The sequence below is a fragment of the Streptomyces sp. NPDC049627 genome (genome assembly GCF_044465645.1).
GTDB lineage: Bacteria > Actinomycetota > Actinomycetes > Streptomycetales > Streptomycetaceae > Streptomyces.
Window position 1 is genome coordinate 275,640 of the sequence record NZ_JBITLW010000007.1, and the last position, 115,343, is coordinate 390,982.

At 71.7% G+C, this 115,343-nt stretch carries 89 protein-coding genes and 1 riboswitch (1 of these 90 only partly in view); of the genes, 52 read left to right on the forward strand and 37 right to left on the reverse strand.

Going from position 1 to position 115,343, the window contains the following annotated elements:
* Window positions 1-140: 140 nt before the first annotated feature.
* The 6 genes from ACIBU0_RS20965 to ACIBU0_RS20990 form a co-directional block, all read right to left on the reverse strand.
* Window positions 141-908: a DUF6193 family natural product biosynthesis protein gene (locus ACIBU0_RS20965; protein WP_398820304.1), complete on the reverse strand. Its 768-nt coding sequence runs from the start codon at window positions 906-908 to the stop codon at window positions 141-143.
* A gap of 15 nt (window positions 909-923) precedes the next feature.
* Window positions 924-1,316 (reverse strand): VOC family protein, encoded by a 393-nt coding sequence (locus ACIBU0_RS20970; protein WP_398820307.1) that lies wholly within the window; start codon window positions 1,314-1,316, stop codon window positions 924-926.
* Window positions 1,313-1,618, reverse strand: a complete 306-nt coding sequence (locus ACIBU0_RS20975) for an ArsR/SmtB family transcription factor (protein WP_398820309.1) — start codon at window positions 1,616-1,618, stop codon at window positions 1,313-1,315. The genes ACIBU0_RS20970 and ACIBU0_RS20975 overlap by 4 nt, the downstream gene beginning before the upstream one ends.
* A 76-nt stretch (window positions 1,619-1,694) precedes the next feature.
* Complete coding sequence (locus tag ACIBU0_RS20980; protein WP_398820312.1) at window positions 1,695-2,618, reverse strand: poly-gamma-glutamate hydrolase family protein; 924 nt, start codon at window positions 2,616-2,618, stop codon at window positions 1,695-1,697.
* Window positions 2,619-2,806: 188 nt separating this feature from the next.
* Window positions 2,807-4,252, reverse strand: a complete 1,446-nt coding sequence (locus ACIBU0_RS20985) for an NAD(P)H-hydrate dehydratase (protein WP_398820315.1) — start codon at window positions 4,250-4,252, stop codon at window positions 2,807-2,809.
* Window positions 4,253-4,361: 109 nt separating this feature from the next.
* Window positions 4,362-4,733, reverse strand: a complete 372-nt coding sequence (locus ACIBU0_RS20990) for a holo-ACP synthase (protein ID WP_398820318.1) — start codon at window positions 4,731-4,733, stop codon at window positions 4,362-4,364.
* Between the two features lie 100 nt (window positions 4,734-4,833).
* Between ACIBU0_RS20990 and ACIBU0_RS20995 the strand changes: the two genes are divergently transcribed.
* The 4 genes from ACIBU0_RS20995 (at window position 4,834) to tsaE (ending at window position 8,990) form a co-directional block, all read left to right on the forward strand.
* Complete coding sequence (locus tag ACIBU0_RS20995) at window positions 4,834-5,835, forward strand: L,D-transpeptidase family protein (protein ID WP_398820321.1); 1,002 nt, start codon at window positions 4,834-4,836, stop codon at window positions 5,833-5,835.
* 72 nt (window positions 5,836-5,907) lie between these two features.
* Window positions 5,908-7,074: an alanine racemase gene (gene alr, locus ACIBU0_RS21000; protein ID WP_398820324.1), complete on the forward strand. Its 1,167-nt coding sequence runs from the start codon at window positions 5,908-5,910 to the stop codon at window positions 7,072-7,074.
* Between the two features lie 193 nt (window positions 7,075-7,267).
* A complete protein-coding gene (locus tag ACIBU0_RS21005; protein ID WP_398820326.1) occupies window positions 7,268-8,512 on the forward strand; it encodes an alpha/beta fold hydrolase in 1,245 nt (414 codons plus the stop codon).
* Complete coding sequence (tsaE, locus tag ACIBU0_RS21010) at window positions 8,478-8,990, forward strand: tRNA (adenosine(37)-N6)-threonylcarbamoyltransferase complex ATPase subunit type 1 TsaE (protein WP_398820330.1); 513 nt, start codon at window positions 8,478-8,480, stop codon at window positions 8,988-8,990. Before ACIBU0_RS21005 ends, tsaE begins: the two co-directional genes overlap by 35 nt.
* Before the next feature lie 453 nt (window positions 8,991-9,443).
* Here tsaE and ACIBU0_RS21015 read toward each other — a convergent pair whose 3' ends face one another.
* A complete protein-coding gene (locus ACIBU0_RS21015) occupies window positions 9,444-9,998 on the reverse strand; it encodes a hypothetical protein (protein ID WP_398820333.1) in 555 nt (184 codons plus the stop codon).
* Between the two features lie 114 nt (window positions 9,999-10,112).
* Here ACIBU0_RS21015 and tsaB point away from each other — a divergent pair, with 114 nt between their 5' ends.
* The 4 genes from tsaB to ACIBU0_RS21035 are packed head-to-tail and all read left to right on the forward strand — an operon-like array spanning window position 10,113 to window position 12,664.
* Window positions 10,113-10,769 carry a tRNA (adenosine(37)-N6)-threonylcarbamoyltransferase complex dimerization subunit type 1 TsaB gene (gene tsaB / locus ACIBU0_RS21020; protein WP_398820336.1) on the forward strand — a complete coding sequence of 219 codons (657 nt, stop codon included), beginning with the start codon at window positions 10,113-10,115 and terminating at the stop codon, window positions 10,767-10,769.
* Between the two features lie 26 nt (window positions 10,770-10,795).
* Window positions 10,796-11,284 (forward strand): ribosomal protein S18-alanine N-acetyltransferase, encoded by a 489-nt coding sequence (gene rimI, locus ACIBU0_RS21025; RefSeq protein WP_398820839.1) that lies wholly within the window; start codon window positions 10,796-10,798, stop codon window positions 11,282-11,284.
* Entirely contained in the window at window positions 11,277-12,410 is a 1,134-nt protein-coding gene (gene tsaD, locus ACIBU0_RS21030) for a tRNA (adenosine(37)-N6)-threonylcarbamoyltransferase complex transferase subunit TsaD (RefSeq protein ID WP_398820339.1), read from the forward strand. Before rimI ends, tsaD begins: the two co-directional genes overlap by 8 nt.
* The gene (locus ACIBU0_RS21035) at window positions 12,407-12,664 is read left to right on the forward strand and encodes a hypothetical protein (protein ID WP_398820342.1); all 258 of its coding nucleotides are present in this window, start codon (window positions 12,407-12,409) and stop codon (window positions 12,662-12,664) included. Before tsaD ends, ACIBU0_RS21035 begins: the two co-directional genes overlap by 4 nt.
* A 43-nt stretch (window positions 12,665-12,707) precedes the next feature.
* Here the strand turns inward: ACIBU0_RS21035 and ACIBU0_RS21040 are convergent, their stop codons facing one another.
* From ACIBU0_RS21040 to ACIBU0_RS21050, 3 genes are all read right to left on the reverse strand, one after another.
* Complete coding sequence (locus ACIBU0_RS21040) at window positions 12,708-13,718, reverse strand: hypothetical protein (protein ID WP_398820345.1); 1,011 nt, start codon at window positions 13,716-13,718, stop codon at window positions 12,708-12,710.
* Window positions 13,715-15,232, reverse strand: coding sequence for a hypothetical protein (locus ACIBU0_RS21045; protein WP_398820348.1), 1,518 nt, complete (start codon window positions 15,230-15,232; stop codon window positions 13,715-13,717). The genes ACIBU0_RS21040 and ACIBU0_RS21045 overlap by 4 nt, the downstream gene beginning before the upstream one ends.
* Before the next feature lie 121 nt (window positions 15,233-15,353).
* Window positions 15,354-17,666, reverse strand: coding sequence for a glycoside hydrolase family 3 N-terminal domain-containing protein (locus tag ACIBU0_RS21050; protein ID WP_398820351.1), 2,313 nt, complete (start codon window positions 17,664-17,666; stop codon window positions 15,354-15,356).
* 122 nt (window positions 17,667-17,788) lie between these two features.
* Between ACIBU0_RS21050 and ACIBU0_RS21055 the strand changes: the two genes are divergently transcribed.
* From ACIBU0_RS21055 to ACIBU0_RS21075, 5 genes are all read left to right on the forward strand, one after another.
* Window positions 17,789-18,904, forward strand: a complete 1,116-nt coding sequence (locus ACIBU0_RS21055; protein WP_398820353.1) for a LacI family DNA-binding transcriptional regulator — start codon at window positions 17,789-17,791, stop codon at window positions 18,902-18,904.
* A gap of 213 nt (window positions 18,905-19,117) precedes the next feature.
* On the forward strand, window positions 19,118-20,167 hold the full coding sequence (locus ACIBU0_RS21060) for an LCP family protein (protein WP_398820356.1): 1,050 nt from the start codon (window positions 19,118-19,120) through the stop codon (window positions 20,165-20,167).
* A 171-nt stretch (window positions 20,168-20,338) separates the two neighbouring features.
* A complete protein-coding gene (locus tag ACIBU0_RS21065) occupies window positions 20,339-20,695 on the forward strand; it encodes a YciI family protein (RefSeq protein WP_398820359.1) in 357 nt (118 codons plus the stop codon).
* A gap of 44 nt (window positions 20,696-20,739) precedes the next feature.
* The gene (locus ACIBU0_RS21070) at window positions 20,740-22,044 is read left to right on the forward strand and encodes an RNA polymerase sigma factor (protein ID WP_398820362.1); all 1,305 of its coding nucleotides are present in this window, start codon (window positions 20,740-20,742) and stop codon (window positions 22,042-22,044) included.
* Window positions 22,045-22,175: 131 nt separating this feature from the next.
* Window positions 22,176-25,529 (forward strand): NACHT domain-containing protein, encoded by a 3,354-nt coding sequence (locus tag ACIBU0_RS21075; RefSeq protein WP_398820364.1) that lies wholly within the window; start codon window positions 22,176-22,178, stop codon window positions 25,527-25,529.
* An 11-nt stretch (window positions 25,530-25,540) separates the two neighbouring features.
* Here the strand turns inward: ACIBU0_RS21075 and ACIBU0_RS21080 are convergent, their stop codons facing one another.
* The gene (locus tag ACIBU0_RS21080) at window positions 25,541-26,710 is read right to left on the reverse strand and encodes a methyltransferase domain-containing protein (RefSeq protein ID WP_398820367.1); all 1,170 of its coding nucleotides are present in this window, start codon (window positions 26,708-26,710) and stop codon (window positions 25,541-25,543) included.
* 145 nt (window positions 26,711-26,855) lie between these two features.
* Between ACIBU0_RS21080 and ACIBU0_RS21085 the strand changes: the two genes are divergently transcribed.
* The 4 genes from ACIBU0_RS21085 (at window position 26,856) to groL (ending at window position 31,086) form a co-directional block, all read left to right on the forward strand.
* Window positions 26,856-27,890, forward strand: a complete 1,035-nt coding sequence (locus tag ACIBU0_RS21085; protein ID WP_398820370.1) for a polysaccharide deacetylase family protein — start codon at window positions 26,856-26,858, stop codon at window positions 27,888-27,890.
* Window positions 27,887-28,750 carry a polysaccharide deacetylase family protein gene (locus ACIBU0_RS21090; RefSeq protein WP_398820372.1) on the forward strand — a complete coding sequence of 288 codons (864 nt, stop codon included), beginning with the start codon at window positions 27,887-27,889 and terminating at the stop codon, window positions 28,748-28,750. The genes ACIBU0_RS21085 and ACIBU0_RS21090 overlap by 4 nt, the downstream gene beginning before the upstream one ends.
* Window positions 28,751-29,022: 272 nt before the next feature.
* A complete protein-coding gene (groES, locus tag ACIBU0_RS21095; RefSeq protein ID WP_003998759.1) occupies window positions 29,023-29,331 on the forward strand; it encodes a co-chaperone GroES in 309 nt (102 codons plus the stop codon).
* 129 nt (window positions 29,332-29,460) lie between these two features.
* Window positions 29,461-31,086 carry a chaperonin GroEL gene (gene groL, locus ACIBU0_RS21100; protein WP_398820375.1) on the forward strand — a complete coding sequence of 542 codons (1,626 nt, stop codon included), beginning with the start codon at window positions 29,461-29,463 and terminating at the stop codon, window positions 31,084-31,086.
* Between the two features lie 72 nt (window positions 31,087-31,158).
* On the opposite strand, the gene ACIBU0_RS21105 is transcribed toward groL, so the two are convergent.
* The 4 genes from ACIBU0_RS21105 to ACIBU0_RS21120 form a co-directional block, all read right to left on the reverse strand.
* Window positions 31,159-31,851, reverse strand: a complete 693-nt coding sequence (locus ACIBU0_RS21105; protein WP_398820378.1) for an ester cyclase — start codon at window positions 31,849-31,851, stop codon at window positions 31,159-31,161.
* Between the two features lie 396 nt (window positions 31,852-32,247).
* Complete coding sequence (locus tag ACIBU0_RS21110; RefSeq protein WP_398820381.1) at window positions 32,248-33,021, reverse strand: SDR family NAD(P)-dependent oxidoreductase; 774 nt, start codon at window positions 33,019-33,021, stop codon at window positions 32,248-32,250.
* A 43-nt stretch (window positions 33,022-33,064) separates the two neighbouring features.
* Window positions 33,065-34,588, reverse strand: coding sequence for a multicopper oxidase family protein (locus ACIBU0_RS21115; protein ID WP_398820383.1), 1,524 nt, complete (start codon window positions 34,586-34,588; stop codon window positions 33,065-33,067).
* A 193-nt stretch (window positions 34,589-34,781) separates the two neighbouring features.
* Window positions 34,782-36,032, reverse strand: a complete 1,251-nt coding sequence (locus ACIBU0_RS21120) for an MFS transporter (RefSeq protein WP_398820386.1) — start codon at window positions 36,030-36,032, stop codon at window positions 34,782-34,784.
* Window positions 36,033-36,171: 139 nt separating this feature from the next.
* Here ACIBU0_RS21120 and ACIBU0_RS21125 point away from each other — a divergent pair, with 139 nt between their 5' ends.
* Together ACIBU0_RS21125 and ACIBU0_RS21130 are read left to right on the forward strand one after the other, a co-directional pair.
* On the forward strand, window positions 36,172-37,107 hold the full coding sequence (locus tag ACIBU0_RS21125; protein WP_398820389.1) for a LysR family transcriptional regulator: 936 nt from the start codon (window positions 36,172-36,174) through the stop codon (window positions 37,105-37,107).
* Between the two features lie 100 nt (window positions 37,108-37,207).
* Window positions 37,208-38,119 (forward strand): LysR family transcriptional regulator, encoded by a 912-nt coding sequence (locus ACIBU0_RS21130; RefSeq protein WP_398820392.1) that lies wholly within the window; start codon window positions 37,208-37,210, stop codon window positions 38,117-38,119.
* 72 nt (window positions 38,120-38,191) lie between these two features.
* Here the strand turns inward: ACIBU0_RS21130 and ACIBU0_RS21135 are convergent, their stop codons facing one another.
* Entirely contained in the window at window positions 38,192-38,521 is a 330-nt protein-coding gene (locus ACIBU0_RS21135) for a WhiB family transcriptional regulator (RefSeq protein ID WP_398820395.1), read from the reverse strand.
* Window positions 38,522-38,902: 381 nt separating this feature from the next.
* Between ACIBU0_RS21135 and ACIBU0_RS21140 the strand changes: the two genes are divergently transcribed.
* From ACIBU0_RS21140 to ACIBU0_RS21155, 4 genes are all read left to right on the forward strand, one after another.
* On the forward strand, window positions 38,903-39,514 hold the full coding sequence (locus ACIBU0_RS21140) for a response regulator transcription factor (RefSeq protein ID WP_003948568.1): 612 nt from the start codon (window positions 38,903-38,905) through the stop codon (window positions 39,512-39,514).
* A 306-nt stretch (window positions 39,515-39,820) separates the two neighbouring features.
* Complete coding sequence (locus ACIBU0_RS21145; protein ID WP_128433187.1) at window positions 39,821-40,408, forward strand: sigma-70 family RNA polymerase sigma factor; 588 nt, start codon at window positions 39,821-39,823, stop codon at window positions 40,406-40,408.
* A gap of 139 nt (window positions 40,409-40,547) precedes the next feature.
* Window positions 40,548-42,050: an IMP dehydrogenase gene (gene guaB, locus ACIBU0_RS21150; RefSeq protein WP_398820398.1), complete on the forward strand. Its 1,503-nt coding sequence runs from the start codon at window positions 40,548-40,550 to the stop codon at window positions 42,048-42,050.
* A gap of 128 nt (window positions 42,051-42,178) precedes the next feature.
* Window positions 42,179-43,303: a GuaB3 family IMP dehydrogenase-related protein gene (locus ACIBU0_RS21155; RefSeq protein ID WP_398820400.1), complete on the forward strand. Its 1,125-nt coding sequence runs from the start codon at window positions 42,179-42,181 to the stop codon at window positions 43,301-43,303.
* A gap of 669 nt (window positions 43,304-43,972) precedes the next feature.
* Here ACIBU0_RS21155 and ACIBU0_RS21160 read toward each other — a convergent pair.
* Window positions 43,973-45,181, reverse strand: a complete 1,209-nt coding sequence (locus tag ACIBU0_RS21160) for a nucleotide sugar dehydrogenase (protein ID WP_398820403.1) — start codon at window positions 45,179-45,181, stop codon at window positions 43,973-43,975.
* A gap of 263 nt (window positions 45,182-45,444) precedes the next feature.
* On the opposite strand from ACIBU0_RS21160, the gene ACIBU0_RS21165 reads away from it, so the two are divergent.
* Window positions 45,445-47,151: a glycerol-3-phosphate dehydrogenase/oxidase gene (locus ACIBU0_RS21165; RefSeq protein ID WP_398820406.1), complete on the forward strand. Its 1,707-nt coding sequence runs from the start codon at window positions 45,445-45,447 to the stop codon at window positions 47,149-47,151.
* Window positions 47,152-47,224: 73 nt separating this feature from the next.
* Here the strand turns inward: ACIBU0_RS21165 and ACIBU0_RS21170 are convergent, their stop codons facing one another.
* Complete coding sequence (locus ACIBU0_RS21170) at window positions 47,225-48,232, reverse strand: serine hydrolase domain-containing protein (protein WP_398820840.1); 1,008 nt, start codon at window positions 48,230-48,232, stop codon at window positions 47,225-47,227.
* Window positions 48,233-48,498: 266 nt separating this feature from the next.
* On the opposite strand from ACIBU0_RS21170, the gene ACIBU0_RS21175 reads away from it, so the two are divergent.
* From ACIBU0_RS21175 to ACIBU0_RS21210, 8 genes are all read left to right on the forward strand, one after another.
* A complete protein-coding gene (locus ACIBU0_RS21175) occupies window positions 48,499-50,634 on the forward strand; it encodes a protein kinase (protein WP_398820409.1) in 2,136 nt (711 codons plus the stop codon).
* A 185-nt stretch (window positions 50,635-50,819) separates the two neighbouring features.
* Window positions 50,820-53,576, forward strand: a complete 2,757-nt coding sequence (locus tag ACIBU0_RS21180) for a protein kinase (protein ID WP_398820412.1) — start codon at window positions 50,820-50,822, stop codon at window positions 53,574-53,576.
* 151 nt (window positions 53,577-53,727) lie between these two features.
* Complete coding sequence (locus tag ACIBU0_RS21185; protein WP_398820415.1) at window positions 53,728-55,446, forward strand: serine/threonine-protein kinase; 1,719 nt, start codon at window positions 53,728-53,730, stop codon at window positions 55,444-55,446.
* A 93-nt stretch (window positions 55,447-55,539) separates the two neighbouring features.
* Window positions 55,540-56,697 carry a serine/threonine-protein kinase gene (locus ACIBU0_RS21190; RefSeq protein WP_398820418.1) on the forward strand — a complete coding sequence of 386 codons (1,158 nt, stop codon included), beginning with the start codon at window positions 55,540-55,542 and terminating at the stop codon, window positions 56,695-56,697.
* 92 nt (window positions 56,698-56,789) lie between these two features.
* Entirely contained in the window at window positions 56,790-58,403 is a 1,614-nt protein-coding gene (locus ACIBU0_RS21195) for a serine/threonine-protein kinase (protein ID WP_398820421.1), read from the forward strand.
* Between the two features lie 38 nt (window positions 58,404-58,441).
* Window positions 58,442-60,229, forward strand: a complete 1,788-nt coding sequence (locus tag ACIBU0_RS21200) for a protein kinase (protein ID WP_398820424.1) — start codon at window positions 58,442-58,444, stop codon at window positions 60,227-60,229.
* Window positions 60,230-60,360: 131 nt separating this feature from the next.
* Window positions 60,361-61,974, forward strand: coding sequence for a succinic semialdehyde dehydrogenase (locus ACIBU0_RS21205; protein WP_398820426.1), 1,614 nt, complete (start codon window positions 60,361-60,363; stop codon window positions 61,972-61,974).
* Window positions 61,975-62,001: 27 nt separating this feature from the next.
* Window positions 62,002-63,780, forward strand: a complete 1,779-nt coding sequence (locus tag ACIBU0_RS21210) for a GMC family oxidoreductase N-terminal domain-containing protein (RefSeq protein WP_398820429.1) — start codon at window positions 62,002-62,004, stop codon at window positions 63,778-63,780.
* A 96-nt stretch (window positions 63,781-63,876) separates the two neighbouring features.
* Here ACIBU0_RS21210 and ACIBU0_RS21215 read toward each other — a convergent pair whose 3' ends face one another.
* Window positions 63,877-64,935, reverse strand: a complete 1,059-nt coding sequence (locus ACIBU0_RS21215; RefSeq protein ID WP_398820432.1) for an LAETG motif-containing sortase-dependent surface protein — start codon at window positions 64,933-64,935, stop codon at window positions 63,877-63,879.
* 246 nt (window positions 64,936-65,181) lie between these two features.
* On the opposite strand from ACIBU0_RS21215, the gene ACIBU0_RS21220 reads away from it, so the two are divergent.
* A complete protein-coding gene (locus ACIBU0_RS21220) occupies window positions 65,182-66,312 on the forward strand; it encodes a hypothetical protein (RefSeq protein ID WP_398820435.1) in 1,131 nt (376 codons plus the stop codon).
* Between the two features lie 527 nt (window positions 66,313-66,839).
* On the opposite strand, the gene ACIBU0_RS21225 is transcribed toward ACIBU0_RS21220, so the two are convergent.
* Entirely contained in the window at window positions 66,840-67,121 is a 282-nt protein-coding gene (locus ACIBU0_RS21225) for a chorismate mutase (protein ID WP_398820438.1), read from the reverse strand.
* Window positions 67,122-67,563: 442 nt separating this feature from the next.
* On the opposite strand from ACIBU0_RS21225, the gene guaA reads away from it, so the two are divergent.
* Window positions 67,564-69,144 (forward strand): glutamine-hydrolyzing GMP synthase, encoded by a 1,581-nt coding sequence (gene guaA / locus ACIBU0_RS21230; protein ID WP_398820441.1) that lies wholly within the window; start codon window positions 67,564-67,566, stop codon window positions 69,142-69,144.
* A gap of 12 nt (window positions 69,145-69,156) precedes the next feature.
* On the opposite strand, the gene ACIBU0_RS21235 is transcribed toward guaA, so the two are convergent.
* Together ACIBU0_RS21235 and ACIBU0_RS21240 are read right to left on the reverse strand one after the other, a co-directional pair.
* Complete coding sequence (locus ACIBU0_RS21235) at window positions 69,157-69,630, reverse strand: pyridoxamine 5'-phosphate oxidase family protein (protein ID WP_398820444.1); 474 nt, start codon at window positions 69,628-69,630, stop codon at window positions 69,157-69,159.
* A gap of 70 nt (window positions 69,631-69,700) precedes the next feature.
* The gene (locus ACIBU0_RS21240; RefSeq protein WP_398820446.1) at window positions 69,701-70,327 is read right to left on the reverse strand and encodes a hypothetical protein; all 627 of its coding nucleotides are present in this window, start codon (window positions 70,325-70,327) and stop codon (window positions 69,701-69,703) included.
* Between the two features lie 163 nt (window positions 70,328-70,490).
* Here ACIBU0_RS21240 and ACIBU0_RS21245 point away from each other — a divergent pair, with 163 nt between their 5' ends.
* On the forward strand, window positions 70,491-71,297 hold the full coding sequence (locus tag ACIBU0_RS21245) for a class II aldolase/adducin family protein (protein WP_398820449.1): 807 nt from the start codon (window positions 70,491-70,493) through the stop codon (window positions 71,295-71,297).
* 5 nt (window positions 71,298-71,302) lie between these two features.
* Here the strand turns inward: ACIBU0_RS21245 and ACIBU0_RS21250 are convergent, their stop codons facing one another.
* Window positions 71,303-72,193: a DUF4429 domain-containing protein gene (locus tag ACIBU0_RS21250; protein WP_398820452.1), complete on the reverse strand. Its 891-nt coding sequence runs from the start codon at window positions 72,191-72,193 to the stop codon at window positions 71,303-71,305.
* Between the two features lie 295 nt (window positions 72,194-72,488).
* Between ACIBU0_RS21250 and ACIBU0_RS21255 the strand changes: the two genes are divergently transcribed.
* The gene (locus ACIBU0_RS21255) at window positions 72,489-73,769 is read left to right on the forward strand and encodes a hypothetical protein (RefSeq protein WP_398820455.1); all 1,281 of its coding nucleotides are present in this window, start codon (window positions 72,489-72,491) and stop codon (window positions 73,767-73,769) included.
* A 402-nt stretch (window positions 73,770-74,171) separates the two neighbouring features.
* On the forward strand, window positions 74,172-74,702 hold the full coding sequence (locus ACIBU0_RS21260; protein ID WP_398820457.1) for a DoxX family protein: 531 nt from the start codon (window positions 74,172-74,174) through the stop codon (window positions 74,700-74,702).
* Between the two features lie 21 nt (window positions 74,703-74,723).
* Here ACIBU0_RS21260 and ACIBU0_RS21265 read toward each other — a convergent pair whose 3' ends face one another.
* Both ACIBU0_RS21265 and ACIBU0_RS21270 read right to left on the reverse strand, forming a co-directional pair.
* On the reverse strand, window positions 74,724-74,975 hold the full coding sequence (locus tag ACIBU0_RS21265; RefSeq protein ID WP_398820460.1) for a hypothetical protein: 252 nt from the start codon (window positions 74,973-74,975) through the stop codon (window positions 74,724-74,726).
* Window positions 74,962-76,392: a PspC domain-containing protein gene (locus ACIBU0_RS21270; protein WP_398820463.1), complete on the reverse strand. Its 1,431-nt coding sequence runs from the start codon at window positions 76,390-76,392 to the stop codon at window positions 74,962-74,964. The genes ACIBU0_RS21265 and ACIBU0_RS21270 overlap by 14 nt, the downstream gene beginning before the upstream one ends.
* Window positions 76,393-76,535: 143 nt before the next feature.
* On the opposite strand from ACIBU0_RS21270, the gene ACIBU0_RS21275 reads away from it, so the two are divergent.
* Window positions 76,536-77,861: a PspC domain-containing protein gene (locus tag ACIBU0_RS21275; protein WP_398820465.1), complete on the forward strand. Its 1,326-nt coding sequence runs from the start codon at window positions 76,536-76,538 to the stop codon at window positions 77,859-77,861.
* Window positions 77,858-78,577 carry a LuxR C-terminal-related transcriptional regulator gene (locus ACIBU0_RS21280; protein WP_398820468.1) on the forward strand — a complete coding sequence of 240 codons (720 nt, stop codon included), beginning with the start codon at window positions 77,858-77,860 and terminating at the stop codon, window positions 78,575-78,577. The genes ACIBU0_RS21275 and ACIBU0_RS21280 overlap by 4 nt, the downstream gene beginning before the upstream one ends.
* Window positions 78,578-78,598: 21 nt before the next feature.
* Here ACIBU0_RS21280 and ACIBU0_RS21285 read toward each other — a convergent pair whose 3' ends face one another.
* A complete protein-coding gene (locus ACIBU0_RS21285) occupies window positions 78,599-79,660 on the reverse strand; it encodes an NlpC/P60 family protein (RefSeq protein ID WP_398820471.1) in 1,062 nt (353 codons plus the stop codon).
* A 459-nt stretch (window positions 79,661-80,119) separates the two neighbouring features.
* Here ACIBU0_RS21285 and ACIBU0_RS21290 point away from each other — a divergent pair, with 459 nt between their 5' ends.
* Window positions 80,120-80,473: a hypothetical protein gene (locus ACIBU0_RS21290; RefSeq protein WP_398820474.1), complete on the forward strand. Its 354-nt coding sequence runs from the start codon at window positions 80,120-80,122 to the stop codon at window positions 80,471-80,473.
* 135 nt (window positions 80,474-80,608) lie between these two features.
* Here the strand turns inward: ACIBU0_RS21290 and ACIBU0_RS21295 are convergent, their stop codons facing one another.
* Window positions 80,609-81,772 (reverse strand): NlpC/P60 family protein, encoded by a 1,164-nt coding sequence (locus ACIBU0_RS21295; protein ID WP_398820476.1) that lies wholly within the window; start codon window positions 81,770-81,772, stop codon window positions 80,609-80,611.
* Window positions 81,773-81,780: 8 nt separating this feature from the next.
* A riboswitch (cyclic di-AMP (ydaO/yuaA leader) is annotated at window positions 81,781-81,947 on the reverse strand.
* Window positions 81,948-82,317: 370 nt separating this feature from the next.
* On the opposite strand from ACIBU0_RS21295, the gene pcrA reads away from it, so the two are divergent.
* The gene (gene pcrA, locus ACIBU0_RS21300) at window positions 82,318-84,804 is read left to right on the forward strand and encodes a DNA helicase PcrA (RefSeq protein ID WP_398820478.1); all 2,487 of its coding nucleotides are present in this window, start codon (window positions 82,318-82,320) and stop codon (window positions 84,802-84,804) included.
* Window positions 84,805-84,872: 68 nt separating this feature from the next.
* Here pcrA and ACIBU0_RS21305 read toward each other — a convergent pair whose 3' ends face one another.
* Window positions 84,873-86,360, reverse strand: a complete 1,488-nt coding sequence (locus ACIBU0_RS21305; RefSeq protein ID WP_398820481.1) for a M23 family metallopeptidase — start codon at window positions 86,358-86,360, stop codon at window positions 84,873-84,875.
* A 308-nt stretch (window positions 86,361-86,668) separates the two neighbouring features.
* Window positions 86,669-87,547, reverse strand: a complete 879-nt coding sequence (locus tag ACIBU0_RS21310) for a lipase family alpha/beta hydrolase (RefSeq protein WP_398820484.1) — start codon at window positions 87,545-87,547, stop codon at window positions 86,669-86,671.
* 647 nt (window positions 87,548-88,194) lie between these two features.
* Between ACIBU0_RS21310 and ACIBU0_RS21315 the strand changes: the two genes are divergently transcribed.
* The gene (locus ACIBU0_RS21315; protein ID WP_398820487.1) at window positions 88,195-88,611 is read left to right on the forward strand and encodes a cobalamin B12-binding domain-containing protein; all 417 of its coding nucleotides are present in this window, start codon (window positions 88,195-88,197) and stop codon (window positions 88,609-88,611) included.
* Here the strand turns inward: ACIBU0_RS21315 and ACIBU0_RS21320 are convergent.
* Window positions 88,608-90,263 carry a DUF5691 domain-containing protein gene (locus tag ACIBU0_RS21320; protein ID WP_398820490.1) on the reverse strand — a complete coding sequence of 552 codons (1,656 nt, stop codon included), beginning with the start codon at window positions 90,261-90,263 and terminating at the stop codon, window positions 88,608-88,610. The genes ACIBU0_RS21315 and ACIBU0_RS21320 overlap by 4 nt on opposite strands.
* Window positions 90,264-90,446: 183 nt before the next feature.
* A complete protein-coding gene (locus ACIBU0_RS21325; protein WP_398820493.1) occupies window positions 90,447-91,802 on the reverse strand; it encodes an SWIM zinc finger family protein in 1,356 nt (451 codons plus the stop codon).
* Between the two features lie 169 nt (window positions 91,803-91,971).
* Here ACIBU0_RS21325 and ACIBU0_RS21330 point away from each other — a divergent pair, with 169 nt between their 5' ends.
* The 7 genes from ACIBU0_RS21330 to sucD all read left to right on the forward strand — a co-directional run bounded on the left by ACIBU0_RS21330 (window position 91,972) and on the right by sucD (window position 104,159).
* Window positions 91,972-93,102 (forward strand): AAA family ATPase, encoded by a 1,131-nt coding sequence (locus ACIBU0_RS21330; RefSeq protein WP_398820495.1) that lies wholly within the window; start codon window positions 91,972-91,974, stop codon window positions 93,100-93,102.
* 684 nt (window positions 93,103-93,786) lie between these two features.
* Complete coding sequence (locus ACIBU0_RS21335; protein WP_398820842.1) at window positions 93,787-96,453, forward strand: DUF5682 family protein; 2,667 nt, start codon at window positions 93,787-93,789, stop codon at window positions 96,451-96,453.
* 148 nt (window positions 96,454-96,601) lie between these two features.
* The gene (locus ACIBU0_RS21340) at window positions 96,602-97,786 is read left to right on the forward strand and encodes a VWA domain-containing protein (protein ID WP_398820498.1); all 1,185 of its coding nucleotides are present in this window, start codon (window positions 96,602-96,604) and stop codon (window positions 97,784-97,786) included.
* Between the two features lie 284 nt (window positions 97,787-98,070).
* On the forward strand, window positions 98,071-99,102 hold the full coding sequence (locus ACIBU0_RS21345; RefSeq protein ID WP_398820501.1) for a hypothetical protein: 1,032 nt from the start codon (window positions 98,071-98,073) through the stop codon (window positions 99,100-99,102).
* Between the two features lie 275 nt (window positions 99,103-99,377).
* Entirely contained in the window at window positions 99,378-101,558 is a 2,181-nt protein-coding gene (locus ACIBU0_RS21350; RefSeq protein WP_398820503.1) for a hypothetical protein, read from the forward strand.
* A 507-nt stretch (window positions 101,559-102,065) separates the two neighbouring features.
* Entirely contained in the window at window positions 102,066-103,247 is a 1,182-nt protein-coding gene (sucC, locus tag ACIBU0_RS21355) for an ADP-forming succinate--CoA ligase subunit beta (RefSeq protein WP_398820506.1), read from the forward strand.
* Window positions 103,248-103,274: 27 nt separating this feature from the next.
* On the forward strand, window positions 103,275-104,159 hold the full coding sequence (gene sucD, locus ACIBU0_RS21360; protein ID WP_398820509.1) for a succinate--CoA ligase subunit alpha: 885 nt from the start codon (window positions 103,275-103,277) through the stop codon (window positions 104,157-104,159).
* A gap of 240 nt (window positions 104,160-104,399) precedes the next feature.
* On the opposite strand, the gene ACIBU0_RS21365 is transcribed toward sucD, so the two are convergent.
* Window positions 104,400-105,461 (reverse strand): helix-turn-helix domain-containing protein, encoded by a 1,062-nt coding sequence (locus tag ACIBU0_RS21365; RefSeq protein WP_398820512.1) that lies wholly within the window; start codon window positions 105,459-105,461, stop codon window positions 104,400-104,402.
* Between the two features lie 96 nt (window positions 105,462-105,557).
* On the opposite strand from ACIBU0_RS21365, the gene ACIBU0_RS21370 reads away from it, so the two are divergent.
* A complete protein-coding gene (locus ACIBU0_RS21370) occupies window positions 105,558-107,693 on the forward strand; it encodes a DUF6350 family protein (RefSeq protein WP_398820514.1) in 2,136 nt (711 codons plus the stop codon).
* A 249-nt stretch (window positions 107,694-107,942) separates the two neighbouring features.
* On the opposite strand, the gene ACIBU0_RS21375 is transcribed toward ACIBU0_RS21370, so the two are convergent.
* On the reverse strand, window positions 107,943-108,761 hold the full coding sequence (locus ACIBU0_RS21375) for a hypothetical protein (RefSeq protein ID WP_398820517.1): 819 nt from the start codon (window positions 108,759-108,761) through the stop codon (window positions 107,943-107,945).
* 278 nt (window positions 108,762-109,039) lie between these two features.
* On the opposite strand from ACIBU0_RS21375, the gene purN reads away from it, so the two are divergent.
* Together purN and purH are read left to right on the forward strand one after the other, a co-directional pair.
* Window positions 109,040-109,678 (forward strand): phosphoribosylglycinamide formyltransferase, encoded by a 639-nt coding sequence (gene purN / locus ACIBU0_RS21380; RefSeq protein ID WP_398820520.1) that lies wholly within the window; start codon window positions 109,040-109,042, stop codon window positions 109,676-109,678.
* Complete coding sequence (gene purH / locus ACIBU0_RS21385; protein ID WP_398820523.1) at window positions 109,675-111,246, forward strand: bifunctional phosphoribosylaminoimidazolecarboxamide formyltransferase/IMP cyclohydrolase; 1,572 nt, start codon at window positions 109,675-109,677, stop codon at window positions 111,244-111,246. Before purN ends, purH begins: the two co-directional genes overlap by 4 nt.
* A 21-nt stretch (window positions 111,247-111,267) precedes the next feature.
* On the opposite strand, the gene ACIBU0_RS21390 is transcribed toward purH, so the two are convergent.
* From ACIBU0_RS21390 to ACIBU0_RS21405, 4 genes are all read right to left on the reverse strand, one after another.
* On the reverse strand, window positions 111,268-113,070 hold the full coding sequence (locus ACIBU0_RS21390) for a protein kinase (RefSeq protein WP_398820526.1): 1,803 nt from the start codon (window positions 113,068-113,070) through the stop codon (window positions 111,268-111,270).
* 131 nt (window positions 113,071-113,201) lie between these two features.
* Window positions 113,202-113,378, reverse strand: a complete 177-nt coding sequence (locus ACIBU0_RS21395; protein WP_398820529.1) for a hypothetical protein — start codon at window positions 113,376-113,378, stop codon at window positions 113,202-113,204.
* Window positions 113,375-113,671, reverse strand: a complete 297-nt coding sequence (locus ACIBU0_RS21400) for an alkaline phosphatase PhoX (protein WP_398820532.1) — start codon at window positions 113,669-113,671, stop codon at window positions 113,375-113,377. The genes ACIBU0_RS21395 and ACIBU0_RS21400 overlap by 4 nt, the downstream gene beginning before the upstream one ends.
* Window positions 113,671-115,343: the 3' portion of a peptidoglycan-binding protein gene (locus tag ACIBU0_RS21405; RefSeq protein WP_398820534.1), read on the reverse strand. The gene runs 277 nt beyond the window's last position; only the last 1,673 of its 1,950 coding nucleotides appear in the window; the start codon falls outside the window, past its right edge — the gene reads right to left on this strand; it ends in the stop codon at window positions 113,671-113,673. Before ACIBU0_RS21405 ends, ACIBU0_RS21400 begins: the two co-directional genes overlap by 1 nt.

The window sequence follows — 115,343 nt, forward strand, 5'->3', positions numbered from 1 at the left end:
GTGGATCAGCCTCGGAACCTGGCGAAGTCGGTGACGGTGGAGTGAGGCGGCGGGGGACGGGGCAGTGAGTCGGCTTCGGTTCGTCGAGGGTGGGTGGGAAGGCCCCGGCTGGGACCAGGGCTGAGGCGGACGCATCGGGTTCAGGAACCGAGGCGGCGCCCGCTCTCCTCGTCGTACGCCCCGGGCGTGACAGGGCCGAGGCCGCTGGGGAGATGGTGTACGGCGGACGCCACCGCCTCCTGTGCCGTGGTGGCCCGGGCGAGCACGCCCGCGCCGGTGAAGCCCTTGCTGACCAGGTACTCGTCGGTGCCCAAGGCGAGCAGGCAGGGCCCGGTGATCGTCAGGGACGGCCGGGTCGTGGTCGAGAAGCGCAGCGTCCAGTGGCTGGTGAACGGGTAGAGAGCCCGCAGCGCCGGCTCGGCGTACGCCGCCTCGACGAGGGCGTGATACGCGGGCCACTCCTGTTCGCTCGCCTCCGTGCGCATGTGCTGCCACTCGGATTCGGTCAGCCGCACGGGATCGTGGTCGGGCACCTCGAAACGGCCGGTCGGACGCAGGAACGGCGCGGCCTCGCGGATGTCGCTCAGAGCCGCGCCTTCGTACCAGGCCTGCGCGGCCCTGGCGATCTGGGCCAGATCATCGGTGTCGCCCTGGACGAGTGGCATGCCCTGGAACGACTCCTCACCGCGGACCGACCACCGCCGCTCGTGCACATATGCACTGACGAGCAGCGCCTTGCGATGCGGCAGCCTGCTCCCGACGAGGGCATGACCCAGCGGACGGGAATCAGCGGCCGTGAAGGGGACGGACAGGCCGCTCTCGTCCGCAAAGGCCTGGAGCGCCGCCCCGAGGCTGCCTCGGGCCGCGACGTCGGGGTACAGGACTGCGGGATCAGGATGCCGGGTCACGCCTGCTCCTGCGCCCTACTGCGGCTTGGTCGCGAGCTGGATCAGGTTGCCGCAGGTGTCGTCGAAGACGGCGGTGGTGACGGGGCCCATCTCCAGGGGTTCCTGGGTGAAGCGGACGCCGAGGGCGCGCAGGCGCTCGTACTCCGCCCGGACGTCGTCGACGGCGAACTGGGCCAGCGGGATGCCGTCCGCGGTGAGCGCGTCGCGGTAGGGCTTGACGGCCGGGTGGCCGGCGGGCTCCAGGAGGAGTTCGGTGCCGTCGGGCTCGTCGGGGGAGACGACGGTGAGCCAGCGGTCCTTCTCGCCCAACGGGACGTCGTGCTTCTTCACGAAGCCGAGGATCTCGGTGTAGAAGTGCTCGGCCTTGGCCTGGTCGTCGACGAAGACGCTGGTCAGGTGGATCTTCATGGGGTGCTCTCCTCCGGTCCTGAGGTGGTCTCGGGCACGCGCCATCGCTCGGTTATCTGCCGCAGCGGGGCCGTGTTCAGGTCGTGGAACTTGTAGCGGCCCTCGCGTCTGGTCTCGACGAGTCCGGCGGCCTCCAGTACGGCGAGGTGCTGGGAGACACCCTGGCGTGAGATGCCGAGCCGATGCTTCATGCTCAGCCGCGAGCAGATCTCGAACAGTGTCTGCCCGGATTTCTCCGTGAGCTCGTCGAGGATGGTGCGGCGCGTGGGGTCGGCCAAGGCCTTGAAGAGATCGTCGGCCACGACTGCAGGATAGGCAAGTCGCCACTTGCCTATCAAGTCGGGGGCCCACGCGCCGGTCGCCGTCATGACCGCTGCCCTAGAGGGAGTCGAGACCGAGCTCGTGGTTCTTGATCGCCTCGCGGACGGCGTTCACGAAAGCGTTCCAGAAGTGGTCCGCGTGGGGGCTGTCGGTGCTCGGTACGCCGGCCGTCGTCCTGCGCTTGGGCGCGCCGGAGAAGTCGCCGAACATCGCCTTGCGCAGCGCCGTGGACAGCTCCAACTGGGCGCCGGCGCCGGTGCGGGTGCGGTTGACGATGTTGGCCGGGTCGTCGCCGTTGACCGGGTCGGTGGTGCCCGCGGCGACCACGGTCACGTCCCAGCCGGGGTCGGCCGCGGGGGAGGTCAGGCCGTACTTCGTGAAGGCCGCCAGCAGGTTGCGCCTCAGCCGCTCGTCCCGGCCACCGATGATGATCTCCTTCGTGGTCGTGTCGTCGAAGCCGTGCAGGGAGACGGCGTACAGATTGCCCGCGCAGACGGCGAGGGCGGCCGGGTCGTCGCAGTGGGTCGAGGTGACGTGCTGCGCGGTGGAGTTGGCCAGGGCCTCGAACATCCAGTAGTCCCGCTGCAGCTCCCCCGGCACCGCCGCGCTCGCCGGGTCGGTGCCCGCGTCGAAGGGGGTGTAGCCGGCGATGGCCATGCACAGCTCGCTCGTCCCCGCCTCGATCCCTCCGCCGTGCGGCGCGATCACCGCCGTGCTGCTGACGGGGCTGCTCGTGTTACGGGTGTTGTCCGTGACCTGTATGGGCGCGCCGATGCGGAAACGGCGCATCCAGTCGGTGCCCTCCTTGTCCGCGGTGAGGGTGTACAGCTCGGTGTTGGACGCGTACTGGTCGGCTGCCGCGGCCGGTGCGGCGCCGTTGCCCATCACGGCATTGACGGTGGGCAGGCCGGCGGCGACGGCGGCGACGGAGGCGAGGACGGTGCGTCTGCTGGTGTTGGTCACTGGGCGATCCTGCATCATGGGCGGACGGCTCCTTGCGGTGGGCCTGGCTGGGCATGACAACCCGGCGGCCCTCACGGGACGACCTGGAGAGACGCGTCGGCGGCGTAGTGGCCGAGCGCTTCGGGTACGTCGGCGAGGGCCGCGTCCGTGAGGACGTCGCCCAGTACGGCTACGCGGCCCCCTGCATCCCACCCAACACCCGGGACTCAGCCCCGCACATCCCGCCAAGCCTCCGGAATCCCCTCGGCGACGTCATGCGCCCCCACCGGCGCCCCGTCCGCCGTGAACCTCGCCGACAGGCCATGCAGATACGCCGCCACGCTCGCGGCATCCATCGCGGGAAGCCCCGCCGCCAGCAGTGATCCCGCCAGCCCCGACAGCACGTCCCCGCTTCCGGCCGTGGCCAGCCACGACGTCCCCGTCGGGTTCACCCGGACCGGGCCGGTGCCCCCGGCGTCGGCCACCAGCGTCGTCGACCCCTTCAGCAGCACCGTCGCCGCATAGCGCGCCGCCAGTTCCCGTACCGAAGCCAGCCGGGCCCCCTCGACCTCCTCCCGGGAGACACCGAGCAGCGCCGCGGCCTCCCCGGCGTGAGGGGTCATCAGGGTCGGTGCCGTACGGCCCCGTACCGCCTCCGGGTCCGCCAGCCGCAGCCCGTCCGCGTCGATCAGCACCGGGACGTCCGTCGCCAGCACCTCCGCCACCGTCGCCGCGTCGTCCCCGGCGCCCGGGCCGACGACCCACGCCTGGACGCGCCCGGCCTTCTTCGGCCCCCGGTCCGACACCAGCGTCTCGGGGAACCGCGCGATCACCGCGTCGCCGGCCGGACCGACGTACCGTACGGCCCCCGCACCGCCCCGCAGCGCCCCCGCGACCGCGAGCACCGCGGCGCCCGGGTACCGTCCCGAGCCCGCCGCGATGCCCACGACCCCTCGGCGGTACTTGTCCGTCTCGGCCGCCGGCAACGGCAACAGCCGGGCCACGTCCGCGTGTTGCAGTGCCTCCAGGTCCGCCCGGGCCGGCAGGTCGAGCCCGATGTCCACCAGCCGGACCACCCCGGCGTACTCCCGGGCCGGATCGATCAGCAGGCCCGGCTTGTGCGTGCCGAAGGTGACCGTCAGCTCGGCCCGCAGCGCCGTGCCGCGTACCTCGCCCGTGTCCACGTCCACGCCGCTCGGCAGGTCCACGGCGACCACCGCGGCCCTCGACCGCTCGGCCGCCGCGGCCAGCGGTGCCGCCTGAGGCCGCAGCCCGCCCTTGCCGCCGATCCCGACGATTCCGTCCACGACCAGATCCGCGCGCTCGATCAACTCCTCGGCCGACGGCCCGGCGGCCTCCGCGCCGACCGCCCGGCCGCCCGCCCGGCGCAGCGCCGCGAGCCCTCCGGCGTGCGCCCGTTCGGGCGTCAGCAGCACCGCCGTGACGCCCGCCCCGCGCCGGGCCAGCCGGGCCCCGGCGTACAGGGCGTCGCCGCCGTTGTCGCCGCTGCCGACCAGCAGGACGACCCGGCTGCCGTACACCCGGCCCAGCAGATCCGCGCAGGCGGCGGCGAGTCCGGCCGCCGCCCGCTGCATCAGCGCGCCGTCCGGAAGCCGTGCCATCAGCTCCCGTTCGGCCGCCCTTACCGTCTCCACGCTGTACGCACTCCGCATACGACCGAGTCTTCCGCACGCGCTCGCGTACGCGGCAGAGCACCCGGGTGAACGCCGGCTGCTCGATCTGGCGATCCGGCCCCTGCAGGCCAGGCACACCGTGGCGGACTCAGCCCTCCGCCACCACCACCGCCGACGCCACCCCGGCGTCATGGCTCAGCGAGACATGCCAGGACACCACGCCCAGTTCGGCCGCCCGCGCCGCCACCGTCCCCGTCACCCGCAGCCGCGGGCGGCCGCTGTCCTCGACGTAGACCTCCGCGTCCGTCCACAGCAGGCCCGCCGGGGCGCCCAGCGCCTTGGCGAGGGCCTCCTTCGCCGCGAACCGGGCCGCGAGGGAGGCGACACCCCGGCGCTCGCCGCCGGGCAGCAGCAACTCGCTTGCCAGGAACAGTCGTTCCGCCAGCCCGGGTGTGCGGTGCAGCGCCGCCTCGAACCTGTCGATCTCGGCCACGTCGATGCCGACCCCGATGATGCTCATGCCGAGCACCCTATGGGTCCACGGAAACAGGCTCCTCAAAAGAGTGACCCCGCCGCGCGGCGCCTCCCGCGCGGGCAGGGCCGCACGCTTCCCTGTGCCAATGATCACCGGACGTATCGCATGCGGCAGCATCGCCGTACTGCTCGCTGGGGCCGCCCTGTTGCCGGTCGGCAGCGCCACGGCGGAACCCGCGGACCCCGCACCCCCGGCTTCCGGACCGCAGGTCGAGCCCACACCGTCGGCTTCCGGACCGCAGGCCGAGCCCGTACCTCCGGCCTACGGACCGCAGGCCGAGCCCGCACCCCCGGTTTCCGGGCCGGAGGCCCCCGAGCTCGTGCCCGGGCTTCCCCTGAACCTGCTCCCGGCCCCGCAGATGGACACGCCCGACCAGGCGCTGGAGCCGAAGGTGTACACGCCCAGCGCCGAGGAGGACGCCGTCGAGCCGCAGGACGCGCCGGACGGGGCGGACGACCGCGTGGAGTACGTCGACCCCATCGACGCCCTCGGGGGCGTGAAGTGCAGCGAGGAGGCGGGGCTGAAGCAGCGGGAGGTCGAGCGGTGGCTGAAGCTGCGGGTCGACGGGGAACAGTCGGTCGCCGACTGCCGGGCCATCCGCGCCTTTCAGAAGAAGCACCGGATCAAGCCCGCCATCGGCTACGCCGGGCCTGTGACGTGGGCCACCATGCAGCTCGTCTCCGCCGGGAACGACCCGAACGCCGGCAAGAAGTGCCCGGTGCGCGGCTACCGGGTCGCCTGTGTCGACCTCGACCGGCAGCTGGCCTGGGTGCAGGACAGCAAGGACGTCGTCTTCGGGCCCGTGCTCATCCGGAGCGGCCGGGAGGGGTACGGGACGCGGACCGGATGGCACGCGGTCTACTGGCGGCACAAGAACCACGTGTCGTCGCTGTACAAGAGCCCCATGCCCTACTCCCAGTTCTTCAGCGGGGGCCAGGCCTTCCACGGCATCTACGGCAACATCTTCACCCCCGTCGGCTCGATGGGCTGCGTCAACATGACCCTGCAGGACGCCCGGAAGCTGTGGCGGGTGCTGAAGAAGGGCGACCGGGTGTACGTGTGGGGACGCAAGGTGGAGCAGGGGTAGGCCGTCCCAGGAGCAGCTCATGGCGCCCGGCGCGGCGGCGTTGTCGGACCCCTCTGAGACACTGGGGGCGCCATGACAGAAACAGCAGCCCTGCGGACCGCACCCCTGCGTGCCCGCGCCGAGATCGATCTGGCCGCCCTGCGGGCCAACGTGCGGACCCTGCGCGCGCATGCGCCGGGCGCGGCCCTGATGGCCGTCGTGAAGTCCGACGCGTACGGCCACGGGGCGGTGCGGTGTGCCCGCGCGGCAGTCGAGGCGGGCGCCGGCTGGCTGGGCACGGCCACGCCCGAGGAGGCGCTCGTACTGCGGGCCGCCGGGCTGGACGACGTACGGATCATGTGTTGGCTGTGGACGCCGGGCGGGCCCTGGCGGGAGGCCATCGAGGCCGATCTCGACGTCTCCGTGAGCGGGATGTGGGCCCTGCGGGAGGTCACCGAGGCCGCCCGGCAGGCCGGCGCGCCCGCGCGCGTGCAGCTCAAGGCCGACACCGGGCTCGGTCGGGGCGGCTGCCAGCCGGGTGGCGACTGGGCCGGGCTGGTCCGTGAGGCCCTGCGGGCCGAGACCGACGGGCTGATCCGGATCACCGGGCTCTGGTCGCACTTCGCCTGCGCCGACGAGCCCGGGCATCCGTCCATCGCCGCCCAGCTCGCCCTGTTCCGCGAGATGGTCGCGCACGCCGAGGCGCAGGGCGCGCGGCCCGAGGTGCGGCACATCGCCAACTCGCCCGCCACGCTCACCGTCCCGGACAGCCACTTCGACCTGGTGCGCACGGGGATCGCGACCTACGGCATCTCGCCCAGCCCCGAGCTCGGCAGCCCCGCCGACTTCGGGCTGCGGCCCGTGATGACGCTGTCGGCGTCCCTCGCGCTGGTCAAGCACGTGCCGGGGGGCCACGGCGTCAGTTACGGCCATCACTACATCACCCCCGGCGAGACCACCCTCGGCCTCGTCCCCCTCGGCTACGCCGACGGCATCCCGCGGCACGCCTCGGGTGCGGGGCCTGTCCTGGTCGGCGGCAAGTGGCGTACGGTCGCGGGACGGATCGCGATGGACCAGTTCGTCGTCGACCTGGGCGGGGACGAGCCCGAGCCCGGCGCCGAGGCCGTGCTGTTCGGGCCCGGCGACCGCGGCGAGCCCACGGCCGAGGACTGGGCGCAGGCCGCGGGCACCATCGCATACGAGATCGTCACGCGGATCGGAACGCGCGTTCCACGCGTCTATAGGGATGCGGCCGTGTGATGCGTTCGTGTGACGCGTCCGCCTGATGCGTCCATGTGATGCGTCTTCGTAATGCGGCTATGTGACGGGGGCAATGTGATGCGTCCGTCCGAATGCGGTTATGTGAATGAGGAACGAGACGGGTAACCCGTAACGGGCACCGGACCGAACACCGGACCGAACACCGGCATCACCCAGCGAAGAGGAGCGGTACGTGAGCGAGAGCAGCGCGGAGGCCGCGGTCGCGGCCGTCGCCTCCGCCACGGGGGCGGCCGCCAACTGGCGCAGGGCCACCGGTATCGCCGGTGCCGCGATAGGCGTGATCGCGGCCGGCGCGGCCGCCGGCGTCGCCATAGAGCGGATGACCGTGGGCCGCGGCATGCGGCAGAAGGCCCGCCTCGCCCTGGACTCGGCGGGACCGTACGGCTCGCTGCGCGGCACGCCCGGCAAGGCGTACGCCGACGACGGCACGGAGCTGTACTACGAGGTCGACGACCTAGACCCCGACGCCGCCCCCGCCCTCACGCCGCGCCGGCGACGGCTCTTCGGACGCAAGGCCCCCGCCCCCGTCACCGTCGTCTTCAGCCACGGCTACTGCCTCAACCAGGACTCCTGGCACTTCCAGCGCGCCGCGCTGAGGGGCGTCGTGCGCACCGTGCACTGGGACCAGCGCAGCCACGGCCGGTCCGGGCGGGGCGTGGCCCAGACGCAGGACGGCATGCACGTCGACATCGAGCAGCTCGGGCGCGACCTGAAGGCCGTCATCGACGCGGCCGCGCCGGAAGGGCCGCTCGTGCTGGTCGGGCACTCCATGGGCGGGATGACCGTCATGGCGCTGGCCGACCAGTTCCCGGAGCTGATCCGCGACCGGGTCGTGGCCACCGCCTTCGTCGGTACGTCGTCCGGGAAGCTCGGCGAGGTCAACTTCGGGCTGCCCGTCGCAGGGGTGAATGCGGTGCGGCGGGTGCTGCCGGGCGTGCTCAGGGCGCTGGGGCAGCGGGCCGAGCTGGTGGAGAAGGGGCGCCGCGCCACCGCCGACCTGTTCGCGGGGATCATCAAGCGCTACTCGTTCTCGTCCCGGGACGTCGACCCGGCCGTGGCGCGGTTCGCCGAGCGGATGATCGAGGGGACGCCGATCGACGTGGTCGCGGAGTTCTACCCGGCCTTCGCCGACCACGACAAGACCGAGGCGCTGGCCCACTTCACGGACATGCCGGTGCTCGTCCTGGCCGGCGTGGGCGACCTCGTCACGCCCAGCGAGCACAGCGAGGCGATCGCCGACCTGCTGCCGGACGCCGAGCTGGTGCTGGTGCCGGACGCAGGGCACCTGGTGATGCTGGAGCACCCGGAGGTCGTCACCGACCGTCTGGCCGACCTGCTCACCCGTGCGGGTGCCGTGCCCGCAGGGGCTACCGTAAGTGGCTATGGAAGCACCAGCAGCACCGCACAACGCGGGTGACCTCGAGCTGACCGTCACTTCTCCCGACCAGATGCGGGAGCTGGGCCGCCGCCTCGCCAAGCTGCTGCGCGCCGGCGATCTCGTGATGCTCAGCGGGGAGCTCGGCGCGGGCAAGACGACGCTGACGCGGGGGCTCGGCGAGGGCATGGGGGTGCGGGGCGCGGTCACGTCCCCGACCTTCGTGATCGCCCGTGTGCACCCCTCCCTCGGCGACGGGCCCCCGCTCGTGCACGTCGACGCGTACCGGTTGTCCGGCGGGCTCGACGAGATGGAGGACCTCGACCTCGACGTCTCGCTGCCCGAGTCGGTGATCGTCGTGGAGTGGGGCGAGGGCAAGGTCGAGGAGCTGACCGAGGAGCGGTTGCAGGTCGTGATCCACCGGGCCGTCGGAGACACCACCGACGAGGTGCGGCATGTCACGGTGGCCGGGCTCGGGGAGCGCTGGGCGGCGGTGGATCTGAGCGTGCTGTCCGCGTGACGCGGGCAGGGGGTGCATGAACATTCCGACAAGGCGTCGGCAAGATGTTGCGTTTGCGGTCTTGCGCGTGGTCACATGGTAGCCAGTCCGTAGTTAGGTCTACCTAACTACGTCCACCTCCCGGTCCCAGGAGGCGTCCATGTCAGCCTCGGAGAACAAGGTCCAGCAGCCACATGTGGTTGCCGGGGTGTCCATGCGTGAGCTGTTGGCGGCCGGTGTTGCGGCGAGCGTGATCTCCACGCCGCCGCGGGTGCCTGAGTCGGAGCTGGAGGCGGGTTCGGCATCCGCTGATCATCGGCATCGGGAAGCTGCATAGCGCTCCACGGGGGTGCCGCGCTTTGTCGTCTGGCGGGTGCGGCGCCGTTGGGGCTGATCGCGCCCACGCGGCGGAGCCGCATATAGATACAGCCCCGCGCCCCTTCAGGGCGTTGTCCGAACCGTCGCCCGGTCTGCTTACGGGATCACTGCCACCGTTCGGCCGATCGTCGCGAACTCCCACATCGCGTTGCCGTCGGCCCGGGACTCGCGGATGCCGCCCGTTTTCACCGTCGGGTTGGGCCGGGGCGTCGTGCCGTCGACTGCGGCGCTGAAACCGACGGTGATGCCCTCGACGGTGGTGAAGCGGACGACGTGTTCGACGGGGCGGCCGTCGGAGCCGGTGACCGTGTTGGAGCGGGACGTCACCGTGTAGACACCCGGCGCCGGGTCGACCGATCCGGGGGTGACGTGGAACGTGCGCTTGACCGTGTCGCCCTCGCCCACCAGCCACACCCGCTTGCCCCGCACGGCGTACACGACCCGCACACCCGTACCCGAGCCGACGGGCAGCGCGACGGGGTCGTTCCGGTCGCGGGCCGTCTTGGCCGTACTCACCTCGGGTGAGCCCTTGGCGCGGGGCTTGCCGAGGTCCGCCGGGGCGCTCGCAGAGGCCTGGTAGCCGAGGAAACCGACGGTCGCGAGGGCAGTCGCGGTCAGCAACGCCACGAATCCGGAGCTGCTGCCTGCCACCGTCGCCCACCTCAGTGTTCGAGTCGTACGGAGTGATCAAGCCCGACCGTAGCAGCCGTCAAGCGCCGGACCGGGGCGGCACTTCCTGGGGCGTGAGCGCCGTAGGCTGTTTGCGTGCTCTTGCTCGCTCTGGATACCGCCACCCCCGCCGTCACCGTCGCGCTGCACGACGGTACGGACGTCATCGCCTCGTCGAGCCAGGTGGACGCGCGCCGGCACGGCGAGCTGCTGCTGCCGGCCGTCGACCGGGTCCTCGCCGAGGCCGGTGTGCAGCTCGACGCCGTCACCGGCATCGTCGTAGGCATCGGACCCGGCCCCTACACCGGACTGCGCGTCGGTCTGATGACCGCCGACACCTTCGGGCTCGTCCTCGGCGTCCCCGTGCACGGCGTGTGCACGCTGGACGCTCTGGCGTACGCCGCCGACATCGAGAAGGGCCCCTTCGTCGTGGCGACCGACGCCCGGCGCAAGGAGGTCTACTGGGCGAAGTACGCCGACTCCCGCACCCGCCTGACCGATCCGGCCGTCGACCGGCCGGCCGACATCGCCGACGAGGTCGCCGGGCTGCCGGCCGTCGGCGCGGGCGCGCTGCTGTACCCCGGCACCTTCCCCAGCGCCCACGAGCCCGAGCACGTGTCGGCGGCGGCGCTGGCCGCGCTGGCCGCCGAGCGACTGGCGGCGGGCGGGGAACTCCCCGCGCCCCGGCCGCTGTACCTGCGCCGGCCCGACGCCCAGGTCCCCAAGAACTACAAGGTGGTCACCCCCAAGTGACGCAAGTGCAAGCGGTGCTGCGCGAGATGCGCTGGTGGGACATCGACCCGGTGCTGGAGCTGGAGAAGGACCTCTTCCCCGAGGACGCCTGGTCCCGGGGCATGTTCTGGTCCGAGCTGGCCCACTCGCGGGGCCCCGAGGCGACGCGTCGCTATGTCGTCGCCGAGGAGGGCGAGCGGGTCGTCGGCTACGCAGGACTCGCCTCCTCCGGCGACCTGGCCGACATCCAGACCATCGCCGTCGCCCGCGACTACTGGGGGACCGGGCTCGGCGGGCGGCTGCTGGCCGACCTGCTGCGGGCCGCGACCGCCTTCGAGTGCGCCGAGGTCATGCTGGAGTGCCGGGTGGACAACGTCCGCGCCCAGAAGCTCTACGAGCGGTTCGGCTTCGAGGCCATCGGCTTCCGGCGCGGCTACTACCAGCCGGGGAACGTCGACGCCCTGGTGATGCGACTGACCGACCCTTCCACTTCCGTACCAGGAACTCCCGTACAAGGAACCGAGATCAATGGCTGACGAACCACTCGTCCTCGGCATCGAGACCTCCTGCGACGAGACCGGCGTCGGCATCGTCCGCGGCACCACCCTGCTCGCCGACGCCGTCGCCTCCAGCGTCGACGAGCACGCCCGCTTCGGCGGTGTCGTGCCGGAGGTCGCCTCCCGGGCGCACCTGGAGGCGATGGTCCCGACCATCGACCGCGCGCTGAAGGAGGCCGGGGTGAGCGCCCGCGACCTGGACGGCATCGCGGTGACCGCCGGTCCGGGCCTTGCGGGCGCGCTGCTGGTCGGCGTCTCGGCCGCGAAGGCGTACGCCTACGCGCTGGGCAAGCCGCTGTACGGCGTCAACCACCTGGCCTCCCACATCTGCGTGGACCAGCTGGAGCACGGCAGCCTGCCGGAGCCGACGATGGCGCTGCTGGTCAGCGGCGGCCACTCGTCGCTGCTGCTGTCGGCCGACATCACCTCCGACGTGCGGCCCCTGGGCGCGACCATCGACGACGCGGCCGGCGAGGCCTTCGACAAGATCGCCCGCGTGCTGAACCTGGGCTTCCCGGGCGGCCCGGTCATCGACCGGTACGCGCGCGAGGGCGACCCGGAGGCGATCGCGTTCCCGCGCGGTCTGACCGGGCCGCGCGACCCGGCGTACGACTTCTCCTTCTCGGGGTTGAAGACCGCCGTGGCCCGCTGGATCGAGGCCAAGAGGGCGGCCGGCGAGGAGGTCCCGGTGCGCGATGTCGCGGCCTCGTTCCAGGAGGCGGTCGTGGACGTGCTGACCCGCAAGGCCGTCCGTGCCTGCAAGGACGAGGGCGTCGACCACCTGATGATCGGCGGCGGTGTCGCCGCCAACTCCCGGCTGCGGGCGCTGGCCCAGGAGCGGTGCGAGGCGGCCGGGATCCGGCTGCGGGTGCCCCGGCCGAAGCTGTGCACGGACAACGGGGCGATGGTGGCGGCGCTGGGCGCGGAGATGGTGGCGCGGGGCCGGTCCGCGTCCAGCTGGGATCTGTCGGCGGACTCGTCGTTGCCGGTGACGGATCCTCATGTGCCGGGCGATTTCGGGGACGAGGGCCCGGGCCACGGTCATGCCCCTCACCACGGTCACGACCATGTGCACGAGGTCAGCAAGGAGAACCTGTACTCGTGACGGTCGCCCTGATGTGGGAGGCCCGGGCGGTTCCCGGGCGGGGCGAGGAGCTGCTCGCCTGGGCCCTCCGGCAGGAGCCGGCCGAGCGCCCGCTGCGCCGGGAGGCCTTCCGCGCCCCGCAGGACCGCGTCCTCGTCATCACCTGGTGGGACGCGGACTTCGACGCCGTACTCCCCGAAATCCCCGAGCCCGACGGTGAGTTGGTCACGCGGGCGGTGCACCGGTGGCGGTTCGAGTCGGTGGCGGCGGACTGAGCGGCGGGCGCACAGCCCCTTCACGACTTCTTGTGTCCGCAGGTCAGGGCCGCGGCGCCGACAGCGCCCACGACGACGTCAGCAGCGTCGCGCCCGCCAGGGCCCAGCCCACCACCGCGACCAGGGTCCCGTCGGCCATGAGGAGGGCTACGGTCACGCCGAGGATCGTGCCGAGGGCGGCGGTCAGGGCGCCATGGTGCCACCAGGGGCGGGCGGGCCGGAGGGTCGTGCCGGACGGGACGATGAAGGCGTCGTGCAGGGTGGTGGGGACGGCCTCGTCGGTGTCGAGCAGCGGGTAGGACGGTTCGCGGCTGCGTAGGCGGCCGAGGGGTACCAGGCGGGTGCCGTCCTCGAGTTCCACCACGGCCGCACGCCGCCCGCGTCCCAGCTGACGGACGGTCACCGTCATGCCCGTCCAGCAGGTGTTGAGCGCCGGGTGCCACATGACCCGTTGCCGGCGGACCGGCCGCCCGGGGCGCTCGGGATCGGCGAGCACGAGCCATGTCGTGGCCGAGCCGCGCCACAGAGCCGAGCGGCGCTCCCCGATCCGTACGGTGGCCGTCATGGGGCGGCCGGGCGCGCGGGCCGTGAGGCGGAAGCGCAGGCCGCGCCAGGCCCAGACGCCGCACTGGGCGGACATGACGACGCCGACGAGGACCATCGGCATCAGCAGGTCGTCCTCGGCCGCCGTCTCGTCCGGGTCGCCCGGGAAACCGCGCGGATCGGTGGCGGCGGGGTCGTAGGCCACGCGGAAAGGGCGGCCCTTTTCGTAGCGGTCGATGTCGTAGATGCCGAAGCGCTGCACGTGCGTGTGGCCCGAGCCGTCGGTCCAGCGCACCCGGATGTCGTCATCGCCGCCGATGCCGTCCTCGACGACCACACCCGCTGCGGTCGCCGTGGCCCGGTCGCGGGCGGTGATGTTGTCGTACGCGTGGATGCCGAGCCAGGCGGCGAACAGGGCGTAGCCGAAGACGGTGACCGCGAGGCCGAACAGGGCCACGCGCAGAGCCGGGCGGGTGCTGTGCGGGGCGAGGGCCGAAAGGTTCGCGCTCATACGACCGTCTCCCGTGCGCCCGCCGATGCCAGCAACTCCCGTACCGGTCCTGGGTCACCGGCTGCCACTGCCTCGCTCACCAGCTGGTGGAGGTCGACGACCGTACCGTCGGGTGCGGTCAGGGCGCCGTTCAGCCAGCGGCTCGCGTAGCTCCAGCCGGCGGCGCGCAACAGGGTCGTCAGGGCCGGGGCCATGGCGCCGGCCAGTACGGTACGGCTGACCGAGGGGCGTACGGCGGCAGGCATCCACCGGAGGCCGGGTTCGAGTCGGCGGGCCAGCCGCGGCCAGGTGCCGTCTGCCATCGCGTCCAGGGCGGCGGCCACGGCCTGCTCCGGCTCCTGCCGAGCGGTCGCGGACAGCAGGAGCGTCAGGCCCGTGTCGTCGCCGAGGTCGTGGAGCCGGTCGGCGTCCATGGTGAGGAGGCGTACCGGGCGGGGAGCGTCGTAGCTGTCGTTGTGGCGGGTGTCCTCCGAAGGAGTTTCGGGCCTGCCGTCCGCACCCGTCTCCACCCCGGCCAGCTCTGCCACACACCACCGCTCCATCAGATCGCCCGTTCCCAGCGTCAAAGGCTCGGTGCCGTACTCCGGAGCCGGCTCCACACCCGTCGGCAGCGCGGCGATGCGAACGGCGACCGGGGGGTGGTCCTCCGCCGCGTACGGATCGAGGGCGTCCTCCTCCGCGGCGGCGCGGGCCGCGCGGCGGGCGACCAGCGGGTCGCGCAGGGCGGTGTCCAGGGCGTCGTAGAAGTCCCCCGGGTAGGTGCCGTCCTCCGCCAGCGCCGACCACCAGGCCGCCCCGAGCCCCTCGAACGCCTCGTACAGCAAGCCGGTGCGCCGCAGCGCCTCGGCGGTCGCGGTCCTCCCGGCGACGCGCGCCGCGTCGGCGTCGGCGGCCAGTTCCGCGCGCCACATCAGGGGTTGCGAGGCCCGCAGCAGGGCGGTGGCCGGTCGGACGAGCGGGCGGAAGCGGCGGCTCTCCAGCCGGTCGGCGAGCGCGTGGCGGGCGAATCCCAGCGCTGCCGTACGCCGGTCGCGTACGTGCTGCTCGTGCGCCAGCTCGTGGGCCACGACCGACGCCAGCTGCGCCTCGGACAGCCCGCGCAGCAGGGGCAGTCCGAGCAGCAGGGTGTAGGCGCGCACGCCGGCGGTCTTCGTGGGGCCGAGCGACGCCTGCACCTCGGGAACGACCCGCACGAGCAGCGGCTCCCGGAAGCCGAGCCGCTCGGCCACGTCCCGGACCAGCGCGGCCAGCTCCGGCTCGTCACCCGGCCGTACGGCCCGTCCGGGCAGTCGCCCCCGCTCCAGGTGGCTGCGGAGAAGGCCCGCCGCGATCAGTGCCGGCGGTGCGACCAGCGCCCAGCCCAGCCCCCACATCAGGGCCGAGGCCATGAGCGCCGTGGCCACGACGGCCGACGGCGCCCAGGCCAGTGCCGTCATGCCGGCGGCGAGCAGCCACTCACGCGGGGCCGAGGTCCGTCTCGCGGCCTCGCCGCCCTCGGATATGGGGATGTCCATGGGGGTTCCTGTCGCACGCCCGAAGTGTCGGCGGATTGTGACACAAAGGCGATGGCACAGGCGTGGGCGTATCCGGCGCTTTGCCCTTTCCGGAGCGCCCCTTGGACGCTCCTTGATCCGGTCAGTCCCGCGCCACCTCCACCTCGCACAGCAGCCGCCGGTCCGGTCCCAGCTCCCGTACCGGCCCGCTGAGCTCGACCCGAGCCGTGTGCCGTACGTCGGCACTCGAAGCCGCCAGCCGCAGCTCCAGGACGCCCGGTTCGACGATCCGCCGACCTGTGCGGTCGGTGAAGGAGGACAGGTCCGCGTGGAAGCGGAAGGTGACGCGGCTCGCCTCGGCCGGCGCCAGGTCCACCCGCTGGTAGCCGATCAGCCGTACGTCGGGCCGGGTCACCGATGCCACCGGGTCGTGCAGATACAGCTGGACGACCTCCGCGCCCGCCCGGTCGCCCGTGTTGCGGACGGTCACCGAGACGTCGTACGAACCGTCCGTGCCGATCACCTGGGCCTCACCCCCGGTGGCCTCCCACGTGAACGACGTGTACGACCGCCCGTGCCCGAACGCGTACAACGGCGTCGGATCCAGGTTGCTGACCTCCCCCGCCAGCCCCAGCGGCGGCTGGAGATACGTCCATGGCTGCCCCCCGGGCAGCCGCGGCACGCTCACCGGCAGGCGGCCCGACGGGTTGACGCGGCCCGTGAGCACTCCCGCCACCGCCGGGCCGCCCTCCTCCCCCGGGAAGAACGCCTGGACCACCGCGGCCAGGCGTCCGTGCCAGCGGCCGAGCGCGTACGGGCGGCCGGTGAGGAGGACCAGCACCACCGGGACGCCGGTCGCCACCAGGGCGTCCAGCAAGTCGCCCTGTACGCCGGGCAGTCCGAGGTCCGTCACATCGCAGCCCTCACCCGACGTGCCCCGCCCGAAGAGCCCCGCCCGGTCGCCCAGCACCGCCAGGCACACATCCGCCTCCGACGCCCGCGCCACGGCCTCCTCGAAGCCCGCCGTGTCCGGGTCGGACACCCCGCAGCCCTCGGCGAACGTCACCTTGGCGTCGGGGAGTTCGGCGCGCAGGGCCTCCAGGACCGTGGGGATCTCGATGCCCATCGGGATGTCCGGGTGGTGCGTGAGGACGTGGGACGGGAAGGAGTAGCAGCCCAGCATCGCCAGGGCGTCGGCCGCGCGCGGGCCCACGACCGCGATTCGGGCGTCCGGGTGCAGCGGCAGGACGCCGTCCGGGTTGTCGAGCAGGACCACCGACTGCTCGGCCAGGCGGCGGGCCAGCGCGCGGTTCGCGGGGGAGTCCAGGTCGATGCGGGCCGCCGTCGGCTCCGGGGTCCAGTCCTCGTCCAGGAGGCCCAGCTCGCACTTCTGGAGCAGGACCCGGCGGGCGGCACGGTCCACCAGCTCCTGAGGCACCTCGCCTGCCCTCACCGCCTCCAGGAGTGGTTTTCCGTAGCAGTTCAGCGTCGGCAGCTCCACGTCGAGGCCGGCGGCCAGCGCCGCGTGCGCGGCCTCGGCGGACGTACCGGCCACGCGGTGCAGGGTCTTCAGGAAGTCGACGCCGAAGTAGTCGGCCACGACCGTTCCCGTGAAGCCCCACTGCTCGCGGAGGAGTTCGGTGAGCAGCGCCGGGTCGGCGGAGGCCGGGACGCCGTCGGTCTCGTTGTACGCCGCCATCACCGAGCGCGCGCCGCCCTCGCGCAGCGCCATCTCGAACGGGGGGAGCGTGATGTCCGCGAGCTCCCGGACGCCCGCCCGCACGGGGGCCAGGTTGCGGGCGCCCGCCGAGGAGGCGTACCCGGCGAAGTGCTTGAGCGTGGCGACGACCCCGGCCGACTCCAGGCCCCGGACGTAGGCCGCGCCGATCGTGCCGGTCAGGTACGGGTCCTCGCCGATGGTCTCCTCGACCCGGCCCCAGCGCGGATCGCGTACGACGTCCAGGACGGGCGCGAGGCCCTGGTGGACGCCGACCGAGCGCAGGTCCTGGCCGATGTGCCGGGCCATCTCCTCGACGAGCGGGGGGTCGAAGCCGGCCCCCCAGGCCAGCGGTACCGGGTAGGCCGTGGCCTGCCAGGCCGTGAAGCCCGCCAGGCACTCCTCGTGGGCCACCGCCGGGATGCCGAAGCGGCCCGCCTCGGTGATGCGGCGCTGGGCGCGGGCCAGTGCCTGCGCGCCCAGCGCCGGGTCCACGGGGGCGGTGCCGAAGGAGCGGGTGAGCTGTCCGAGGCCGTGGGTGATCAGCTCGGCGAAGTCGTCGGCCGAGCGCACGGTCATGTCGTGCTGGTGCGGGGCGACTCCGTCCCCGTCCGTGGCGGCGCCCACCCACACGCCGTACAGCTGGGCGGTCTTCTCCTCCAGGGTCATCCGGGAGAGGAGGTCGTCTACGCGGGCGGCGGCGGGCAGGGCGGGGTCGCGCCAGGGGGCGGTGGTCATGAAACTCCTGTCGGGGCGATGGCCCACTCGCGAATGTTTCGTTATTCACCTCGAATGTTCCGGGAACCTAGGCGCGGCAAGAAGGGTTCGTCAAGGGGGCGCGCAGGGATACGATCGCCGCCATGACAGCCCGTGAGCCCGCTGAAAGCCGGTCGACAGCGTCGAAAACCCGGACGACACCGTCGGAAACCCGGACGACCACGACTACGGCGCCGACGACCGGCCGGTCCACGCAGACCGCGACGCTCGCCGAGATCGCCCGAGAGGCCGGCGTGTCCGCGCCGACTGTTTCGAAGGTCCTCAACGGACGAGCCGACGTCGCCCCGGCCACCCGCACCCGTGTCGAGGAACTGCTGCGCGCCCACGGCTACCGGCGCCGGCGCGCCGAGGCCGGCCGCTCGCCGCTGATCGACCTCGTCTTCCACGAGTTGGAGAGCGCGTGGGCGATGGAGGTCATCCGGGGCGTGGAGAACGTCGCCCGGGACGCCGGGCTGAGCGTCGTGCTGAGCGAGAGCGCCGGCCGGCTCACGCCCGGCCGGACCTGGGCCGACCAGGTCGCCGCCCGCCGTCCGCACGGTGTGGTCCTCGTGCTGTCCGGCCTCGACGAGTCCCAGCGCGCCCTGCTGACCAGCCGGTCGATCCCGTTCGTCGTGATGGACCCGGCGGGCGACCCCGGCGCCGACGTGCCGTCCATCGGGGCGACCAACTGGCAGGGCGGGCTCGCCGCCACCCGGCACCTGGTCGAGCTGGGCCACCGCAGGATCGGCGCGATCACCGGGCCGTCCCGGATGATGTGCAGCCGTGCCCGCATCGACGGCTACCGGGCCGCCCTGGAGACGGCCGGGCTCCCGGTCGACCAGGACCTGATCCGCCCTGGCGACTTCCACCACGAGACCGGCTACCGGCAGGGCCTGGAGCTGCTGCGCCGCCCGGACCGGCCCACCGCCGTCTTCGCCGGCAACGACCTGCAGGCGCTCGGGCTGTACGAGGCCGCGCGCGAGCTGGGTCTGCGGATTCCGGAGGACCTGAGCGTGGTCGGCTTCGACGATCTGCCGGTCGCGCGCTGGGTGGGGCCGCCGCTGACGACCGTACGGCAGCCGCTGACGGAGATGGCGGAGGCGGCGGCGAAGCTGGTCCTGGACCTGGCGCGGGAGGAGGAGGCACCGGTGGCGACGCGGGTGGAGCTGGCGACCAGCCTGGTGGTGCGCAGCAGTACGGGGGCGCCTCCGGCGGTCTAGCGGCGGACGGCTGTTGCTGTGGGGACCGGTGTTTCCCGCCGCCCCACACGGCACCGAAGGTAGTCGGTTATTCAACCGAAACTTTCGGAGACCCCCGTCGTGAGATCTCTGCGAACCGGCTTATTCCTGACGGGGGTTGGGAGTCTGAGAATTTCCGAAGAAAACCCGGTCTGACGTTCCTGCCCGTAATAAATCGGACTTACGTTCCTGTCCGTGACCGGACGAGACGAGAACGGGGACGACGGCAGACGAACGGGCCGGCGGTCGACAGCGCTGAAGACCGTCGGCATCGTTCTGGCGGGCGCGATCGTGCTGGGCGTGGGCGCGGTGGGCTGGGCCTACCGGCACCTCGACGACAACATCAAGAGCGTCGACATCGACAACGCGCTCGGCGACGACCGCCCCGCGAAGGCGGTCACGACACCCTCGCCGTCGGCCTCCGCCTCCCCGCTGCCCACCGGCGCGCTGAACATCCTGGTGCTGGGCTCCGATTCGCGCAGCGGCGAGGAGAACCAGGAACTCGGCGGCGGCAGCAGCACCGGCGCCCGTTCCGACACGGCGATGGTGATCCACCTCGACGCCGGCCGCACCGGGGCCACCGTCGTCAGCATCCCGCGCGACACGCTCGTCACGCGCCCGTCCTGCCCGCTGCCGTCGGGCGGTTCGACGGCGGTGGCGTACGACGCGATGTTCAACAGCGCCTACGCGGTGGGCGGTCCGGTGTGCGCGGTGAAGACGGTGGAGTCGCTCACGGACGTCCGCATGGACCACTACGTGGAGATCGACTTCGCGGGCTTCGCGAAACTCGTGGACGCGCTCGGCGGCGTCACGGTGGCCACGGACGAGGACATCGATGACGACGACAGCCATCTGCACCTGAAGGCCGGCACCCACCACCTCGACGGCAGGACCGCTCTCGCGCTCGCCCGCACCCGGCACGGCATCGGCGACGGCAGCGACCTGGGCCGCATAGGCCTCCAGCAGAAGCTGGTGAAGGCACTCCTGGACCGGATCTCCACCGCCGGCCTCCTCACCGACCCGGCCCGCCTCTACCGCGTCGCCGACGCGGTGACGGGCAGCCTCACGACGGACACGGGCCTGGACTCGCTGAGCGAGCTGACGAGCCTGGGGCAGAGCCTGCGGGGGCTGTCGTCGGACGCGGTGAGGACGGTGACGATGCCGGTGGTGCCGGCGGCCTCGGACCGCAACCGGGTGGTGGCGAACGAGCCGGAGGCGAGCGACCTGTGGGAGTCGCTGCGCTGAGGAAGGCGGGCGCTGCCTGCGCGAACGCCGGCCGGAGAAAAAAGTTCGAAGAAATCCGGGGAGCGTGTCGATACGGGGGTCTCCCGTTCGACGCAGGGGTGAGAGGCCGGGAAGGACCCGGCCCGGGGGCCGGGAAGAACCCGGCGATCCGATCCCCCCCGAGGAGTCACCATGCCCCGCTACCTGTCGCTCGTGAAGATCGACGAGAACACCATGCCCGCCGAGGGCCCCAGCCCCGAACTGATGCAGCGCATGGGCGAGCTGATCGAGGAGATCACCAAGGCCGGCGTCATGCTCGACACCGCCGGGCTGACGCCGTCCGCGCAGGGCACCCGGCTGCGCTGGGAGGGCGGCGATATCTCCGTCACCGACGGGCCCTTCACCGAGGCCAAGGAGGTCGTCGGCGGCTACGCGATCATGCAGTGCAAGGACAAGGCCGAGGCGCTGGAGTGGACCAAGCGGTTCCTGAGGGTGCACGAGGAGTTCTGGACGGTGACCTGCGAGGTGCGGGAGATCGCGGAGGGCTGAGCCTTCCTTGGCCTGGGGCCGTGCGGGGTGTTCGATGGTGGGTTGTGGAACCACAGCCCGCCATCGACCCGTACGACAGCGCCGCCGCGGCCGATGCGCGCCGTACCGTGGAGACCGTCTTCCGCATCGAGGCCCCGCGGGTCATCGCCGCCGTCGCCCGCCTCGTCCGCGACGTCGGCATCGCCGAGGAGCTCGCGCAGGACGCCCTCGTCGCGGCGCTGGAGCAGTGGCCCCGGGACGGCGTCCCCGACAACCCCGGCGCCTGGCTCATGGCCACCGCCAGGCACCGAGCCGTGGACCTGATCCGCCGCCGTGAGAACTACGCCCGCAAGCTGGCGGAGATCGGCCGCGACCTGGAGACGACGGCACCACCGCAGGAGCCGTCCGCCCTGTACGACCCCGACGACATCGACGACGACCTGCTCCGCCTCGTCTTCACCACCTGCCACCCGGTCCTGTCGCCCGAGGCCCGCACCGCCCTCACCCTGCGCCTTCTCGGCGGCCTGACGACACCGGAGATCGCCCGGGCGTTCCTGGTCCCGGAAGCGACCGTCGCCCAGCGCATCGTCCGCGCCAAGCGCACGCTCGCCACGAAGAACATCGCCTTCGAGGTCCCGTACGGCCCCGACCGCGAGGCCCGCCTCGGCTCGGTCCTCGACGTCATCTACCTGATCTTCAACGAGGGCTACGCCGCCACCGCCGGCGACGACTGGCTGCGTCCGGCCCTGTGCGAGGACGCGCTGCGCCTGGCCCGCGTGCTGTCGGGCCTGATGCCGAAGGAGCCGGAGGTGCACGGCCTGACCTCCCTCCTCGAATTCCAGGCGGCCCGCACGGCGGCCCGCACCGGCCCGTCCGGCGAACCGGTCCTCCTCAAGGACCAGAACCGCAGCCGCTGGAACCGCATGCTCATCGCCCGCGGCATCGAGGCGCTGGCCCGCGCGGACGCCACGGCCACGGGCGCCCCCGGCCCGTACGCCCTCCAGGCGGCCATCGCCGCATGCCACGCACACGCGTACTCCTACGAGGAGACGGACTGGAAGACGATCGCCGTCCTCTACGGCCTGCTCGCGGCCCGGTCCCCCTCCCCGGTGGTCGAGTTGAACCGCGCGGTCGCGGTGTCGATGGCGGAGGGACCGGGGCCCGCGCTGGAGATCGTCGACGCGCTCGCGTCAGAACCGGCCCTGCGGGACTATCACTTGCTGCCGAGCGTGCGCGGCGATCTGCTGGCGCGGCTGGGGCGTACGGCGGAGGCGCGGATGGAGTTCGAGCGGGCCGCTCGGCTGGCAGGCAACGCTCGCGAGCGCGACCTGCTGCTGAGCCGGGCGGATGAGGCAAAGGCGGGTCCGTAGAGCGCGGCCGGTGTCAGAATCGGACGGACCGTAGGCGAGATCGACGGACCGTGGAGAGCCGGGAGCCCAGGGCAGGAGGGCCGGTCGGAGCCGACGGTCGGTCAGAGGGTGGACATTTCGGGGGACTTGAGTTGATCGAGGCTGTCACACGGTCCGCGGCCGTCCAGGAGCTGGCACTTCCCAGCACGTCGTACACGGCCGCCGGCGCGGTGACCGCCGCGCTGATCGCGGCCGGGATCGCGCTCTGGCAGATGCGCCGGAACCGGATGCTGGAGAGGGAGAAGAGCAAGCTCCAGCAGGCCGTCGAGGAACGGAAGATCGAGCTCCAGGAAGCCGCCGACCGGCGGAAGAAGGAGCACGAGTGGGAACGGGAGGAGCACCGGCGCGCCCAGGAGCGCGAGCGCGAGGAGGCGCACGCCCGGGAGCGGGAAGCCGCCCGTCGCGGAAGCATGGCGGAGCGGGCGGTGGACTACTGCACGCGCCTCGTGGGGGAACTGTCGACGCTCCACATCCTCGACATGTCCCGCCCGCTGCCCCTGGACCGCCTCTACGTCCAGGTCCGGGTGCAGGAGCACCAGCCGCTCCGGTTCGTCCGCGACGAGGAACCCGTTCAGGAACGCAGACGGGACGAGGGGATGCGCAAGGAGTCCGTGGCTCCCGAGTCCGCCGCGGCCCACACCTATGCGCCGGTCGATGCGCTCCAGCGCTACCAGCGCGTCGTCGTGGTCGGTGACCCGGGCGCCGGGAAGACCACCATGCTGCGCCACTTGGCCCTGCGCATGGCCAGGCGGGAGGGCGGGACGCTGCCCGAGACACCTGCGTACGTCGAGCTGGTCCGGTTCATCGAGAGCGGTCACGACTCCCTGCTCGACTACCTCGCCCAGCACTGGGAGGACCGCTACGGCTTCGCCGACGCCCAGGAGTATCTGGTCGAGAAGCTGACCGACGGCACGGCCGCGCTGCTGCTCGACGGACTCGACGAGGTCCAGGGCGGACAGAGCGTGGACGAGGCGGCGGGGGCGTACAACCGCGTCACCAAGGAGATCGCCCGGCTGGCCACCCGCTTTCCGAAGGCCCTGATCGCCACGACGTGCCGGCGGCACGGCTGGCAGGGCGGGCTGCCGCAGTTCCAGGTCCTGGAGGCGCTGGACTTCGAGTGGCCGCAGATCGAGACGTTCATCGCCAACTGGTTCGAGGAGGGCGACCGGCACCGCAACGGACTCCTGCGCGCCCTGTCCGCCAACGCCCGCCTGCAGACGCTCGCCGCGAACCCGCTGCTGCTCAGCCTCATCGCCATCGTCTACGAGAGCGACCTGGAGCTCCCCGAACGGCGGGCCACGCTCTACAAGCGCTGCGTCGAGGTCCTGCTGCGCGAATGGGACGCGCATCGGCAGATCGCCCGCTACAGCCGCTTCACACGGGACCGCAAACAGGACCTTCTCAAGCAGATCGCCTGCCACTACCACCAGCGCGGGCTGCGCACCTTCCCGGAGGCGGACCTGCTCGATCTCATCGCCGACTTCCTCCCGACGATCGACCTGCCCCGCACGGACAACAGGAAGATCCTGGACGAGATAGCCGCCCAGTACGGCCTGCTCAAGGCCCAGGCGCACGGTGTGTACGGCTTCCTGCACCTGACCCTCCAGGAGTACTTCGCGGCCAGCGCCCTCCTGGAGCAGGGGTCGGTGGGCGTCGAGCGTGCCGTGGCCGCGCGCTACGACCCCTGGTGGGAGGAGGTGATCCTGCTGATGGCGGGCTCGCCGGGGGACGCCTCCGAGTTGCTCCTGGGCGTGCTGCAACTGCGACCGGACCGGCCGCGGACCCGGAAGGACGCCCCCGAACTGCTGCACTTGCCCGACGACGACCTCTTCCACACGGACCTGCTGCTGGCGGCACGCTGTCTGACGGGGAGCCCCCGCGTGACGGACGTGGAACTGCGGGCGCAGATCGTGCGGACCGTGTGGGAGCTGCTGAAGACATCGCCGTACGCCGGGGAACGGCAGCGGGCGGCCGAGGCGGTCGTGGGGGTGATCGGCTCGGATCAGCAACTGGACGAGGTCATCGCCTCCATCACGGACGAGGCGGGAAGCGTCGAGGCGCGAGCGGCCCTGGTGGACGCGCTGGCCGCTCGCGGTGGGCGTGACGTGGGCAAACGACTGCTCGGGGTGCTCACACTCGGCTCCGAACTGCCCGAACTCCTGCACGAGCACCTCGTCATGGCCCTGGGCACCTTGGGGGTCGGGGCGGCGTTGCCCCAGCTGTGCGCGGAACTGGACGCACTGCTCAGCCGCCCGGATGCGCCCGCCCGAAAGGTCGGAGTCGTCCTCAGGGCGCTCGGAGCCGTGGGAGCGCCCACGGACGTCATACTGCGCACGATCGACGTCTGCGCGGGTTGGTCGGACTTCCGGCTGATCGCGGACGCGGTGCGCGACGTGCTCGCGGACGTCAGGGACCCGGGCGTGCAGGGACCGCTCCTGCACCTTCTCGTGCGCAACAACGAGTGGTTCTTCGAACGGTCGGTCCTGGCGGAGGCGTATCTGGACATCGCCGGCGAGCGCGGGGTCGGGGCGCTGCTCGACATCGTGCGATCCGGGGGGACGACGGACTCGCAGAAACTGCCCTTGATGATGGCGCTGACCCAGTTCATCACCGCCAAGGGCCACAGCCGGACGCACCGCGACGCCCTCCTTGCCGTCGCCCACGACGACGCCATGGTCTGGCAGGTCCGCTGGCTGGCCCTCGAGTGCCTCGACGACGACCCCGGAAGCGTGGAGGAACTCCAAGCGCTGTTCGGGGCCTCGGACGAGTCCGTGTCCGTGGCGGCGGCCGCCACGTCGGCCGTCTGGGGAACATCACCCCGGCTCGACATCATCCGCGACGCGGTCCTGAAGAAACGCGTATCGGCCGACATGATGTTCGAGGTGTCGGAGGACAGCGGGATGGTGTGGCCGGGCCGGATCGCCAAGCGACTCGCCGACGTCCTGGCCCCGTATGGCGACATCGGTCTGCGGCGGCATTTCTCCGATCTCGTGCGCGCGGGCGGCGCTTCGTCCGCTGACGGCCTTCCTGTCCCTGTGAACGACGACACGCTCGCGTGGACCCTGGCATTCGCTCATGAAGCGGGAATCGACGCGTACTTGAGCCCTGACCTCGTAAGCAACGGCCTGTTCGATGCAGACGTCATGATCGAAGTCATGCCTCACATTCCCCACTCGCGGGTACAGGCTGTGCTCCGTCACTGCCTTCGCAAGGGGAACGAGGATCTGCTGTACCGCGACACACGAGCGCTTCTGGACTGGGCGGCCGCAGCCGCCAATGATGCCGAGGCTGTCTCGATGCTGCTGCGGTTCCTTTCCCGGGCCCTGAAGAAGAGCACGGTCCACGGCGTCGGGGCCGTGGACAAGGTTCACGACCTCGCCTACGCCGTGAGCCGTCGAGCCCGTGTCCGTGTCCTGCCCGACCACACGATCGCCCCGCTTCCCTGACTGCGCGGGTGCTACGCCGGTTGCCCGACGAGCATCGTCGGCGCGCCGGCGACACGCGTGAGGAAAACGGTCGCCGCCCCGGGCCCTTGGGGCTTGACCTTCCGCCGCAGCTCCTCCGGTTCGACCGCTGATCCACGCTTCTTCACGGTCAGCGTCCCGACCTCCCGTTGCCGCAGCAGCGCCTTCAACTTCTTCACACTGAAGGGGAGTTGATCGGTGATCTCGTACGCCGAGGCATAGGGCGTCGGCCGTAGCTCGTCCGCGGTGACGTAGGCAATGGTCGCGTCGATCAGCCCGCCGTCCAGCTGATCGGCGACCTCGGCGACCAGATGGGCGCGGATGACGGCACCGTCGGGCTCGTACAAGTACCGTCCGACGGGCCGGACTTCGGGGTCGGGCAGGCTGCGGGAGAGCAGCGAAAGCGGACCCGGCAACAGCGTGGCCCGCACCGCCCCGGGGCCGGTCCCGAACCACAGCACCGCCTCCTTCACGTCCCCGCCGTCCGAGATCCACTCGGCCTCGGCGTCGCCGGGGATCGCCTCGTGGGGGATTCCGGGTGCGATCTTCAGCGCGGCGTGCGGCGCTTTTCGGGCGGCTTCGACGGCCCAGGACAGCGGAGGCGAGTACGCCTCGGGGTCGAAGATCCGGCCCCGGCCGCCGCGCCGGGCGGGGTCGACGAACACGGCGTCGTAATCGGTGGTGTCGACGTCGGTGACGTCCGCTTCCCGCACCTCGACCAGTTCCCCGAGCCCCAGCGCCGCCGCATTGGCCCGCGCCGCCGCCACCGTCACCGGGTCCCGGTCCACCGCCAGCACCCGGATGCCGGCCCGTGCCCACGCGATCGCGTCACCCCCGATCCCGCAGCACAGGTCGGCGACCGAGCCGATCCCCAGTTCCTTCATCCGTCCGGCCCGATACGCCGCGACACTCGCCCGCGTCGACTGCTCGACCCCGTTCGGCGTGAAGAACATGCGCCCCGCGTCCGCCGCCCCGAATTTCGCCGCCGCCCGCTGCCGCAGCCGCGCCTGCCCGAGCGCCGCCGACACCAGGTCGGCGGGGTGCTCGCGGCGCAGACGGGTGGCGACGGCGAGTTCGTCGGCGGGGTCGAAGTCGCGCACGGCGTCGAGGAGGGCGTGGCCCTCGGGGGTGAGGAGGGAGGAGAAGGAGGCGAGGTCGTTCACCGGGCCATTGTCGAACAGCCGGTGGACCGCCCGCTCCCCGCGGCCTGTGGACCGCCCGCTCCCTGTGGGCCAGTCGGTGGATGGTCCGTCCTCGGTGGCGGTGTCGGCCGGACTTCGGGACGGGTGCCTGCGAAGATCCCGCTCCATGCGACTAGTAGTACAAAATGACAAAAGCGCCCCCAATGCCCCCAATGGGGGAGTCGTGGGACGCCGGCGTCCGGCAGCCGGCCGTTCCCAGGCAGGGGTCCGGGTCCGGGTCCGCGGCGGAATCACCGTGCTCACCGTCGCCGCCATCGCCTCGGCCTGCGCACCGGCAGGCGGAGGCGGCTCCGATGCCGTACGCCCCACCCCGAGCCGCCCGCCCCTGAAGGCGCCGCCCCCGGGCCCCACCCCCGGCACCCGGAATCCGCAGGCCGAAGCCCCGCCCGCCAAGAAGTTCAAGTCGGCCCACGCCGCCCACGCCGCCCGGGTCGCCGCCGCGAGACGCTGGCGTCTGGCAGGGGTCCCGCTCACGCCTCCGCCGCCGCCCGCGAGGAAGCCGAAGATCACCACCCGTAAGGGCTTCGAGGTGGACGGGCACCGGGAACTCGGCCTCCCGTCGGTCTTCACGACCGTCCCCACCCAACAGCGGGTCGTCTTCCTCACCATCGACGACGGCGCCGAGAAGGATCCGGTGTTCCTGCGGATGATGAGCGACCTGCAGGTGCCGTACACCGCCTTCCTCAGCAACTACCTGATCAAGGAGGACTACGGCTACTTCAAGCGGATGCAGCGCAGCGGCGTCGTCCTGAACAACCACACCCTCCGCCACCCCTATCTGCCGTCCCTGTCCTACCTCGCGCAAAAGCGCGAGATCTGCGGCATGCAGCAGGTGATCCAGGAGCGCTACGGCAAGCGCCCGTTGCTCTTCCGCCCGCCCTTCGGCAACTACGACCGGGACACCCTGCGCGCGGCGAAGTACTGCGGCATCCGGTACGTCCCCCTGTGGAACGAGGAGGTCTTCGTCGACCACTGGGAGTTCCGCGAGTGGGACCGGAGGATCCGGCCGGGTGACATCGTCCTCACGCACTTCCGGGGCAGGGGCGACTGGAAGGGCACAATGCCCGACATGATCCGCCGATTCCTGAACAAGGTGACGGCCGACGGGTACGCGGTGGCCCGGCTGGAGGACTACCTGTGAGGCCGGCGTCGGCGATGCGGGGTGGGGCCGCCGTGGCCCTGGCGTGCGTGCTGCTCGCCGGTTGCGCCCAGTCGACCGGTTCCGCCGGCTCCGGCGCGGTGCCGGGCGGCAGGGCGGCACAAGAAGGCGGCAAGGCCGCGGCACAAGAAGCGCGGTCGGCGAAAGGGCCGACGCAGGCGGCACAGCCGTACCGCCGTTGGGGCCTGACCGCCCCCCTGCCCGCGCCCCCGTCCCCGGCCCCGCCCGCCCGGCGGCAGCCGCCGCCCGCGGACGACCGGTTGCCCGTCGTGGACCGCGTCCCCACCCGCGACCAGGTCGTCTTCCTCACCTACGACGACGGCGCCGAGAAGGACCCCCGCTTCGTCGACATGGTCCGTGAACTGCGCCTGCCCGTCAGCATGTTCCTCACCGACAGCGTGGTCGGCCCGGGCTACGGCCACTTCGCGCGCCTGCGCTCGGTGGGCGCGTCCATCCAGAACCACACCCTCGACCACGCCGCCCTGCGCGGTCTGCCGTACGCCGGCCAGCGCGCCGAGATCTGCGGCCAGCAGAACAAACTCCGCGCCCGCTTCGGCATCCGCCCCCGCCTCTTCCGCCCGCCCTACGGCACGTACGACGCCACCACGCTGCGCGCCGCCGCCCGCTGCGGGATCACGGCGGTGGTGCTGTGGCGGGCGGCGATGGAGGGCGACGGCGAACTGACGTACGCCAAGGGCCCCGGCCGGCTGCGGCCCGGGGACATCATCTCCGTCCCTTCGGGTGAGCCGACCGGACTGAGTCTGCGCGAGCGGACGACGCGGCTGCTGCGGGAGGTCCAGCGGAGGGGGCTGACGGTGGGCCGTTTGGAGGACTACGTCTGAGGAAACTTTTCGGCGGCGGTCCAGGGGTCCGGCCCGTCCGGCGTTTGAGGACGAGGCCCGTCCGGGCGACCGGGAACCCGGCGCGGCCGGCGGAGCGAATTAGCAGTCCGCTTGACCGAGTGCTAATCGCGGTCATAGTCTCGGCTCTGGCACTCGACGCAGGAGAGTGCCAAATACGCGACGGGCAGGTCCGGCACCCGCGACGACGGATCGACCTGGTCGCCACCTCAGACAGTTAACCCCGTGAGATCTCCGAAGGGGGAGGTCGGATCGTGACGACCACCAGCTCCAAGGTTGCCATCAAGCCGCTCGAGGACCGCATCGTGGTCCAGCCGCTCGACGCCGAGCAGACCACCGCCTCTGGCCTGGTCATCCCGGACACCGCCAAGGAGAAGCCCCAGGAGGGCGTCGTCCTGGCCGTGGGCCCGGGCCGCTTCGAGAACGGCGAGCGTCTTCCGCTTGACGTGAAGACCGGCGACATCGTGCTGTACAGCAAGTACGGCGGCACCGAGGTGAAGTACAACGGCGAGGAGTACCTCGTCCTCTCGGCTCGCGACGTCCTCGCGATCATCGAGAAGTAAGACCACCTCAGGTCTTTCGAGCTGCGCCCCTGGCCCCCCGCGACCACTTAAGAAGCCGGGCGCCCGGGGCGCAGTGTCTTTCCACCCATAGCTTTCCGCCCACAGATTTCCGAGAGGGCTCCCGCTGTCATGGCGAAGATCCTGAAGTTCGACGAGGACGCCCGTCGCGCCCTCGAGCGCGGCGTCAACAAGCTGGCCGACACGGTCAAGGTGACGATCGGCCCCAAGGGCCGCAACGTCGTCATCGACAAGAAGTTCGGCGCACCCACCATCACCAACGACGGCGTCACCATCGCCCGTGAGGTCGAGGTCGAGGACCCGTACGAGAACCTCGGTGCCCAGCTGGTGAAGGAGGTGGCGACCAAGACCAACGACATCGCGGGTGACGGTACGACCACCGCCACCGTGCTGGCCCAGGCGCTGGTGCGCGAGGGCCTGAAGAACGTCGCCGCGGGTGCCTCCCCGGCGCTGCTGAAGAAGGGCATCGACGCCGCCGTCGCGGCCGTCTCCGAGGACCTCCTCGCGACCGCCCGCCCGATCGACGAGAAGTCCGACATCGCCGCCGTGGCCGCGCTCTCCGCGCAGGACCAGCAGGTCGGCGAGCTCATCGCCGAGGCGATGGACAAGGTCGGCAAGGACGGTGTCATCACCGTCGAGGAGTCCAACACCTTCGGTCTGGAGCTGGACTTCACCGAGGGCATGGCCTTCGACAAGGGCTACCTGTCGCCGTACTTCGTGACGGACCAGGAGCGCATGGAGGCCGTCCTGGAGGACCCGTACATCCTCATCAACCAGGGCAAGATCTCCTCCATCGCCGACCTGCTGCCGCTGCTGGAGAAGGTCATCCAGGCCGGTGCCTCCAAGCCGCTGCTGATCATCGCCGAGGACGTCGAGGGCGAGGCCCTGTCGACCCTGGTCGTCAACAAGATCCGCGGCACCTTCAACGCGGTCGCCGTCAAGGCCCCCGGCTTCGGTGACCGCCGCAAGGCGATGCTGCAGGACATGGCGATCCTCACCGGCGCCACGGTCATCTCCGAGGAGGTCGGCCTCAAGCTCGACCAGGTCGGCCTGGACGTGCTGGGCTCCGCCCGCCGCGTGACGGTCACCAAGGACGACACGACCATCGTCGACGGCGCCGGCAACTCCGAGGACGTCCAGGGCCGCGTCGCGCAGATCAAGGCCGAGATCGAGAACACCGACTCCGACTGGGACCGCGAGAAGCTCCAGGAGCGCCTCGCGAAGCTGGCCGGCGGCGTGTGCGTGATCAAGGTCGGCGCCGCCACCGAGGTGGAGCTGAAGGAGAAGAAGCACCGCCTGGAGGACGCCATCTCCGCGACCCGCGCCGCGGTCGAGGAGGGCATCGTCTCCGGTGGTGGCTCCGCGCTGGTCCACGCCGTCAAGGTCCTCGAGGGCAACCTCGACAAGACCGGCGACGAGGCCACCGGTGTCTCCGTGGTCCGCAAGGCCGCCGTCGAGCCGCTGCGCTGGATCGCCGAGAACGCCGGCCTCGAGGGCTACGTCATCGTCTCCAAGGTCGCCGAGCTCGAGAAGGGCAACGGCTACAACGCCGCGACCGGCGAGTACGGCGACCTGGTGAAGGCCGGCGTCATCGACCCGGTCAAGGTCACCCGCTCCGCCCTGGAGAACGCCGCCTCCATCGCCTCCCTCCTCCTCACGACCGAGACCCTGGTCGTCGAGAAGAAGGAAGAGGAGGAGCCGGCCGCCGCGGGCCACGGTCACGGCCACGCCCACTGAGGCACGCACCACCTCTTGACGAAGAAGCCCCCCGGCTGCTGCTGCAGCGGGGGGCTTCTCCCTTCGCGGGCGTCACTGACCGAGTACCCCCAGCTGCTCCAGCAGCCCCGCCCGGTCGTAGAGCCAGTGGCTCTCGCAGATCCTCCCGTCCCGGAACCGCTGCCAGGTCATGCCCTGCATGGCCACGTCCTGCCCGGTCGCCGGGATCCCCAGGAACTCGCCCTTGTGCCGTGCGGTCCAGTTCCACCGTGTGCACACCTGGTCGCCCTGGGCCAGCTGGTCGTCGATCCGGAACGTGAAGTCGAAGGCGGCACGCCACCCCGCGTACTGCTCGCGCACCCCGTCGATGCCCTGCACCGGCTGCGGATACGACGGATCGTGATCCACGTAGTCGTCCGTGAGGTGCTCGCCGATCCGCTCCGGCTCCATCCTGCCCATGTCCTTGAAGAAGGCCTGCGCGGCCAGGACGTTCAGCTGCTCGTCCCGTACGACGTCGAGATCGGTGAACGTCGGCGTCTCGTCACAGAGCGCGACCATCTCCTGGAAGATCCGGTCGGTCTCGGGCAGGTTGGAGTTCCGCATCGCCTCTTCGTACGACGGAAACTCCACGATCTCGATGAAGTGCGACGCGTCGGTCCGGTCCTTGCCGATGATGTCGTGCGTCGCCGTCCGCTTCCCCTTGGTCTGCTCGACCCACCTGTCCATCAGCCGGTTCATCTCGTCGAAGCGGCTGGTCCTGCAGTCGATGAGCTGTACGAAGGTCATGACGTCGTGGCCTCCCGGTCCTTCTGGGCGCGGCTGGACAGCACCATTGTCCTCGCGGGAGGGGCCGTGTGCCTGTCGGCCGTTCGGCACCCTGGGCGGATGCGTGTACGGGGGACCGGTTGTCTCGGCGGGCGGCGACATCCGGTACGAACTGCGAGAGCCCGCTCATGGCATGGTTCGCCCCGCATCCGCCGCGCGTGCGTCCGCATCGTCCCCCCAGGGGGCGAGTCGTGCCACCGCGCGGCCGCCCACCGAACGGGTCCGGGCCCTCGTCGACGGCGGTGACAACGGGGCGGCCCTGAACCGGGCCCGGCCGCTGCTCGCCGCCGGCCCCCGCTCCAGTTCCGTCGCACTGGACCCCGCCCCCGGCCCTCAACGGTCTCTTCCGCGACAGCGCTACTGCGGCCCGTACTTCCGCCCGGTCCTCGAACTGATCCCCCCGAGCATCCCCCGAGGCACCAGCTTCGCCGCCCCCATCAGCACCTTGTACCGAGGGTCCGGAATCGACAACGACTTCCCCCGGGCGAGATCCTCCAGCGCCACCGCCACCACTTTGTCCGCATCCAGCCACATCCACCCGGGAATGTTGTCGGTCCCCATCCCCGCCCGCTGATGGAACTCGGTCCGCACGAACCCCGGGCACAGCGCCATCAGCCGCACCCCGCTCCCCGCCAGATCCCGCGCCGCCCCCTGCGTGAACTGCACGACCCACGCCTTGGACGCGCCGTACGTCCCGCGCGGCACGAAGGCCGCGACCGACGCGACATTGACGACGCCCCCGCGCCCCCGCTCGCGCATCGCCTCCGTCGCCGCCGACGTCAGACGCAGCACCGCCTCGCAGTGCACCTTGAGCATCTTCAGCTCGTCGGCCATGGAGACGTCGAGATAGCGGCCCTTGTTGCCGAAGCCGGCATTGTTGATCAGCAGGTCGACGGGGTTGCGGCGGTCGCCGAGGCGGGCGGCGACCGCCTCGATGCCGGTGTCCTCCGCCAGGTCGGCCGTCAGCACCTCCGCCTCGATGCCGTGCCGGTCGTGCAGCTCGGTCGCCTGCTCCCGCAGCCGCTTGGTGTCCCGGGCCACCAGGACCAGGTCGTGCCCGTCAGCCGCCAGCCGCCGCGCGAACGCGGCGCCGATACCCGCGGTCGATCCCGTAATCAATGCCGTTGTCATGGCGCAAGGTTAGGGCCCCGGACTGCGCGCTTCCGCTCCCGTCTCAGCCGTGCTGGTGCCCCGAGTGGTCCGAATGCCGCGACGGTGCCTGCGCCCGCTGCCCCTTGTCCACCACCACGAACTGGCCCATCATCCCCTGGTCCTCGTGGTACAGCAGATGACAGTGGTACATGTACGGCGTGTCCGGATCCGCCGGCCCGGTGAAGCGCAACGCCAGTTTCATGGTCGTGCCGTTCGGCAGGAACACCGTGTCCTTCGGCCCGCGCAGCGCCGCCGGCGGCGCCTCACCGTTCACCTCCAGCACCCGGAACTGCACATCGTGCACATGGAAGTTGTGCGGCATGCCATTGCTGTTGCGCACCGTCCACACCTCCGTCGTGCCCCGCGTGACCGTCTCGTCGACGCGGTCCATGGCCATCGCCCGCCCGTTGATACCGGACCGCTTCAGGTCGAAGTACCGCCCACGCACCGCATCCGTGCCGTCGGGTGTCTCCGACTCGCCCAGCACGGTGGGTATTCCGGGCGACGGCCGGAGCCGTCCGGCCGCCCGCAGCTCCAGTACGTCGAAGGAGTCGTCGCCACCACCGAACCGCCGGTTCCAGCTGTCCCCGTAGTTGTCCTGCGGGAAGCTGCGCAGCATCACCCGCTCACCCGCCCGCATCCGCACGACGATCTCGGCGCGCTCGCCCGGCGACAGCTGGACCCGGTCCATGGACTCGGGCCGCTCCAGCAGACCCCCGTCCGTCGCTATCAGCGAGAAGGCGCGGCCGTCCGGGAATCCGAAGGCGTACGTCCGTGCCGTCGACGCGTTGAGGAGCCGCAGCCGTATGAGCTCGTCGCCGACCTCCCGGAAGGGACGCAGGGTGCCGTTGACCATCGTCCGGTCGCCGAGGAAGCCCACGTTCTGCATGATCCGGTGGCCGCCGTCGAGCTTCGCACCGTCGAAGCGCACGTCCTGCACGATGACGGGCAGGTCGTCGACGCCGTACCGCTTCGGCAGGGTGAGCTCCGCCGACTTCTCGTCGTCGACGATGAACAGGCCTGCCAGGCCCCGCCGCACATGCTGTTCGGTCGCGCCGTGCGGGTGCGGGTGGTACCAGAGCGTCGCGGCCGGCTGGTCCACGGTCCAGTGCGGGGTCCAGGTGCCGCCGGGGGCGATCATCTGGTGCGGGCCGCCGTCCATCCGTGCGGGCAGGTGCATGCCGTGCCAGTGCACGCTGGACGCCTCGTCGAGCCCGTTCGCTATGCGCACGCGGACCTTCTCGCCGCGGGCCGCGCGCAGTGTCGGGCCGAGGTAGGAGCCGTTGAATCCCCATGTCGGGGTCTTCAGACCGTCCTTGAACTCCGTCTCGCCCGCGCGCATCCGCAGGTCGAAGACGCGCGTGCCGTCCTTGTCGACGGTGGACTCCGCCAGGGGCGGTATCGCCAGCGCGTTGTCGAACGAGGCCTTGCCGACCGTGCTGACGTCGGCGCCGGTCCACAGCCAGGCGAACAGGCCGCCGACCGCCATCACTACGACCGTGACGACGGAACCCACAACGATGAGGACGCGCTTGAGGCGAGACATGCTTCGAGCGTCCTTGATCGCCGCCCACCGAACATCCGGGTCGTCCCCAGGCCGCCCCCGACCCAACCCCTGCCGGTCATACGGGGTTTCCCCCTAGGAGCCGTGTGGCATCTGCCCGACCGATCCCCAACTCACGGAACAGGGACCGGTGGTGCGGCAGCGGCCGCGGGCACACAGCCCGAATTGCGGGACGTCATGAGCGGCCACGGGCCGGTTCCGGCTCGTGCTGCGACGTCGGGTCGTGCCGGGGAAGCAGGAGCGGGGTGGCCAGGATGAGCAGTCCCGCGACCGTGAGGGCGGTGCGTGGACCGGTGACGTCGGCGAGCAGCCCGCCGAGCGCGGTGAGGACGGCGATGCACGCCTGCTGACCGATCGACCAGGCCGACAGCGTGCGGGTGACGAGATGCTGGGGAGTCTGTTCGAGCCGGTAGGTGGCGAGCACCGGGTTGTACAGGCTCATGTTGATGATGATCGCCAGCTCGACAGCGATCACGGTGACGAGGCCGACGACGCCGGGGCGGACGAAGGCCAGCCCGATCAGCCAGACGGCACGCAGGGTGCCGACGGTCCGGAAGACCCGGTGCCGGCCGTAGCGGGCCACGACACGGCGGGCCAGCCGGGAGCCGATGAGCCCGCCGACACAGGGGGCGGCGAAGGCGAGGCCGTACTGCCAGGGCGGGAACCCGAGCCGGCCGAGGAGGAGCACGGCCAGCAGCGGCTCCGTGGCCATGATCAGACCGGCGACGAGCATGTTGTTGAGGTACAGCGCCCGCAGACCGGGATGCCCCATGATGTGTCGCCAGCCGTCGAGCAACGCGCCCGCCCGCACCGGGCTTTCGCCGGCTGTCCGGTGCGGCGGTGCCTGTTCCCGGCCGCGCATCGCGGTGATGGCCAGCGCGGAGAACAGGTAGCTGAGCGCGTCGGCCAGCACGGTGGTGACCGGCCCGAACAGGCCGGTCGCCGCCCCGCCCAGCGGTGGCCCGACCGCGATGGAGCTCCAGTTGGTCGACTCCAGCCGCGCGTTGGCCACGAGCAGATCATCCGGCCGGACGAGGCCCTTCAGGCAGGCGCCGCCGGCCGCGTTGAAGGCGATCTTGGCTGCGGCGACCACGGCCGAGACCACGAGCAACTGGACGAAACCGAGCCGGCCGAAGGCGTAGGCGACCGGGATCGTCGCCATGACCGCGAACCGGGTCAGGTCCGTCGCGATCATGACCCGGCGCTTGCGCCGGAACTCGACCCATGGCGCGAGCGGCACCGCGATCAGCGCGCCCACCGCGGGCCCCACCGCGGACAGCGCGGACACCTCGGCGGGTCCGGCGTGCAGCACCAGTACGGCGATCAGCGGCAATGCCCCGAACCCCAGCCCGGACCCATAGGCGCTCACCGCGTACGCGGCCCACAGCCAGCCGAACTGCCGGCCCAGCCGTCTCCTGCCCACCACGCTCAGCGTGCCCCCTCGATGGCCCACCCGAACAAACCGACGTTGCCCAGGGAGAGCAAAACGAGCGGCACGGCGCCAGGTCAAACAACCGAACCACCAGCGGCCCACAACCATCCGTTGTTCACTATGGTCGGCCGGCGTGGATCTCGAAGCAGTGCACACCTTCGTCGCCGTCGCTGAAGCGGGCCAGTTCCAGAAGGCCGCCGCCGACCTGTCGATCACCCAGCAGGCCGTCTCCAAGCGCATCGCCGCGCTGGAACGCGACCTCGGCGTGCGGCTGTTCACCCGCACGCCGCGCGGCGCCGAGCCCACCATCGACGGGCAGGCGTTCCTGCCCCACGCGCGCGAGCTGATGCGCGCCGCCGAGCGCGCCGTCGCGTCCGTACGCACGGGCCGCCGTCCGCTGCGCGTCGACGTGATCGCCTCGCGCGGCGCGGCGGCGGGCCTGATGCGCGGATTCCACCGCGCCCACCCCGGGATCGAGCTCGACGTGCTGATGCTGCTCGACATCGAGCCGGCCGTCACCGCCATCCGCTCCGGTGCGATCGACGCCTCCTTCCGCGCTGTCGCCGCACCCGGTCGGCCCCTTCCCGAGGACATCGAGTCCGTCCGCGTGCTCGACGAGCCGCTCCAGCTCCTCACCGGCCCCGCCCACGCGCTGGCGGGCGCCCGGTCGGTGACCGTCGCCGAGCTCGCCGGGCACCGGATCTGGATTCCCGGCCTCGTCCCCGGCAGTGAATGGGCCGCCTACTACGACGACCTCGTCGCCGAGTTCGGCCTCACCATCGAGTCGACCGGCCCCAACTTCGGTTCCGACGCCCTTCTCGACACCGTCGCCGACACCCCGGCCCTGGCCACCTTCATGGGCGAGCACACCCGCCTCATCTGGCCCGCCGGCCACGGCCTGCGCCGCATCCCGGTGACCGACCCGACGCCCGTCTACCCGCACTCGCTCCTCTGGCACCGCGACAACCCGCACCCGGCGCTGTCCGCACTCCGCGCCCACCTCGCCGCCACAGCGCCCGGCCACGACGCCGCCGGGACCTGGACGCCGGACTGGGTGATCCCCCGCTGAACGCCTCCGGTCGATCCACCCCGAGGCTGCGCTCCCCGCATGCCTCAAAGCTCGGCCTCGCACATCCCGCGCCTCCCCAAGTCACCCTTATGCTCGAAGGGTGATCGAGGCTCGTCATCTCCGTGTGCTGCGCGCTGTCGCCGCCACCGGTTCGTTCTCCGCGGCAGGGCGCGAACTGGGCTGCACCCAGCCCGCCGTCAGCCAGCAGATGAAGGCACTGGAGGCGTCCGTCGGCACGCCCCTTCTGGTGCGCAGCGGGCGGGAGATGCGGCTGACCCAGGCCGGTGAGGCGCTGGTGCGGCACGCCGCCGGAATCCTGGCCGGCCTCACCGCCGCCGAGGAGGAGGTCGCCGCCATCGCCGGGCTACGGGCCGGCCGCGTCCGCCTCGTCTCCTTTCCCAGCGGCAGCTCCACCCTGGTCCCCACCGCCCTCGCCGCCCTGCGCGCCGCACACCCGGGCACCCGCGTCTCCCTGGAGGAGGCCGAGCCCCCGAAGTCCGTCGAACTGCTGCGCGAGGGCGACTGCGACGTGGCCCTCGCGTTCCGTTACGAGGGTGCCGCGGGCGCACCGGAAGGGGAGTGGGACGACCTCGTCGTACGCCCGCTGCTGAGGGACCGGCTCGTCGCCCTCGTACCCGAACGGCACCGGCTCGCGCGCACCGCGGCCTCAGGGTCCCTCGCCATCGGGGAACTCGCCGCCGAGCCGTGGATCGCCGGGTGTCCGCGCTGCCGAGGACAACTGGTCGAGGTGTGCGAGAGCGCCGGCTTCACGCCCCGCATCGACTTCGCCACGGACGACTATCCGGCGGTCGTCGGTCTGGTGGGCGCCGGCCTGGGCGTGGCCGTCCTGCCCCAGCTCGCCGTGGAGTCCGTACGGCCGCGAGGGGTGCGCATGGTGACGCTGGAGCCGGCGGTGCGCCGCGAGATCGTCGCGCTCACCCTGCCCGACCTGGCGCAGGTGCCTGCGGTGGCGGCGACGCTGGAGCAGCTGGCGCGGGCCGCGGCCCGGTAGCGAGAACGCCGCTGCCCACAGGGGCGAAAAGTAAGGGCACGCGTGCGCGTGCCCGGTTGCAGAAACGTTCCTTCAGTTGGTCGGACCGGCCTCTCCGCTGGTCGTCGACGCCGAGACCAGCCGGTTGCGCGCCCGCCCCATGAGCTCCTCGCGCTCGTCCTCGGTCAAGCCGCCCCAGACGCCGTACGGTTCGCGGACCGCCAGCGCGTGCGCCGCGCACTGCGCGCGCACCGGGCACCTCATGCAGACCTCCTTGGCCGAGTTCTCACGAGCACTCCGAGCCGCACCGCGCTCGCCCTCGGGATGAAAGAAGAGCGAGCTGTCCACCCCGCGGCAGGCAGCCAGCAGCTGCCAGTCCCACAGGTCCGCGTTCGGTCCGGGAAGGCGGGAGAAATCTGCCATTGCGTGACCCCTTGTAGCCGTTCTGGGCGGATACGGTGTCCACGACCGTACATCTACGATCTAAGGAGATGAAAATATGACTCATTGCGAATCTAGCCCCAATCGCCAATAAACGGGAAGAAAAAGGTCTGAATGGGGCATGGGTTGTGATGAAACATTGTGGGTCCGTCGTGCATGTCTGCCCCGTGTCCGCCCCCTCACGTAGAGTGCCGAAGATGGCACACAGCCCCGTAACTCTTTCGGGTGACCGTCGTTGAGAGTGCGGAGGCGGTTGAAGCAACAAGTGCTCGGGCAGGCGTCCGAGACGGTCGACCGCACAGGTGACGATTTCGTACCAGCCTGGAGGCTCAAGGTGACGTGCATCAGCTGCGGAGGGCGGCCATGACATCCGTCCTCGTCTGCGACGACTCCCCGCTTGCCCGAGAGGCGCTCCGCCGCGCGGTCGCGACCGTGCCCGGCGTCGAGCGCGTGACGACCGCGGCCAACGGCGAGGAAGTCCTCCGCCGCTGGGGCGCCGACCGCTCGGACCTGATCCTGATGGACGTACGCATGCCCGGCCTGGGCGGCGTCGAGACCGTGCGGCGGCTGCTGTCCGCCGACCCCGGTGCGCGCATCATCATGCTCACCGTCGCCGAGGACCTGGACGGCGTGGCCCTCGCGGTCGCCGCCGGTGCCCGCGGCTATCTGCACAAGGACGCCTCGCGCGCGGAGCTGCGCGCCACGGTGACGCAGGCGCTGGCCGACCCGACCTGGCGTCTTGCCCCGCGCCGGCTGCGCTCCGCCGAGATGGGTGCCGCGCCCACGCTCACCGCGCGTGAGATCCAGGTGCTCGAAGGCATGAGCCACGGCCGTTCCAACGCGGAGATCGGCCGTGAGCTGTTCCTCTCCGAGGACACCGTGAAGACGCACGCCCGGCGCTTGTTCAAGAAGCTGGGTGCCTCGGACCGGGCCCACGCGGTGGCGCTCGGCTTCCGGTGGGGTCTGGTTCGATAAGCACCCCCACCGTGGGTGCCGTGTGGTGTCGTCTGGCGGCCGCGGCTTCGTCGTGGCTGGTCGCGCAGTTCCCCGCGCCCCTTTCGGGGCGCGGTTGCGAGGCCCGTCAAGAGGTCCTGTTGGTGCCCGCTGCTCGTTTCGGCGCGGATGCCGCATCCTTGAGATGTGGAGTCTCTCGGGGACGAGTCGGTCGAGCGGAAGGGGAGGGCGCAGGGGATGAGTGCCGGCGCACCTGCTCATAACGCTTCAGTGCACAACAACGGGCACGATGCCACGGACCGCACGGCCACAAGGCACCATGGACCGATGCGCGACGACGAGGCGGCTTATGCCCAAGGGGCGATCGGTGCACTCGTCCACCGCGCCGTGGACGGGGACGAGCAGGCCACGCACGATCTGCTCGCGCACGTCCACCCCCTGGCCCTGCGCTACTGCCGCACCAGGCTGTCCCGCCTCCCGGGCGACGCCCGGCACTTCGTCGAGGACCTCGCCCAGGAGGTCTGCGTCGCCGTCCTGCTCGCGCTGCCGCGCTACAAGGACACCGGCCGCCCCTTCGAGGCGTTCGTCTTCGCGATCGCCGCGCACAAGGTGGCGGACCTGCAGCGGGCGGCCATGCGCCACCCGGGATCCACGGCGGTCCCGTCCGACGAGATGCCGGAACGCCCGGACGACTCCCTCGGCCCGGAGGAGCGGGCGCTGCTGAGCAGCGACGCCGAGTGGGCCAAGAAACTGCTGGCCAACCTGCCCGAGAACCAGCGGGAGCTGTTGCTGCTGCGCATCGCCGTGGGGTTGACCGCGGAGGAGACGGGTCAGATGTTGGGAATGTCACCTGGTGCGGTGCGGGTTGCACAGCACAGGGCGCTGAGCCGCCTGCGGGCGCTGGCCGAGCAGTAGTTGCTCTGTTGAACGGCCGGTGCGCCGCTTCCGTAGGAACATACGAAGCCCGGAGCGGGTCCGAACCGTGGAATGTGCCACCTCTGCTTCCCGTTAGCATGGACATCCGCACCGATCAAGGCCATTTGGGGAAGGTGTCATGACTGCCAACGTCGACGGAGTGCCCGAGAAATTCGCGACACTCGGGCTGACCTACGACGACGTGCTGCTGCTGCCGGGCGCATCCGAGGTGCTCCCCAACGCGGTCGACACCTCGTCCCGCATCTCCCGCAATGTCCGGGTGAACATCCCCCTGCTGTCCGCCGCCATGGACAAGGTCACCGAGTCCCGCATGGCGATCGCGATGGCCCGCCTCGGCGGTGTCGGTGTGCTGCACCGCAACCTGTCCGTCGAGGACCAGGTCAACCAGGTCGACCTGGTGAAGCGGTCCGAGTCCGGCATGGTCACCGACCCGATCACGGTGCACCCCGAGGCGACGCTCGCCGAGGCGGACGCGCTGTGTGCCAAGTTCCGCATCAGCGGTGTCCCCGTCACCGACCCGGCCGGCCGGCTGCTCGGCATCGTCACCAACCGGGACATGGCCTTCGAGAGCGACCGCAGCCGCCAGGTGCGCGAGGTCATGACCCCGATGCCGCTGGTCACCGGCAAGGTCGGCATCTCCGGCCAGGACGCCATGGAGCTGCTGCGCCGCCACAAGATCGAGAAGCTTCCGCTGGTCGACGACGAGGGTGTCCTCAAGGGCCTCATCACGGTCAAGGACTTCGTCAAGGCCGAGAAGTACCCCAACGCCGCGAAGGACGCCGAGGGCCGTCTCCTCGTCGGTGCCGCCGTCGGCGCCAGCCCCGAGGCGCTGGAGCGCGCCCAGGCCCTGGCCGCGGCCGGCGTGGACTTCCTGGTCGTCGACACCTCGCACGGCCACAACAGCAATGCGCTCAGCTGGATGGCGAAGATCAAGTCCAGCGTGAGCGTCGACGTGATCGGCGGCAACGTCGCCACCCGCGACGGCGCCCAGGCGCTGATCGACGCCGGTGTCGACGGCATCAAGGTCGGCGTGGGCCCGGGCTCGATCTGTACGACCCGTGTGGTCGCCGGCATCGGTGTCCCGCAGGTCACCGCCATCTACGAGGCCTCCCTCGCCGCCCGCCCGGCCGGCATCCCGGTGATCGGCGACGGCGGCCTGCAGTACTCCGGCGACATCGGCAAGGCGCTGGCAGCCGGTGCCGACACCGTGATGCTGGGCAGCCTCCTCGCGGGCTGCGAGGAGTCCCCGGGCGAGCTGCTCTTCATCAACGGCAAGCAGTTCAAGTCGTACCGCGGCATGGGCTCGCTCGGCGCCATGCAGTCCCGCGGCCAGGGCAGGTCGTACTCGAAGGACCGCTACTTCCAGGCGGAGGTCGCCTCCGACGACAAGCTCGTGCCCGAGGGCGTCGAGGGCCAGGTGCCCTACCGCGGCCCGCTGGCCAACGTGCTGCACCAGCTCGTCGGCGGTCTGCGCCAGACCATGGGCTATGTGGGCGCCGCCACCATCGAGGAGATGGAGTCCAAGGGCCGCTTCGTCCGGATCACCTCCGCGGGCCTCAAGGAGAGCCACCCGCACGACATCCAGATGACGGTCGAGGCGCCGAACTACAGCAGCAAGTGACGCGCACGCGCGCGTGAGGCGCTGTGAGGGCTTGGTGAGGGCGGCCCCGGAGGCATCCGGGGCCGCCCTTGTCGTACCCGTCGGCGATACTGGAAGACGCTGAAACGCATCAGGGAAAGGCCACAGACGTGACTGAGATCGAGATCGGGCGCGGCAAGCGCGGCCGCCGGGCGTACGCCTTCGACGACATCGCCGTCGTCCCCAGCCGCCGTACGCGGGACCCGAAGGAGGTCTCGATCGCCTGGCAGATCGACGCCTACCGCTTCGAGCTGCCCTTCCTGGCCGCCCCCATGGACTCGGTCGTCTCCCCGGCCACCGCGATCCGCATCGGCGAGCTCGGCGGCCTCGGCGTGCTGAACCTCGAGGGCCTGTGGACGCGGTACGAGGACCCGCAGCCGCTGCTCGACGAGATCGCCGAGCTGCCCACGGAGTCCGCGACGCGCCGTCTCCAGGAGATCTACGCGGCCCCCATCAAGGAGGAGCTGATCGGCGCGCGCATCAAGGAGGTGCGCGACTCCGGCGTGGTCACGGCGGCCGCGCTCTCCCCGCAGCGCACGGCCCAGTTCTCCAAGGCGGTCGTCGACGCGGGCGTGGACATCTTCGTCATCCGCGGCACGACGGTCTCGGCGGAGCACGTCTCGTCCTCGCACGAGCCGTTGAACCTGAAGCAGTTCATCTACGAGCTCGACGTCCCGGTGATCGTCGGCGGCTGCGCCACGTACACGGCTGCCCTGCACCTGATGCGGACGGGTGCCGCGGGCGTGCTCGTCGGCTTCGGCGGCGGCGCCGCGCACACCACGCGCAATGTTCTCGGCATCCGTGTCCCGATGGCGACGGCGGTCGCGGACGTGGCGGCGGCCCGCCGCGACTACATGGACGAGTCCGGCGGCCGGTACGTGCACGTGATCGCCGACGGTGGCGTGGGCTGGTCCGGCGACCTGCCGAAGGCGATCGCCTGCGGTGCGGACGCCGTGATGATGGGCTCGCCGCTGGCGCGTGCCACGGATGCGCCCGGCAAGGGGCACCACTGGGGCATGGAGGCCGTGAACGAGGAGCTGCCGCGCGGCAAGAAGGTGCACCTGGGGACGGTCGGCACGATCGAGGAGGTGCTGACGGGGCCGTCGCACACGCCCGACGGTTCCATGAACTTCTTCGGTGCGCTGCGGCGGGCGATGGCCACGACAGGGTACAGCGAGCTGAAGGAGTTCCAGCGGGTCGAGGTTGCGGTGGCGGACTCGCAGCACCAGCGGTAGCCGGTACGCGGCTACGCCGTTTCGTCGGCGTCAGGGAAGGGCCGGTCACTCCGGGTGGGGTGACCGGCCCTTTTGCGTGCCCAAGTGGGGTTGGGTGGGGGCGCGTTGTGGGGGAGGGGGCGCGTGGTTGCGTTTGGGGCGAATGTGGGCTGAACGGGCGAGGGGAGTCGGTAGTGTCCGTGATCGGCGACCCAAGCTCTCTGGGGCGCCCCCTTCCAAGGAGATGTTCCGGACCCCGGCCCTCGGGGCCCGGCCCGAGCTCCAGACGGACCGCCTACCGGGCATATGGGCGGCATCGTGGAAGGGGGCGCGCCCATGGGCCGTCACCGCAAGCACCCGCTGGGATCGCACTTGGCTGCGGCTGGTGAAGTTCCGGAGGAGGTGCATCTTGTGGTACTACGGACGGTGAGCGGCCGCCCCTACAAGGCTTAGGGGCGGACACCCGTAATCCGTTCGGAGCCCATCGCAGTAGCCCCTGCGGTGGGCTCCACCCTTTGGGCGGGATGGTGAGCGGCCGTCCCTCAGAGAGTCAGGGGCGGACACTCCGTGCTCCATCCATGAGCCCGCCGCAGCACCCACTACGGCCGACCCCACCTGTCTCCGTAAGGTACCCGCGCCGCGCCCCGCATGCCACCAGCTCCGGAGCCCGGCCCACCCACGCGCCCCCCTTCACAACCGATGCGCCGCCCCCGTAGGCGCCGCCCCCCGCGTATCCAGCAACAGCTGCGCCTTCACCGACAGCCCCTGCAAGTCATACGTCCGATGCTGCTGCAGCAGAATCGTCAGGTCGGCCTCCGCCACAGCCTCGTACAGCGCGTCCGCGCGCGGCACCGGCCGGTCCAGGACGTTCCAGGACGGGACGTACGGGTCGTGGTAGCTGATGGAGGCGCCCAGCTGCAGCAGGCGGACCGCGACCTCCTCGGCGGGTGTGGACTGCTGGTCGGCGAGGTCGGGCTTGTAGGTGACGCCGAGGAGGAGGATGCGGGCGGCGCGCACGGATTTGCCGTGCTCGTTGAGGAGGGCGGCGGCGCGCTGGACGACGTACCGGGGCATCTGGCCGTTGACCTGCTGGGCCAGTTCGACCATGCGCAGGGTGCGGCCCGCGTGGGCGGTCAGGTCCTGTGGGACGGCGTGGCCGCCGACGCCGGGGCCGGGGCGAAAGGCGTGGAAGCCGAACGGCTTGGTCTCGGCGCAGCGGATGACGTCCCACAGGTCGACGCCCAAGTCGTGGCAGAGGACGGCCATTTCGTTGACGAGGGCGATGTTGACGTGCCGGAAGTTGGTCTCCAGCACCTGCACCGTCTCCGCCTCGCGCGGGCCACGCGCGCGTACCACCTTGTCGGTGAGGCGGCCGTAGAAGGCGGCGGCCGACTCGGTGCAGGCGGGTGTGAGGCCGCCGATCACCTTGGGAGTGTTGGCGGGGGTGAAGTGGCGGTTGCCGGGGTCGACGCGGCTGGGGGAGTACGCCAGGTGGAAGTCGCGGCCCGCGCGCAGGCCCGAGCCCTCTTCGAGGAGCGGGCGCAGGACGTTCTCCGTGGTGCCCGGGGGCACGGGCGATTCCAGGATGACGGTGGTATGCGGGCGCAGCCGTTCGGCCAGGGTGCGGGCGGCGGCCTCGACCTGGCTCAGGTCCAGGCCGCCGTCGGCGTCGCGCGGGGTCGGCGGGCAGATGACGGCGGTGCGTACGCGGCCGAGCTCGGCGGGGCTGGTGGCGTGCCGGAAGCCCCCCGAGAGCATCCGGCGCAGTTCCGCGGGGCTGAGGGAGCCGGATTCGGGCCCGGTCCGGTAACCGAGCGTGTGGATGCCGGCGGCGATGGCGGCCTTGGCCAGGGGCAGGCCGTACGGGCCCAGTCCGATGACGGCGAGATCTGCGGGCATGGCGTTGGGCCGTCCTTCCCAGTAACCGAAGCGGGGCAGCTGCGCAAGTCCTGTGGACAGGATGAGGGAGCGCAATGTCAGACTAGGAGTAAATATGACCGATTTGCGGGATTGAATGATCGCGTTTCCTTGAGTGTTGTCCACAGGCTGGGGGCGCGTGGTGGCTGAAGTCGGGCAACCCGGTCAGAATTTGGGCATGGGGGGTACGAACCGGGCTTCGCCCGACGGGTGCGGCCTACGCGACCGATGAGCGGGAGGCAGCGGTGAGGACAGCGACACTGGGCCCGGCGGAGCGCGCCGAGTCACTCGCAGCAATGGCCGAGCGCGAGCTGGACCTACTGGTCGTGGGCGGCGGCGTCGTGGGCGCCGGCACCGCCCTCGACGCGGCGACCCGCGGACTGTCCACCGGCCTGGTCGAGGCCCGTGACTGGGCGTCGGGCACGTCCAGCAGGTCCAGCAAGCTGATCCACGGCGGCCTGCGCTATCTGGAGATGCTCGACTTCGCGCTCGTACGGGAAGCCCTGAAGGAGCGCGGCCTGCTGCTGGAGCGGCTCGCCCCGCATCTGGTCAAGCCGGTGCCGTTCCTGTACCCGCTGCAGCACAAGGGCTGGGAGCGCCTGTACGCCGGTTCCGGTGTCGCGCTCTACGACGCCATGTCGATGGCGCGCGGCCACGGGCGGGGCCTGCCGATGCACCGTCACCTGAGCCGCCGTCACGCCCTGCGGGTCGCCCCCGCCCTGAAGAAGGACGCGTTGGTCGGCGCGCTGCAGTACTACGACGCGCAGATGGACGACGCCCGCTATGTGGCCACCCTCGTGCGTACGGCGGCGGCCTACAGCGCGAAAGTCGCCAACCGCGCGCGGGTGACCGGGTTCCTGCGTGAGGGGGAACGCGTCGTCGGGGCCCGGGTACAGGACGTCGAGGCGGGCGGGGAGTACGAGATCCGCGCCAAGCAGATCGTCAACGCGACCGGTGTGTGGACCGACGACACCCAGTCGATGGTGGGGGAGCGGGGACAGTTCCACGTCCGCGCCTCCAAGGGCATCCACCTGGTCGTCCCCAAGGACCGCATCCACTCCACCACCGGCCTGATCCTGCGCACCGAGAAGTCCGTCCTGTTCGTCATCCCCTGGGGCCGGCACTGGATCGTCGGCACGACCGACACCGACTGGGACCTCGACAAGGCCCACCCGGCCGCGTCCAGCGCAGACATCGACTACCTGCTCGAACATGTGAACTCGGTGCTCGCCGTGCCCCTGACCCGCGACGACGTGGAGGGCGTGTACGCCGGGCTGCGCCCCCTGCTCGCGGGTGAGTCGGACGCCACCAGCAAGCTGTCGCGCGAGCACACCGTGGCGCACCCCGTGCCCGGGCTCGTCGTCGTGGCCGGCGGCAAGTACACGACGTACCGGGTGATGGCCAAGGACGCGGTGGACGCGGCCGTGCACGGTCTGGACATGCGGGTCGCCGAGTGCGTCACGGAGGACATTCCGCTGCTGGGCGCCGAGGGGTACCGGGCGTTGTGGAACGCACGGGCGCGGATCGCGGCACGGACGGGGATTCATGTGGTGCGGGTGGAGCACCTGTTGAACCGGTTCGGGTCGCTGGCGGAGGAGGTGCTCGACCTCATCGCCGCCGCCCCGACGCTGGGCGAGCCCCTGCACTCCGCCGACGACTATCTGCGCGCCGAGATCGTCTACGCCGCCTCGCACGAGGGGGCGCGCCACCTGGACGACGTGCTGACGCGGCGCACACGCATCTCGATCGAGACGTTCGACCGGGGGACGCGGTGCGCGCGCGAGGCGGCCGAGCTGATGGCGCCGGTGCTGGGCTGGGACAAGGACCACATCGAGCGCGAGATCGAGCACTACCGGAAGCGGGTGGAGGCCGAGCGCGAGTCGCAGCGGCAGCCGGACGATCTGACGGCGGATGCGGCACGGCTGGGGGCGCCGGACATCGTGCCGTTGTAGGGCCCCCTCCGACAGAACGTCACCCGAACGAGTGGCGGACGTCGGGATCTCTGCTCGAACCCCGGCCGTTCTTTCAGGTGCGAGGGCAGAACTCGGCGGCGAGCAGCCGGGGTTCGAGGCCGGGATCTGCGATCGCCGTCGTGTTCACCCGGAAGGTGAGGACTTGACGACCGCCCATGGTGGCTGCGGAGCGCACATAGCCGCCGGAGATGCGCCCGTTGTGCCCCCATACGACGGTGCCGCAGGGCAGTTTCACGGGAAGGATGCCCATGCCGTACGAGCCATGTGCGGCACGGGTGTCGAGCATCTCGCGCAGCCAGCGCGGGGGCAGCAGCCGGCCGCCGAGCAGGGCCGCGTAGAAGCGGTCGAGGTCGGAGAGCGTGGTCACCAGCTCGCCCGCCGCGCCGGCCACCCGCGGGTCCAGCTCGGTGACGTCGGTTCCGTCGGTGGCGTAGGCGCGGCCGTGCGGGGAGGGGAGAGAGGTGCGGGAGCCAGGGAAGGAGGTGCCGGTCAGACCCAGCGGAGCGATGATGCGCCGCTCGGCTTCGGCGGCGTAGGAGCGGCCGGTCACCTGCTCGATGACCAGACCGAGCACGACGTAGTTGGTGTTCGAATAGGAAAAGCTGCCGGGTTCGGCAGGGGGGTGGGTGAGCGCGATGCGTACGGCCTGAAGCGGGGTGACGGGGACGGTGCCTCCCGTCTCGGCGGTGAAGTCGTACAGGCCGCTGGTGTGGGTCAGCAGGGAACGAAGGGTCAGCGCGCGCCCGGTGTCGCCGGCCCCGCGCAGCAGGCCCGGCAGATGCCGCTCCACCGTGTCGGAGAGGGACAGCTGTCCCTCGGCGGCCAGTTGCAGGACGACCGTCGCGATGAAGGACTTCGTGATGCTGCCGGCGCGGAAGTGGTCGGTGAGGGCGATGTCCTGGCCGGCCTGGGCGTAGCGGGTGCCGGTGTGGTCGCGGGCGAGCAGGGCCGCGGCGGGGGCCTTGCCCCGCGTGACCAGCAGGGGGAGGAGGGAGCCCGTTGCTCGTGCCGGGGGCGCCGACGAGGCGATGGGGGCCAGACCGAGGAGTGCCACGGACATCAGACCTGCGAGGGACAGACACACAGGGACGCCCACGAGCGTGCGGAACAGCGGCGTCACCGGTCGTGCCATGAGGGTTCCTTCCCTTGTCGCGGACCATCATGCCCCGGAGCGGAATGTGCGATTCAGCGGGGCCCGGGTGTGTGGTGGCCGGGAGGTCCGGGTCGTACGGCGGTGCGGTGGCGCCTGGGGCACCCTGGGCGTTGGGCACTTGTCGGGTGAGAGACAATGGAGGCTCTGTCAGGGCGGGTTGTATGAGGGGACGCATGTCGGAGGCGGAGCGGGCGGGAACATCTCGTCAGGACACTCGTCAGGACGATCACGAGCGTCTCCTCGCGGGGCGGTACCGGCTGGGAGGAGTGCTCGGCCGGGGTGGCATGGGCACGGTGTGGCGTGCCGAGGACGAGACGCTGGGGCGGACGGTCGCCGTCAAGGAGCTGCGGTTCCCGTCGAACATCGACGAGGAGGAGAAGCGGCGGCTGATCACGCGCACCCTGCGCGAGGCCAAGGCGATCGCGCGGATCCGCAACAACAGCGCGGTGACGGTGTTCGACGTCGTCGAGGAGGACGACCGGCCGTGGATCGTGATGGAGCTCGTCGAGGGCAAGTCCCTCGCCGAGGTCATCCGGGAGGACGGTCTCCTGGAGCCCAAGCGGGCGGCCGAGGTCGGTCTGGCCATCCTCGACGTGCTGCGGTCCGCGCACCGTGAGGGCATCCTGCACCGCGACGTCAAGCCGTCCAACGTCCTGCTCGAGTCCGACACCGACCGGGTCGTGCTCACCGACTTCGGCATCGCCCAGGTCGAGGGCGACCCGTCCATCACCTCGACCGGCATGCTCGTCGGCGCGCCCTCCTACATCTCCCCCGAACGGGCCCGCGGCCACAAGCCGGGCCCGGCGGCCGACCTCTGGTCGCTGGGCGGGTTGTTGTACGCGTCGGTCGAGGGTGTGCCGCCCTACGACAAGGGCTCCGCGATCGCCACGCTGACGGCGGTGATGACCGAGCCCCTGGAGGAGCCGAAGAACGCGGGACCGCTGAAGGACGTCATCTACGGCCTGCTCACCAAGGACCCCGCCAAGCGGCTCGACGACGCCGGTGCGCGGGCGCTGCTCAACGCTGTCATCCATGCGCCCGAGCCCAAGGACGAGCCTGAGCCGGCGATGGACGCGACAAGGGTCGTGCCGTTGCCGCCGCAGCCCGGCGCGCCTGAGGGCAAGGGCCGTTCCGGTGCCGGCAAGCGGGGCGAGGAGGCCGGGGAGCGGTTGCGCGGGGCGCTGCGGTCCGTGCGGAAGGCCGCGGTGAGCGCCGGGGCCGGCGGTGCGGCTGCCGCTCGTGCCAAGTCCCGGAGCGAGACCGCTGTTCCGGAGGTGGGCGTGCAGGACCGTGGTGGTGCGGTCGGCGGGTCGACCACGGGAGCGGGTGGAACCAAGGGGTCGTCGGGGGCGGGGGCTTCGGGCCGGTCGTCCGATGCCGGGTCCGAGACGGCTGCCGGTTCCGCTGCCAGTGCCAGTGCCAGTGCGAGTGCCGGCGTCGGCGAGCGGGATGGCGGTAGCGGGAACGGGCAGAGTGACGGCCGCAGTTCGGGGTGGCCCGTGGTGCCTCCGCCGGATCTGCCGCCGCGGCCCGTGCCGAGAGCGCCGCTCACCGATGTGGTGCCGAAGCGGACGCTGGTGATCATCGCGGTGGTCGTCGCGCTCGCCGTGATCGGAGCGGTGCTCGCCATCGCGCTCTACGGTGACGACGACTCGAAGGCGTCGGCGAGTGGTGGCGGCGCCGCCAAGACCTCCGCCGGCGCGAGTGCCGACACCAAGGAGGACAAGAACGGCGGTACGCGCACGGACGGTGAGTCGTCCGCGTCCGCGTCGACCGGAGTGGGGTCCGGCACCGGGGCGAAGGCCGGCAGTACGCCGAGCGCCGGGCTGAGCGCGACCGGCGGGAGCGGTGCCGATGCGGGATCCGGGAGCGACGGCGGGGCCGCGTCGACCCACAAGGGCAGCCAGGGGTACTCGATCGGGCTGCCCAAGGGATGGAAGTTCCAGTCCACGGGCTCGGCGGGGGACCGGTTCACCGGGCCCGACGGGCAGAAGCTGCTCGTCGCCTGGACGTCCACGCCGAAGGGCGATCCGGTGGCGGACTGGAAGAGCCAGGAGCAGTACATGGAGCGCTCCCAGTACAAGAAGATCCGCATAGAGGCGGTGGACTACCGCGACTGGAACACGGCCGACTGGGAGTTCACCTATGTCGAGGGCGGGACGAAGTACCGGACGATCGACCGTGGGTTCGTCGTGAACGACCATCTCGGATATGCGCTGATGTACACCGCGAAGAGTGCGAACTGGGACAGTGGCCTGCGCAAGGAGACATGGCGGACGCTGACGGGTTCGTTCAAGCCCAAGTCGTGAACTGAAGGGGCCTCGGTTCCGGGTTGCGGCGGCCGGGTTTGAGCCGTGAGATACGGCAACCCCTCTTTGCGAGTTGCCTCCGGCACGTATCGTGAATGATTGCGGACCGTACGCATCCAGTCCTGCGTCCGGAACGGGACGCAAGACGAGCGGGATTGACCAACCGGACGGCCGGGGGAGGCAACGTGGACGACTATGCGGGCCGGGTACTCGCCGACCGCTACCGCCTGCCACTGCCGCCGTCCGACGAGTACGAACTCACCGAGACCCGCGCCTTCGACACCTACAGCGGGCAGGAAGTCCTCGTCCGGCAGGTGCCGTTGCCGGAGGTCGTCGAGGCGGAGGTGCTCGACGCCGAGGGACTGCCCGACGGTTTCACCGCACGGGATGCGCGGGACCGGGGCGCGGGGCGACGGGCCCCGGCGCGTTCGAGTACACGCAGGCCCAGTGATCCTGCCGTACGGCGGGCGGTGGAGGCGGCGCAGGCCGCGGCGCGGATCCCCGACCATCCGCGGCTGGACCAGGTCTTCGACGTGTTCGCCGAGGGCGGGTCGCTGTGGATAGTGAGCGAGTTGGTGGCCGCACGTCCGCTGGCCGCGTTGCTCGCCGAGAAGCCGTTGACGCCGTACCGGGCGGCCGAGGTCGCCTCCGACGTGCTCATGGCGCTGCGCGTACTGCACGCGCATGGCTGGGTCCACCGCAACATCACCGCGCGCACGGTGCTCGTCTGCGACGACGGCCGGGTGATGCTGACCGGGCTCGCGGTCGGAGCCGCGGAGGAGGCGCTGTGCGGGTATGACCCGGTGCCGGCCGAGGAGGGCGACGGCCACGGCGGCTCCGGGGCCGGGACGTTCGGCGGCGGACCCGCTTCGGGCGGCGGCTTGGGCGAGGCGGGCGGTGTGGACCGTTCCGGCCCGCTCCCGGGGGCGGGCGGCGTCGGCGCCGGCCATGGGCCCGGTGGACCCGGCACCGGTGGCACGGATCCCGAGGCCGCCCGGCGTGCCGCCATCGAGGCGCGTGCGGCCGGGGGGATGCAGGTGCCCGCGGCCGATGCGGGCGACGGCACCGGTGCACCAGGTGCGCCGGCGCACGGTGTCCTCGAAACCGGCGGGGACATCAGGGCCGCGCGGGCCGGAGCGATCGCCGCGTATCGGGCGGGGGCCCGTGCGGCGGCCCGGGTCCAGGAGTCACAGCAGAACGGACGGGCCGCGTTGCCCGGGGCCCGCCCGGCGCCGGAAGGCGGCCCCGCCCTCCAGGCCAACGGCTCGGCGCAGCCGCCGTATCCCACCCAGCCGTACCTCTCCGGCAACGGCATCGCCATGCCCCCGGGCCAGATAGCCGACCCGTACGGCGTACAGGCCACGCCCTGGCATGGTGCCGCGCCCCGAAGCGGTGCGGTCGGTGGTGCGCCGACGGACGAGGGCCGTGACCGTACGGCACTTCCCCCGGCGGGCCCGGGCGCCCAGCCTGCCCTCGGCACACCTCCCGGCACGGCCGTACCGGGCTCCGGCGGCTTCCCCGCGCAGGGCGCCCCCACTCCCGGCATCCAGGGCGCCCCCGCCCTCGGCACCACCGCGCCCACTTCTCCCGGCAGCCCCACCCCACCCCCCGCCATCAACTCCCCCCACCCCCCGACCCGCTGGGACGACCTCGTCTCCGGTGCCCCCGCCCACCGCGGCCCCACCACCGCGCTCGCCGCGGAGCGGGCCCGGCAGGCGCGGATGGCCGTGGTCGGGCCCGTGACCGAGCGGTGGGCGCCGGAGCAGGCGGGGCCGGTGCATGAGAACTGGCAGCTGGCCGCGCCGATCGGACCCGCGACCGACCTGTGGGCGCTGGGCGCGCTGCTCTTCCGGGCCGTGCAGGGGCATGCGCCGTACCCGGAGGAGTCGACGGCCGAGCTGGTGCAGATGGTGTGCGCGGAACCGCCCGCCTTCGCCGAGGAATGCGGGCCGCTCAGGCCGGTCGTGGAGTCGCTGCTGCGTCAGGACCCCACCGAGCGCCTCGACTTCGAGGAGCTGAGGGGCTGGCTGCGGTCGCTGGTGCGGTCGGCGCCCGAGCCGGATGCCGGTACGCATGTCGTCGCCGCGCCGCCGGTCGACCCGAGCCGGCTGCCGATCGTGCGGCGTCGCGGCGAGCTGGTGCGCCGGCGGCGGGCCGGGCTGCCCGCGCATCACGGGCGGCACAAGCGGGCCAGGCAGGAGGCGCGTTCGCCGAAGCGGCTCGGCCGTACGCTGCTGGTGCTCGTCCTGCTCGGCATGGCCGCGGCGATCGCGTACGCCATGCTGTTCATGCCGAAGGCCGACCAGGGCAGCGGTGCCACGGCGGACGCCGACCGCACCGGCGCCGCGGGTCAGGCCGGTCCGGCGGCGCCCGAGCAGTCCGCGGAGGCGAGCAGCGAGCCGCGGCCCGATCAGACGTCCCCGGCCTCGGGCAACAGCCCCTCGGAGTCGGCCGGTTCGACCGAGACGCAGACCACCGGGCCCGAGGTCCCCGACGGCTTCACCCTGCGCAAGGACACGGCCGGCTTTCAGATCGCCGTCGCCAACGGCTGGAACCGCACGCCGAAGAACGGCCGCGGGCAGGTCCTGTACACGCACGGCGACTTCGACCTCATCGTCGTACCGGGGCGGGACACCTCGGACGAGTACGGCAGCGACCCCATGGTCTACCAGCGGGAGCACGAGCGGGAGCTGCAGCCGTACCGCGACTCCAGCTGGGCCTCCTCCAGCGGGCTGAAGACGATCCAGGTCGGCGAGCGGGCCATGGCCGAGGGGCAGTTCACCTGGACCGACGGCGAGGGGCGCGAGTTGTTCGTGCGCAATCTCGCGATCCTGATCGACGGGCGGTACCACGTGGTGCAGGTGCGCGGTCCGGAGGCCGAGCGGGACGAGGTGACGCGGCTGTTCGAGCAGGCGTCGGCGACGTATCAGGTCACGGGCTGAACGCGCCTCCTAGACGCCGAGTGACTGTTGAGCGCTTACTGTCGGCGACAACCATCACAGTGCGGTTTCCTTGGCACCCCCGTGGTTCCCCGCTGGTCGGCCGGTCCTTAGTCTGACCCTGTCAAGAGCATTGCGGGGCAACGTGAATCAGATGCAGGGCCAGCTCGTATCGGGGCGCTACCGGCTCGCCGACACGATCGGCAGCGGCGGTATGGGCCGCGTGTGGCGTGCGCACGACGAGGTGCTGCACCGGGCTGTCGCCATCAAGGAGTTGACCGCCGCGCTCTACGTCTCGGAGAGTGACCGGGAGCGGCTGCTCGCCCGTACCCGCGCCGAGGCACGGGCCGCCGCGCGCATCAACCACTCCGCCGTCGTCACCGTGCACGACGTGCTGGAGCACGACGGCCGGCCGTGGATCGTGATGGAGCTGGTCGAGGGGTACTCGCTGGCCGACGCGGTCAAGGAACGCGGACGCGTCGAGCCCACCGAGGCCGCCCGCATCGGCCTGTGGGTGCTGCGGGCCCTGCGCGCCGCCCACTCCGCCGGCGTCCTGCACCGCGACGTCAAGCCGGGCAACGTCCTCATCTCCGCCGAGGACGGCCGGGTCCTGCTGACCGACTTCGGTATCGCCCAGATCGAGGGCGACACCACCATCACCCGCACCGGAGAGGTCGTCGGCTCGGTCGACTACCTCGCCCCCGAGCGCGTCCGCGGTCACGACCCGGGCGCCGCCTCCGACCTGTGGGCGCTCGGCGCGACGCTGTACACGGCCGTTGAGGGCCGCTCGCCCTTCCGCCGCACCTCGCCGCTGGGCACCATGCAGGCGGTCGTCGACGAGGAGCCCGCCGAACCACAGCACGCCGGCCCGCTCACGCCCGTGATCACCGCCCTGCTGCGCAAGGATCCGGCCACCCGGCCCGGCGCGGCCGAGGCCGAGCAGATGCTCGCCGAGGCGGCGGAGGGGCGCACACCGAGCGCGGCGCAGGCGTTCGTGCCGACGCAGCACACCCGGTACGAGCCGGACACACGCACCGGTCCCCAGCACACCGGGGCGACGGTGCACGCCGGGGCGAGGGCGCACGTCGGGCCGGACACGCCGACCGGCACGCCGTATCCCCCGATGGCCGGTCCGACGACGATCGGCCGGCCGTACGACATCACCGGCACCGGCACCGGAGCGGGCACCGGTGCCACGCCCGCCCGGCCGCCCAGGCGCCGGCGGCTGCGCACGCTCGCGCTGCTCGTCGCCATCGCCGCGCTCGTCGGCGGCGGCACCGCCGTGGTGCTGCAGAAGTGGGGGCCGCAGGCCAACCGTCACACCTCGGCCGGGTCCTCACCCACCTCCACCCCTACCCCCACGGTGACCGGCTCGCCGAGCCCGGAGGCCGGCGTTCCCGCGTCCTGGCAGCCCTACGACGACCCGCTGGGCTTCAGGCTCCACCTCCCCAAGGGCTGGAAACGGTCGGAGGTCGGCGGGGAGATCGACGGCCTGCGGCAGATCGACTACACGCCCGACAACGGCAAGCACTTCGTCCGCATCGCCGTCGACACCTCGCCCGACTTCGCGACTGCCTACGACCACCAGCTCGATTTGGAGGAGCAGGTGGGGCGGCGGCTGGTCGCGTACCAGACGGTGAGTCTGAAGGAGAACCTCTACCGCGACCGCGAGGGCTCCCTGTGGGAGTACACGTGGAACGCGCAGCCCAAGGACACGCCCTTCCCCGGGCCGCGGCGGGCCATCGACCAGGCGTACGTCGACCGGGACGGCACGGAGTACGCGATCTACATGTCCTCGCCCCAGGCGGACTGGGAGACCACGCGCCGGCAGTTCACGGCCGTGTTGAAGGGCTGGCAGCCGAACCGCTCCTGACGTTCTTTGCGGCTTTGCAGAGGCTTTGCCGCTTTGCAGAGTTGGCCGAACGGCGCCCGGAGTCGATCCGTCCGGTGCGGCATGATGAGGCCCATGGGGACCGAGGGGGCCAACTTCCGTGTGATCGCGGGGCGTTACCGCCTCGAGGTGAGGCTGGGTCGCGGTGGCATGGGCGTCGTATGGCGGGCGACCGACCAGTTGCTCGGACGGGCGGTGGCCGTCAAGGAGCTCCCCCTCGACGAGACGCTCTCCGCCGCCGAGGCCCGTCGCCAGCGCGAACGCACCCTGCGCGAGGCCCAGGCGGTCGCGCAGCTCAGCCACCCGAACGTCATGGTCGTCCATGACGTCGTGGAGGACGACGAACGCCCCTACATCGTCATGGAGTTGATCGACGGCGACTCCCTCGCCGACCGGATCGCGACGCACGGCCCGGTCGACGCGCCGGAGGCCGCCCGGATCGGCGCCGACCTGCTGAACGCGCTGCGCACGGCGCATGCGGCCGGAGTCCTGCACCGGGACATCAAACCGGCCAACGTCGTCATCGAGAACGGCACCGACCGCGTCGTCCTCACCGACTTCGGCATCGCGCAGGTGCCGGGGACGCCCACGCTCACCGAGTCCGGGTCCTTCGTCGGTTCGCCCGAGTACACCGCGCCCGAGCGGATGTCCGGGGCCCGGACCGGCCCCGCCTCCGACCTGTGGTCGGTGGGCGCGCTGCTGTGTGCGGCCCTGAGCGGCGAATCGCCGTTCCGGCGCGACTCGCTGAGCGGCATCGTGCTCGCCGTCGTCTCCGACGAGATCCGTCCGCCCGCGCAGGCGGCGCCGATCCTGCCCGTCGTGCAGGGGCTGCTGGAGCGGGATCCGGGGCGGCGGCTGGATGCGGCGGGGGCCGAGCGGATGCTGCGGGAGTTCCTGGAGACGGGGCTCGCGCCTCTGCCGAAACGGTTCGGCAGGGCGGAGTGGCAGTCCTCGACGCGCAGCAAGCTGGCCATCGCGATGCTGGTCGCCGCGATGGCGGTGGCGGGGGTGTCGGCGGCGGCGCTGCTGGTGAACGGGGACGGGGACGGGGGTGTCGTGCCGACGAGTTCGGCGCCGGGGGGCTCGGGGAGGCCGTCCAGTACGGCGACCTTCTCTCGTACACCCAGCGTGTCCCCCTCATCGGGTACCTCCCTCTCGCCGAGTTCCTCGCCCTCACCCAGCACTTCTCCCTCACGGGGAACTCCGGCTCTTTCCCCCACCAACTCCGAATAAAGGGAAGATAAGTGGCGACCTGAGTCACGGCTCTGTGACTGGAAAGCATTCCCGCTGGATGCCGAACGGCCTGCCGCGATATGCATGGAGCCATGAGCAGCAACGGGGGAGCCCCTCACGGATCCGACGAGCCAACGAGTTTCGTTCTGCAACCGCCGAGTTCACCGGTGGCCGTGCCGCTTCCCGGCAATCCCTACGCGGCGCCCGCCCCGGACCCCGGCGCCGATCGGCTGATCGCAGACCGTTACCGGCTGCTCGCCAAGCTTGGGCACGGGGGCATGGGCACCGTCTGGCGGGCCAAGGACGAGACGGTGGACCGTGAGGTCGCCGTCAAGGAGCCCCGCGTACCGGATCACCTTCCCGAACGCGAACGGGACACGGCCTTCGAGCGGATGCGCCGCGAGGCACGTGCCGCGGCCAGGCTCGACCACCCGGCGGTCGTGAACGTCCATGACGTCGCGGTCGTGGACGGCCGGCCCTGGATCGTGATGGAGCTGGTGCAGGGCCGTTCGCTGGGCGATCTGCTGCAGGAGGGCACGCTCGGGGCCCGTGAAGCGGCGAGAATCGGCCTCGAAGTGCTCGGCGCGCTGGAGGCGGCACACGCGGCGGGCATCCTGCATCGTGACGTCAAGCCGGACAACGTCCTGCTCGGCCGCCATGACCGCGTCGTCCTCACCGACTTCGGCATCGCCCAGATCGAGGGCGAGACCAACCTCACCGACACCGGCGGATTCGTCGGTTCGCCCGAGTACATAGCGCCGGAGCGGGTGCTGGGTCAGCGGCCGGGCCCGGCGAGCGACCTGTGGTCGCTGGGCGTCGTGCTGTACGCGGCGACGGAAGGCGTCTCGCCGTTCCGCCGCAGCAACACCCCGGCGACGCTCCAGTCGGTCCTCAACGCCGTGCCCACCCCGCCCGCCTCCGCCCGGGGCCCGCTCGCCGAGGCCATCAACGGCCTGCTCCAGAAGGACCCGGCACGCCGCCCCAACGCCGCGCAGACGCGTGCGCTGCTGGAACAGGCGGCCAACCCGCCGGCGCCGGTCGCGGCCACGCAGGTCGTGCGGGTCGCCGAGGGCGGCGGAACGGGTGGTGTCCGGCTGGGGCGCAAGGCGTTGCTCGGCATCGGTGCGGCGGTCGTCGCGGGTGCGGTGACGGCGTATCTGGCGATCGCGGATCCCTTCGCGGGTCCGTTGCCGGACGGCTGGACGGAACGGGCGCACCCGAAGCTTGGTGTGACCCTGCACGTCCCCACGACCTACCAGGCCGGCAGGCCGGACGCCGACGACACCGACAAGAACTGGGTCACCTACACCGACTGGAGCGGCAGCATCTGGGTCGGTGTGCATGTGGACAGGAAGTCCGAGGACACCTCGAACCAGATCAAGAACTCCGCCGCGGCCGAAATGTACGCCGAGAACGAGGAGTTCAAGGCCCAGGGCAGCTACGACCTCTCCATGCCCGAAGGCCCGCGGACGAGTCCGAAGCAGACCGAGTACCAGGGCAAGCCGTCGGCCGAGAACACGGTCGAGTACACCACGACCGACAGTCAGAACCCGCGCCCCCGCGAGCTGAAGATCTTCTACTACAAGACCTCGGCGGGCGACATGTACAAGGTGACGATCAGCTACCCGGGCAAGGGTGACTTCACGGACCGAGGACGTGAGGTGGCGAAGACCGTGATCGCGAACGTGGACATCGGCAAGCTCTGAACTGGCCAAGGTCCCACATCGCAAGGTAGTCATGGGGCATGAGCAACGACGGCGACGGCACCGGCCCCAACGGGCGTGTGATCGGCGGACGTTACCGGCTGGTCGAGCGCATCGGCTCCGGCGGCATGGGCACCGTCTGGCGTGCGCTCGACGAACTGGTCGACCGCGAAGTCGCCGTCAAGCAGCCGCGGCTGCCCGGCGACCCGGAGGACGCGGCCCATCAGCGCGCCGCCCACCGGCTCTACCGCGAGGCCCGCGCCGCCGCCCGCGTCGACCACCCGGCCGCCGTCTCCATCCATGACGTCGTCGTCGAGGACGGGCTGCCCTGGATCGTCATGGAGCTGGTCCGCGGCGAGTCCCTGCACGAGGTCCTCCAGCGCGGGCCGCTCGGGCCCGCCGAGTCCGCCCGCATCGGCTTCGCCGTCCTCGGCGCCCTGCGGGCCGCGCACGACGTCGGCATCGTGCACCGCGACGTCAAGCCCGCCAACGTCCTGCTCGGCCGCCATGACCGCGTCGTCCTCACCGACTTCGGCATCGCCCACATCCAGGGCGAGGAATCCCTCACCGTCAGCGGCGAGTTCATCGGCTCCCTGGAGTTCATCGCACCCGAGCGGATGTCCGGCCGCGGCGTCGGCCCCGCCTCCGACCTGTGGTCGCTCGGCGTGCTGCTGTACGCCGCCGTGGAGGGCTGGTCGCCCTTTCGCCGTACGACCCTGGAGTCCACGCTCGCCGCGATCCTCGCCGCCGATCCGCCCGAGCCGAAACAGGCGGGGCCGCTCGGGTCGTTGATCGTGCGGCTCCTGGAGAAGGATCCCGAGCGGCGGCCCGGCGCGGACGAGGTCGGCGCGGCGCTGGAGGCGGTCGCGGAGGGGTGGCCGGTGCCGGAGCCCTCCGGGGGATCGGCGGTGGCGGGACCGCAGGACGCTTCGGGGCTGCGGGAGTTCGCGGAGGACTCGGGGACGGTACGGCTGCTGGGTGCGGCGGTGAGTGAGCCGGCGGATGGAGCGGCGGACGGACCGGCGGACGGGCCAGCGGGGGAGCCGGGGCCCGAGCCGTCGGCCGGAGGGACGTCGGGGTCGGCGGCCGGGGCGGCCCCGCAGCCGGCCGACGGGCCGACATCCGAGTCCTCGTCCGACGTCACCTCCTCCACAGTGACCACGCCGCCCGCTCCGAAGCGCAGGGGCCACCTCCTCCTGCGCCCCATCCCCGTCGCCGTCCTGGGCGTCCTCCTCGTCGCCGGCACCTGGTTCACCACGTCCTCCTTCCTCGTCGACAAGGGCGACGACCGCACGGAGATGAACCCCACCCACAGCTCGGCCCCCTTGGCCCCGGCGCGAAGCCCCAGCCCCACCACGCCCACCGCCACCCCCGGCGGCGGCACCTGGATCACCCACGCGGAGAAGGACATGAACGCCGTCCTCTCCCTCCCCGCCGAGTACAAGGAGATGGCGCGCGAGGGCAGCGCCACCGACCAGCCCCGCCTCGTCGTCTACGACATCGGCCTCGTCCAGGTGCGCCTCACCCAGTGGGACAAGTCGCCGGGCCCGTTGCTGGACCAGGCCGAGCAGGCGCAGGAGACCTGGAACAGCTACAACCACGACGCGAGCGGCCAGTACACCCGTACGAGCTTCAAGGGCTACGACGCCGTCCTCGTCGACACCACCTACGACATGGAGGAGTCCCCGACCCGCTGTATGCAACTGTTCGTGGTCACCGCCGACGACCGCATGTACGAGCTGCGCGTCGACATGCCCAAGGGCACGCCCTCGGAGAAGAAGGGCACCGCCGTCTTCAAGGGCGCCCGTGACCGACTCGAGATCGAGTGATTCGGCACTGCGTCGGCAACGCCCTGATCAGCGCATTTGTTGCCAGTGGTCACTGGCGGCATGTGAGCACTCGGTGAATCCGCGTTACCGACGGGTACACAAAGGCTCCGCTCCGGCATACCCTGCGCCTCATGACGGACGCGCAGGCCCCGGCCAAGACCGGCACGAACCCCCTCGCCCCCGCCCCGGAGGGCGCCCGCACCGCCGCCGACGTGGTCACCCCCGAGCTGGTCGCCCAGCTCACCAAGGGCGTGGCCGGCTCCGGTCGTACCGCCAACCACACGCCGTTCACCGGCGAGAAGCTGGCCGACCTGCCCGAGTCCACGCCCGAGGACGTGCACAAGGCCTTCGACGCGGCCCGCCGGGCCCAGGCCGTCTGGGCACAGGTCCCGGTGCGGCAGCGTGCCGCCGTCCTGCTCCGTTTCCACGACCTGGTGCTCGCACGCCAGGCCGAGGTCCTCGACCTCATTCAGCTGGAGACCGGCAAGGCCCGCCTGCACGCCCACGAGGAGGTGCAGGCCGTCGCCGTCGCGGCCCGCCATTACGGCCGTAAGGCACCGTCGTATCTGAAGCCCAAGCGGCACACCGGCGCCGTGCCGACCCTCACCAAGGTCACCGAACTGCGCCACCCGCGCGGAGTCGTCGGCCAGATCGCCCCCTGGAACTACCCCCTGGAGCTGTCCGTCGGCGACGCGCTCCCCGCCTTCGTCGCGGGCAACGCGGTCGTGATGAAGCCGGACACGGAGACCTGCCTCACCGCGCTCTGGGCCCGTGACCTGCTCATCGAGGCCGGCCTGCCCGCCGACGTCTTCCAGGTCGTCCTCGGCGAGGGCCCGGTCGTCGGACCCGAGGTCGTCAAGCACGCCGACTACGTCTCCTTCACCGGCTCCACCCGCACCGGCCGCGAGGTCGCCCAGGGCGCCGCGGCCCGCCTGGTCGGCGTCTCCCTCGAACTCGGCGGCAAGAACGCCATGCTGGTACTGGAGGACGCCGACATAGAGAAGGCCGCCGCGGGCGCCGTCCACGCCTGCTTCTCCTCCGCCGGCCAGCTCTGCATCTCCATCGAGCGGCTGTACGTCCACGAGTCCGTCGCGGACGCCTTCGTGGAGCGCTTCGCCGCCCGCACCAAGGCGATGCGGCTGGGCACGTCCCTGGCGTACGGCGCCGACATGGGCTCGCTGGTCGGTGAACGGCAGCTGGAGACGGTCACCCGGCACGTGGAGGAGGCCGTCGCCAAGGGCGCCAAGCTCGTCGCGGGCGGTGTGGCGCGCCCCGACGTCGGCCCGTACTTCTTCGAGCCGACGATCCTCGACGGCGTCGAGCCCCAGATGACCGTCTGCGCCGAGGAGACCTTCGGCCCGGTCGTCTCCATCTACCGTTTCAAGACCGAGGACGAGGCGATCGAACTCGCCAACTCCACGCCGTACGGCCTCAACTCGTCGGTCTGGACGAAGGACGGCCGCCGCGGCCGCGAGGTCGCGTCCCGTCTGCGCACCGGCACGGTCAACGTCAACGAGGGCTATGCGCCCGCGTACGGCAGCGTCCAGTCGCCCATGGGCGGCATGAAGGACTCCGGCCTCGGCCGCCGCCACGGCTCCGAGGGCATCCTCAAGTACACGGAGGCCCAGACGGTCGCCCAGCAGCGCCTGCTGCCGATGGCCCCCTCCCTGGGGATGGACGACGAGAAGTACGCGCAGTTCATGAGCCGGAGTCTGCGGCTGATGAAGGCCCTGCGCTTCAAGTAGGCCTTTCGTTCTCAACGAGGAGAGCATGTGTCACAGGACACCTACGACTACGACGTCATCGTCGTCGGCTCGGGCTTCGGCGGTTCCGTCACCGCCCTTCGCCTCACCGAGAAGGGCTACCGCGTAGGTGTCCTGGAAGCCGGCCGCCGCTGGACCCGCGAAAGCCTGCCGAAGAACTCGTGGGACCTGAAGAACTACCTCTGGGCCCCGAAGCTCGGCATGTACGGCATCCAGCGGATCCACCTGCTGGGCAACGTCATGGTGCTGGCGGGAGCGGGCGTCGGCGGCGGCTCCCTCAACTACGCCAACACCCTCTACGTACCGCCGAAGGCCTTCTTCGACGACCCCCAGTGGCGTGACATCACGGACTGGCAGGAGGAGCTCAAGCCGTACTACGACCAGGCCCGGCGCATGCTCGGCGTACGGCTCAACCCGACGATGACGCCCTCCGACGTCCATCTGAAGGCCGCCGCCGAGCGGATGGGCGTCGGTGACACGTTCCACATGGCGCCGGTCGGTGTCTTCTTCGGGGACGGCAAGGACGCGGACGGGGAGGCCAAGGCCCGTCCGGGCGGCGAGGTCGCCGACCCCTACTTCGGCGGGGCGGGCCCGTCCCGCAAGGCCTGCACCGAGTGCGGCGAGTGCATGACCGGCTGCCGGCACGGCGCGAAGAACACCCTCAACGAGAACTACCTCTACCTCGCCGAGAAGGCGGGCGCGGTCGTGCACCCCCTGACGACGGTCGTGTCGATCACGGACGACTCGCAGGGCGGCTATGCGGTGGCGACCCTGCCGACGGACCGGAAGAAGAAGGGCGAGGGCCGGCTCTTCAAGGCCCGCAAGGTGGTGCTGGCAGCCGGCACGTACGGCACCCAGACGCTCCTGCACCGCATGAAGGCGGGCGGTCAGCTGCCGTATCTCTCCTCCAGACTGGGCGAACTGACCCGCACCAACTCGGAGGCCCTGGTCGGCGCGCAGACCGACAACCGGCGCTACCGCAAGGCGACGGGCACGCCGAAGGTCGACTTCACGCGCGGGGTCGCCATCACGTCGTCCATCCACCCGGACGAGAACACCCACATCGAGCCGGTCCGCTACGGCAAGGGCTCCAACTCGATGGGCGGCCTGTCGATCCTCCAGGTCCCGTACGCGGAGGGCCGCTCACGGGCCGGCGCCTGGCTGGCGAACGCGGCCCGCCATCCCCTCCTCGTCCTGCGCTCCCTCTCCAACCGCCGCTGGTCGGAGCGGACCATCATCGGCCTGGTGATGCAGTCCCTGGACAACTCCCTCACGACCTACCTGAAGCCGGACGGCGTCGGCAAGGGCCTGCTGACGGCACGCCAGGGCCACGGGTCCCCCAACCCCAAGCAGATCAAGGCGGCCTCGGAGGCGGCGTCGGCGATCGCGGCGGACATCAACGGCTTCGCCGGCTCCAACGTCGGCGAACTCATGGGCACCCCCCTCACCGCCCACTTCCTCGGCGGCTGCCCCATCGGTTCCTCCCCCGAGACCGGCGTCATCGACCCGTACCACCGCCTGTACGGCCACCCCGGCATCTCGGTCGTCGACGGGGCGGCGGTGTCGGCCAACCTGGGCGTGAACCCCTCCCTGACGATCACCGCGCAGGCCGAGCGGGCGATGTCCTACTGGCCGAACAAGGGCGAGGCGGACCCGCGCCCGGCGCAGGGAGCGGCGTACGAACGCCTCAAGCCGGTCGAGCCGAAGTCACCGGCGGTCCCGGCGGAGGCGTTCGGGGCGTTGAGGCTGCCGTTCCTGGGGATGCCGGCGGTGCCGCCGAAGAAGTAGGAGACCGGTCAGCCGAACGACCGACAGACGGAGAAGGACCTGCACCCCCCTCCGAGCGCAGGTCCTTCTCCGTCTTGCGTTGAGCTTTGGTGAGGCTCAGGCCTCCGCACCGGCCTTGCGGCGGCGCATGGCGAACACGACACCCGCACCGGCGACGATGGCGACGCCACCGACGGTCGCGATGACCGGGAGGTTGGAGCTGGAGCCGGTCTCGGCCAGGTTGCCGGTGATCTCCTGGACCTCGCCCTGCGGCTTCTTGCCGTCGATGCCCGAGGGCTTCTCACCGTTCGGCTCGGCGTCGCCGGGGTTGCCCGGGTTGCTGCCCGCGGCGAGGACGGTGAACTCGTAGAACTCACCGTTGCCGTAGCAGGCGGCGTCCTCGCCGGCGTAGATCGCCTGGCTCAGCGCGAAGGACGAGCCGGCCGGGGCGCTCTTCTTCACGGACACCCGCAGTTCCAGGGTGGCGGAGGAGTTCGCCTCCAGCTTGTCGAGGGAGGCGACGAAGCTACCGGTGAAGACGGTCTTGCCGTTCTCGTCCTCGTACTGGTCCTGGTAGGCGCTGGTCCACTTGCCGTCCTCCTTGACCTGGATCACGGCCAGGTCGGAGTACAGCGAGTCGTTCACGTCCTCGTCCGCGTACTCGGTGAGCGCCTCGATCCAGACGTTCTCCAGGTCCTTGTCCGAGTTGTTCGTGGCGACGAACTCGAAGTTGTGCCAGCCCGAACCCGCGACGATCTTGCTCGGCAGGCCGGAGATCTCGGCCTTGAGGTTGTCGTCGAGGTCGAACGTCTCGCAGTCCTCGTACGGGTTCCACTCGTCGTCGCCCTCGGAGGGGGTGCTCTCCTCGGGAGCCGGGGTGGACTCCTCGCCGGCCGGGGTGCTCTCCGTGGCGGTGGGGGTGGCGGACTCGGTCGGGGCGTCGGTCGTCGGCGCCTCGGTGGTCGCGGCGTCGGTCGGCGCCTCGGTCGTCGGCGTGTCGGTCGGCGCCTCGGTGGTGGGCGTGTCGGTCGGCGCGTCGGTGGTCGGCGCCTCCGTCACGGTCTCGGTGGGCGTCGTGGGGTCGTCCGTGGCGAACGCGGCCGGCGCGGACAGCAGCGCGATCGGCGCTATGACAGCCGTCGTGGCTGCGGCGGCCAGGGCGCGGCGAAGCTTCATGAAGACCTCGAAAGTCCGGAGTGCTGCGACGACGCAACACGCGAGTAAGGGAGGCCTCCGCGTGTGGGGCGCGGGTTGTGGCCCGTGATTCGCAGGGTTTGATCAGCGACGGCTGTGAAAGGTTGTGCACCCTCTAACGGATTTCTTATGTGGCCTGCATCACAGTCGGGGATTCTCTGCCCGGCGGTCCGGAGCTGACGTACGCTCAGCCGGCCGACAGTCCCCTGAGAGGAAGCCCACACCGCCGTGACCGAGAAGCCCTCCGAGGGGTCGTCCATATCGGACGAGGAATGGGAGAAGTTCGTCCAGGACGCCGAGCGGGATCGTTCCTCCGCCCCGAAGGAGCCCTCCGCCCGCGCCCGCATGGTCACCGAGCGGCTCCGGCAGCAGGAAGCCAGGGGTGAGCTGCCCGCCGGATGGCGTACCGGCCCCGCCCGGCAGGAGATGAACGGCCGGGCCACCCGGCGCCGTCGCCGCTGGGCGATCGTCGGCGTGCCTCTCGCCGTCGCCCTGGCCGTCGTGGCGGTACGGCCCTCGCTGATACCCGGCGATCCGTTCGGCAGCGCCGCCTCGTCACCGAAGGGCGGGGCAGCCTCGCCGCTCCCGGCGGAGACCGCCGCCCCGACGGCCGCGCCCGGATCCGCCGATCCCGCCGTCCCCACGGTGGCCAGGCCGTTCGCCGGCTCCCCGGCCGAACGCTGGGCCGACGGCGAGGCCGGCATCGCACTGCCGAAGGCCACCCCGGTCGGCACGCTGTCGCAGGGACAGGTGGAACAGGCGCTGCGACAGACCAGAAGGCTCCTGGTCGACGCCAACCTCGACCCGGCCACTCTGCGGGGCGAACGCCCGGAAACCGCACTCGGCGTCATCGAGCCCCGCCAGACGGAACTGCTCGACCTGCTGACCACCGCGCTGCGCAAGCCGGACAAGGACCACGATCCCCTGTGGATGTTCAGCCGCTTCGACCCCGACGAGGTGCGGCTCGCCGGTGATGTCGTCAAGACGCGCGGACGTATGACCTTCAAGGAGGGTGAGCACGCCTCCGTCGTCGTGCACGCCGACTACACCTTCGTCTACCCGCTCGTCCGCGAGGGTTCGACCGAGGTGGCCCGCACGATCATCCGCCGGGTCCTCGACGTCGAGCTCTCCGACCCGACCCGATACCGGGTCACCCCGGGGAAGATCACCGTCCGGCGCCACGACCAGGAGGTCGGCAACTCCGCCTGCGACGTGTACGACGGCTATCTGCACCCGCATTTCGACTCGGCGCTGCCCACCGGCGCACCCCCCTCCGGCCCGACGACGGACCCGTACGACCGCAGCAAGGAGATCGACGCGGACCGCGCGGCGGAGTGCGGCACCGTCTCCCGCACCTGACGCGTGAGCCGACGGGCATGAGAAGGGCCCCGCGGGCAGGAGCCGCGGGGCCCTTCTTTCGTCAGCACCGACGTCAGGGCAGCATCGGTGCCTGGGAAGCGGCGCCGGGGGGTTGCGCCGCTGGTCCGGTAAGGCCTTGTGTGCCGAGGTCTCGACCTCTGGCAGTGCCGCCACGCACGGGTGCGCGTCGGTTTCTACGCATCGTGGTGGATGGAAGCGGCCACCGCAACCGCTGGACCGAGCCTTGTACGTCTTCTTGTACTTCGTAGATCCTTCTTGCACTTCCGCCGGCCGGCCCCGGGCGTCCCCGGAGCCGACCTCTCTTGGGTGACCGGGCTGCTGTCCCCTGCCGTCCGGTCACTTACCTGGAGCGAGGTCCCACGGCGCACGGCACGATCCGTACGCCTCATCGCTCCAGCGAGCCACGCGTGGTTCTTTCGGGCCCGTGCCTGGCTGGCACGGACACCGGTACCAACGAAGGGCTGCGGGAGGCGTCACGCGCCGTACGGGTGAGAGGGGCCCCGAACTCAGATGCGACCGCGGCACAGTTCGAGCAGCGTCATGGCGAGGGCCGTGCCGGGCTTGCCGAGGGCCTCGCTGTAGTGGCTGAGGACCTCCATCTCGCGGGAGAGGTTCACGCGCCGTCCACCGGAGGTGATGCGCGCCTCCTGGATCACGGCGGAGACGGCCATCCGTTCCTGGATCAGGCCGATGATCCGGTCGTCCAGCGCGTCGATGCGTCCGCGGGCGCCGGTGATCAGGTCGGCGGCCTCGGCGGTACGGGCGCCGGTCACGTCGATGGCGGTCATGGGGGCTCCTCCGTCTGTCGGGGTGAGGTGCCCCGGAGCGGCAGGATCCGGGAAAACACCAGGCGCCCCGGACCTTGTCGGCCCGGGGCGCCTGGGAAGTCGCTTGTCAGTTGCTCAAGCAGCACGACCATGGCAGCCGGTGGGCCCGGTGCCATAGGTAAAGAGGAAGGTCGAGTGCGTGAGCATGGGCTCAGTATGCAGGGGCGGCGGGGGATGGCCAACCCGGTTCGCATCCTGAGACGAGCGTGCCTCGCAAGAGACGAGCGGGGCCTTCCTCAGCGCCGGTCCGGGCATTTCAGCCCGTCCGGCGTTCGAGGACGAGGCCCTTTCGGGGCCGGAGCGGGGGTCCGGGGGCGGCAGCCCCCGGGACGGGACCGTCCCTGCAGTCACCCCGGTAGAATTGGCCAGCACAGAGACCCCGCCCCACCGCCGGAAGGCTCCCGTGTCACCAGCGACCCCCGCTGCCGCCGCCCCCGACACCGTCCTGGTCGTCGACTTCGGCGCGCAGTACGCCCAGCTCATCGCCCGTCGCGTCCGCGAGGCCCGGGTCTACAGCGAGATCGTGCCGAGCACCATGCCCGTCGAGGAGATGCTCGCCAAGAACCCGGCGGCGATCATCCTCTCCGGCGGCCCCTCGTCGGTGTACGAGGAGGGCGCCCCCCGCCTCGACCGCGCGCTCTTCGAGGCCGGTGTCCCCGTCTTCGGCATGTGCTACGGCTTCCAGCTGATGGCACAGTCCCTCGGCGGCACGGTCGACAACACCGGCGCCCGCGAGTACGGCCGTACGGATCTCCACGTGTCGAAGTCGTCCTCGACCCTGTTCGAGGGCACCCCGGCCGAGCAGCACGTGTGGATGTCGCACGGCGACGCCTGCTCCGCCGCCCCCGAGGGCTTCTCCGTCACGGCCTCCACGGACGTCGTCCCGGTCGCCGCCTTCGAGAACGACGAGAAGAAGCTGTACGGCGTCCAGTACCACCCCGAGGTCATGCACTCCACGCACGGCCAGCAGGTGCTGGAGCACTTCCTGTACCGGGGTGCCGGCCTGCAGCCGAACTGGACCACCGGCAACGTCATCGACGAACAGGTCGCCGCGATCCGCGAGCAGGTCGGCGACAAGCGGGCGATCTGCGGTCTGTCCGGCGGCGTCGACTCCGCCGTGGCCGCCGCCCTCGTCCAGAAGGCCATCGGCTCCCAGCTGACCTGCGTGTACGTCGACCACGGCCTGATGCGCAAGGGTGAGACCGAGCAGGTCGAGAAGGACTTCGTGGCCGCGACCGGCGTGCAGCTGAAGGTCGTGGACGCGGAGGAGCGGTTCCTCAAGGCGCTCGCCGGGGTCTCCGACCCCGAGGAGAAGCGGAAGATCATCGGCCGCGAGTTCATCCGGGTCTTCGAGCAGGCCCAGGCGGAGATCATCGCGGACGAGGGTCCGGCGGTCGAGTTCCTCGTCCAGGGCACCCTCTACCCCGACGTGGTCGAGTCCGGCGGCGGCACCGGCACCGCCAACATCAAGTCCCACCACAACGTGGGCGGCCTCCCCGAGGACCTCGAGTTCCAGCTCATCGAGCCGCTGCGCAAGCTGTTCAAGGACGAGGTCCGCATGGTCGGCCAGGAGCTCGGCCTGCCGGAGGAGATCGTCCAGCGCCAGCCGTTCCCGGGCCCCGGCCTCGGCATCCGGATCGTCGGCGAGGTCACCAAGGAGCGCCTGGACCTGCTCCGCGAGGCCGACGCCATCGCCCGCGAGGAGCTGACCGCGGCCGGCCTCGACCGCGACATCTGGCAGTGCCCGGTGGTGCTGCTCGCGGACGTCCGCAGCGTCGGCGTCCAGGGCGACGGCCGCACCTACGGCCACCCGATCGTGCTGCGGCCCGTCTCGTCCGAGGACGCGATGACCGCCGACTGGTCGCGACTGCCGTACGACGTCCTCGCCAAGATCTCGACCCGGATCACCAACGAGGTACGGGACGTCAACCGCGTCGTCCTCGACGTGACCTCGAAGCCGCCGGGGACGATCGAGTGGGAGTGAGCCCTTCGGGGCTCAGGTCCGCTTGAGAGTGCGCACCGGCTCTCCGGGCTTCCAGACTTCGACGACGAGGTACTTGTCGTCCTCGACGTAGGTCCTGACGACCTCCGTCAGCTCGGTGCGGAAGAGGTGGAACGGCTCCGGCGGTTCCACCTCTTCGCCGTATGCGGCCTTCGTCTCCGGATCGTCGATCTCGATCGCCCGACCGCTGATCCGCACATCCCCGCCGCCCATGCCCTGCCCCTCCCCGGGGTTCGCCTGCAGCGCGAAGCGCGGGTCGCGGCGCAGGTCGAGGGCCTTGAGCGAGTCCGGCATCATGCCGAGCCACAGCTCGCCGTTCAGGAAGCGGACCTCCAGACCGGTGGTGCGCGGGGAGCCGTCCTTGCGGAGGGTGGCCAGGACGTGGTGGGTGAAGGCGCCGAAGCGCTCTTCGACGATCTTCGCGAGCGCGGGTTCGGCGGCGGCGAAAGCCGCCCAGTTCGCTGTCATACGGCGAGTGTGACGCCGATACCCGACATCTGCTGTCGGGTATCCGGGGTGTCGGCCCCTGACGGCGGCGTCATGCCGTGTACGGCACCGGCCGGACGTACCTCTCCCGGCCCGCCTCGTCGCGGACCGGCGTGCATCCGGCGGCCGTGAGCCGCTGGGCCAGCTTCGCGCGCCGGGTCGTGTTGATGCGCAGGGCGCCCAGCAGGCACGCCGGTATCAGGACGGCGAGCGGGAGCAGAACGGCGTACTTGCCGGTCAGGGGGGCCATGAGCAGGAACAGGGCCGCGAGGGCCCCGGCCATGGTGAGCAGCCGCTTGCGGTCGCCCACCGCGCCGAGGGAGTCGTACTTGATGAGCGTGGCGAGCAGGTCGACGTCCGGCTGTGCCTCGGGGAGCGGAGTCAGCGAACCCGGCTGCATACCGGGGACCGGGCCACCCGCGCCCGCCTGCGGGAACGCGGCCGCGTTGGCCGCCGCCCGCTGCTGCGCCCGGGGGTCGGCGTCGCGGACCAGGTAGACGTGCAGGGACTTGTTCTCGCCTTCGCGGCGCACGTCGGCGTACCGGAAGCCGTAGCACTCGGCGATGTACGCGAGTGCGCCGAACGTCTGCAGCTGGGCGTACGGGTGGACGATCTCGACGACGTCCTGGGAGGCGATCTGGCGCATGAGGGCGGTGACGCGGCGGTCGACGAGGCTCACAGGGACTCCCGGCTGAAAAGTGACGCTGAATTTCTGGTTCCGCACACCAGACCCGTGAGCCCCTGCGAGGGTTGCGTGCGTCATCTTCACGGAACATGTCTGTTCTCCTGCGCTGACCGACGGTAACTTCCGCCCCGTAAAGCACCCCAGTGCTGGAGGACACATGCACGGGACGCCCCTCGGGCCCACGCCGCCCACGCCGCTGCCGTCCGACCGGCTGCAGTTCGCGATGCCGCCGATGCACGACTCCGTCGAGGAGGAGCGCCGGCACCGCAAGGAACGGCTCGCGGGTGCGTTGCGGGTCTTCGGGCGGCTCGGGTTCGAGGACGGGGTCTCGGGTCACATCACGGCGCGCGACCCCGAGTTCAGCGACTGCTTCTGGGTCAACCCGTTCGGGATGCCGTTCAAGCACGTCACCGTCAGCGACCTCGTGCTCGCCAACTCCGAGGGACAGGTGATCGACGGCCGTTACCACGTGAACCAGGCGGCCTTCACCGTGCACTCCCAGGTCCACGCCGCCCGCCCGGACGTCGTGGCGGTCGCCCACTGCCACTCGGTGCACGGGCGCGCGCTCGCGGCGCTGGGCGAGCTGCTGGACCCGATCACCCAGGAGAGCTGCGCCTTCTACGAGGACCACGCGCTCTACGACGCCTACTCGGGGGTGGCCGTCGACGCCCTGGAGGGCCGCCGGATCGCGACCGCGCTCGGCTCGCACAAGGCGCTCGTCCTGCGCAACCACGGGCTGCTGACCGTCGGCGACTCGGTGGACGCGGCGGCCTGGTGGTTCCTGTCGATGGAACGCTCCTGCCAGGTGCAGCTGACCGCACGGGCGGCGGGCCGTCCGGTCCTCATCGACCACAAACAGGCCGTGGCCACCCGCGAGCAGCTGGGCGGCGACCTGGTCGCGTGGATCAATTACCAGCCGCTGTGGCAGGACATCAGCCGGAGCGAACCGGATCTGCTGAGCTGACGCGGTCAGAAACCCCGGAGGACCACCGCCTTCGTCATCGCGAACTCCTCGTCCGTGAGCACTCCGTCCCGGTGCAGCTCGCCCAACTCCCGCAGCCTGCGGAGCAGTACGTCGTGGTGGTCGGCCGGGGCCGGGACCGGGACCGATGCCGTCAGACGGTCGCGGCCGGTCTGCTCGACGCCGGTGCGGCTGGACGGGTGCGGCAGACGGGCGGTGACCGCGGTGGCGACCAGCGCGGTGAGCAGGTCACGGCGGGCACTGCCCCACAGGTCCAGGGCGTACGGGTCCTTCTCCGGCGGCAGCTTGGAGAACAGCGTCTCGCGGGTCACGAAGCGCAGGAAACCGTCCTCGTAGCCGGAGTTGGGCAGCCACTCGACCTGCACGACGTCGCCCACGTGGATGATCCTCGGGCCGGTCGCCCGTTTGACCCGGTCGGAGGTGTCGGACCAGTCGATCCGCACCTGGGTGCCGTCGAAGGAGACCGTGCCGTCGGAGGAGCGGACGGAGACGGGGACCGGCGGGCCGGGGAGGAGGTAGGTCTTGGTCGGCTCCTTGGGGATCTGGTCCAGGAGCAGGGCGTGCCGGATCTCCTCCGCGACGTACTCGGCGGCCCCGGAGCGGTCGATGTCCACCGTCAGCCGGTACGGATCCGCCGTGTCGGGCAGCCGGCCGCCGGTCGCCTGGAGCAGCGGGTCGGCGCCCTCCCGCAGCCGTATGCGCAGGCGTCCGCGTTTGCGTTCGGGTTCGAAGACGATGCTCGATACGGCTTCGAGCGGTACGGCGATCTCTCCGTACGTCTGCCGGAACAGCGGCACGGAGCGGTGGAGTCCCGGCGTGATCCGGACCGTTGTGCCGTCGAAGGCCCAGGTCCCGTCGCGCTGGATGATCTCGGCCATAGAGAAATTCTCGCAGCAGGGTCAACACGGGGGCCGCTCGTCACCCGGGCTGTGGGTGCTGTCGGGCGTGGGGTGGGTGAGGTAGGGCACAATTCGCTTCCGGTGCCGGGCAGTTGCGGGCGGGGCGGTGGTCGGGCCGGTGGCTGGGCGGCGGAGGTCCCGGTGGTGGGGCGGGCACGGGGGCGGGGGGCTGTGGTGGCCGGTATCTGAGACGGGCTGCCGATCGTGGGGTCGTGAGGCTATAAGGCCGTAAGGGCTGTAAGGCGTGAGGTCGCAGGGAAGGCGGGCGTCGGGCGTGGCGGTGCAGGAGGCTGGGCGGAGCGGCGCGGCAGGGGGCGTGCACGGGGGTGGCTGCACCTGTGGAGACTGTCCGCACGGGGCGCGTGCGGGGCATCGGCGGGCCGTCGCCGAATTCCTGCTGAAGCGGGACGAGTTCGCGGCCGGGCAGGGGCTGCCGGCCGCGGTGGCCCACTCCGCCTCCGCCTCCCGGCAGTGGGTCTCCGAGGAGCTGACGCAGTCGGCGGAACTGGTCGCCGAGCGTGGACGGGCCGAGGGCGCGGCATGGCTGGAGCGGCTGTGGTGGCGTACGGCGTGTGTGGTCTGGGGCCTGGTCCTGGCCTTGCTGCTGGTGCAGGCGCTCACGGCGATCGGGGCGGGGTGGACGGCGGCGCGTACGGCCGGACTGCTGGCGGCGCTGGTGACGGCCGGGGCGCTCACCGCGGCCTCCTGGTTCCACCGGGCGCGGGGCGGCGCGCTGGCGCCGGTCATCGGTGAGGACAACCGGCTGTCCACCTCGCGCGCGGTGGCCGGGGCGTGGGTGCTGTTCACGGCGTACGCCGTGCTCGTGCTGGTGGGGCGGCTGGCGGCGGCATCCGGGCACGCGGAGCGGGACGCGCTGCTCGCGGGTCTTGAGCTCGGGCGGGCTGCCGGTGTGGTGACCGTGCTCGCCGTGGTGTCGGCGATCGCGGTGCTGGTGCGGCGGGTGGTCGGGGTACGGGTACTGGGGCAGCGGCTGCAGAAGGTACGGGCGGATCGGCCTCGGGCGGCCGATCTCCTGACGGATGACGCTGGCCGGGGGGCGTTCGCGGACATCCAGTACGTCGTGATCGGCGGGGTCGCGTTGCTGTTCGCGGCGGTGCGGCTGGGGCGGCGGCCGGACCAGTTGCCGGATCTGCCGTGGGGGTTGGCGGTCGTGGTGCTGATCTCGGCGGCGACGTATCTGGCCGGGAAGTATGCGGAGGGCGGCAGGCCGGTGATCCTCTCTGTGGTGCGGGCGCGGGAGGCCGGGGACCTGGACGCACCGATTCGTACCGGGGACGACATCGAGATCCGGGGAGCGGGGTTCGTGCCGCCCGGGGCGCAGGGGGCGGACCGGTTGTCGCGGATGGTGGTGCGGATCGGGGCCGTGCATGTGCATGTGCCGTTGGTGCCGGTGGCCGGAGGATTCAGCAATCCGACGGATGCGGTGTTGACGGTGCCTGTACCGGCGGATGTGGAGCCGGGGCGGGTGGAGGTGCAGGTGGTTACTGCGGCGGGGGTGGAGACCAATCGGTACGCGATTGACGTGACCGACTGACGGGTGCCTCCGGCGGTTGGGCGGGATGCCTGCGGCGGCCTGTGCGGGGGGAGTGGGGGTGCGCGTGATGCCTGCGGCGGCCTGTGCGGGTGGGGTGGGGGTTCGCGTAGCGCCTGCGGTCGGTGGGTGGTTGGGGCCGCGCCGGGGGGTGTCCGTCCTCGGTCGGGCGGTTGCCGTTGGGCAGAGAGGTGCTGCGTCTTGACGCCCGCCGCTGCGGGCGGACACCCCCCGGCACGTCCCCTTCCCGCCGTGGGCGACTGCGGGCCGCTGTCCCTCACACACCCATGGGGGCGGCAGGCCCTGCGCCGACACCCGTGTGCGGGGAAATTGAGCCGGGCAGGCATTGCGTACGTATGGTCTTTTGAGGGGTCACGGCACGGCGGCGAGAGGCGACTACGGGCGATGACTCACGGTATGCACACGGACACGCACCTCCCCTATCTCGACGGCGGCCGGGACTGGCGGGACACCGCCACCCGGTACGCACTGCTCCCGCTCCGGGTCTTCCTCGGCGTCACGTTCATCTACGCCGGCCTGGACAAACTCACCGACAGCGCCTTCATGAAGGACTCCGGTTCGGGCTCGATCGGCGACATGATGCGTGCCGTTCGTGACTCCTCGGCCATCCCGGCCCTGGTCGACATGGCTCTGAAGAACCCCGTCGGTTTCGGCTACGCCATCGCCTTCGGCGAGCTGGCCGTCGGGATCGGCATCCTCATCGGGCTGTTCGCCCGCCTTGCGGCGCTCGGCGGTGCGCTCATCTCGCTGAGTCTGTGGTTGACGGTGAGCTGGGCCTCCGATCCGTACTACTACGGCAATGACCTGGCGTATCTGATGGCCTGGCTGCCTCTCGTCCTCGCGGGCGCTCCCATGCTCTCCGTGGACGCCGCACTCCGCGCACGGCGACGACAGCGGGCGGGAGGCTATCGCTAGCGGATGCCGGGTCCCGCGTCGTCAGTGGGGCGCGTCGGGCTGTTGGGCCGGGGGCGGTGTGGTGGTGCCGTGGGCCGGTCGGCGGCGTCTGCGTATGCCCCGGGCCACGGCGGCCGCCGTGCCTGCCAGGAACAGGCCGCCCACGACCAGTGGGATCACCACGAACCACGGCGTCTCCCAGGCGCCGCCCGCATCACCGGCGTAGATGATGCCCGCGAGGGTCAGGAAAGTGCCGGCCACCAGTCGGCCGGGCTGGAACTCATGACGCAGCACGGCTCACCTCCGCCTGTCCCACGCCGACGCTGAGGTCGAGGTCCAGCGTGCCCGCTTCCTCGGTGCCTGCGGCCGGTGTCAGGGTCAGCTCCTTGTGCTTGCCCGGTGCCACGTCCACGTCCCGCTCGTCTTCGCCCGGCAACTGGATGTCTCCCACCCCCACGTCGATGCTCGCCTTCACGGTCACGCCCTTGGGGACGATCACCTTCAGCCGTCCCACACCCACATCGGCCCTGGTCATCACGGTCCGGCCTTCGGTGAACTCCACCCGGGTCAAATCCAGCGTGCCGACGCCGGCGCCGAGGTCGTAGTGCCGCTGTACGTCCGCCGCGGTCGTCGGGCGCCAGTTCCGCTCGACCCATTGGGTGCCGATGTCCTTGGGCAGTGCTGCCGAGGCGGCGAGGAGGCCTGCCGTGATGACCGCGAGGAATATGGAGCCCGCTCCGGTGCGGCCCAGGAACGCGCTGACCGCTATGCCCAGGCCGAGGACGAGCAGGGCGCAGGACAGGCCCGTCTGCAGGCTGGTGCCCAGGGCGTGGTCCTCCCAGGTCGAGCCCGTGCCGAGGGCGCCGGCGAGGAGGGCCAGCAGGAACACCCAGCCGCCGATCCAGCGGGGGCCGCGGGGCTTCGGCTGCCGGGGGCGTCGGGCGCGGAGGTCCTCGCGGCTGCCCCAGGGGGTGCCGAGGCCGATGTTGACGGCTGCCGCGATGTCGCGGTCCCGGGAGTCGCGTGGGCCCCAGAGGTAGCCCGTGCCGCCCTCGTGGGTGCCGTCCTTGACGATGGGGTCCCGCCACCAGGAGGGGTAGGCGGCGGGGGCCGGTGGAGCCTGGGCCTCCGGTGGGGCGTCGGCGACGGCCTGGGCGGCGAGCGGGTCCGGGTCGGTGGCGCTGCGGTGCCCTGACCAGTAGCCGGCGCCCGCCAGGAGGAGGGAGAGGACGACGGCGAAGGCCAGCACAGTGCCGTTCGCCAGCAGCGTCAGGAACACGCCGCAGCCGACCAGCGCGAACAGCACGGCGGTCAGCGCCTGGCCGTCCACGCGGCCGGTGAGCAGTTTGCGCACCTCGTTCTCGTCCTCGTCGTCGTACGGGACGAGGAGCCAGGCGAAGCCGTAGAAGATGAGGCCTATGCCGCCGGTCGCGGAGAGCACGGCGAGCGTGATCCGGAAGATCACCGGGTCCATGTCGCACTGCCGCCCGAGCCCGGCGCACACGCCGGCCAGCATCTTGTGCCGCCGGTAGCGCCGGAACCTGTGCGGCGGGGCGAGGACGCCCGCTTCCGGGGGCGTCCCTGTTCCCGCGCCCGCGGGTGCGCGCGGTTCCTCACCCGCGGCGCTCGCGGACGCCGCGCCGGACGGGGTGCCCGGGGGCACGGCGTCCGGCTCGGGCACGGAGTCCGCGGCGTGCTGGTGATCTGTCATGTGTCCATGGTGACGGGCGGGTCGGCCTGACGGGAGTCGGAACGACCCTGGTCGGACCCTGATATCGGCCCTGAGGCGGGGGCCCGGGGTGCGTTCGACGCGGCGGGCCTCGAAGATCAGGGGAGTCTAGGGGGTCGACCCTGATGCCCAGGTCGTCCGGCCGTGTGACCATCGATGGCATGCCGGAAGCCGCAGCAGCGCCCCTCGTCGAACCGCGGCCGCCGCGCAAGCTCTACCGCAGCAGCGACGGACGCTGGCTCGGTGGCGTGGCGCGGGGGCTCGCCGGACATCTCGGGCTGCCCGTCATCTGGGTGCGGCTCGTCTTCGTCGGCCTGTTCATGGCGGACGGCCTCGGCGCACTGCTGTATGCCGCGTTCTGGTTCTTCGTGCCGCTCGGCGTCGGCGGCGTCGACGCACAGAGGCCGCCGCCCTTCGCCACCGAGACCGCGGCCGACGGCCGCCGCAGACTCGTCGCCCGCAAGCCGGACAAGGGGCAGATCGTCGCGCTGCTCCTCATGGTCGTCGTGGCGATGGTCTTCGTCGGCAGCGTCGACCTGGGCAATGGCGCCAAGGCCTATCTCCTGCCCGCCGTGCTCGTCGGCGCGGGCGTCGCCCTGGTCTGGCGCCAGGCGGACAACGCCCGCCGGGCGCGCTGGATGGAGGTCGGGCGGCGTCGGCGCACCCTGACGCTGCTGCGTGCCGCGGGCGGAATAGTGCTGGTCACGGCCGGTGTCTCCGGCATCTTCGTGCTGCAGGGCTCCGCCGCCCACCTCGGCTCCGTCCTGCAGGCTGCCCTGGTCGTCCTCGTCGGCATAACGCTCCTCGCGGGGCCGTACCTGGTCCGGATGACCCAGGACCTCTCCGAGGAGCGCCTGATGCGCATCCGTGCCCAGGAGCGCGCCGAGGTCGCCGCGCACGTCCATGACTCGGTGCTGCACACCCTGACCCTGATCCAGCGCAACGCGGAGAACGCCGGCGAGGTCCGCCGCCTCGCCCGCGCCCAGGAGCGAGACCTGCGCACCTGGCTCTACAAACCCGAGGGCACCGGCAAGGACGAGGCCGACGAACCCAGCAACCTCGCCGACGCGGTCCGGCGCAACGCCGCCGAGATCGAGGACAAGCACGGCGTCCCCATAGAGGTCGTGGTCGTCGGCGACTGCCCGCTCGACGAGAAGATCGGCGCACAGATGCAGGCCGCGCGCGAGGCGATGGTGAACGCCGCGAAGTACGGTGGCGAGGGCGGCGCCGTACAGGTCTACGCCGAGGTGGAGGGGAAGACCGTCTTCGTGTCCGTCCGGGACCGCGGTCCGGGCTTCGACCTCGATTCGATACCCGCCGACCGCATGGGCGTTAGAGAATCGATCATCGGCCGCATGGAGCGCAACGGCGGCACGGCCCGGCTCCGGGCGGTGCCGGGCGGTGGTACGGAGGTCGAGCTGGAGATGGAGAGGGCGGAGAAGACGTCATGAGCGACCCGACCGAGGCGAACGAGCCTGTGGAGTCGACCGGCGGGAGCGCGGGCGAGCGGCACGTGCGCGTGGTCCTCGTCGACGACCACCGCATGTTCCGTACGGGAGTCCAGGCCGAGATCGGCCGCACCGAGCAGACCGGCGTCGAGGTGGTCGGCGAGGCCGCGGACGTCGACCAGGCGGTCACGGTCATCACCGCGACCCGGCCCGAAGTCGTCCTCCTCGATGTGCACCTCCCGGGTGGTGGCGGCGTCGAAGTCCTGCGTCGCTGCGCGCCGTTGATGGCGGACACCGAGCAGCCCGTCCGCTTCCTCGCGCTCTCCGTCTCGGACGCGGCGGAGGATGTGATCGGGGTGATCCGGGGCGGGGCGCGAGGATACGTCACGAAGACGATCACCGGCACGGATCTGGTCGACTCCATCTTCCGGGTTCAGGAGGGCGACGCCGTCTTCTCGCCGCGCCTCGCCGGGTTCGTGCTGGACGCCTTCGCGTCGACGGACGCGCCGCCGGTCGACGAGGATCTCGACCGGCTCACCCAGCGCGAGCGGGAGGTGCTGCGGCTGATCGCCCGCGGCTACGCCTACAAGGAGATCGCCAAGCAGCTCTTCATCTCCGTCAAGACGGTCGAGTCCCATGTCTCGGCGGTCCTGCGGAAGCTCCAGCTGTCCAACCGTCACGAGCTGACGCGGTGGGCTACGGCCCGGCGCCTGGTCTGAGCCCGGTCCCGGCCCGCTCGCTCACGCCACCCGCGTGGCGCCCGCGAACGGCATCTCGTCGAGCGGGGCCACCCGGACCGGCGCCGACGGGTTCGGGGCGTGGATCATCTGGCCGTTGCCGATGTAGAGGCCCACATGGCTGATGCCGGAGTAGAAGAACACCAGGTCGCCCGGGAGGAGTTCGGAGCGCGAGACACGGCGTCCGGCGTCGATCTGGGCGTACGTCGTGCGGGGCAGGGAGAGGCCGGCCGCGCGGTAGGCGGCCTGGGTGAGGCCCGAGCAGTCGAAGGCGTCCGGGCCGGTGGCGCCCCAGACGTAGGGGCTGCCGAGTTTGGAGTAGGCGTACGAAATGGCGGCTGCCGCCCGCGAGTTGGGGGCCTGTGCCGTGGCGGAACCGGGGGCCGTCAGGGCGTCGCGGCTGCCTGTGGAGGAGCGTGCGGCGCGGCCCGCGTCCCCCTGGAGCTGGGCGCGCTCCTCGGCGGTCAGCCGGGCGAGCAGGCCCCGGGCCGTGTCCAGCTTGCCGGTGATCGTGTTCTTGTGCCGGTGCAGTTCGGCCTGGCGGGACTTCAGCGAGGTCAGTTCGATGCGTGCTGCCCCGCGCAGCTGCTCGATCTCCCGTAGCTGCTGGCGGACAGCGGCGACGGACGCCGCCTGCCGGTTGCCGGCGCGTTCGGCGAACTCCGCCCCGTCGAGGTAGCGGTCGGGGTCGTCCGAGAGCGCGAGCTGAAGGGCCGGGTCGAGACCGCCGTCGCGGTACTGTGCCGCCGCCATCGAACCCAGCGCGTCCCGCGCCGAGTTGAGCTTCTCCGTCCTGCGTGCCACCTCGTCCTGCAGGGTCCGGATCCGCCGCTCGGCCGCGTCCGCCTGCTCCTTCGCGCCGTTGTACTTCTCGGTGGCGGCCTCCGCCTCCTGGTACAGCTTGTCGACCTTCGCTTTGACCTGCGCCGGTGTCGGCTGCGGCTCGGCATGCCCCGTCCCGTCGAATCCGGTTGCGCTCGCCGCGCCCGCCAGGGCGATCGTCCATGCCGTGCGGGCCGTACGGCCGCCGACCGAGCGCTGACGGGGCTTTCGATGCGCTGCCACGTGGACTGCACGTCCTTTCCTACGACCGCCCGGTCCCGTCACGCCTGCCGGAGCGGGGGGCGTATCACCGCCCCGGGAGAACGGCGGGCGCATGAGCGCCTGGGGGGAGCGGACGTACGACCGCCCCGGGGCGGGCTACGCGTCCGGCGGCGGCCCACACAGGGGGAGCGGGCCGCCGCCGGACTTTCCTCGGCGGTGGTGTCCGACTGCCGCCCCTGGCCCGGGCGGCGGTGGGGAGCCGGTCACCTGGTGGAGGACGCTAAACCTCCCTGTGTCGGGTCGGTGACGCGTTGTGCGGAAGTGCCGGGAGCGGACCGGGGGATGACCGTAAGTGAGCGTGATCCCCGAGCGGGGGCGTCGGGTCGACGCGGGGTGATGACCGATGTGGCGGTTTCGGGGGCCACGGGGAACGGGGGGTGCTATGGGGCGCATATATGCAGCCGATTAGGCTCCGGCTTCATGGACGTACTCATCCATCTCTTCGTCGGCCTGCACATCATCGGTATCGCCGCGCTGCTCGGTGGTTTCTTCACGCAGATGAAGGCGATGGGTCAGGGCACCGCCCGGTTCGTCCCCGCGATGTTGCACGGCGCCGTGACCATGCTGGTCACCGGGGTGATCCTCGTCGGGCTCAACCAGGCGGACGACCAGTCCGTCAACAACATCAAGATCGGTGTGAAGCTGGCGCTGCTGATCGTGATCCTCGGGCTCGTCTATGTGAAGCGGGACGAGGAGAAGGTGGAGAAGGGGCTGTTCGGGCTCGTGGGGCTGCTGACCGCGGCGAACGTCTTCATCGCTGTTCTTTGGACGTGACTTCGGTCTCGGGGGCGGTTCCGGGCCTGGTTCTGGGGTCGGAACCGGATCCGCATGCGCGGGCGTGCGGGCCCCCAGCAGGCCCGCACCGACGCCGGGTGAAAGTCGTACGCCGCCCCCAGCTGCGCGCGTGCGTCAGGCCGGACGGACCACGCTGTGGATCGACGACTCTCCGTCGTAGTAGATCGATTCCTCGCGGACGTACGCGCCGGGCTTAGGGGCGTGGATCATCATGCCGTTGCCTATGTAGAGGCCCACGTGGCTGATGTCGTCGTAGAAGAAGACCAGGTCGCCGGGCTGGGCGTTGGCGAGGGAGACCGTCGTGCCGGCGTTGACCTGGTCCCAGGTGGTGCGCGGGAGATCCACGCCGGCGGCCTTCCAGGCGGCCTGGGTGAGGCCGGAGCAGTCGTAGGAGTCGGGGCCGGTGGCGCCCCAGACGTACGGCTTGCCCATCTGGGCGCGGGCGAAGGCCAGCGCCTTCTCGGCTTTGGTGGCGTACGAGGAGTCCGTCGCGGATGAGTCCGAGGTGCTCGAGTCGGACGGCTGCTCGGTGCTCGCCTGCTGCTGTGCGGCCTCCTGGCGCTGGCGCTCCGCCTCCTGCTGGCGGGCCAGCTCCGCGGCCTTGCGTGCGGCTTCCTCCTGCTTGCGCTTCTCGATCGCGGCGAGGCGTGCCTTTTCCTCCGCCGTCAGCTTCGAGAGGAGTTCCCGGGCGTCGGAGAGCTTCTGCTGGACCGCGGACTTGGCCTGCTGCAGGTCGTTCTGCGACTCGGTGAGCGTCTCGAGGCTCTTGGTGGCCTCCTGACGCTTCTTCATCGTCGCGGACTGCTGCGTGAAGTAATCGTCGACCGCGTCCTTCTGACGGCCGGTCATGCGGTCCATCAGCTGGGTCTGGTCGAAGTAGTCCTGCGGGCTGTCCGCCAGGAGGAAGGTCGCGGTGTCGGGGGCGGCGGCTCCCGTGCGGTACTGGGCTGCGGCGTTGCGGCCGAGCTCCTCGCGCGCGTCGTTGAGCTCCTGGGTGCGCTTGGCGACGTCGTCCAGGAGGGTGTCGACGCGCTGGCGCTGCGTCGCGGTCTTCTCCTTGGCCGCGTTGTACTTCTCGGTCGCCGACTCCGCCTGGCGGTAGAGGTCGTCGACCTTCTTCTCGACCTCTTCGAGGCTCGGCTTGTCGTCCGCCGAGGGGCTCGCGTTGGCCGTCTGGGACAGCAGGGCCACGGAGGTGAGGGCCGCCGTGGCGAGGGCGGGGGTCCGTATGCCTGCTACGCGTGTCCCTGCGGGACGCGACTTGCGGTGCGACGCCAAGGGAGGCGACTCCTTCCGTGCTCCGCCTACCGAGTTAGCTGTCGGGTTCGGGCGGGTGGTTCGGAAGGGTTGCCCTACGGCCGGTCCCGGGAGGGAAGTCCGGCCGATTCACCCCAGGTTCGGTGGGTCCCCGGCTCCGGTCGCAGTGGCGTACCGGACTCGGCGGAGGCCGTGCGGCCCGGCGACGTTCGCCGGTGGGGGTCGTACGGCCTGCCCGGCACGGTAGCCAACTCGTGTGGCCCCTGTGAAGGTTGATGTTCGATATGCCCGATACATTTTCGTGACCTTCAGTCAGAGGGTTGCGGATCACAGTGGGTGACGGCGTGTTTGTGCAGGTCTGTGATCCATGGGGTGTTGGTGATGCCTGCTCGCTTTTAATCCCATTGCACCCCCTTTGGATATTGATGACGGGTCGTGATCGGAGGATTCCGGAGCGCAAGATTCCGTCGGGCGGGCGGGTTTCGGAAGATCATCGGGCTCGGAAACGGGCGATGTTCTCAGGGCGGCCGCGGGCTGTCAGTGGGGCGCCCTAGACTCGGAGAGCGATGAGCAGCCTCTTTGACGACAGCTTCCTGGCGGACCTCCAGGCCCCACGGGCCCACGAGGAGGAACCTCCGCCGCCGCCCGAGGACGATCACGCTCCGGAACCGGTTCCGGACGATCTGTTCGGCGGGAAGTTCGACGTGCCTCCGGACCGGGACGCCTATTACCGCGACGGCGCCCCGCGCCCGGTCATCGACGCGGCCGCGCTCCTGGAGGGGCTGAACGACAACCAGCGCGCCGCCGTCGTCCACTCCGGCAGCCCGCTGCTCATCGTGGCCGGTGCGGGGTCCGGTAAGACGCGGGTGCTCACCCACCGCATCGCCCATCTGCTGGCCGAGCGGAATGTGCACCCCGGGCAGATCCTCGCGATCACCTTCACCAACAAGGCCGCGGGCGAGATGAAGGAGCGCGTCGAGCAGCTCGTCGGGCCGCGCGCGAACGCGATGTGGGTGATGACCTTCCACAGCGCGTGCGTGCGCATCCTGCGCAGAGAGAGCAAGAAGCTCGGGTTCACGTCGTCGTTCTCGATCTACGACGCCGCCGACAGCAAGCGGCTGATGGCGCTGGTGTGCCGGGATCTGGATCTTGATCCGAAGCGGTTCCCGCCCAAGTCCTTCAGCGCCAAGATCAGCAACCTGAAGAACGAGCTGATCGACGAGGAGGACTTCGCGGCACAGGCGAGCGACGGCTTCGAGAAGACCCTCGCCCAGGCCTACGCCCTGTACCAGTCGCGGCTGCGCGAGGCGAACGCCCTCGACTTCGACGACCTGATCATGACGACGGTCAATCTGTTGCGCGCGTTCCCGGACGTCGCCGAGCACTACCGCCGCCGCTTCCGGCACGTCCTGGTCGACGAGTACCAGGACACCAACCACGCCCAGTACGCGCTCGTGCGCGAGCTCGTCGGCACCAGCGAGCACCCCGTGGACGTGCCGCCGAGCGAATACGACATCCCGCCCGCCGAGCTGTGCGTCGTGGGTGACGCCGACCAGTCGATCTACGCCTTCCGGGGCGCCACCATCCGCAACATCCTCCAGTTCGAGGAGGACTACCCGGACGCGACGACGATTCTGCTGGAGCAGAACTACCGCTCGACGCAGACGATCCTGTCCGCCGCCAACGCGGTCATCGAGCGCAACGAGTCCCGCCGGCCCAAGAACCTGTGGACCAACGCGGGCGCGGGCGCGCGGATCACCGGCTATGTCGCGGACACCGAGCACGACGAGGCCCAGTTCGTCGCCGACGAGATAGACCGCCTCACGGACGCGGGCGAGGCGAAGGCCGGGGACGTCGCCGTCTTCTACCGGACGAACGCCCAGTCCCGTGTCTTCGAAGAGGTCTTCATCCGCGTCGGCCTGCCCTACAAGGTCGTCGGCGGCGTCCGCTTCTACGAGCGCAAGGAGGTCCGGGACGTCCTGGCGTACCTGCGGGTGCTGGCCAACCCGGAGGACTCGGTGCCGCTGCGACGGATCCTCAACGTCCCCAAGCGGGGCATCGGCGAGCGCGCCGAGGCGATGATCGACGCCCTGTCCCAGCGCGAGAAGATCAGCTTCCCGCAGGCGCTCAAGCGCGTCGACGAGGCGTACGGCATGGCCGCGCGGTCGACCAACGCCGTCAAGCGGTTCAACACGCTGATGGAGGAGCTCCGTACGATCGTCGAGTCCGGCGCGGGACCGGCGACCGTCCTGGAGGCGGTGCTGGAACGCACCGGCTATCTCGCCGAGTTGCAGGCATCGACCGATCCGCAGGACGAGACCCGCATCGAGAACCTTCAGGAACTCGCGGCCGTGGCCCTGGAGTTCGAGCAGGAGACCGGTGAGGAAGAGACCTCGGGAGGGCTCGCGGACTTCCTGGAGCGGGTCGCGCTCGTCGCCGACTCCGACCAGATCCCCGACGAGGAGGAGGACGGCTCCGGCGTCATCACCCTGATGACCCTGCACACCGCCAAGGGCCTGGAGTTCCCGGTCGTCTTCCTCACCGGCATGGAGGACGGCGTCTTCCCGCACATGCGCGCCCTCGGCCAGACCAAGGAGCTGGAGGAGGAGCGGCGGCTCGCGTACGTCGGCATCACACGCGCGCGTGAGCGGCTGTATCTGACGCGCTCGTCGATGCGCAGCGCGTGGGGGCAGCCGTCGTACAACCCGCCCTCCCGCTTCCTGGAGGAGATCCCGGCGGCGCACGTGGACTGGAAGCGGACGGGTGCGACCGCGCCCATGTCCTCCGGTCCCGCGGCCGGGGTGGCGGCCTCCCTGTCCTCGTCCCGCTCGCGTTCGGCGGCGTCGGGCGCATCCGGCTTCGCCACCCGCCGCACCACGGAGAAGCCGGTCGTCCAGCTCGCGGTCGGGGACCGGGTCACGCACGACCAGTTCGGGCTCGGCACCGTGATGGCGGTGAAGGGCACGGGTGCGAACGCCGAGGCGACGATCGACTTCGGGGACACCAAGCCGAAGCGGTTGCTGTTGCGGTATGCGCCGGTGGAGAAGCTCTAGCCTGCCCGTGCAGTGAACCCCCGCTGGAAGGGCGGGGGTTCACAAGGTGGTGAGTCGCGTGCGCTGACCTACGACGGGTCCAGGCCGTGGCTGCGCAGCCAGGAGAGCGGGTCTATCGGCGAACCGCCGGCCGGCCGTACCTCGAGGTGCAGATGCGGGCCGGTCGAGTTGCCGGAGTTGCCGGAGTACGCGATCGGGTCGCCGGCCTTCACCGTCGTACCGGAGGCGACACGGTAGCTGGAGAGGTGGCAGTACCACGTCTCCGTGCCGTCCTTCGCGGTCACGATCATCATGTTGCCGTAGGCGCTGTTCCACTGGGTGCGGACGGTGCCGTCGGTCACGGCCATCACCGTCGTGCCGTACGAGACCGGGAAGTCGATGCCGGTGTGCATGGACATCCAGTTGATGCCGGCCTGCCCGAAATAGGCGCTGAGCCCTTGCTGGGCGACCGGCAGCGCGAACTTGGGGCGCAGTCGCTCCTTGCGGGCCGCCTCTTCGGCGGCCTTCCGCTTCTCCGCCGCCTGCTGCGCCTTGAGGTCGATGCGCTCCTGCGTACGGCTGGCCCGGTCGGCGAAGTCGTCGGCGCCGGCGGCGAGGGTCTCGAGCTGGGCGTCCAGCTTGTTGTTCGCGGTGGACGGCTTCACGGCCGCGCCGTCCGAGGCCGTCGTCGCCGTGTCCTTGTCGTCGGTCAGGGTGCCGACGGAGGCCGCGGCGATCCCCGCGACGCCCATCACACACGCCGAGGGCACGGCGACCGTCAGCAGCGCCGAGCGCTTGGGGGGCGTACGGCGGCGGGAGCGGGACCCGCTGCGGGAGGCGGCGCGTGGGGCGGGGGCCGGGGTGGCCTCTTCCTGGTCGTCGAGGAGCGGGGCCGCTTCGGGGAGTTCGCCGGTGGCGGTCGGGTCGGTGTCGCCCTGCGCGGGGTGGTCGTAGCCGGTCGCGGAGTCGTCGTAGCCGACGGGGACGCCGTGCTCGATCTGCTCGAAGTGCGCGGTCGCCTGCTGATCGAAGGATTCTGCTGACTGTTCGTACGCGTCGGACGCCTGTGCGGCGCCGCCGTCGGCGTTCCACTGGGTGGCGTCGTACGTGCCCGTCTCGAAGGTCTGCGTGCCCCATTCCCACTGCTGGGTCTGGTCGGCCGGGGCGCCGGACTGGTCGGGCTGGAGCCAGGCGCTCGCGTCCCACTGCCCGGAAGTGTCGTGGCCGGTGGCCTGGTGCGGGACGAAGGCGAGGTGCTGCTGGCCGGTGTTCCAGGCGGTGGTGTCGTACGCGCCGGTGTCGTAGGCGGCGTGGTGCTGGGCCGCATAGGCGTCGTAGTTCAGCGTCTGCTGGCTGCCCGTGGACCACTGCGTGGTGTCGTACCCGCCCGCGCTCTCGCCGGGGAGGCAGCCGAACAGGGGGTCCGCGTCGAAGGTCGTGGTGGTGTGGCCGGCGGCGTCGAAACCGGTGGCGTCGTACGTGCCGTACGTGGTGGAGTCACCGTACTGGGCTTCCTGGGCGCCGTAGGGCGCGTAGTGCGCCGAGGCGGCATCGGAAGCCGGAGTCGGGGAGGTCATGGTCCCCGACGGGTGACGATCGTTCACCAACTTCTCTCTCGCCTCGACAACAGGGGCTGCCAGAGCAGTGCGGCGACTGTACCCGGCGGTATGCGGGCACGACAATCTTCGGCAGGTTTCGCGCGCGCAGGAAACGGGCATTCGGCCGTGTTTTGGCGGACTGCGGGCGCGAGTTTGGCCTTGTGTTCGAAGATTGTTCGAGGTCGCTCGGCTGTCCCGAGGCTGTGTGGCTGGTGTGATTCAGGTGTTGAGGCGGGCACCGAGGGCGCCGCCGGGGCGCCGTCGGTGGAGCTGTCGGGGCCTGCCGGTCACGCCACGGTGAGGCCGCCTGCCCGGCGGGCGGCTTCGGCGCCCGCCCCTGCCGCGTCGAGGGCCTGCCGTATTCCGGTTGCCACGGCGGGGTGCACCGGCAGGGCGAGGTGGCCGATGCCGCTCACGCGGACGTTCTGCGCCATCAGGTCCGGGTGGTCGATGCAGGCCGTGTCCAGCGGATCCATCAGGTGGTCGAGGTCGCTCCAGAAGCTCACGAAGTGCGTACGGCAGCCGGGCGCGGGACGGCTCAGTTCTTCTAGGACCGGTGAGCCGGGGCGCATCTGACGGACGATCGGGTGCGCGTTCGCCAGCGGGACGACACGGGTGCCGGAGTGCGGGGTGCCGAGGGTGACGAGCGTGCGGACCCTGAGGTCGCCGCCGAGGCACTGCACGTAATAACGCGCTATGAGCCCGCCGAGGCTGTGCCCGACGATGTCGACCTGCCGGTTGCCGGTGCGCTCGCAGATCTCCTCTATGTGCCGGCCGAGCAGTTCGGCGGCGATGCGGATGTCGCAGGTCAGCGGGGAGTAGTTGAGCGACTCGACCTGGTGCCTGCCGTGCTGGGCGAGGCTGCGGCGCAGCAGGACGAAGACCGAGCGGTTGTCGATGAAACCGTGCAGCAGGACGACCGGGGGGTCGGTCTCCGTCGGCAGCTGGGTGGTGCCCCTGGCGGCCGGGGAGCCCTGTGTCGGGAGCGTGGGCGTGGACCGGCGCTCCTGGGTGATGCCGGAGGGATAGAGGAGCAGGTGTCCGGCGAGGATCGCGATCTCCAGGGCGGTCGCCTTCAGCAGGGCCAGGGAGAGACCGGCGAGCCTGCCTGGGAGCAGGCGCCGGCAGAGCGGGAGAAAGGGGAGTGCTGCCCCGGTGACCTTCATGGCCCGACCTCCTTGTGGCACGCAGGAGGACGGCTCCGGCCCCCGTGTGCCCTCGTGGGAAGTCGCGGCGGAGGCGGCCGGCGGGGCGAGCGGAGGGTGCGTGGGACAAGTGAGGCGCGTGACGCGAGTCGGCCCGGTCGGCCTTGATGCGCCGGTGACCTGACGAGGCTCCCTGCCGGTGTGGCGACGAGGCTCCCCGCTGTCGTGCCTTACCTGCCCTGCGTGCCCTTCGTGCCACCGTCGATGCGCCGCACCCTCACGTCGCGCGGCCCTGCGGCGCGGTGGTGCGGCGACCTCGTTGCGGCTCCCGTTGCGCGTGGTTCCGCTGCGACGCGGGGCCGCAAGCTGCTGCGGCCCGTGTGCCGCGGTGATGTGGAACGGTGCGCGGCGAACGTGTCCCACCGTGTGATTTCCCCCTCGGTCTGCACCGCGAAACTGCCGGTTGCGGGATGCTGGAGATAACGTTCGTTCACTTCCCCGGGCGGTGTGGCCCGGGCGTCCGTGCCGTGGAGGCGCGTTCGGCGCGGTGAGCGGCGGAAACGCGCAATACGCGCACCATGTATGACATGTGCGCCGTGTGCGGCATAACTCATATATGGGCAGTACTTGTCGGTACGGATGGATGTAGTCGCTTCATGGAGGCAGTGATGGGTGTGGCAGCCGGTCCGATCCGCGTGGTGGTGGCCAAGCCGGGGCTCGACGGCCACGATCGGGGAGCCAAGGTGATCGCGCGGGCGCTGCGCGACGCCGGCATGGAGGTCATCTACACCGGGCTTCACCAGACACCCGAGCAGATCGTCGACACCGCGATCCAGGAGGACGCGGACGCGATCGGTCTCTCCATCCTCTCCGGCGCCCACAACACCCTTTTCGCCGCGGTGATCGACCTCCTCAAGGAGCGGGACGCGGAGGACATTCTGCTCTTCGGTGGCGGAATCATCCCCGAAGCGGATATTCCGCCGTTGAAGGAGAAGGGCGTCGCGGAGATCTTCACGCCTGGGGCGACGACGCAGGCGATCGTGGACTGGGTGCGGGCCAACGTGCGTCAGCCGGCCGGAGCCTAGACCGTTGTGCGGAGCGGGTGGTCCGGGGTGGGCACCGGCTCCAGCTCCTCGGCCATGGCCGCCCGCAACCGCAACGTCGTGACGAGTCGCTGGAACGCCTCCGCCCAGTACCCGCCTGCGCCCGGAGACGCGTCCTCCGGTTCGTCCGGTACCGCCAGCAGGGCGTCGAGACGGCTCGCCTCGGCCGGATCGAGGCAGCGTTCGGCCAAGCCCATCACGCCACTGAAACTCCATGGATAACTCCCCGCGTCCCGCGCGATGTTGAGCGCGTCGACCACCGCGCGCCCGAGCGGCGCCGCCCACGGCACCGCGCACACCCCGAGCAGCTGAAACGCCTCGGACAGACCGTGCGTCGCGATGAACCCCGCCACCCACTCGGCCCGCTCGGCGGAGCCCAGCGTGCCGAGCAGCTTCGCCCGCTCCGCCAGGGACACCGCGCCCGGGCCGCCGGCCTCGGGTGCCGAGGGTGATCCGAGGAGCGCCCGCGCCCACTCGGCGTCCCGCTGCCGCACCGCCGCCCGGCACCAGGCCGCGTGCAGCTCGCTCTGCCAGTCGTCCGCCACCGGCAGCTCCACGATCTCCCGAGGTGTACGTCCCCCGAGCCGCCCCGGCCACGCGGCGAGCGGTGTCGCCTCCATCAACTGACCGAACCACCAGGACCGTTCACCCCGTCCTGCCGGAGCCTTGGGTACGACCCCGTCGCGCTCCATGCCCGCATCGCACTGGTGCGGTGCCTCGACACCGATCGTCGGCGTCTGCTGGGTGTGGTCCAGCGCCACGCACGCCCCGGCGCGCGCCGCCATCCGCGCGGCGAGCGCCGAACCCGGCAGCGCCGAGAGCAACTCCGCCGCCGTCGCCCGGACATTGCGGCTCCGGTCGGCCAGCGCCTGCTCCAGGAACGGCTCGTCCTCCGGTCCCAGCCCGGTGCGCAGCGAGTCGAGGAACATCAGCCGGTCCTCGGCCCGCTCCGTCGCCCACGTGCTGGCCAGCAGCTCGCGCGCGGCGGCGGGCTCATGCGCCCGTATCGCGGAGAGCAGGGCGACCCGCTCGGCGAACAGCCCCTCCCGCCATAGCTGTTGGACCTCGGCCGCGTCCTCCAGGTGCGGCAGCGCCGCACCCCGGCCGGGTGCCGCGCGCAGGGCGAAGCGCCAGTCCGGGTTCAGCCGGGCGAGCCACACCGCCCGCGGGCCGGCGAACGTCAGCGCCGCCGGCCGCAGATCCGTACGTCCCCGCGCCGCGTCCAGCAGCGCGGGGAGCGCCTGAGGGGGCGGCGCGAAACCGCGGGCGTTCGCCGTCGCGAGCCACTGGGGGAGCAGTTCCATGAGGTCCGGTGCCGTGCCTCTGCGGCCGCCACCGGCCGCGCCCGGACGATCGGCCAGCAGCATCGCCAGCCGGCGGGCCGCTGCCGGGGGCAGCGCGGGACGCGGGTCCTCGGGAGCCGGCTGGGGTCGCTGCGCCGCTCGCGCCGGCCGTAGCCCCGCCCGCCGCCGGACGGTCTCCACCGCCGCCGTGTCCAGCAGTGCCGTCGGCGCCTCCGGGCCAGGCTCGCAGCCCGGGGGCGTGCGCCGGTCCGTGCCGAGCAGGGCGGCTGTGACGAGGTCCTCCCAGGCGTCCGGCGCCGGCGAATCCACCGAAGTCGCGGGACTGTTCATGAGGTTCATTCCTCTCTGCCTTCGTGGCCCTCGTGGCCCTCGTGCCGGATGTCGTGGAGTGGTGGAGCGGTCACCGGAGCCGGGTGGGGTCGAGTCGGTGGGCCTGACGGGTGGGGACGGCCGGGACGGCGGACGCCGTAAGGGTGGGCGGTGGCGGCGGCCAGCCGCTGCGAAACGCGCCGCTCAGCACAGCTGCACCGCCTCACCCGCGCCCTCCGGCCAGGCCGTCAACGGGGTGAAGCCGCGGTGGCCGCACTCCCCGAACACCTTGATCGGGGCGCCGCCCGACAGCGCGACCATGCGCCACAGGCCCGGGCGGGCCCGTGCGGCGGGGGTGAGCGGCAGGGCCGTGTCGGCATCGGCGTCCGCCAGCTGCCAGGAGTCGCCGTCCGGGGTCGGTACGACCCGGTCCAGGGTGACCGGGACGGAGTCCAGCCATGGGTCGTCGCGGAGCGCCTCGCCGTAACGGGCCGTCGCCTCGACCGTCGTCACGCCCGGTGGCCGTATCGCGGTCGGAGCGGGCGGTGCGAACTGCTCGCCCAGAGCCGCCCGCACCTGCCCGGCGCCCGGATACGCCGACACCTCCGCCTCCAGGGTCAGACCGACGGGCAGGGCGAGCTCGGGCGCCCGGCCGGCCGCCCCATAAGAGAGGAGCAGTGCGGTACGGCCCGACTCGCCGCCGTACAGCCATATCCGGCGCGTCGTCAGTTTCACGTCCGCCGTGTCGTACTGGGCCAGGACCAGCCAGCGGTCCCGCACGGTCGGGCCGTCCGCCGAGGCCGGCAGGCCGATGCGGGAACGGACCGTGTCCGCCAGGCCGTCGGGCAGCCGCTCGCGGCCAAGCCAGCCCTGGTCGAGGAGGTGAAGAAGGGCGCACTCCTCCAGCAGGCGCACCGGCCACCCCGGGCCGGACGCCGGGATCGCCCCCAGTTCCCGTACCCGGGCGGCCAGGCCGGGGGCCTGGGCGTCGACCATGCGGGCCGCTGTCTCCTCCCACAGGCCGTACCCCGCCTGTTCCGCGCCGGCCAGACCGCCGCGCAGCAGGTCCGCCAGGCGCTGCTCCAGCTCCGTCGCCCCCGCGGTGACCCGCAGTGCGCGGCGCTCCGCCCTGCGCCGCGCCGCCCCGGGGTCACCGGTCCCCGACGAGGAACCCGACGCGCCCGCGGCCCGCTTCTCATCCGCCCGCTGCCTTCTCCCCTTTATCCACTGCTCCGCCCAGTCCGGCGCCGGCCCGGACGGCACCGCGCCGTCCCCGCCCGCCCAGAGCAGCAACAGTCCGAGCGCGTGCTTGCACGGGAACTTGCGGCTCGGGCAACTGCACTTGTACGCGGGCCCCGCCGCGTCCGCGACGTCGATGACCGTCTGATACGGCTTGCTGCCACTGCCCTTGCACAGCCCCCACACCGTCCCCTCGTCGGAACTCCCCGCCTCGGACCACGGCCCCGCCGCTCCGAGTTTGCTTCCCGCTGTGCGTGACGCGGCGTCAGGCGCCAGTGCCAGCACCTGGTCCGCAGTCCAGCGCACCCCCTGCTGAGTCATGCCATCGAAGGTAGATCCCACCACTGACAATCGGCCGGGGCCGAGGGGCAGCGAGTGGCTCCGCGAGCGCGTTTGCGCAGGTCGGAACGCATTGTCAGTGGCGTGGTGCAACGTGGATGCCAGATCCGAAACGGCGGCTGAACCGGCCGAGCTGGAGGGGGACTTTGCCATGCCTGTGTCCGTAGAACCGACGTCCGTCGAAGCGAAGGAGGCCGAACCGTCCGTGGCGTTGCGACCGCACGCCGAGGACGCCTTCGCCCATGAACTCGCCGCGCTGGCCGCGCAGGACGACCGCCCGCGCCCGGCCCGCTGGAAACTCTCGCCGTGGGCCGTGGCCACCTATCTGCTCGGCGGCACGCTGCCGGACGGCACCGTGATCACGCCGAAGTACGTGGGCCCGCGCCGCATCGTCGAGGTCGCCGTCACCACGCTCGCCACCGACCGGGCCCTGCTTCTGCTGGGCGTGCCCGGCACCGCGAAGACCTGGGTATCCGAGCACCTGGCCGCGGCGGTCAGCGGCGACTCGACGCTGCTCGTGCAGGGCACGGCGGGCACGCCGGAGGAGGCGATCCGGTACGGCTGGAACTACGCGCAGCTGCTCGCGCACGGCCCGAGCCGGGACGCCCTCGTGCCCAGCCCGGTCATGCGGGCCATGGCGGAGGGCATGACCGCCCGCGTCGAGGAGCTGACCCGTATCCCGGCCGACGTGCAGGACACGCTGATCACGATCCTGTCGGAGAAGACGCTGCCCATACCGGAGTTGGGGCAGGAGGTGCAGGCCGTCCGCGGCTTCAACCTCATCGCCACGGCCAACGACCGCGACCGTGGCGTCAACGACCTCTCCAGCGCCCTGCGCCGCCGCTTCAACACGGTCGTGCTGCCGCTTCCGGAGAGCGTCGAGGCCGAGGTGGACATCGTCTCCCGCCGGGTCGACCAGATCGGCCGCTCCCTCGACCTGCCGGCCGCGCCCGACGGGATCGACGAGATCCGCCGGGTGGTGACCGTCTTCCGTGAGCTGCGCGACGGGGTGACGTCCGACGGCCGCACCAAGGTGAAGTCGCCGAGCGGCACGCTCTCGACGGCCGAGGCGATCTCCGTCGTCACCAACGGCCTTGCCCTGGCCGCCCACTTCGGCGACGGAGTGCTGCGGCCCGGTGACGTCGCCGCGGGCATCCTCGGCGCCGTCGTCCGCGATCCGGCGGCGGACCGGGTCGTCTGGCAGGAGTACCTGGAGGCGGTCGTGCGGGAGCGGGACGGCTGGACGGACTTCTATCGGGCGTGCCGGGAGGTGAGCGCGTGAACGACGACGACCTGGGGTGGGGCCGCCCCAATGGCGGTTCCAAGACGGGGGGATCCAAGCCGGGCGTGTACGTGGCCGGGCGTCTCGCGGGAGTGGTGCCGCGAGGTCGGGTGCGGGAGGCAGCGTGGGCGGCCGGTGAGCGACGCGGGGGGCGGTGGTCCTGAGGGGAGGGCGGGGGCGGGGCGTCAGCGTCGGTCCTGACGGGAGGGCCGGTGCGGGGCATCAGTGGCGGCCCCGACTGGGGCGACTCGTGAGGGAGTCCCCGGATGTCCTGACCGGGGCGGCCCGTGAAGGAGTCCGCGGACGTCCTGACCGGGGCGGCCCGTGAGGGAGGTCCGCAGACGTTCTGACTGGGGCGGCCCGGCGGACGGGGACAGGGCGCGGCCATGCGGATCGGGACAAGGCTCGGCCATGCGGATGGGGACAGGGCGCGGGCCATGCGGATCGGGACAAGGCTCGGCCATGCGGATGGGGACAGGGCGCGGGCCATGTGGATGGGGACAGGGCAAGGCCAGGGGGTGAGGGGCGGCATACGCCGAGATGCGAAGGCGTGTCGGTGAGGTGAGCGGCGGGGCGGCGAGGGCGTCTGTGACCGGGGCGCTGCGAGGTCGGGTTCGGGAGGGCGTGCGATGAGGACACGGGGTAACCGCGGAGGCGAGGGGGTTCGGTGTGACAGGCGTTGACATGGCGGAGAGCGGTGGCCTGGAGACGGGCGCCCATCCAGTGGGCGATGTGCGGGCGGAGTCGGGCACCCCGGCCGCACCCACCCCGCTCGTGAAGCCATCGTGGCCGCTGCTGCTCGGCGTACGGCACCACGGGCCCGGGTCGGCGCGGGCGGTGCGGGCGGCGCTGGACGCGGCCCGGCCGCGCACCGTGCTGATCGAAGGACCGCCCGAGGCCGATGCCCTGATTCCGCTCGCCGCCGAGGAGGCCATGCGGCCGCCCGTCGCTCTCCTCGCCCACGCCGTGGACGAGCCCGGACGCTCGGCCTTCTGGCCCCTGGCCGAGTTCTCCCCGGAATGGGTCGCCATCCGCTGGGCTCTGGAGCACGGGGTCCCGGCCCGCTTCATCGACCTGCCGGCCACACACACGCTGGCGTGGGGAAAGCAGGAGGAGGCGCTCGACGCGGAGTCCGGTGAGGCGCGTGACCGGGATGCCGACGCTCAGCCGGGGGCCGAGGGCGGCGTCCGGGACGGCGATCCGGCTGACGCCGCCGGGGCGGGAGATCCTGTGCCCGCACCCGGCTCGGCCGGCAACGGCGGGCCGGACGAGAGCGATCCCGGCACCGACGTCCGGCTCGATCCCCTCGCCGTGCTCGCCGAAACCGCCGGCTACGACGACCCCGAGCGGTGGTGGGAGGACGTCGTCGAGCACCGGGGCGTGGGGAACGGGGATGCGTTCGCGCCGTTCGTGGTGCTGGAGGAGGCCATGGGGGCGTTGCGGGAGGCGTACGGGAGCGGCGGGCATGAGCGGGATCTTGTGCGGGAGTCCCATATGCGGCTCCAAGTGCGCGGCGTTCAGCGGGAGTTCGGCGACGATGTGGCCGTCGTGTGCGGGGCGTGGCATGTGCCCGCGCTGCGGCAGAAGAGCACCGTGGCCGCCGACAAGGCACTGCTGAAGGGGCTGCCCAAGGTCAAGGCGGACATGACCTGGGTGCCGTGGACGTATCGCCGGCTGGCCCGGGCCGGTGGCTACGGGGCGGGGATCGACTCGCCGGGGTGGTACGGGCACCTCTTCAGCGCCCCGGACCGGCCGGTCGAGCGGTGGCTGACCAAGGTGGCAGGGCTGCTGCGGGACGAGGACCGGATCGTGTCCTCGGCGCACGTCATCGAGGCGGTACGGCTGGCGGAGACGCTCGCGGCGATGCGTGGTCGTCCGTTGCCGGGGCTGAGCGAGACGACCGACGCGGTACGGGCGGTGATGTGCGAGGGCTCGGACGTGCCGCTGGCGCTGGTGCACGACCGGCTCGTTGTGGGCGACGTACTGGGGGAGGTGCCGCCGTCGGCACCGGCCGTGCCGTTGCAGCGGGACCTCGACCGGATCCAGCGCCGACTGCGGCTGAAACCGGAGGCGCTGGAGCGGGAGTTGGAGCTCGACCTGCGCAAGGAGAACGACGCCGAGCGCAGCAGGCTGCTGCACCGGCTGCGGCTGCTCGGCGTGGAGTGGGGCGAGCCGGTCGCGTCGCGGGGCAGTACGGGGACGTTCCGGGAGACGTGGCGGCTGCGGTGGGAGCCCGAGTTGTCCGTGCGGGTCGCGGAGGCCGGGGTGTGGGGGACCACCGTGTTCGCCGCGGCGACCGCCAAGGCCGAGGCGGACGCCGTCGCCGCGCAGGGCCTCGCCGACGTCACCGCACTCGCCGAGCGCTGCCTGCTCGCCGAACTCCCGGACGCGCTGCCCGCGGTGATGCGGATCCTCGCCGACCGGGCCGCCCTCGACGCCGACGTCGGCCACCTCGCCCAGGCCCTGCCCGCACTGGTCCGCTCCCTGCGGTACGGCGACGTCCGCGGAACGGACACCGGGGCGCTCGCGGAAGTCGCCGCCGGCCTCGCCGAGCGCATCTTCGTCGGCCTGCCCCCGGCCTGCGCGGCCCTGGACGCGGACGCGGCCGAGGAGATGCGGCGGCATGTGGACGCGGTGCAGGGAGCGGTGGGGTTGCTGGGCGACGCGGTGAGCAACTCGCCCACCACCCTCGGCCACGGCACCCTGCGTCACCGCTGGCACGCCGTGCTCCGGGTGTTGTCCCGGCGGGACAGCGTGCCCGGTGTCATCCGGGGGCGTGCCGTGCGGCTGCTGCTGGACGACGGGGAGTTGGCGCAGGACGAGGCGGCGCGGCTGATGGGGCTCGCCCTGTCGCCGGGGACGCCGCCGGCGGACGCGGCCGTGTGGATCGAGGGGTTCGTCGGTGGGGGATCGGGTGGCGGGATGCTGCTCGTGCACGACGAGCGGCTGCTCGGGTTGGTCGATGCGTGGCTGACGGGGGTGTCGGCAGAGGCGTTCACAGATGTGCTGCCGCTGCTGAGGCGCACTTTCTCGGCGTATGAGCCGGGGGTGCGGCGGACCTTGGGGGAGCTGGTGCGGCGTGGTCCGGGGCAGCGGCGCAGCGCCGGGGTCGGCGGCGTCGGCATACCCGGATTCGCCGCCGAGCTCGACGCCGGGCGGGCAGATGCCGTGGTGCCGGTGGTGCGGTTGCTCCTCGGGCTTCAGCGAGCGGGAGGGGCCAACAAGCCCAGGCTCGTCGACGGCGGCCTTCGCGACGGCGGCCATGGCGACGGCGGCCATGGCGACAGCGGTGGTGACAGCGGTGGTGACAGCAGCTTTGGCGAGAACGACCTTGTGGGGGCGAGCGGATGACTACTGACGGAGCGAGCGAACCGAGGGCGAGGGCCGGAGTGGTGGAAGCCGTCGGGCCATCGCACGGCTACCCGGCGCAAGGCCGGCCGACGTCGACGACCGTGCCGGTGATCCCGTTGTGGGAGCGGCCTCGTGAGGGAGCGTGCCGATGACGACCGAGGCGATGGATCCGGCGCGGGAGCGGCTGCGGCGGTGGCGGATGGTGTTGGGCGGGGACGACGCCGACGGCACCGGGTGCGCGCTCTCCGGGCGGGACGCCGCGATGGACGGGGCGCTCACCGCTCTCTACGGCAAGGGGGACAGGGCGCAGTCGGGGAAGGACCGTTCGGCGGGGCTCGGGGCGTCGGCGCCGTCCGTCGCGCGCTGGCTCGGGGACATCCGGACGTACTTCCCCTCGTCGGTCGTCCAGGTCATGCAGCGGGACGCCATCGACCGGCTCGGTCTGTCCACGCTGCTGCTGGAGCCGGAGATGCTGGAGGCGGTGGAGGCGGACGTGCACCTCGTCGGCACGCTGCTCTCGCTCAACAGGGCGATGCCGGACACCACGAAGGAGACGGCACGGGCCGTCGTGCGCAAGGTCGTCGAGGACCTGGAGAAGCGGCTCGCCACACGTACCCGGGCCACTCTCACCGGCGCCCTGGACCGCAGCGCCCGCGTCAACCGGCCGCGCCACCACGACATCGACTGGAACCGCACGATCGCGGCCAACCTCAAGCACTACCTCCCGGAGTACCGGACGGTCGTGCCGGAGCGGCTCATCGGGTACGGGCGGGCGTCGCAGTCCGTGAAGAAGGACGTCGTCCTCTGCATCGACCAGTCGGGCTCGATGGCGGCGTCGGTGGTGTACGCGTCGGTGTTCGGGGCCGTGTTGGCCTCCATGCGGTCCATCAACACGCGGCTCGTGGTCTTCGACACATCCGTCGTCGACCTCACCGACCAGCTCGACGATCCGGTCGACGTCCTCTTCGGCACCCAGCTCGGGGGCGGCACCGACATCAACCGGGCGCTCGCGTACTGCCAGTCGCAGATCACCCGGCCCGCGCAGACGGTGGTCGTGCTGATCAGCGACCTGTACGAGGGAGGCATACGGAACGAGATGCTCAAGCGGGTCGCCGCGATGAAGGCGTCCGGGGTGCAGTTCGTGGCGTTGCTGGCGCTGTCGGACGAGGGGGCGCCTGCGTACGACCGGGACCACGCGGCCGCGCTCGCGGCGCTGGGCGCACCGGCCTTCGCCTGTACGCCCGACCTGTTCCCGGAGGTCATGGCGGCGGCGATCGAGAAGCGGCCGATTCCCGTGCCGGATGCCGCCCGGGGGGGAAATGAAGCGAAATGAGAGGGAGGAGTGAGGCGGGCAAGGCCGTGGATCTGCTGGTGATTTGTCGACCTGGTGACGACCGACTTGGGCCAGCAAAACGGACATGACTACCCATCGGTAACGGGGGGCTTGCGCGACCTCGGGAGGGGCGTGCGAGGATCGACGCCTCTTCAGCGGTGCGCCGCGCCCCGCTTGTCCGTACCGCGTCGCGCCGACTCGTTGCTCGTCGCGTGTACTTCGTTCCGCCGCACGGGAGGACCCGCCTCGCCTTGACCTGGCCAGCCGCCTTGCCGCTAGCCGCTGTGCGCGTCCTGCGCACGGCGGCCGGACGGCGTGCGCTGCAGGTGGGGTTGCTGGTGGGCGGTCTGTTCGCGCTCGGGTTCCTCTGCGGGGAGCAGGCGTATGCGGCGGACGGGGTGTCGGTGGACTCGGGCACTTCGACGGTCGAGCGGTTGGTGACCGACGCGACCGAGGCCGGCACGCCGCCTCCCGGCGAGCCCGGACCGCAAGCCCCGGCCGACCCGGTGACTTCACAGCCGCCGGTCTCGAGCGCCCCGGCCCTCAGCGCGTCGGCCACGCAGCCCACCGACGGAGCGTCCGACGCCGACAACACCGCCGGCACAGACGACACCGGGAACTCCGACGACACCGGCAACACCGACAGCAGAGGCGGCCAAGTCCTCCGCCCCGTGACCGACCGCGTCATGGGCACCGTCGGTGAGCGCGTCCTCGGGCCGGTCGGGGACGTCGTCGAATCGGTGACCGCGGGCCTGGCCGAGGCGCCGCCGCTGTCGTCATTGCCCACGCTGCCCTCGCTGCCGGTGCTGCCGGAGTCACCGACTTGGCCGAGCCTGCCGGGATTCGAGATCCCCGGCCTGCCCGATGCGCCTGACTTTCCCGGAGCGCCGGCTCTCCCCGGCGTCCCGGCCCAGACCCTGCCCGCGCCCGTCACCACGACGCCGCGGCCGGGATCGACGGCACCCGCCGCTGGTGGCATACGCGAGGACCAGGGCCGTACCGGCACAGCGGCTTCCGGCACCTACGGTCCGCTGGTCGTCGCCGGTGCCGGGGCGTCCGGCAACTCGGCAGCCGGGGACGCACACCGCATGGCGCGTTCCATCTACGCCCCCGTCCAGCAGGCGCCCGCCGATCACCCGGCCGGTGTGCTGGGCAGCCGTTCGGCGGGCGACAACAACACGTCGCGGCACGGGGACGCGCACGCCGTCTCGCTGAGCCGGCGGGCGCCGCTGCGGCTGGTGCCCGGCGCCGCCGCCCAAGCCGTCGCGGACGAGATCCAGGACCGGCACGGGGACATTCCGGTTTCCCCCGCCTAGGCCGACAGGCCGGCCTTCCCCGCCGTAGACCTGCCGCGCGGGGGCGGAAACAGGTCTGCCCGCCCGTCCGGACCCCCCAGTTCCCGGATGTCCCCGACATCCCCCGGACGGAAGCCGCCGGAGCCGTACCCGGTCCCGCTGGTCCCCAACTCCCCGGACCGCGACCGGAACGGACGCCGGAATGTCCCCAAAACCGTCCGAAGCCCCGGAGCTTTTCCCGAATCCGTTTCTCCGGGGGCCTTCGGAGCCCCGAGATCTAGGGATCCGACGCACGCATGAACAAGAACATCCGCCGTTCGATCGTCATAGCCGCCGGTGTCACCGGCGCCTGGGCGCTCGGCTCGACCGTCGCCAGCGCGGACGAGTTGCCCGCCTCCACCCTCTCCATACCCGACACGACCACCGACGCGACCGACGCGACTGACGCGACCGCCACGGCCGACAGCAACGACGCCACCGGCCTGCTCGGCGTGGTCACCGACACCGTCGACGGCGTCGTCTCCGACGTGACGGGCACCGTCTCCGGTGTCACCGACGGCACCACCGGCACGGTCACCGACACGGCCGGTACGGCTCCGGTGAGCACCGCCGACCAGGCCCGCCGTTACGTCGACGCCGAGGTCGCGGTGCCGTCCGCCGCCAAGGCCGCCAAGGCCAAGGGCGCAGCCCAGGTCATCCAGGGCGCCAAGGCCGCCCGCGCGGACAAGGCGGCGCTGAAGGCCGCCGGGCAGGCCCAGGCCCAGGTCTCCGAGGGCGCCGCCGACATCGCCGGCGACGTCAGGGACCAGGACGCCCCGCACCTCCCCGACGCCATCGACTACCTCTTCGGCCCCCTCGCCGCCTTCGCCCCCGAGCTGGAGCAGGCGCTCGCCGCCGCCCAGACGAAGCTGCAGGGCACCCAGGCGGCGGCGCGTTCGCAGGCGCAGGGCGTCGAGGGCGTCGTCCGGACGAAGGCGCAGTACGCCGTCGCGGGCGCGGGCCGCACCGGCGCGGGCGTGCAGGACGTCGCCCACGCCGCCGTCACCCACGTCCAGGGCACGGCCACCGCCACGGCAGCGGACGCGCGGTCCACCGCCACCGGCAGGGCCACCGCGGCCAGGACGGCCGCCGAGGCCTCCGTCTCCGCCGTCCCCGGCCACGTCACCGGCACCGTCGGCGGCGTGCAGCAGAAGGTCGTCGGCACGGTCAGCACCGTCCCCGGCACCGTCACCCCGGTCGTCGAGCAGACCGCCGACGTGGTCGTCCCGCCGATCGCCACCGAGGCCGTGCGCGGCGTGGTGCCCGTGGCCGGGCACGTCGTCGCGGGCGTCGTCCCGGCCGCCCAGCACGCCGTCGCCGGTGTGGCCCCCGCCGCCACCCACGCCGTGGCCGGGGTGACCCCGGTCGCCGGTAACGCGGTGGCCGGCGTCCAGCCGGTGGCCGGCGGCGCGGTGGCCGGCGTGCAGCCGGTCGTCGGCCAGGCGGTGGCCGGTGTGGTGCCGGTCGCCCGGGGCGCCGTGGCTGGGGTCGCCCAGACCGCCGGTCACACCGTCGACGCCGCGACCGCGCTGGCGTACGGCGTCGTGGCCGACGTCCAGCCCGTGGCCACCGGCGCCGTCGCGGGCGTGCAGCCGGTCGCCGCCGGTGCCGTCCAGGGGGTCCAGCCGGTCGTCGGCGGGGTCGTGCAGGGCGTGCAGCCGGTGGCACACGGCGCGGTCGGCGATGTCCAGGACCTCGCTCACGGCACCGTCGCCGACGTCCGGCCCGTCGCCTACGGTGCCGTCGCCGACGTGCAGCCGGTCGCTCAGGGCGTCGCCGCGGACGTACCCCCGTACGCCACCGGTCTCGTCGGCCAGGTCGCCGCGGACGGCACCGGCACGGTCCTGCCGCCCGTCGCCGGCACCGCCGTGCACGGCGTCGTGCCGGTCGCCGGGCAGGCCGTCGCGGACGCGGGTGCGCTGGCGTACGGCGTGACCGGCGACGTCCGGCCCTTCGCAGGCGGCGTCGTCGGCGAGGTCGACCCCTTCGTGCACGGGGTGGCCGGGCCGGCCGTCCCCTTCGCCGAGGGTGCCGCCGCTCACGTGCAGCCGTTCGCGTACGGCGTCACGGGCACCGTGCATCCCGTCGTCGACACGGTCATGGACACCGTCCAGCCGGCCGTGCAGGGCGTCGGCGGCAGCGCCACGACGCTGGCGTACGGCGTCGTCGGCGATGTGCAGCCCTTCGCGGGCGGGGTGGTCGGCGAGGCCGACCCCTTCGCCCACGGCGTCGCGGGCCAGGTCGCGCCCTTCGCCGGGGACCTGACCGGCACGGTCCAGCACTCGGCCGGCCCGCTGGCCGGCAACGCCGTCACGGGCGTGCACGGCGTGGCCCACTCGGCCACCCCGGGCTACGCGCAGGACGTCCAGGCCGCCCAGACCGCCCAGACCGCTCACGCCGCACAGGACCTGCACTACGGCAACCCGTACGGCGTCTGATCCCCGTGACACCCGGGTCGCTCATGTGACCCGGCCGACCGACTCCGCGGGGCAGACGCCCCGGACGGCCGAAAGCCGTCGGCTGTTCCGACCGGAACCCCGCGGAACGGCCGGGTGATCCCCATTGGGGTGGGGATCACCCGGCCGACAGCCCACAGGGGCGGCCCATTCGTGCCCCTTCGGGCTGCTCAGAGGACCTCACCGGGTCAACCCCAGCCCGGTGAGGTCCTTCCGCTTTGTGCTCCGTCGTGTTCCCGTTTCCTCACAGTCGGCACGCCGTGCCAGAGATCTTTGCTGATCGCGGCATCATGTGACAGGTATCACCGCTCAGGTGTGACCCTCGATTTAGGGGCCTCCTGCAAGCAGCGATAACCTGCGAGACGGACATGCCGCGCGCTCGGACACCGTGTGCGCCTCCCTTGTGACACATGCGGACCGTCACGTTGCCCTTCGCGGCACGCCCACGCATCCAACGAACCGCGAGATCACTGATAGGGACGGAAGCGCGTGGACCTGTTCGAGTACCAGGCGAGGGACCTCTTCGCCAAGCACGATGTACCGGTGCTGGCCGGTGAAGTCATCGACACGCCTGAGGCGGCCCGCGCAGCCACCGAGCGTCTCGGTGGCAAGTCCGTCGTCAAGGCCCAGGTGAAGGTCGGCGGCCGTGGCAAGGCCGGTGGCGTCAAGCTCGCCGCGACCGCGGACGAGGCCGTCGCCCGGGCGACCGACATCCTCGGCATGGACATCAAGGGCCACACGGTCCACAAGGTGATGATCGCCGAGACGGCCCCGGAGATCCTGGAGGAGTACTACGTCTCCTTCCTCCTCGACCGTGCCAACCGCACCTTCCTCTCCATCGCCTCCGTCGAGGGCGGCATGGAGATCGAGGAGGTGGCGGCCACCCGTCCGGAGGCCGTCGCCAAGATCGCGATCGACGCCATCGACGGCGTGGACGAGGCCAAGGCCCAGGAGATCGTGGCCGCGGCGAAGTTCCCGGCCGAGGTCGCCGACAAGGTCGCGAACGTCCTGATCAAGCTGTGGGACACCTTCATCAAGTCGGACGCCCTCCTCGTCGAGGTCAACCCGCTCGCGAAGGTCGCCTCCGGCGAGGTCATCGCCCTCGACGGCAAGGTGTCGCTCGACGAGAACGCCGAGTTCCGCCACCCCGAGTACGAGGAGCTCCACGACAAGGACGCGGCCAACCCGCTCGAGGCCGCCGCCAAGGAGAAGAACCTCAACTACGTCAAGCTCGACGGCGAGGTCGGCATCATCGGCAACGGCGCGGGTCTGGTCATGTCGACCCTGGACGTCGTCGCGTACGCCGGTGAGAAGCACGGCAACGTCAAGCCGGCCAACTTCCTGGACATCGGCGGTGGCGCCTCCGCCCAGGTCATGGCCAACGGCCTCGAGATCATCCTCGGCGACCCGGACGTCAAGTCCGTCTTCGTCAACGTCTTCGGTGGCATCACCGCCTGTGACGAGGTCGCCAACGGCATCGTCCAGGCCCTGAAGCTCCTCGAGGACCGCGGCGAGAACGTCACCAAGCCGCTGGTCGTCCGTCTCGACGGCAACAACGCCGAGCTCGGCCGGCAGATCCTCACCGACGCCAACCACCCGCTGGTGCAGCGCGTCGACACCATGGACGGCGCGGCCGACAAGGCCGCCGAGCTGGCCCACGCCGCCAAGTAAGCACTCAGGACGAGGACACCAAACACCATGGCTATCTGGCTCAACAAGGACAGCAAGGTCATCGTCCAGGGCATGACCGGCGCCACGGGCATGAAGCACACCAAGCTCATGCTCGGTGACGGCACCGAGGTCGTGGGCGGCGTCAACCCGCGCAAGGCGGGTCAGACCGTGGACTTCGACGGCACCGAGGTACCCGTCTTCGGGACCGTCAAGGAGGCCATCGAGAAGACCGGCGCCAACGTCTCCGTCATCTTCGTGCCGGAGAAGTTCACCAAGGACGCGGTCGTCGAGGCCATCGACGCCGAGATCCCGCTGGCCGTCGTGATCACCGAGGGCATCGCCGTGCACGACACGGCGTCCTTCTGGGCGTACGCCGGCAAGAAGGGCAACAAGACCCGCATCATCGGCCCGAACTGCCCCGGCATCATCACCCCGGGCCAGTCGAACGTCGGCATCATCCCGGGCGACATCACCAAGCCGGGCCGTATCGGCCTGGTGTCGAAGTCCGGCACGCTGACGTACCAGATGATGTACGAGCTGCGTGACATCGGCTTCTCGACCGCCGTCGGCATCGGTGGTGACCCGATCATCGGCACCACGCACATCGACGCGCTCGCCGCGTTCCAGGCCGACCCCGACACCGACCTGATCGTGATGATCGGTGAGATCGGTGGCGACGCCGAGGAGCGGGCCGCGGCCTTCATCAAGGACAACGTGACCAAGCCGGTCGTCGGCTACGTCGCGGGCTTCACCGCGCCGGAGGGCAAGACCATGGGTCACGCCGGCGCCATCGTCTCCGGTTCGTCGGGCACGGCCCAGGCGAAGAAGGAGGCCCTGGAGGCCGCGGGCGTCAAGGTCGGCAAGACGCCGACGGAGACGGCGAAGCTGGCGCGCGAGATTCTCGGCGGCTGACCTTTCAAAGGGCGCTCAGCTGAAGGTCGGTGGGCCCGTTCCCTGCGTGGGGGCGGGCCCACGGCGTTGTCGCTCGCCGCGCTGACGGTTGCTGCCTGCGCCCACCCGTGCCGCCCCAGCGACATGACTGCAACGCCCCAGGGGCGCGGGGAACTGCGCGACCGGCCACAACGGGTCCGCGGCGGGAAGACGGCCGTAGTCGCAACGGCGGATCACCGCATCGCCGCATGGCCGCATCACTCAGCCGGCTTCCGGGACCAGTCTCACCGGCCCGCTCGCTGCCTCTTCCTTCAGCTTCTTCCGCAGTTCAAGCTCCCTCTCCGACAACGGCCCCGGCGCCACCCTCGGCGGCACACCGAGCACCGTCGCCCCCGGCGGCACCGGCGGCTCGTACCGGGTCGGAGCTGTCCGCAGCGTGAGCGCCGTCGTGCCGATGAGGGTCACCGTGAACGCGATCGCCGCCCGGGTCCAGAAGCGGGCCCGGCGTTCGCCGGCCTCGCGTACCGCCGGCGGTCTGGCGGCGCGCAGACGCTCGGCGGAGGCCAGTTCGGCCAGGCGGCAGTGGAGTTCGGCGGGGTCGGACAGCGCCGGTAGCCGGTCGGCGACCGCGGCGCGGGCGTGCAGCAGGCGCTTCGCGGTCGCCGGAGTGCTCGCCTCCGACTCCGCCGCCGTTTCGGGCAGGTCGAGGCCCACACCGTCGTAGAGGAGAAGCGCGCGGCGCTGTGGTGGCGGGAGTTTGAGGAGTACGTCCAGCAGGGCGCGGTCCGACGCGTCGGCGGGCGGGGGTTCGGGGTGCCGGTAGCGGGGGCGGAACCGGTGCCAGGGGGAGAGGGCGAAGTCGTACGCCGTCGCCCGCACCCAGCCCGCCGGGTCCCGGTCGCGGGCCACCTCGGGCCATCGCTGCCAGGCGAGTTGGAAGGCCCGCTCGACGGATTCACGGGCGAGTTCGCGGCGCCCGGTGAGCAGGTAGGTCTGCCGGGCGAGGGCGGGGGCGCAGAAGGCGTAGAGCGCGTCGAAGGCCTGGGCGGGGGTGAGGGGGCGCGTCGGCTGCTGACTTCGTGTCACCTCTCCCGCCGTCGGGCCCTGCTGAGTCTCCGTCCCTTCGGTGAGGGATCGGAGCAGTTGGGCGTACGTCTCTTTCCTGAGGCCGCGCGGTGTCGTACGGCCGTTCTCCCACGCGTGTACCGTCTCGCGGCTGACGCCCACCCGTGTCGCGACCTGAGCCTGCGTCAATCCGGCCGCCTCACGCAGATGTCGGCGTTCCTCGGGCGGGGGGAGCGGGGTTGCAGGGGTCTGCGTCACCGGGCGCCCTTCCGTGCGAAAAAGTACATAAACATATATTGAGCGACACATCGGAGCTTCGCCTGTTACGACGGAAAAGCGCGTGTCGTTGGGAGCATGGCGGGCGTGATCGAGATGACCGCTCGCCGAACGCCCCCGTCGTCCTCGCACTCGCGCCCGCACGGCCGAACGCCCGGACTGGCCGCCAGCCTCCTGAGCGGCGCGTTGGCGGCCGGGCTGGGGCTGGGTGTGTTCGCCGTGCTCGTGATGGTGCTGTGGGTCAGTTCGCCGTATCCGGACAGCGGGCCTGGGGGTGCGCTGCGGATCGCCGCCGTGCTGTGGCTGCTCGCGCACGGCGCCGAACTGGTCCGCGCCGACACCCTCTCCGGCGTCCCCGCGCCGGTCGGCGTCACGCCGCTGCTGCTGTTCGTGCTGCCGGTGCTGCTGGTGCACCGGGCGGCGCGGGACGCGGCGGCGGACGGGGGTGAGGGGGAGCCGCTCGTGCCGGGGCGCACGGCGTGGGCGGGCGTCGTGCTCGGGTACCTCGGGGTCGGGGCGGCGGCCGCGTTGTACGCGGCGCGGGGGGAGCTGCGGCCGGAGTGGTGGTGGACCGGGGTGTGGGTGCCGCTGGTCGTGACGGTCGCTGCGGGGGCTGGGGTGTGGACGGCGTGCGGGCGGCCGCCCGAGGTGGTGGAGGGAGTGCTGGTGGCGTTGCCGAGGAGGGTACGGCGGCTGGTGCCCGGGGTGGCGGCGCGGGCCCGGCTCGGTGTCGCCGGGCGGGCCGCGGGGGCCGGGGTCGCGGTGCTCGTCGGGGGTGGGGCGGTGCTGGTGGGCGGGTCGCTGGTGTGGCACGGGGCGGCGGCGCGGGCGTCCTTTCTGCAGCTGACGGAGGGCTGGTCCGGGCGGTTCGCGGTGCTGCTGCTGTGCGCGGCGCTCGTGCCGAACGCGGCGGTGTGGGCGGCGTCGTATGTCCTGGGGCCGGGGTTCGTGCTCGGGGTGGGGCATGTGGTGGGGCCGGTGTCGTCGGCGCCCGCGCCGTTGCTGCCGCCGCTTCCGTTGCTGGAGGCGGTGCCGGGGGCGGCGGATGGGGGGCCGGTGCGGTGGGGGGTTGGGGCGGTGCCGGTTGTGGCGGGGGTGGTGGTGGGGTGGTTTGTGGCGAGGGTCGCGGCTTGTGGTGTTGGTGACGTCAGGGGTGGGGGAGCGGCTGAGAGGGACCCGTCCCAGCGTGGGGGAGTGACTGAGGGAGTGCGGACCACGGATGGGCGAGCGGCTACGGCGGGCAGGGGGCGGGCCGGGCAAGCGCTGGCGCCTGTCGTGGTCTGGTCGAGTGGGCGGACCGCCGGCGTTGCGGCGCAGGCCGCCGTGTGCTGCGGGGGCCTGTTCGCTGTGCTGGCCGTGCTGTCGGGTGGGCCGCTGGGGGTGGGGGTGCTGGCGCAGTTCGGGCCGGTGTGGTGGCAGGTGGGGGCGGCGACGCTGGGGTGGGTCCTGGTGACGGCGGTTCCGGTGGCCGTGGTGGTGCGGGCGTGGCGGTGCCGGGCGGGGCGGGGCGTGGCGGCGGGGCCGGTGAGTGAGACGCCGGGGGCGCGGGTCGGGATCGGTGGACCTCGGGTGGAGGCGTCCGGGGAGAGCGGTGCCGGCGGTTCGGGAAGTGTCGGTGGGCGCCGGTTGCGGGAGCGGTTGCCGGTGGTGGGCCGGTGGTGGTCTCGGGCGGCGGAGTCGGAGGAGGGGGAGGGCGCGGGGGCAGGGGCGGGGCGCATGCTTTACGACCAGGAGGAGCCGTACCTGGTGGTGGAGCAGGGGCAAGGGCAGGGGCCTGGGCATGGGCATGGGCATGGGCATGGGCATGGGCAGGCTGTTCCGTCTCAGGGGGACGATCCGCCCGTTCGGTCCGCGAAGGGTGAACCTGAGACCTTGAACGAGGCGCGCGACGAGGAAATCCCGTATGTGGAGTACGACCACGACACCACGTTCGAGCCGTACGACTTCCCGTCCAGCGAGCCGTCGCCGGAGCCGCCGCCCTCGCCCTGGCATGACGACGCCTCGCGGGCGGTGGGCTGGGCGGCGATGAAGGACGCGACGGAGCCGGCGGAGGCGACCGAGCCGGCGGATGCCGTTGGGGCTCCGGAGCTGTCGGCCGCCGTGGGAGGCGCGGATTCATCGGATGCCCTTGAGGACTCGGACGCGTCCGATGCCCTTGAGGAGCCGGATCCGCCTGTGGACGCCGCCTCTGAGGACACGGCGACGCAGCAGTGACCGACGGGAGGCCCGGGGCGCACCGCCGAAGTTTCTCGCCCCCGCCGCCCCTACCCGTCCCATCCTCCAGGGGCGCTGCCCCTTCGACCCCGGTCCCTGGGGGCCTGCGGCCCCCAGACCCCCGCTTCGGCCCTTAAGGGGCCTCGTCCTCAAACGCCGGACGGGCTGCAGAAGCCGCCCGGCCCTGGGAAGTGACCGCCGGACCGGAGGGCTAGGACGACTCAGCCCCGTTCCCCAGGCCCCCGCAACTCAGTCCCCATTCCCCAAAACCCCCCGCAACTCCTCCGGCAAAAGCTCATTGCACGACTGCTTCGCCTCGTTGGTCAGCGCATCGTTCGTGCAGGTGTAGTAGTCGCTGTACACCACCTGCGCCGTGAACCCGGCGGCCACCACCGCGAGGGCGAGGGACGCTGTGACGAGGCCGCTCACCGCTGCTGTTGTCTGGGGGCGGCCCGTGGGCTGGGGGGCGGGGGTGTCGGGGTCGGGGGTGCGGGGCTTGGTGCGGAGGCTGCTGGTGCCCCAGTAGAGGGCGAGCGCGCCCAGCAGCAGGGCCACGTACGGCCAGCTGAAGAGGGCGAAGAAGAAGGCCCACATGCCGGACAGCAGGGCGTAGCGCGCGCGGCGCTGGGCGGGGTCGGTGGGGTCCCAGCGCGGGCCGGTGCCGGGGCCGCCTGAGCCGGGGCCGTCCTGGCCGCCGCGGGGGCGGTCGCCGAAACCGCCGGGCGAGCGGCCCGGCTGGCGGTCGCTCCACTGGCTGCCCCAGGGCGAGTGGCCGCCGCCCTCACCCGACCCCTGCGCGCCGTCCTCGCCGGAGGGGCGCCGAGGCTGCCACGGGCGGTCCGGTGTGCCCTCGGGCGGCGGTGCGAAGGGGTTGTCCTCGCGCGGCCGGCCGCCGCGACCCCGGTCGCCCTGAGGCCGGCCGTCGCCGCCCCGCTCGTCGCCGTGCTGCCCGCCGGAGGGTGCGTCGGGCGGTGAGGCAGGGCGCTCCCGCAGCAGCATGCCGCTGTGCTCCCCTCCCTGCACAGGCTGCGGGGGGAGCATGTGGAGTCGCAGGCTGCGGTCCGGCATCAAGTGAGCGTCTTCCCCTTGGTGAAACGGCTGATTGGTGAAACGGCTGATACGGCTGTCCGGCATGAACTGTCACTTCGAGAACGTGCCGCACGCCGACCGCGTTCCCGAGTCCGCCCCACCAGACGCTACCTCCCGGTCACGCCCCCGTCCCGAGGGGGCCGCCCGAAGTGCCGGTATCGTTGCTGACGGTCGGCCGCTTCGTAGACTTCCCCGTATCCCGGGGCGCGAAGCATTCGTACGACCGTACAAACGCACCCCCGAGAAAGGGCCCCACCGTGGCCGCCAAGCCCGTGGCCGAGCGTGTCAAGCGCCTCGTCGTGCTGGTCTCCGGATCCGGCACCAATCTGCAGGCGCTCCTCGACGAGATCGCCGCCGTCGGCCCCGAGGCGTACGGCGCGGAGATCGTGGCCGTCGGAGCCGACCGCGAGAACATCGAGGGGCTCGCGCGGGCCGAGCGGGCCGGGCTGCCGGTCTTCGTGCGGAAGGTCAAGGAGTACGGCAGCCGGGACGAGTGGGACGCGGCCCTGGCGGAGACCGTCGCCGCGTACGAACCCGACCTCGTCGTCTCCGCCGGGTTCATGAAGATCGTGGGGAAGGAATTCCTGGCTCGGTTCGGCGGGCGGTTCGTCAATACCCACCCGGCTCTGCTCCCCAGTTTTCCCGGTGCCCACGGCGTCCGTGACGCCCTCGCGTACGGCGCCAAGGTCACCGGCTGCACCGTCCACTTCGTCGACGACGGCGTCGACACCGGACCGATCATCGCCCAGGGCGTGGTCGAGGTCCGGGACGAGGACGACGAGAGCGCTCTGCACGAGCGCATCAAGGAAGTCGAGCGAAGGCTGCTCGTCGAGGTCGTGGGGCGGCTCGCCCGCAACGGCTATCGCATTGAGGGACGAAAGGTAGTTATCCAGTGACCGCCACCGCCGAGAGCAACAAGCGGGCCATCCGTCGCGCGCTCGTCAGCGTCTACGACAAAACCGGCCTCGAAGACCTCGCGCGCGGGCTGCACGAGGCGGGCGTGGAGCTTGTCTCCACCGGGTCCACCGCGGGCCGTATCGCCGCCGCGGGCGTCCCCGTCACCAAGGTCGAGGAGCTCACCGGCTTCCCCGAGTGCCTGGACGGCCGCGTCAAGACGCTGCACCCGCGCGTGCACGCGGGCATCCTCGCCGACCTGCGCCTGGAGGACCACCAGCGGCAGCTGGCCGAGCTGGGCGTCGAGCCGTTCGACCTCGTCGTCGTCAACCTCTACCCGTTCCGGGAGACCGTCGCGTCCGGGGCCTCTCCCGACGAGTGCGTCGAGCAGATCGACATCGGCGGCCCGTCGATGGTGCGTGCCGCCGCCAAGAACCACCCGTCCGTCGCGGTCGTCACCAGCCCGGCCCGGTACGCCGACGTGCTGGCGGCCGTGCAGAACGGCGGCTTCGACCTCGCCACCCGCAAGCGCCTCGCGGCCGAGGCCTTCCAGCACACGGCGGCGTACGACGTGACCGTCGCGAGCTGGTTCGCCTCCTCCTACGCCCCCGTCGACGAGTCGCAGTTCCCGGACTTCCTCGGCGCCACCTGGGAGCGCGAGAACACCCTCCGGTACGGCGAGAACCCGCACCAGCCCGCCGCCCTCTACGTCGACGCCAGTGGTGGTGGCCTCGCCAAGGCCGAGCAGCTGCACGGCAAGGAGATGTCGTACAACAACTACACGGACACGGACGCCGCCCGCCGTGCCGCGTACGACCACACCGAGCCCTGCGTCGCGATCATCAAGCACGCCAACCCCTGCGGCATCGCGATCGGCGCGGACGTCGCCGAGGCCCACCGCAAGGCACACGCGTGTGACCCGCTGTCGGCGTTCGGCGGTGTGATCGCCGTCAACCGGCCGGTCAGCAAGGAGATGGCCGAGCAGGTCGCCGAGATCTTCACCGAGGTCATCGTCGCGCCCGACTACGAGGACGGCGCGCTGGAGGCCCTCACCAAGAAGAAGAACATCCGCGTGCTGCGCTGCCCCGAGGGCCCCGGCAACCCCGTCGAGGTCAAGCCCGTCGACGGTGGCGTCCTCCTCCAGGTCACCGACCGCCTCCAGGCCGACGGCGACGACCCCGCGGGCTGGACCCTCGCCACGGGTGAGGCGCTGTCCGCCGAGGAGCTGGCGGAGCTCGCCTTCGCCTGGAAGGCCTGCCGGGCCGTCAAGTCCAACGCCATCCTGCTCGCCAAGGACGGTGCCTCGGTCGGCGTCGGCATGGGTCAGGTCAACCGGGTCGACTCCGCGAAGCTCGCCGTGGAGCGTGCCGGCGCCGAGCGCGCGCAGGGCTCGTACGCCGCCTCGGACGCGTTCTTCCCCTTCCCGGACGGCCTGGAGATCCTCACCGCGGCCGGCGTCAAGGCCGTGGTCCAGCCCGGCGGTTCGGTCCGTGACGAGCTGGTCGTCGAGGCCGCGAAGAAGGCCGGCGTGACGATGTACTTCACGGGCACGCGGCACTTCTTCCACTGACAGAACGCCAACCTGGCGGCGCTACGTCGAACTGCGCAGCGCCGCCCAGGTGTTGGGGCCCACCTGACCGTCGACCTCAAGCCCCTTGGCGCTCTGGAACTGCTTGACCGCGGACTCGGTGGCCCTGCCGAACTCACCGTCCACGCCCGAACTGCCCACGCTGTAGCCGCGCCGGGTGAGCATGCACTGCACCTGGACGACGCGTTGGCCCTTGTCGCCGTAGTCGGTGAGCTCGGTGCCGGAGTAATACGTGCACTGGGAGATCCAGGGCGGGGTGGCGGGCGTGGTGGCCGTCTTGGCGGGGGTGGCGGTCGGGGTGCTGGCCCCGCCGCCCCCGCTTCCGTTGCCGTCGGACGGTTCGGAGGCCTCGTCGCCGGGCTTGGCCTGGGACCCGCCCGCACCGCCGCCCGTCGCGGTCGGGCTCTGCGACGCCCCGGCCTGCTCCGTCCCCGGCGTGGCCTTGTCCTTCCGCTCCTTCTCCTTCTCCTTGTCCTTGGCGCCGGAGGGCGACGTGGACGAACTGGGGAGGGGAGAGGCCTGCGCGTCGCGGGCCGTTGCGCTGTCGGCCGCCGTCGGGGCCGCCGAGGCCGTCTCGTCGAAGGACGGGCGGGTGAGGAAGAAGGCGCCCGCGGCCACGGCACACACAGCGAGGCCTGCGGCCACGGAGAGGTACGCCTTCCGCTTCCTGCGGCTGACCCCGCCCTCGGGGACCGGGGTCTGCGCGGGGGTGCCGTACTGCCCGGACGGCATCTGCGGCGTAGGAGGCCCGGAAGCGGGGCCGGGGTCGTGAGCGGGGAACGCCCCGCGCCCCGTCGGCGCACGCAGCTGGACCGTCTCCTGGACGGAGACCTGTTCCAGTACGTCGCACGCCTGCCGTCGGGCGAGCAGTCGGGCGTCCAGCGGCTCGTGCCAGGAGGTCCCGCGGCTGTGACCGGAGGCCGTGGCGGCCTCGAGGAGCTGCCGCGGGGTGGGGCGCCCGGCGGGGTCCTTGGCGAGGCAGGCGGACAGCAGCGCGGCCAGCGCGGGGTCCACGGCGGAGAGTTCGGCCATGACCTCCGGCTTGGGCTCCTCGAACGCGACCCGGTGCATCACGTCGACGCCCGTACCGTCGCCGAACGGGGCGTGCCCGGTGGCGGCGTAGATCAGGCTTCCCGCGAGCGAGAAGACGTCGGAGGCGGTGTCGCAGCTCCCCTCGCGCAGATACTCGGGCGCCATGAAGGCGGGCGTGCCGACGCGGCTGCCCGTGGAGGTGATCGCGCTGCTGTCGGCGAGCTGCGCGATGCCGAAGTCGATGACGTACGCGCCCTGCAGGGACAGGATCACGTTGGACGGCTTGAGATCCCGGTGGACGACGCCGGCGGCGGCCAGCGCCGACAGGGCCTGCCCGAGCTCCGCCACCAGTCGCCACACCCCGGCGGCCCCGAGCGCACCGCACTCGCGGACGGCGTCGGCGAGGTTGAGGCCGGGCAGGTACTGCGTCGCCATCCACAGCAGCGAGTCGTCGAACCCGGTGCCGAGCAGGTCCGGTGTGCGCGGCGTGTGCACCTGGGCGTGCACGGCGGCCTCCCGCTCGAAACGCCGCCGGAACCGGGCGTCCTCGGCGTACTCCGGGCGGATCACCTTGACGGCGGCGAGGCCGGGAGTGCTGTCGGCGGGGCGTGCGAGGTAGACATGCCCCATGCCGCCGCTGCCGAGGAGGCCGAGCGGTATGTAGGGGCCGATTCGCGGCGGGTCCGTGGGCCGCAACGGGCTCGCCCCCGCCTGCCGCAGTGCGGCGTCCCCGGACGCCGAGGCATCCGGCGGCATCGGCTGGTGGTCTGACATGGGTCCCCCGACCTGCTCCTTCTCGCAACCTGCTCTCAGGTCGCGCCAGTTGACTGATGAGAGGCTATCGTCCCGGCGCTGGGAGTGGCTGGAGAGCAGCGGTCACGGAGCGGCCACACACGCGAGGCCGTTCAGAACCTCCCCTGGTTGAGGGCGGTCTGCAGCGCCCTGGTCGTGGCCTGGCCCCAGTCACCGTCGGTGACGAGACCCGCACCAGTCATGCTGTTGAGGCGCTGCTGCAGAGCCTTCACCGTGGCTGAAGCGATGTCACCGTCCACGATCAGGCCCGCGTCGGCCCGGGCGGTCAAGGTGCTGTTGCAGTGCTCACCAGGAGGCCACGGCGATCCGCGAGAGGGAAGAACCGGACCCCGTGGTGGTGGCTGCCCACCTGCCGCGCCTGCTCCGCCGCCGTGTTGCCGCCGTCCGCCCGCCATCCCGGACCCGTTCCGCGCAGGGGCATGCCCCAGGGCGCGACGACGTCCACGGTGAAACCGTCGGGAACGGTGACGGTGTCCGCCTCGCTGGCCGTCACCGGGACGAATTCCCCGAATGCGGGCCCGGCGATTCTGTGGTGCGCGGCGTTCGCCGCCTCGTCACCCATCAGAACTTCCCCTGGTTGAGAGCGTTTTGCAGAGCCTTGGTGGTGCCCGTGCCCCAGTCGCCGTCGACGGTGAGCCCGGCGCCCGTCATGCGGTTCAGGTGGCGCTGCATGGCCTTCACCGTGGCCGTCCCGATGTTCCCGTCCACCACGAGACCGGCGTCGGCCCAGGTGTTCAGATGCGTCTGCAGGGCACGCCTGGACTCGGTGCCCCAGACCCCGTCCGCCGAGACGCCGATGGCCTCCTGGGTCGCCGCGACGGTCCGCGGGCCGAACTCGCCGTCCACCGTCAGCCGGGCCCCGTCCGAGTAGCGGGCGTAGGCCGCCTCGGTGTCCGGGCCCCAGATGCCGTCGGCCGCGACGCCCACCTTCGCCTGAAGCCACTTGACGCCGGCCTCGGTCTTCGGGCCGAAGATGCCGTCCACCGCCAACGCCGGCGTGTGGCCAAGACCGTTGACTGCGCTCTGCTGATAGGTCACGGGCCGGATGGTGGTGAGCCCGCCGTTGGAGTACGAACCGTCACCGGTGTAGTCCGCGTAGGCGCGTTCCGTGTCGGGACCCCAGAGGCCGTCGGCCGCCGTACTGACCTTCGCCTGGAGCCACTTGACGCCGGCCTCGGTCCTGGGCCCGAAGACCCCGTCCACCGTGAGCTCTGGGGAGTAGCCGAGTGCGTTCACCGCCCTCTGCTGCGCTGCGACGGTCCTGATCGACGTGAGACCGTTCGTACTGTTGCCGACACCGATGTACGCGCGGTAGGCGGCTTCCGTCAGCGGGCCCCAGATGCCGTCGGCCGCGACGCCCACCTTCGCCTGAAGCCACTTGACGCCGGCCTCGGTCTTCGGGCCGAAGATGCCGTCCACCACCAGCGCCGGTGTGCGGCCCAGACCGTTGACTGCGCTCTGCTGCGAAGCGACGGACCGGGTGAGCCCGGGCGTATCCGCCCCCCAGTCCACATCGGCCAGACCGTCCGTGGGCATGCCGGCCCGCACCCAGGAGCGCAGATCATTCCCCGGGCAGGCCGTCGAGCCGAGAGCGCTGTGGTAGGTCGTGGTGAGCGTCTTGCCGATCTTGCGGTTCGTGGCCTCGTAGAGGCTGCGGATCGACCTCTTGGCCGCCGGGGTTGCATCACCGTCCTCGCCGATGAAGCAGACCGCGATGTGCGTGCGGTTGTAGCCGCGCGTGTGCGCGCCCTCGTTCTGCCAGCCCCGGCCCTCGTAGAGCCGGCCCGCCTGGTCGACCAGGAAGTTGTAGCCGATGTCCCACCAGCCGTTGGTGTCCATGTGGTAGTTCTGGATCGCCTGGACGGTCTGGTTGGGGTTCGCGGCGGAGTAGTGCACGACAAACCCCGTGCGCTCCGAAGCGGGCACCTTGGCCACGTCTCGGGGCGGACGGGCTCCCCACCCCTCGCGGGGAATGACCTTCAGCACGGGGTCGGGCCTCGGAGGGACCGGACGGCCACCGCTGTCCTTCGGTGGATCGGGATCGATGTCCGATCCGTTCTTCGCGTACTGGCCGAGCTTGTCCCCCGGACATTCAGTGTCCCAGCCACCCGCGCTGTGCGGGAGAATGTACGGTCCGGCTCTGCGGTCGGAATTGAGCTCGTACCTCAGGTGGTAGATGAGATTGCGCATCGAGGTGAGCATCTTGGATGTGGGCGCGTCGTCCTTGCCCAGCA

Bases quoted from the DNA above. Each gene is read 5' to 3' on its own strand.
- guaB (WP_398820398.1), top strand. From the start codon at position 40,548: ATGACTGCCAACGTCGACGGAGTGCCCGAGAAATTCGCGACACTCGGG.
- rimI (WP_398820839.1), top strand. From the start codon at position 10,796: ATGCGCTGGTGGGACATCGACCCGGTGCTGGAGCTGGAGAAGGACCTC.
- ACIBU0_RS21375 (WP_398820517.1), bottom strand. From the start codon at position 108,761: ATGCCGGACCGCAGCCTGCGACTCCACATGCTCCCCCCGCAGCCTGTG.
- ACIBU0_RS21370 (WP_398820514.1), top strand. From the start codon at position 105,558: ATGGCGGGCGTGATCGAGATGACCGCTCGCCGAACGCCCCCGTCGTCC.
- ACIBU0_RS21105 (WP_398820378.1), bottom strand. From the start codon at position 31,851: ATGACCTTCGTACAGCTCATCGACTGCAGGACCAGCCGCTTCGACGAG.
- ACIBU0_RS21115 (WP_398820383.1), bottom strand. From the start codon at position 34,588: ATGTCTCGCCTCAAGCGCGTCCTCATCGTTGTGGGTTCCGTCGTCACG.
- ACIBU0_RS21250 (WP_398820452.1), bottom strand. From the start codon at position 72,193: ATGGCCGAGATCATCCAGCGCGACGGGACCTGGGCCTTCGACGGCACA.
- ACIBU0_RS21320 (WP_398820490.1), bottom strand. From the start codon at position 90,263: ATGAACAGTCCCGCGACTTCGGTGGATTCGCCGGCGCCGGACGCCTGG.
- pcrA (WP_398820478.1), top strand. From the start codon at position 82,318: ATGAGCAGCCTCTTTGACGACAGCTTCCTGGCGGACCTCCAGGCCCCA.
- ACIBU0_RS21040 (WP_398820345.1), bottom strand. From the start codon at position 13,718: ATGAGCGCGAACCTTTCGGCCCTCGCCCCGCACAGCACCCGCCCGGCT.
- ACIBU0_RS21390 (WP_398820526.1), bottom strand. From the start codon at position 113,070: ATGTCAGACCACCAGCCGATGCCGCCGGATGCCTCGGCGTCCGGGGAC.
- ACIBU0_RS21290 (WP_398820474.1), top strand. From the start codon at position 80,120: ATGGACGTACTCATCCATCTCTTCGTCGGCCTGCACATCATCGGTATC.
- ACIBU0_RS21325 (WP_398820493.1), bottom strand. From the start codon at position 91,802: ATGACTCAGCAGGGGGTGCGCTGGACTGCGGACCAGGTGCTGGCACTG.
- ACIBU0_RS21050 (WP_398820351.1), bottom strand. From the start codon at position 17,666: ATGACCACCGCCCCCTGGCGCGACCCCGCCCTGCCCGCCGCCGCCCGC.
- ACIBU0_RS20980 (WP_398820312.1), bottom strand. From the start codon at position 2,618: ATGATGCAGGATCGCCCAGTGACCAACACCAGCAGACGCACCGTCCTC.
- ACIBU0_RS21340 (WP_398820498.1), top strand. From the start codon at position 96,602: ATGACGACCGAGGCGATGGATCCGGCGCGGGAGCGGCTGCGGCGGTGG.
- ACIBU0_RS21235 (WP_398820444.1), bottom strand. From the start codon at position 69,630: ATGACAGCGAACTGGGCGGCTTTCGCCGCCGCCGAACCCGCGCTCGCG.
- ACIBU0_RS21280 (WP_398820468.1), top strand. From the start codon at position 77,858: ATGAGCGACCCGACCGAGGCGAACGAGCCTGTGGAGTCGACCGGCGGG.
- groL (WP_398820375.1), top strand. From the start codon at position 29,461: ATGGCGAAGATCCTGAAGTTCGACGAGGACGCCCGTCGCGCCCTCGAG.
- ACIBU0_RS21215 (WP_398820432.1), bottom strand. From the start codon at position 64,935: ATGAAGCTTCGCCGCGCCCTGGCCGCCGCAGCCACGACGGCTGTCATA.
- ACIBU0_RS21085 (WP_398820370.1), top strand. From the start codon at position 26,856: ATGCGACTAGTAGTACAAAATGACAAAAGCGCCCCCAATGCCCCCAAT.
- ACIBU0_RS21350 (WP_398820503.1), top strand. From the start codon at position 99,378: ATGAACAAGAACATCCGCCGTTCGATCGTCATAGCCGCCGGTGTCACC.
- ACIBU0_RS21135 (WP_398820395.1), bottom strand. From the start codon at position 38,521: ATGGCAGATTTCTCCCGCCTTCCCGGACCGAACGCGGACCTGTGGGAC.
- ACIBU0_RS21335 (WP_398820842.1), top strand. From the start codon at position 93,787: ATGGCGGAGAGCGGTGGCCTGGAGACGGGCGCCCATCCAGTGGGCGAT.
- ACIBU0_RS21190 (WP_398820418.1), top strand. From the start codon at position 55,540: ATGGGGACCGAGGGGGCCAACTTCCGTGTGATCGCGGGGCGTTACCGC.
- ACIBU0_RS21200 (WP_398820424.1), top strand. From the start codon at position 58,442: ATGAGCAACGACGGCGACGGCACCGGCCCCAACGGGCGTGTGATCGGC.
- ACIBU0_RS21140 (WP_003948568.1), top strand. From the start codon at position 38,903: ATGACATCCGTCCTCGTCTGCGACGACTCCCCGCTTGCCCGAGAGGCG.
- ACIBU0_RS20970 (WP_398820307.1), bottom strand. From the start codon at position 1,316: ATGAAGATCCACCTGACCAGCGTCTTCGTCGACGACCAGGCCAAGGCC.
- ACIBU0_RS21245 (WP_398820449.1), top strand. From the start codon at position 70,491: ATGCACGGGACGCCCCTCGGGCCCACGCCGCCCACGCCGCTGCCGTCC.
- ACIBU0_RS20995 (WP_398820321.1), top strand. From the start codon at position 4,834: ATGATCACCGGACGTATCGCATGCGGCAGCATCGCCGTACTGCTCGCT.
- ACIBU0_RS21065 (WP_398820359.1), top strand. From the start codon at position 20,339: ATGCCCCGCTACCTGTCGCTCGTGAAGATCGACGAGAACACCATGCCC.
- ACIBU0_RS21310 (WP_398820484.1), bottom strand. From the start codon at position 87,547: ATGAAGGTCACCGGGGCAGCACTCCCCTTTCTCCCGCTCTGCCGGCGC.
- tsaE (WP_398820330.1), top strand. From the start codon at position 8,478: ATGGAAGCACCAGCAGCACCGCACAACGCGGGTGACCTCGAGCTGACC.
- ACIBU0_RS21170 (WP_398820840.1), bottom strand. From the start codon at position 48,232: ATGTCCGTGGCACTCCTCGGTCTGGCCCCCATCGCCTCGTCGGCGCCC.
- ACIBU0_RS21205 (WP_398820426.1), top strand. From the start codon at position 60,361: ATGACGGACGCGCAGGCCCCGGCCAAGACCGGCACGAACCCCCTCGCC.
- ACIBU0_RS21055 (WP_398820353.1), top strand. From the start codon at position 17,789: ATGACAGCCCGTGAGCCCGCTGAAAGCCGGTCGACAGCGTCGAAAACC.
- ACIBU0_RS21305 (WP_398820481.1), bottom strand. From the start codon at position 86,360: ATGACCTCCCCGACTCCGGCTTCCGATGCCGCCTCGGCGCACTACGCG.
- ACIBU0_RS21185 (WP_398820415.1), top strand. From the start codon at position 53,728: ATGCAGGGCCAGCTCGTATCGGGGCGCTACCGGCTCGCCGACACGATC.
- ACIBU0_RS20985 (WP_398820315.1), bottom strand. From the start codon at position 4,252: ATGCGGAGTGCGTACAGCGTGGAGACGGTAAGGGCGGCCGAACGGGAG.
- sucD (WP_398820509.1), top strand. From the start codon at position 103,275: ATGGCTATCTGGCTCAACAAGGACAGCAAGGTCATCGTCCAGGGCATG.
- ACIBU0_RS21225 (WP_398820438.1), bottom strand. From the start codon at position 67,121: ATGACCGCCATCGACGTGACCGGCGCCCGTACCGCCGAGGCCGCCGAC.
- ACIBU0_RS21145 (WP_128433187.1), top strand. From the start codon at position 39,821: ATGCGCGACGACGAGGCGGCTTATGCCCAAGGGGCGATCGGTGCACTC.
- ACIBU0_RS21270 (WP_398820463.1), bottom strand. From the start codon at position 76,392: ATGACAGATCACCAGCACGCCGCGGACTCCGTGCCCGAGCCGGACGCC.
- tsaD (WP_398820339.1), top strand. From the start codon at position 11,277: ATGGCTGACGAACCACTCGTCCTCGGCATCGAGACCTCCTGCGACGAG.
- ACIBU0_RS21045 (WP_398820348.1), bottom strand. From the start codon at position 15,232: ATGGACATCCCCATATCCGAGGGCGGCGAGGCCGCGAGACGGACCTCG.
- ACIBU0_RS20990 (WP_398820318.1), bottom strand. From the start codon at position 4,733: ATGAGCATCATCGGGGTCGGCATCGACGTGGCCGAGATCGACAGGTTC.
- ACIBU0_RS21400 (WP_398820532.1), bottom strand. From the start codon at position 113,671: ATGGGTGACGAGGCGGCGAACGCCGCGCACCACAGAATCGCCGGGCCC.
- ACIBU0_RS21110 (WP_398820381.1), bottom strand. From the start codon at position 33,021: ATGACAACGGCATTGATTACGGGATCGACCGCGGGTATCGGCGCCGCG.
- ACIBU0_RS21175 (WP_398820409.1), top strand. From the start codon at position 48,499: ATGTCGGAGGCGGAGCGGGCGGGAACATCTCGTCAGGACACTCGTCAG.
- alr (WP_398820324.1), top strand. From the start codon at position 5,908: ATGACAGAAACAGCAGCCCTGCGGACCGCACCCCTGCGTGCCCGCGCC.
- ACIBU0_RS21260 (WP_398820457.1), top strand. From the start codon at position 74,172: ATGACTCACGGTATGCACACGGACACGCACCTCCCCTATCTCGACGGC.
- ACIBU0_RS21330 (WP_398820495.1), top strand. From the start codon at position 91,972: ATGCCTGTGTCCGTAGAACCGACGTCCGTCGAAGCGAAGGAGGCCGAA.
- ACIBU0_RS21275 (WP_398820465.1), top strand. From the start codon at position 76,536: ATGCCCAGGTCGTCCGGCCGTGTGACCATCGATGGCATGCCGGAAGCC.
- ACIBU0_RS21315 (WP_398820487.1), top strand. From the start codon at position 88,195: ATGGGTGTGGCAGCCGGTCCGATCCGCGTGGTGGTGGCCAAGCCGGGG.
- ACIBU0_RS21160 (WP_398820403.1), bottom strand. From the start codon at position 45,181: ATGCCCGCAGATCTCGCCGTCATCGGACTGGGCCCGTACGGCCTGCCC.
- ACIBU0_RS21195 (WP_398820421.1), top strand. From the start codon at position 56,790: ATGAGCAGCAACGGGGGAGCCCCTCACGGATCCGACGAGCCAACGAGT.